The sequence below is a fragment of the Billgrantia kenyensis genome (assembly GCF_013697085.1).
GTDB lineage: Bacteria > Pseudomonadota > Gammaproteobacteria > Pseudomonadales > Halomonadaceae > Halomonas > Halomonas kenyensis.
Window position 1 is genome coordinate 283,230 of record NZ_JACEFT010000001.1, and the last position, 113,285, is coordinate 396,514.

At 64.9% G+C, this 113,285-nt stretch carries 102 protein-coding genes, 4 tRNA genes and 1 pseudogene (2 of these 107 cut by a window edge); 62 read left to right on the plus strand and 45 right to left on the minus strand.

Translation table 11 applies throughout. The features are described from left to right. The 7 genes from clpX to H1D44_RS01220 form a co-directional block, all read right to left on the minus strand. A protein-coding gene (gene clpX, locus H1D44_RS01190; protein WP_181513017.1) for an ATP-dependent Clp protease ATP-binding subunit ClpX crosses the window boundary here: on the minus strand, positions 1 to 440 show its start. 838 nt of this gene lie to the left of the window's left edge; 440 of the gene's 1,278 nt are visible here — the first part of the coding sequence; its start codon is at positions 438 to 440; its stop codon lies off the left edge, out of view. 77 nt (positions 441 to 517) lie between these two features. Continuing rightward, entirely contained in the window at positions 518 to 1,138 is a 621-nt protein-coding gene (gene clpP, locus H1D44_RS01195; RefSeq protein ID WP_181513018.1) for an ATP-dependent Clp endopeptidase proteolytic subunit ClpP, read from the minus strand. Between the two features lie 97 nt (positions 1,139 to 1,235). Beyond that, entirely contained in the window at positions 1,236 to 2,588 is a 1,353-nt protein-coding gene (tig, locus tag H1D44_RS01200; protein ID WP_181513019.1) for a trigger factor, read from the minus strand. 276 nt (positions 2,589 to 2,864) lie between these two features. Continuing rightward, a tRNA-His gene (locus H1D44_RS01205) sits at positions 2,865 to 2,939 on the minus strand. Between the two features lie 30 nt (positions 2,940 to 2,969). Beyond that, positions 2,970 to 3,044, minus strand: a tRNA-His gene (locus tag H1D44_RS01210). A gap of 46 nt (positions 3,045 to 3,090) precedes the next feature. After that, positions 3,091 to 3,167 (minus strand) — tRNA-Arg (locus tag H1D44_RS01215). A gap of 67 nt (positions 3,168 to 3,234) precedes the next feature. After that, positions 3,235 to 3,311: transfer RNA gene (locus H1D44_RS01220), tRNA-Pro, on the minus strand. Between the two features lie 211 nt (positions 3,312 to 3,522). Between H1D44_RS01220 and folD the strand changes: the two genes are divergently transcribed. After that, positions 3,523 to 4,401: a bifunctional methylenetetrahydrofolate dehydrogenase/methenyltetrahydrofolate cyclohydrolase FolD gene (folD, locus tag H1D44_RS01225; RefSeq protein WP_181513020.1), complete on the plus strand. Its 879-nt coding sequence runs from the start codon at positions 3,523 to 3,525 to the stop codon at positions 4,399 to 4,401. A 161-nt stretch (positions 4,402 to 4,562) separates the two neighbouring features. Continuing rightward, positions 4,563 to 5,303, plus strand: a complete 741-nt coding sequence (mtnN, locus tag H1D44_RS01230; RefSeq protein ID WP_181513021.1) for a 5'-methylthioadenosine/S-adenosylhomocysteine nucleosidase — start codon at positions 4,563 to 4,565, stop codon at positions 5,301 to 5,303. A gap of 72 nt (positions 5,304 to 5,375) precedes the next feature. On the opposite strand, the gene pyrC is transcribed toward mtnN, so the two are convergent. After that, positions 5,376 to 6,413, minus strand: coding sequence for a dihydroorotase (gene pyrC, locus H1D44_RS01235; protein WP_181513022.1), 1,038 nt, complete (start codon positions 6,411 to 6,413; stop codon positions 5,376 to 5,378). 174 nt (positions 6,414 to 6,587) lie between these two features. On the opposite strand from pyrC, the gene H1D44_RS01240 reads away from it, so the two are divergent. After that, positions 6,588 to 7,013: a hypothetical protein gene (locus tag H1D44_RS01240; RefSeq protein WP_181513023.1), complete on the plus strand. Its 426-nt coding sequence runs from the start codon at positions 6,588 to 6,590 to the stop codon at positions 7,011 to 7,013. A 26-nt stretch (positions 7,014 to 7,039) separates the two neighbouring features. Here the strand turns inward: H1D44_RS01240 and H1D44_RS01245 are convergent, their stop codons facing one another. The 5 genes from H1D44_RS01245 to H1D44_RS01265 form a co-directional block, all read right to left on the minus strand. After that, the gene (locus tag H1D44_RS01245; RefSeq protein WP_181513024.1) at positions 7,040 to 8,284 is read right to left on the minus strand and encodes an NAD(P)/FAD-dependent oxidoreductase; all 1,245 of its coding nucleotides are present in this window, start codon (positions 8,282 to 8,284) and stop codon (positions 7,040 to 7,042) included. 147 nt (positions 8,285 to 8,431) lie between these two features. Next, the gene (locus H1D44_RS01250) at positions 8,432 to 8,887 is read right to left on the minus strand and encodes a tellurite resistance TerB family protein (RefSeq protein ID WP_181513025.1); all 456 of its coding nucleotides are present in this window, start codon (positions 8,885 to 8,887) and stop codon (positions 8,432 to 8,434) included. Between the two features lie 77 nt (positions 8,888 to 8,964). Continuing rightward, the gene (locus tag H1D44_RS01255) at positions 8,965 to 10,260 is read right to left on the minus strand and encodes a TRAP transporter large permease (RefSeq protein WP_181513026.1); all 1,296 of its coding nucleotides are present in this window, start codon (positions 10,258 to 10,260) and stop codon (positions 8,965 to 8,967) included. Beyond that, on the minus strand, positions 10,260 to 10,802 hold the full coding sequence (locus H1D44_RS01260) for a TRAP transporter small permease (protein ID WP_181513027.1): 543 nt from the start codon (positions 10,800 to 10,802) through the stop codon (positions 10,260 to 10,262). Before H1D44_RS01260 ends, H1D44_RS01255 begins: the two co-directional genes overlap by 1 nt. Positions 10,803 to 10,892: 90 nt before the next feature. Beyond that, entirely contained in the window at positions 10,893 to 11,861 is a 969-nt protein-coding gene (locus H1D44_RS01265; protein WP_181513028.1) for a TRAP transporter substrate-binding protein, read from the minus strand. Between the two features lie 242 nt (positions 11,862 to 12,103). On the opposite strand from H1D44_RS01265, the gene H1D44_RS01270 reads away from it, so the two are divergent. Next, on the plus strand, positions 12,104 to 12,871 hold the full coding sequence (locus tag H1D44_RS01270) for an SDR family NAD(P)-dependent oxidoreductase (RefSeq protein WP_181513029.1): 768 nt from the start codon (positions 12,104 to 12,106) through the stop codon (positions 12,869 to 12,871). On the opposite strand, the gene H1D44_RS01275 is transcribed toward H1D44_RS01270, so the two are convergent. Further along, on the minus strand, positions 12,845 to 13,762 hold the full coding sequence (locus H1D44_RS01275; RefSeq protein ID WP_181513030.1) for a LysR family transcriptional regulator: 918 nt from the start codon (positions 13,760 to 13,762) through the stop codon (positions 12,845 to 12,847). The two genes, H1D44_RS01270 and H1D44_RS01275, sit on opposite strands and share 27 nt — an antisense overlap. A 146-nt stretch (positions 13,763 to 13,908) precedes the next feature. Here H1D44_RS01275 and H1D44_RS01280 point away from each other — a divergent pair, with 146 nt between their 5' ends. Continuing rightward, positions 13,909 to 15,114: a CaiB/BaiF CoA transferase family protein gene (locus H1D44_RS01280; RefSeq protein ID WP_181513031.1), complete on the plus strand. Its 1,206-nt coding sequence runs from the start codon at positions 13,909 to 13,911 to the stop codon at positions 15,112 to 15,114. 23 nt (positions 15,115 to 15,137) lie between these two features. Further along, positions 15,138 to 16,052: a hydroxymethylglutaryl-CoA lyase gene (locus H1D44_RS01285; RefSeq protein WP_181513032.1), complete on the plus strand. Its 915-nt coding sequence runs from the start codon at positions 15,138 to 15,140 to the stop codon at positions 16,050 to 16,052. 16 nt (positions 16,053 to 16,068) lie between these two features. On the opposite strand, the gene H1D44_RS01290 is transcribed toward H1D44_RS01285, so the two are convergent. Beyond that, the gene (locus H1D44_RS01290; protein WP_181513033.1) at positions 16,069 to 16,752 is read right to left on the minus strand and encodes a GntR family transcriptional regulator; all 684 of its coding nucleotides are present in this window, start codon (positions 16,750 to 16,752) and stop codon (positions 16,069 to 16,071) included. A 179-nt stretch (positions 16,753 to 16,931) separates the two neighbouring features. On the opposite strand from H1D44_RS01290, the gene H1D44_RS01295 reads away from it, so the two are divergent. The 7 genes from H1D44_RS01295 to H1D44_RS01325 all read left to right on the plus strand — a co-directional run bounded on the left by H1D44_RS01295 (position 16,932) and on the right by H1D44_RS01325 (position 25,632). Further along, entirely contained in the window at positions 16,932 to 18,488 is a 1,557-nt protein-coding gene (locus H1D44_RS01295; RefSeq protein WP_181513034.1) for an ABC transporter substrate-binding protein, read from the plus strand. 204 nt (positions 18,489 to 18,692) lie between these two features. After that, on the plus strand, positions 18,693 to 19,670 hold the full coding sequence (locus tag H1D44_RS01300) for an ABC transporter permease (RefSeq protein WP_181513035.1): 978 nt from the start codon (positions 18,693 to 18,695) through the stop codon (positions 19,668 to 19,670). Beyond that, positions 19,667 to 20,503, plus strand: a complete 837-nt coding sequence (locus H1D44_RS01305; protein WP_181513036.1) for an ABC transporter permease — start codon at positions 19,667 to 19,669, stop codon at positions 20,501 to 20,503. The genes H1D44_RS01300 and H1D44_RS01305 overlap by 4 nt, the downstream gene beginning before the upstream one ends. 10 nt (positions 20,504 to 20,513) lie before the next feature. Next, positions 20,514 to 22,136, plus strand: coding sequence for an ABC transporter ATP-binding protein (locus H1D44_RS01310; protein ID WP_181513037.1), 1,623 nt, complete (start codon positions 20,514 to 20,516; stop codon positions 22,134 to 22,136). A gap of 14 nt (positions 22,137 to 22,150) precedes the next feature. Continuing rightward, positions 22,151 to 23,542, plus strand: coding sequence for an FAD-binding oxidoreductase (locus tag H1D44_RS01315; RefSeq protein ID WP_181513038.1), 1,392 nt, complete (start codon positions 22,151 to 22,153; stop codon positions 23,540 to 23,542). A 7-nt stretch (positions 23,543 to 23,549) separates the two neighbouring features. Then, positions 23,550 to 24,482: a DMT family transporter gene (locus H1D44_RS01320; RefSeq protein WP_181513039.1), complete on the plus strand. Its 933-nt coding sequence runs from the start codon at positions 23,550 to 23,552 to the stop codon at positions 24,480 to 24,482. A 40-nt stretch (positions 24,483 to 24,522) separates the two neighbouring features. Next, positions 24,523 to 25,632, plus strand: coding sequence for a pyridoxal phosphate-dependent aminotransferase (locus H1D44_RS01325; RefSeq protein WP_181513040.1), 1,110 nt, complete (start codon positions 24,523 to 24,525; stop codon positions 25,630 to 25,632). A gap of 21 nt (positions 25,633 to 25,653) precedes the next feature. On the opposite strand, the gene H1D44_RS01330 is transcribed toward H1D44_RS01325, so the two are convergent. The 4 genes from H1D44_RS01330 to H1D44_RS01345 all read right to left on the minus strand — a co-directional run bounded on the left by H1D44_RS01330 (position 25,654) and on the right by H1D44_RS01345 (position 30,334). Continuing rightward, a complete protein-coding gene (locus tag H1D44_RS01330) occupies positions 25,654 to 26,136 on the minus strand; it encodes a tripartite tricarboxylate transporter TctB family protein (RefSeq protein WP_181513041.1) in 483 nt (160 codons plus the stop codon). Beyond that, positions 26,133 to 27,659 carry a tripartite tricarboxylate transporter permease gene (locus tag H1D44_RS01335; RefSeq protein ID WP_181513042.1) on the minus strand — a complete coding sequence of 509 codons (1,527 nt, stop codon included), beginning with the start codon at positions 27,657 to 27,659 and terminating at the stop codon, positions 26,133 to 26,135. The genes H1D44_RS01330 and H1D44_RS01335 overlap by 4 nt, the downstream gene beginning before the upstream one ends. Positions 27,660 to 27,732: 73 nt before the next feature. Further along, on the minus strand, positions 27,733 to 28,824 hold the full coding sequence (locus H1D44_RS01340; protein WP_181513043.1) for a Bug family tripartite tricarboxylate transporter substrate binding protein: 1,092 nt from the start codon (positions 28,822 to 28,824) through the stop codon (positions 27,733 to 27,735). A gap of 91 nt (positions 28,825 to 28,915) precedes the next feature. Then, a complete protein-coding gene (locus tag H1D44_RS01345) occupies positions 28,916 to 30,334 on the minus strand; it encodes a sigma-54 interaction domain-containing protein (RefSeq protein ID WP_181513044.1) in 1,419 nt (472 codons plus the stop codon). A 181-nt stretch (positions 30,335 to 30,515) separates the two neighbouring features. Between H1D44_RS01345 and speB the strand changes: the two genes are divergently transcribed. The 9 genes from speB to H1D44_RS01390 all read left to right on the plus strand — a co-directional run bounded on the left by speB (position 30,516) and on the right by H1D44_RS01390 (position 39,756). Beyond that, the gene (gene speB, locus H1D44_RS01350; RefSeq protein WP_181513045.1) at positions 30,516 to 31,466 is read left to right on the plus strand and encodes an agmatinase; all 951 of its coding nucleotides are present in this window, start codon (positions 30,516 to 30,518) and stop codon (positions 31,464 to 31,466) included. A 64-nt stretch (positions 31,467 to 31,530) separates the two neighbouring features. Beyond that, a complete protein-coding gene (locus H1D44_RS01355) occupies positions 31,531 to 32,913 on the plus strand; it encodes a YjiH family protein (protein ID WP_181513046.1) in 1,383 nt (460 codons plus the stop codon). Positions 32,914 to 32,938: 25 nt separating this feature from the next. Further along, on the plus strand, positions 32,939 to 34,552 hold the full coding sequence (locus H1D44_RS01360; protein WP_181513273.1) for a 5-guanidino-2-oxopentanoate decarboxylase: 1,614 nt from the start codon (positions 32,939 to 32,941) through the stop codon (positions 34,550 to 34,552). A 27-nt stretch (positions 34,553 to 34,579) separates the two neighbouring features. After that, positions 34,580 to 36,025 carry an aldehyde dehydrogenase family protein gene (locus H1D44_RS01365; RefSeq protein WP_181513047.1) on the plus strand — a complete coding sequence of 482 codons (1,446 nt, stop codon included), beginning with the start codon at positions 34,580 to 34,582 and terminating at the stop codon, positions 36,023 to 36,025. Positions 36,026 to 36,087: 62 nt separating this feature from the next. After that, a complete protein-coding gene (locus H1D44_RS01370; protein ID WP_181513048.1) occupies positions 36,088 to 36,576 on the plus strand; it encodes a GNAT family N-acetyltransferase in 489 nt (162 codons plus the stop codon). Between the two features lie 112 nt (positions 36,577 to 36,688). Beyond that, the gene (locus H1D44_RS01375; RefSeq protein ID WP_181513049.1) at positions 36,689 to 37,681 is read left to right on the plus strand and encodes a TRAP transporter substrate-binding protein; all 993 of its coding nucleotides are present in this window, start codon (positions 36,689 to 36,691) and stop codon (positions 37,679 to 37,681) included. Next, positions 37,682 to 38,224: a TRAP transporter small permease gene (locus H1D44_RS01380; RefSeq protein WP_238984345.1), complete on the plus strand. Its 543-nt coding sequence runs from the start codon at positions 37,682 to 37,684 to the stop codon at positions 38,222 to 38,224. Next, complete coding sequence (locus tag H1D44_RS01385; protein ID WP_181513050.1) at positions 38,221 to 39,480, plus strand: TRAP transporter large permease; 1,260 nt, start codon at positions 38,221 to 38,223, stop codon at positions 39,478 to 39,480. The genes H1D44_RS01380 and H1D44_RS01385 overlap by 4 nt, the downstream gene beginning before the upstream one ends. Positions 39,481 to 39,573: 93 nt before the next feature. Beyond that, entirely contained in the window at positions 39,574 to 39,756 is a 183-nt protein-coding gene (locus tag H1D44_RS01390) for a hypothetical protein (protein WP_181513275.1), read from the plus strand. Positions 39,757 to 39,762: 6 nt separating this feature from the next. On the opposite strand, the gene H1D44_RS01395 is transcribed toward H1D44_RS01390, so the two are convergent. Together H1D44_RS01395 and H1D44_RS01400 are read right to left on the minus strand one after the other, a co-directional pair. Then, a complete protein-coding gene (locus tag H1D44_RS01395; RefSeq protein WP_238984346.1) occupies positions 39,763 to 40,350 on the minus strand; it encodes a DUF938 domain-containing protein in 588 nt (195 codons plus the stop codon). 84 nt (positions 40,351 to 40,434) lie between these two features. After that, entirely contained in the window at positions 40,435 to 40,581 is a 147-nt protein-coding gene (locus H1D44_RS01400; protein ID WP_181513052.1) for a hypothetical protein, read from the minus strand. Between the two features lie 151 nt (positions 40,582 to 40,732). Between H1D44_RS01400 and H1D44_RS01405 the strand changes: the two genes are divergently transcribed. Continuing rightward, entirely contained in the window at positions 40,733 to 40,984 is a 252-nt protein-coding gene (locus tag H1D44_RS01405) for a hypothetical protein (RefSeq protein ID WP_181513053.1), read from the plus strand. Between the two features lie 4 nt (positions 40,985 to 40,988). On the opposite strand, the gene H1D44_RS21225 is transcribed toward H1D44_RS01405, so the two are convergent. The 4 genes from H1D44_RS21225 to H1D44_RS01425 all read right to left on the minus strand — a co-directional run bounded on the left by H1D44_RS21225 (position 40,989) and on the right by H1D44_RS01425 (position 43,870). Beyond that, positions 40,989 to 42,221: a DUF418 domain-containing protein gene (locus H1D44_RS21225; protein WP_181513054.1), complete on the minus strand. Its 1,233-nt coding sequence runs from the start codon at positions 42,219 to 42,221 to the stop codon at positions 40,989 to 40,991. 311 nt (positions 42,222 to 42,532) lie between these two features. Continuing rightward, the gene (locus H1D44_RS20910) at positions 42,533 to 42,955 is read right to left on the minus strand and encodes a glutathione S-transferase family protein (protein WP_238984347.1); all 423 of its coding nucleotides are present in this window, start codon (positions 42,953 to 42,955) and stop codon (positions 42,533 to 42,535) included. Next, positions 42,856 to 43,194, minus strand: a complete 339-nt coding sequence (locus H1D44_RS20915; protein WP_181513055.1) for a helix-turn-helix transcriptional regulator — start codon at positions 43,192 to 43,194, stop codon at positions 42,856 to 42,858. The genes H1D44_RS20910 and H1D44_RS20915 overlap by 100 nt, the downstream gene beginning before the upstream one ends. Before the next feature lie 22 nt (positions 43,195 to 43,216). After that, positions 43,217 to 43,870, minus strand: a complete 654-nt coding sequence (locus H1D44_RS01425) for a glutathione S-transferase family protein (RefSeq protein WP_181513056.1) — start codon at positions 43,868 to 43,870, stop codon at positions 43,217 to 43,219. A gap of 105 nt (positions 43,871 to 43,975) precedes the next feature. Here H1D44_RS01425 and hutC point away from each other — a divergent pair, with 105 nt between their 5' ends. Then, positions 43,976 to 44,692 (plus strand): histidine utilization repressor, encoded by a 717-nt coding sequence (gene hutC, locus H1D44_RS01430; RefSeq protein WP_181513057.1) that lies wholly within the window; start codon positions 43,976 to 43,978, stop codon positions 44,690 to 44,692. A gap of 88 nt (positions 44,693 to 44,780) precedes the next feature. Here hutC and H1D44_RS01435 read toward each other — a convergent pair whose 3' ends face one another. Further along, complete coding sequence (locus H1D44_RS01435; RefSeq protein ID WP_181513058.1) at positions 44,781 to 46,112, minus strand: YjiH family protein; 1,332 nt, start codon at positions 46,110 to 46,112, stop codon at positions 44,781 to 44,783. Between the two features lie 332 nt (positions 46,113 to 46,444). On the opposite strand from H1D44_RS01435, the gene hutI reads away from it, so the two are divergent. From hutI to hutU, 3 genes are all read left to right on the plus strand, one after another. Then, positions 46,445 to 47,677, plus strand: coding sequence for an imidazolonepropionase (hutI, locus tag H1D44_RS01440; RefSeq protein ID WP_181513059.1), 1,233 nt, complete (start codon positions 46,445 to 46,447; stop codon positions 47,675 to 47,677). Then, positions 47,658 to 48,647, plus strand: a complete 990-nt coding sequence (hutG, locus tag H1D44_RS01445; RefSeq protein WP_181513060.1) for a formimidoylglutamase — start codon at positions 47,658 to 47,660, stop codon at positions 48,645 to 48,647. Before hutI ends, hutG begins: the two co-directional genes overlap by 20 nt. A gap of 78 nt (positions 48,648 to 48,725) precedes the next feature. Continuing rightward, on the plus strand, positions 48,726 to 50,417 hold the full coding sequence (hutU, locus tag H1D44_RS01450) for a urocanate hydratase (RefSeq protein WP_181513061.1): 1,692 nt from the start codon (positions 48,726 to 48,728) through the stop codon (positions 50,415 to 50,417). 7 nt (positions 50,418 to 50,424) lie between these two features. Here the strand turns inward: hutU and H1D44_RS01455 are convergent, their stop codons facing one another. After that, a complete protein-coding gene (locus H1D44_RS01455) occupies positions 50,425 to 50,613 on the minus strand; it encodes a hypothetical protein (RefSeq protein WP_181513062.1) in 189 nt (62 codons plus the stop codon). A 75-nt stretch (positions 50,614 to 50,688) separates the two neighbouring features. Here H1D44_RS01455 and hutH point away from each other — a divergent pair, with 75 nt between their 5' ends. Together hutH and H1D44_RS01465 are read left to right on the plus strand one after the other, a co-directional pair. Beyond that, positions 50,689 to 52,236: a histidine ammonia-lyase gene (gene hutH / locus H1D44_RS01460; RefSeq protein ID WP_181513063.1), complete on the plus strand. Its 1,548-nt coding sequence runs from the start codon at positions 50,689 to 50,691 to the stop codon at positions 52,234 to 52,236. Between the two features lie 108 nt (positions 52,237 to 52,344). Beyond that, positions 52,345 to 53,691 carry a Na+/H+ antiporter family protein gene (locus H1D44_RS01465; RefSeq protein ID WP_181513064.1) on the plus strand — a complete coding sequence of 449 codons (1,347 nt, stop codon included), beginning with the start codon at positions 52,345 to 52,347 and terminating at the stop codon, positions 53,689 to 53,691. Between the two features lie 12 nt (positions 53,692 to 53,703). Here H1D44_RS01465 and H1D44_RS01470 read toward each other — a convergent pair whose 3' ends face one another. Next, positions 53,704 to 54,162, minus strand: a complete 459-nt coding sequence (locus tag H1D44_RS01470; protein ID WP_181513065.1) for a YchJ family protein — start codon at positions 54,160 to 54,162, stop codon at positions 53,704 to 53,706. A gap of 301 nt (positions 54,163 to 54,463) precedes the next feature. Between H1D44_RS01470 and H1D44_RS01475 the strand changes: the two genes are divergently transcribed. From H1D44_RS01475 to H1D44_RS01505, 7 genes are read left to right on the plus strand one after another with little or no spacing between them, the layout of a single operon-like run. After that, a complete protein-coding gene (locus tag H1D44_RS01475; RefSeq protein WP_181513066.1) occupies positions 54,464 to 57,241 on the plus strand; it encodes a cation-translocating P-type ATPase in 2,778 nt (925 codons plus the stop codon). Beyond that, positions 57,213 to 57,728: a Na+/H+ antiporter subunit E gene (locus H1D44_RS01480; RefSeq protein WP_181513067.1), complete on the plus strand. Its 516-nt coding sequence runs from the start codon at positions 57,213 to 57,215 to the stop codon at positions 57,726 to 57,728. Before H1D44_RS01475 ends, H1D44_RS01480 begins: the two co-directional genes overlap by 29 nt. Further along, positions 57,725 to 58,021 (plus strand): MrpF/PhaF family protein, encoded by a 297-nt coding sequence (locus H1D44_RS01485; RefSeq protein WP_181513068.1) that lies wholly within the window; start codon positions 57,725 to 57,727, stop codon positions 58,019 to 58,021. The genes H1D44_RS01480 and H1D44_RS01485 overlap by 4 nt, the downstream gene beginning before the upstream one ends. Further along, the gene (mnhG, locus tag H1D44_RS01490) at positions 58,014 to 58,361 is read left to right on the plus strand and encodes a monovalent cation/H(+) antiporter subunit G (protein WP_181513069.1); all 348 of its coding nucleotides are present in this window, start codon (positions 58,014 to 58,016) and stop codon (positions 58,359 to 58,361) included. The genes H1D44_RS01485 and mnhG overlap by 8 nt, the downstream gene beginning before the upstream one ends. Beyond that, a complete protein-coding gene (locus H1D44_RS01495) occupies positions 58,358 to 59,284 on the plus strand; it encodes a hydrogenase subunit MbhD domain-containing protein (RefSeq protein ID WP_220127917.1) in 927 nt (308 codons plus the stop codon). The genes mnhG and H1D44_RS01495 overlap by 4 nt, the downstream gene beginning before the upstream one ends. After that, a complete protein-coding gene (locus tag H1D44_RS01500) occupies positions 59,281 to 59,565 on the plus strand; it encodes an NADH-quinone oxidoreductase subunit K (RefSeq protein WP_181513070.1) in 285 nt (94 codons plus the stop codon). The genes H1D44_RS01495 and H1D44_RS01500 overlap by 4 nt, the downstream gene beginning before the upstream one ends. Then, on the plus strand, positions 59,562 to 62,459 hold the full coding sequence (locus tag H1D44_RS01505; protein ID WP_181513071.1) for a proton-conducting transporter transmembrane domain-containing protein: 2,898 nt from the start codon (positions 59,562 to 59,564) through the stop codon (positions 62,457 to 62,459). Before H1D44_RS01500 ends, H1D44_RS01505 begins: the two co-directional genes overlap by 4 nt. Before the next feature lie 17 nt (positions 62,460 to 62,476). Here H1D44_RS01505 and hrpB read toward each other — a convergent pair whose 3' ends face one another. Continuing rightward, positions 62,477 to 64,975, minus strand: a complete 2,499-nt coding sequence (hrpB, locus tag H1D44_RS01510) for an ATP-dependent helicase HrpB (RefSeq protein WP_181513072.1) — start codon at positions 64,973 to 64,975, stop codon at positions 62,477 to 62,479. Positions 64,976 to 65,068: 93 nt separating this feature from the next. On the opposite strand from hrpB, the gene H1D44_RS01515 reads away from it, so the two are divergent. Both H1D44_RS01515 and arsJ read left to right on the plus strand, forming a co-directional pair. Continuing rightward, positions 65,069 to 66,085, plus strand: coding sequence for an ArsJ-associated glyceraldehyde-3-phosphate dehydrogenase (locus H1D44_RS01515; protein WP_181513073.1), 1,017 nt, complete (start codon positions 65,069 to 65,071; stop codon positions 66,083 to 66,085). Then, positions 66,082 to 67,284, plus strand: a complete 1,203-nt coding sequence (gene arsJ, locus H1D44_RS01520) for an organoarsenical effux MFS transporter ArsJ (protein ID WP_181513074.1) — start codon at positions 66,082 to 66,084, stop codon at positions 67,282 to 67,284. The genes H1D44_RS01515 and arsJ overlap by 4 nt, the downstream gene beginning before the upstream one ends. A gap of 3 nt (positions 67,285 to 67,287) precedes the next feature. Here the strand turns inward: arsJ and H1D44_RS01525 are convergent. The 3 genes and pseudogenes from H1D44_RS01525 to H1D44_RS01535 all read right to left on the minus strand — a co-directional run. Further along, a pseudogene (locus H1D44_RS01525) lies at positions 67,288 to 67,566 on the minus strand (type II toxin-antitoxin system RelE/ParE family toxin); the annotation flags it as partial. 11 nt (positions 67,567 to 67,577) lie between these two features. Then, positions 67,578 to 67,766, minus strand: a complete 189-nt coding sequence (locus tag H1D44_RS01530; protein WP_181513075.1) for a hypothetical protein — start codon at positions 67,764 to 67,766, stop codon at positions 67,578 to 67,580. A gap of 36 nt (positions 67,767 to 67,802) precedes the next feature. After that, entirely contained in the window at positions 67,803 to 68,480 is a 678-nt protein-coding gene (locus H1D44_RS01535) for a TetR/AcrR family transcriptional regulator (protein ID WP_181513076.1), read from the minus strand. A 272-nt stretch (positions 68,481 to 68,752) separates the two neighbouring features. Here H1D44_RS01535 and xdhA point away from each other — a divergent pair, with 272 nt between their 5' ends. The 4 genes from xdhA (at position 68,753) to guaD (ending at position 75,035) form a co-directional block, all read left to right on the plus strand. Next, positions 68,753 to 70,210 carry a xanthine dehydrogenase small subunit gene (gene xdhA, locus H1D44_RS01540; RefSeq protein ID WP_181513277.1) on the plus strand — a complete coding sequence of 486 codons (1,458 nt, stop codon included), beginning with the start codon at positions 68,753 to 68,755 and terminating at the stop codon, positions 70,208 to 70,210. Next, complete coding sequence (gene xdhB / locus H1D44_RS01545; protein ID WP_181513077.1) at positions 70,194 to 72,683, plus strand: xanthine dehydrogenase molybdopterin binding subunit; 2,490 nt, start codon at positions 70,194 to 70,196, stop codon at positions 72,681 to 72,683. Before xdhA ends, xdhB begins: the two co-directional genes overlap by 17 nt. Continuing rightward, positions 72,683 to 73,534: a xanthine dehydrogenase accessory protein XdhC gene (xdhC, locus tag H1D44_RS01550; RefSeq protein ID WP_181513078.1), complete on the plus strand. Its 852-nt coding sequence runs from the start codon at positions 72,683 to 72,685 to the stop codon at positions 73,532 to 73,534. Before xdhB ends, xdhC begins: the two co-directional genes overlap by 1 nt. A 178-nt stretch (positions 73,535 to 73,712) precedes the next feature. After that, entirely contained in the window at positions 73,713 to 75,035 is a 1,323-nt protein-coding gene (gene guaD / locus H1D44_RS01555) for a guanine deaminase (RefSeq protein WP_181513079.1), read from the plus strand. A gap of 143 nt (positions 75,036 to 75,178) precedes the next feature. On the opposite strand, the gene H1D44_RS01560 is transcribed toward guaD, so the two are convergent. The 3 genes from H1D44_RS01560 to H1D44_RS01575 form a co-directional block, all read right to left on the minus strand. Further along, positions 75,179 to 75,661 (minus strand): AAC(3)-I family aminoglycoside N-acetyltransferase, encoded by a 483-nt coding sequence (locus H1D44_RS01560; RefSeq protein WP_181513080.1) that lies wholly within the window; start codon positions 75,659 to 75,661, stop codon positions 75,179 to 75,181. A gap of 95 nt (positions 75,662 to 75,756) precedes the next feature. Next, positions 75,757 to 76,650: an SRPBCC domain-containing protein gene (locus H1D44_RS20785; protein WP_220127918.1), complete on the minus strand. Its 894-nt coding sequence runs from the start codon at positions 76,648 to 76,650 to the stop codon at positions 75,757 to 75,759. A gap of 14 nt (positions 76,651 to 76,664) precedes the next feature. Then, entirely contained in the window at positions 76,665 to 77,132 is a 468-nt protein-coding gene (locus tag H1D44_RS01575; protein ID WP_181513081.1) for a GNAT family N-acetyltransferase, read from the minus strand. 667 nt (positions 77,133 to 77,799) lie between these two features. On the opposite strand from H1D44_RS01575, the gene H1D44_RS01580 reads away from it, so the two are divergent. From H1D44_RS01580 to H1D44_RS01590, 3 genes are all read left to right on the plus strand, one after another. Then, positions 77,800 to 78,456, plus strand: a complete 657-nt coding sequence (locus tag H1D44_RS01580; protein ID WP_181513082.1) for a histidine phosphatase family protein — start codon at positions 77,800 to 77,802, stop codon at positions 78,454 to 78,456. Positions 78,457 to 78,473: 17 nt separating this feature from the next. Next, positions 78,474 to 80,621: a putative bifunctional diguanylate cyclase/phosphodiesterase gene (locus H1D44_RS01585; RefSeq protein WP_181513083.1), complete on the plus strand. Its 2,148-nt coding sequence runs from the start codon at positions 78,474 to 78,476 to the stop codon at positions 80,619 to 80,621. Positions 80,622 to 80,880: 259 nt separating this feature from the next. Further along, a complete protein-coding gene (locus H1D44_RS01590) occupies positions 80,881 to 82,257 on the plus strand; it encodes an NCS2 family permease (RefSeq protein WP_181513084.1) in 1,377 nt (458 codons plus the stop codon). A 37-nt stretch (positions 82,258 to 82,294) separates the two neighbouring features. Here the strand turns inward: H1D44_RS01590 and H1D44_RS01595 are convergent, their stop codons facing one another. Both H1D44_RS01595 and msrP read right to left on the minus strand, forming a co-directional pair. Continuing rightward, positions 82,295 to 82,891, minus strand: a complete 597-nt coding sequence (locus tag H1D44_RS01595) for a ferric reductase-like transmembrane domain-containing protein (protein ID WP_181513085.1) — start codon at positions 82,889 to 82,891, stop codon at positions 82,295 to 82,297. A 30-nt stretch (positions 82,892 to 82,921) separates the two neighbouring features. Next, complete coding sequence (gene msrP, locus H1D44_RS01600) at positions 82,922 to 83,887, minus strand: protein-methionine-sulfoxide reductase catalytic subunit MsrP (RefSeq protein ID WP_181513086.1); 966 nt, start codon at positions 83,885 to 83,887, stop codon at positions 82,922 to 82,924. A 221-nt stretch (positions 83,888 to 84,108) separates the two neighbouring features. Between msrP and H1D44_RS01605 the strand changes: the two genes are divergently transcribed. Then, complete coding sequence (locus H1D44_RS01605; RefSeq protein WP_181513087.1) at positions 84,109 to 85,110, plus strand: cytochrome-c peroxidase; 1,002 nt, start codon at positions 84,109 to 84,111, stop codon at positions 85,108 to 85,110. Between the two features lie 78 nt (positions 85,111 to 85,188). Here the strand turns inward: H1D44_RS01605 and H1D44_RS01610 are convergent, their stop codons facing one another. The 6 genes from H1D44_RS01610 to H1D44_RS01635 form a co-directional block, all read right to left on the minus strand. Then, positions 85,189 to 86,184, minus strand: a complete 996-nt coding sequence (locus H1D44_RS01610; RefSeq protein ID WP_181513088.1) for an adenosine deaminase — start codon at positions 86,182 to 86,184, stop codon at positions 85,189 to 85,191. Positions 86,185 to 86,209: 25 nt separating this feature from the next. Then, complete coding sequence (gene cydC / locus H1D44_RS01615; RefSeq protein WP_181513089.1) at positions 86,210 to 87,943, minus strand: thiol reductant ABC exporter subunit CydC; 1,734 nt, start codon at positions 87,941 to 87,943, stop codon at positions 86,210 to 86,212. 2 nt (positions 87,944 to 87,945) lie between these two features. Further along, positions 87,946 to 89,625, minus strand: a complete 1,680-nt coding sequence (gene cydD, locus H1D44_RS01620; RefSeq protein ID WP_181513090.1) for a thiol reductant ABC exporter subunit CydD — start codon at positions 89,623 to 89,625, stop codon at positions 87,946 to 87,948. A gap of 4 nt (positions 89,626 to 89,629) precedes the next feature. After that, a complete protein-coding gene (cydB, locus tag H1D44_RS01625) occupies positions 89,630 to 90,640 on the minus strand; it encodes a cytochrome d ubiquinol oxidase subunit II (RefSeq protein WP_181513091.1) in 1,011 nt (336 codons plus the stop codon). 3 nt (positions 90,641 to 90,643) lie between these two features. Next, positions 90,644 to 92,056 (minus strand): cytochrome ubiquinol oxidase subunit I, encoded by a 1,413-nt coding sequence (locus H1D44_RS01630; protein WP_181513092.1) that lies wholly within the window; start codon positions 92,054 to 92,056, stop codon positions 90,644 to 90,646. Positions 92,057 to 92,403: 347 nt separating this feature from the next. Beyond that, the gene (locus H1D44_RS01635) at positions 92,404 to 93,387 is read right to left on the minus strand and encodes a calcium/sodium antiporter (RefSeq protein ID WP_181513093.1); all 984 of its coding nucleotides are present in this window, start codon (positions 93,385 to 93,387) and stop codon (positions 92,404 to 92,406) included. 144 nt (positions 93,388 to 93,531) lie between these two features. Between H1D44_RS01635 and H1D44_RS01640 the strand changes: the two genes are divergently transcribed. From H1D44_RS01640 to H1D44_RS01670, 7 genes are all read left to right on the plus strand, one after another. Beyond that, complete coding sequence (locus H1D44_RS01640) at positions 93,532 to 94,878, plus strand: PqiA/YebS family transporter subunit (RefSeq protein ID WP_181513094.1); 1,347 nt, start codon at positions 93,532 to 93,534, stop codon at positions 94,876 to 94,878. After that, positions 94,875 to 96,551 carry an intermembrane transport protein PqiB gene (gene pqiB, locus H1D44_RS01645; RefSeq protein WP_181513095.1) on the plus strand — a complete coding sequence of 559 codons (1,677 nt, stop codon included), beginning with the start codon at positions 94,875 to 94,877 and terminating at the stop codon, positions 96,549 to 96,551. Before H1D44_RS01640 ends, pqiB begins: the two co-directional genes overlap by 4 nt. A gap of 57 nt (positions 96,552 to 96,608) precedes the next feature. Beyond that, the gene (locus H1D44_RS01650) at positions 96,609 to 97,196 is read left to right on the plus strand and encodes a PqiC family protein (RefSeq protein WP_181513096.1); all 588 of its coding nucleotides are present in this window, start codon (positions 96,609 to 96,611) and stop codon (positions 97,194 to 97,196) included. A 79-nt stretch (positions 97,197 to 97,275) separates the two neighbouring features. Then, positions 97,276 to 97,800 carry a helix-hairpin-helix domain-containing protein gene (locus H1D44_RS01655; RefSeq protein ID WP_181513097.1) on the plus strand — a complete coding sequence of 175 codons (525 nt, stop codon included), beginning with the start codon at positions 97,276 to 97,278 and terminating at the stop codon, positions 97,798 to 97,800. Positions 97,801 to 97,957: 157 nt separating this feature from the next. Further along, complete coding sequence (locus H1D44_RS01660) at positions 97,958 to 99,277, plus strand: DEAD/DEAH box helicase (RefSeq protein ID WP_181513098.1); 1,320 nt, start codon at positions 97,958 to 97,960, stop codon at positions 99,275 to 99,277. Between the two features lie 138 nt (positions 99,278 to 99,415). After that, positions 99,416 to 99,964: a hypothetical protein gene (locus H1D44_RS01665; RefSeq protein WP_181513099.1), complete on the plus strand. Its 549-nt coding sequence runs from the start codon at positions 99,416 to 99,418 to the stop codon at positions 99,962 to 99,964. Continuing rightward, complete coding sequence (locus H1D44_RS01670; RefSeq protein ID WP_181513100.1) at positions 99,954 to 101,168, plus strand: MFS transporter; 1,215 nt, start codon at positions 99,954 to 99,956, stop codon at positions 101,166 to 101,168. Before H1D44_RS01665 ends, H1D44_RS01670 begins: the two co-directional genes overlap by 11 nt. 39 nt (positions 101,169 to 101,207) lie before the next feature. Here H1D44_RS01670 and H1D44_RS01675 read toward each other — a convergent pair whose 3' ends face one another. Continuing rightward, on the minus strand, positions 101,208 to 102,095 hold the full coding sequence (locus H1D44_RS01675; protein ID WP_181513101.1) for a DMT family transporter: 888 nt from the start codon (positions 102,093 to 102,095) through the stop codon (positions 101,208 to 101,210). A 102-nt stretch (positions 102,096 to 102,197) separates the two neighbouring features. Here H1D44_RS01675 and H1D44_RS01680 point away from each other — a divergent pair, with 102 nt between their 5' ends. The 6 genes from H1D44_RS01680 (at position 102,198) to H1D44_RS01705 (ending at position 109,683) form a co-directional block, all read left to right on the plus strand. Continuing rightward, positions 102,198 to 102,962: an ABC transporter ATP-binding protein gene (locus H1D44_RS01680; protein ID WP_181513102.1), complete on the plus strand. Its 765-nt coding sequence runs from the start codon at positions 102,198 to 102,200 to the stop codon at positions 102,960 to 102,962. An 18-nt stretch (positions 102,963 to 102,980) separates the two neighbouring features. Continuing rightward, a complete protein-coding gene (locus tag H1D44_RS01685) occupies positions 102,981 to 105,344 on the plus strand; it encodes an ABC transporter permease (RefSeq protein WP_181513103.1) in 2,364 nt (787 codons plus the stop codon). Between the two features lie 34 nt (positions 105,345 to 105,378). After that, entirely contained in the window at positions 105,379 to 106,581 is a 1,203-nt protein-coding gene (locus tag H1D44_RS01690; RefSeq protein WP_181513104.1) for an efflux RND transporter periplasmic adaptor subunit, read from the plus strand. An 80-nt stretch (positions 106,582 to 106,661) separates the two neighbouring features. After that, on the plus strand, positions 106,662 to 107,714 hold the full coding sequence (locus H1D44_RS01695; RefSeq protein ID WP_181513105.1) for an asparaginase: 1,053 nt from the start codon (positions 106,662 to 106,664) through the stop codon (positions 107,712 to 107,714). A gap of 89 nt (positions 107,715 to 107,803) precedes the next feature. Beyond that, positions 107,804 to 108,040 carry a DUF2789 domain-containing protein gene (locus H1D44_RS01700; protein ID WP_181513106.1) on the plus strand — a complete coding sequence of 79 codons (237 nt, stop codon included), beginning with the start codon at positions 107,804 to 107,806 and terminating at the stop codon, positions 108,038 to 108,040. Between the two features lie 80 nt (positions 108,041 to 108,120). After that, a complete protein-coding gene (locus H1D44_RS01705) occupies positions 108,121 to 109,683 on the plus strand; it encodes a sensor domain-containing diguanylate cyclase (RefSeq protein WP_181513107.1) in 1,563 nt (520 codons plus the stop codon). 95 nt (positions 109,684 to 109,778) lie between these two features. Here the strand turns inward: H1D44_RS01705 and trhP are convergent, their stop codons facing one another. Then, entirely contained in the window at positions 109,779 to 111,197 is a 1,419-nt protein-coding gene (gene trhP, locus H1D44_RS01710) for a prephenate-dependent tRNA uridine(34) hydroxylase TrhP (RefSeq protein WP_181513108.1), read from the minus strand. Positions 111,198 to 111,532: 335 nt separating this feature from the next. Between trhP and queC the strand changes: the two genes are divergently transcribed. The 3 genes in view from queC to H1D44_RS01725 are tightly spaced (each overlapping or abutting the next) and all read left to right on the plus strand, a layout consistent with a single transcriptional unit that may run on beyond the window. Further along, a complete protein-coding gene (queC, locus tag H1D44_RS01715) occupies positions 111,533 to 112,234 on the plus strand; it encodes a 7-cyano-7-deazaguanine synthase QueC (RefSeq protein WP_181513109.1) in 702 nt (233 codons plus the stop codon). Continuing rightward, the gene (gene queE / locus H1D44_RS01720) at positions 112,234 to 112,875 is read left to right on the plus strand and encodes a 7-carboxy-7-deazaguanine synthase (RefSeq protein WP_181513110.1); all 642 of its coding nucleotides are present in this window, start codon (positions 112,234 to 112,236) and stop codon (positions 112,873 to 112,875) included. Before queC ends, queE begins: the two co-directional genes overlap by 1 nt. Beyond that, a protein-coding gene (locus H1D44_RS01725; RefSeq protein WP_181513111.1) for a 6-carboxytetrahydropterin synthase crosses the window boundary here: on the plus strand, positions 112,875 to 113,285 show its beginning. 435 nt of this gene lie beyond the right edge of the window; the window shows 411 of its 846 coding nt (coding positions 1-411); its start codon is at positions 112,875 to 112,877; the stop codon falls past the right edge of the window. Before queE ends, H1D44_RS01725 begins: the two co-directional genes overlap by 1 nt.

Genomic DNA, 113,285 nt, shown 5'->3' on the forward strand with positions numbered 1-113,285 from the left:
GTGGCATCGGCAATGGTGAAGGGAACATTGAGCAGGCGTGCCATGGTCTCGGCCAGCAGCGTCTTGCCGCTGCCGGTCGGACCAATCAGCAGGATATTGGACTTGCCAAGCTCCACATCGTCGCCCTTGATACCGGCGCGCAGGCGCTTGTAATGGTTATACACGGCCACGGACAGCACCGTCTTGGCGCGGTCCTGTCCGATCACGTATTCATCCAGGGTGCGACGGATTTCGCGGGGAACGGGCAGGCGCTCCTCATCGCTCTCGGCATCGGCATCGAGAACTTCCTCGCGAATGATGTCGTTACACAAGTCGACACACTCGTCGCAGATATACACGGACGGGCCTGCAATCAGCTTGCGCACTTCGTTCTGGTTCTTGCCGCAGAACGAGCAGTACAGCAGCTTGCCGCCTTCGTCCTTGCCTTTGCCGTCGGCCATTCGCGTACCTCTGTCACTTCGGCGGCCAGGCCGGCCACCGCTTATCACGTATATGAAGCGTGCCTAATCTCACGCTATCAGGATGTCGGCCGCTTATCCAGTACGGCATCGATTAGACCGTACTCGACAGCCTGAGTGCCGCTCATGAAGTTATCGCGGTCCGTATCGCGGGCGATCGTCTCGATGTCCTGGCCTGTATGCTGAGCCAGAATACGGTTGAGCTTGTCGCGAATACCGAGAATTTCACGAGTATGGATCTCGATGTCGGACGCCTGCCCCTGATAGCCGCCAAGGGGCTGGTGGATCATCATCCGCGAGTGGGGCAGCGAATAACGCTTACCGGTAGCTCCGCCCGTCAGCAGCAAGGCCCCCATGCTGGCGGCCTGGCCGATACATACGGTCGAGACGTCCGGCTTGATGAACTGCATGGTATCGTAGATCGCCATGCCAGCCGTTACTGCCCCGCCAGGCGAGTTGATGTAGAGGTGGATGTCCTTGTCCGGGTTTTCGGATTCAAGGAAGAGCAGCTGCGCCACAATGAGGTTGGCCATATGGTCTTCCACCGGCCCGACCAAAAAGATCACACGCTCTTTCAGCAGCCTGGAATAAATATCGTAGGCCCGCTCGCCGCGTGCGCTCTGCTCAACCACCATCGGCACCAGGCCGCCGGCGTTTCGGGTCTCGAACTCGTTGCTCATCCTATGATGTCCTTGCATCCGATGAATGGAAGCGTCTTGCGCCCTGCCGGCTGCAAGCACGGCAGCCGACAGGGTTGCGAAGGCCTCGTAGCCCCAATCAGCTCTTGGCTTCTTCTTCGCCTTCCTCAGCCTCGTCGGCCTTTTCGCCCTGCTGTGCGGCGGCCAGCGCCTCCTGGTAGCTCATTTCCACGTCCTTGACGGTGGCTTGCTCCAGCAGCTTGTCCACGGCTTTCTCTTCGAGAATAGCCGACTTGACCTGGGTCTTGAGCTGGTCGTTACCCATATAGTAGTCAACGACCTGTTGCGGCTCTTGATACTGCTCGGCAAGCTCCTCGACCTTGGCACGGATCTCGTCGTCATCGGCGGCGAGCTCATTGGCCTTGATCACCTCGGCCAGCAGCAGGCCGACTTGTACACGGCCCTTGGCCTGCTCGGAGAACAGCTCGTTGGGCAGTTGCGAGACGTCGAAATCCTCGCCCAGGCCGAACTGCTGAGCGGCCTGGCGCTTGAGCGCATCGGTCTCCTGCTGCACCAGGGACTGGGGCACGGGAACGTCGTTCGCTTTTTTCAGCGCCTCGAGCACCTGCTGCTTGACGCGATTGTCGACCGCCTGCTTGGCTTCACGTGCCATGTTCTTCTTCACTTCGGCGCGGAACTTCTCGACGTCGCCGTCTTCGACGCCGAAGCGCTTGATGAATTCCTCGTCGACCTCAGGCAGGCTCTGACCTTTGACGGCATGCACCTTGACCTTGAAGGTGGCCTCCTGGCCGGCCAGATGCTCGGCCTGGTAGTCCTCGGGGAAGGTGACCTTGATCTCCTTCTCCTCGCCGGCCGTGGCGCCGACCAGTTGGTCTTCGAATCCGGGAATGAAGTTGCCGGAACCCAGCACGAGCTCATGGCCTTCGGCACTGCCGCCCTCGAACGGCTCATCTCCCAGGAAGCCCTGGAAGTCGATCTTGACCTGGTCGCCCTCTTCGGCGGCACGCTCGACCTCTTCCCAGGCGGCGTTCTGCTTGCGCAGCGTCTCGATCATTTCCTCGAGATCGGCATCGGTCACTTCGACCGCCGGGCGCTCGACCTCGGTGCCTTCGATCGGGGCAAGCTCGATTTCCGGATAGACTTCGAGGGAAGCGACGAACTCGAGGTCCTTGCCTGCCTCGTCGACCTTGGGCTCGATGCTCGGAAAGCCGGCCGGATTGAGGTTCTGCTCAGTGATCGCGCGCACGTAGCGCTCACGCATCAGCTCGCCCACGACCTCGTCGCGCACGCCGCGACCGTACCGCTGGCGCACCACGGACATGGGAACCCGACCCTTGCGGAAGCCGTTGAGGCGAATGTTCTTCGCCGTGTCCTTGAGGCGGGCCTCGACGGCCTCGTCGACCTCGGCGGCCGGCACCTGGAAAGTGACACGGCGCTCGATCTGGGAGGTCGTTTCGACGGAAACTTGCATGAATGGTCCTCTACCGACTGGGGCGTTCTTGGGAAGCATGGATGTAAAGGAGAGATTCTAAGAATCCCGCCCTACGCTGGCAAGCGTTACGCCCCTAGATGGAGGCGTACGGGCGCTTTTGCAAGGGCAATGGCCGATTTTGCGGCCGTTGCTCTGTCATCTGAGCAAAAGTAGCTGGCCAATAGGCGCACGTGCGCACGGCGCGCCGGAAACCGGCCTTGGCCGAACGGGAGCCTGACGAGTATCAGCGGAGAAAAACAGAAAGAGAGGGTGCAATGGGGTGGATGATGGGGATCGAACCCACGACCACCGGAGCCACAATCCGGGGCTCTACCACTGAGCTACATCCACCATTGCAAGCATGAACCGGAAAAAGTCGAATGGGGTGGATGATGGGGATCGAACCCACGACCACCGGAGCCACAATCCGGGGCTCTACCACTGAGCTACATCCACCATATCGACGTCAATCATACCGAAGGCCCTCAGCGTACCTTCGCAGTGGCACGCCCAGCAGGACTCGAACCTGCAACCTACGGCTTAGAAGGCCGTTGCTCTATCCGGTTGAGCTATGGGCGCATTCTACGTTCCATGACCTCAGACCGCAACCCTGTTTCGCTATTTCTTCAGCACAAACAAAAGGTTGTGGTCGGGGTGGAGGGATTCGAACCCCCGACATCCTGCTCCCAAAGCAGGCGCGCTACCAGACTGCGCTACACCCCGCCGGCCTTTGCACGGCCCTCGACACCCGGGCACCGGGCCTCGTCGAGCGCTGCGTATTCTACGCGAGAATCCTCCGCGGTCAATAGCTGCCTGACCCGACGGGCCTTTTGCGCTTTGCCTTGGCGGCCCGGCATGCGAAAATCGGCACCCTTTCCATACTGCGCAGCGGGCCGGCCAGTGCCGCTGACACATTCACCATAGGGGAGATACGATGAGCGCCCAACGCATCGACGGCAAGGCCATAGCCACCCAGGTTCGCGAACAAGTTGCACGCCAGGTCGAGATTCGGCGTGCCGAGGGCAAGCGCGTTCCGGGCCTCGCCGTGGTGCTGGTGGGCGAAGACCCTGCCTCCCATGTGTACGTCAGCAACAAGCATCGCGCCTGCGAGCAGGCCGGGATCCTCTCCTTTCAGCATCAACTGCCCAGCGACACCAGCCAGCAGGTGCTGGAGCAGTTGATCGACACGCTCAATGAAGACCCTCGTATCGATGGCATCCTGCTTCAGCTCCCCTTGCCGGCCCACCTCGACGCGCGCCCTATCCTCGAACGCATCCTGCCGCACAAGGACGTGGACGGATTTCATCCCTACAACCTCGGCCGGCTGGCTCAACGCCTCCCCGTGCTGCGTCCGTGCACGCCCAAGGGCATCATGACCCTCCTTCAGGCCAGCGGGCTCAAGGTGCGCGGCATGGATGCCACCGTGGTCGGCGCATCCAACATTGTCGGCCGGCCCATGGCGCTGGAGCTGATGCTGGCCGGCTGCACCACCACCGTATGCCACCGTTTCACACGCAACCTCGAAGAGCATGTTCGGCGCGCCGAGCTGCTCGTCGTGGCGGTCGGAAAACCGGGCCTGGTCAAGGGCGAGTGGGTGCGTGACGGCGCCATCGTCATCGATGTCGGGATCAACCGCGAGGAGGACGGCCGACTGGTCGGTGACGTGGAGTTCGGCCCAGCGGCTGAGCGTGCCGCCTGGATCACACCGGTCCCGGGGGGCGTGGGCCCGATGACCGTTGCCTCGCTGCTCGAAAACACCCTGTTCGCCGCCGAGCGGCACGATGCCATGGAGCGGGATGTCGTCCCGCTTTGAAACGCGGCCTGACATGAGCGTGCGGCTCCGCTAGAATGCGCGCTTTCGTTTCACCCCGTTACCGCCGTGCCGTACCGGAGAGTGGGCCTGGGTTTTCGCGCCAAGTCTGAATTGGGAGCTTTGGCGTTATTGCATCGTCTGATCGGAGTACGTAACTCAAGATGAAACGCATTGGCATCATCGGCGCCATGAGCCAGGAGGTCGAATATCTCGCCGACCAGCTAGAGGGACGGCGTACTCGCACCCACGTCGGCTACACCTTCCATCATGGCTCCCTGCGTGGTGTCGACGTGGTGATCCTGCAGTCGGGTATAGGCAAGGTGAATGCCGCCATCGGCACTACCCTGCTGCTTGACGTATTCAAGCCTGAGGCAATCATCAACACCGGCTCGGCCGGCGGCTTCGGCGAAGGCCTGGAGATCGGTGACGTGGTGGTGTCCAGTGAAGTTCGCCACCATGACGTTGACGCCGTGGTGTTCGGCTATGAGCACGGCCAGGTTCCGCAGATGCCCGCCGCCTACCTGCCCGATGAGCGCCTGGTCAGGCTCGCCAGCGAGTGTGTCGAGGAGCTGGGCGAAGTCAGGGTCGTGGAGGGGCTGATCGCCACCGGCGATGTGTTCATGGCCTGCCCCGACCTGGTGACCCTGACCCGGTCTCGCTTTCCCACCATGCTGGCAGCCGAAATGGAGGCTGCGGCCATCGCCCAGACCTGCCACCTCTACGGTTGCCCGTTCGTGGTTGTCCGCTCTCTGTCCGACATCGCCGGCGGCGGCGACAATCATCTCACCTTCGAACAGTTCCTGGAAAAGGCAGCCCTGCACTCGGCGCGCATGGTGGAGCGGATGGTGGAGCGCCTCGGTCAGGCCGAGCCACGCACCAGCGCAGAGCTGGAAGCCGGCTGAGGCCGCCAAGCCAATGCGACAGCGGCCGCCCCGGGGCGGCCGCTGTGCCTTGATCCAGAACCGGCCCGAACCTTAGTCGAGCATCCTCCAGGCCAGCGTTTCACCTGCCTTGAGCGGAACGATGCGCCGACCCTCGGCATAGGGAAGTGAGGGCGGCAGTGTCCACTCCTCTCGCACCAGCGTAATGGTGTCGGTATTGCGCGGCAGGCCATAGAAATCCGGCCCGTGATGACTGGCGAACCCCTCGAGGCGATCCAGTGCTCCTGCCTGTTCGAATGCCGTGGCGTAAAGCTCGATGGCCGCAGGCGCCGTATAGGCGCCGGCACAGCCACAGGCAGTTTCCTTGTCGCCCTGGGCATGGGGAGCGCTGTCGGTGCCCAGGAAGAACTTGCCGCTGCCGGACGTGGCAGCCGCCAGCAGCGCCTCGCGATGACGCTCCCGCTTGAGAATCGGCAGGCAGTAATAATGCGGCCGAATGCCCCCGACCAGCATATGGTTGCGGTTGAACAGCAGGTGGTGGGCGGTGATGGTTGCCGCTACGTTGCTCGGCGCCTGGGCCACGAACTCCGCGGCATCGGACGTGGTAATGTGCTCGAATACCACTTTCAGGTCGGGGTGCCGCTCGCGCAATGGCTTCATGACCCTTTCGATGAAGACCGACTCGCGATCGAAGATGTCGATATCGGCGTCGGTGACTTCGCCGTGTACCAATAGCGGCAGGCCCAGGCGTGCCATGGCGGCGATCGCCGCATCACAGTGGGCCAGGTCGGTGACGCCGGAATCGGAATTGGTCGTGGCTCCGGCAGGATAGAGCTTCACCGCCTGCACGATGCCACTCTCCACGGCGCGCTCGATCTCTTCAGCCGGTGTGTTGTCGGTGAGGTAGAGGGTCATGAGCGGCTCGAACGCAGAGCCTTGCGGCCGGGCTGCAAGAATTCGCTCACGATAGCCCCGAGCCTGCTCGGCAGTCGTGACCGGCGGCACCAGGTTGGGCATCACTATCGCCCGTCCCATCTGCCGTGCGCTGGCAGGCACCACGGCCGCCAGCGCCTCCCCGTCACGCAGGTGGAGGTGCCAGTCATCGGGTCGGGTCAGGGTGATTGTGGTCACGGCGTATCCTGTCGTTCAGCATGGTTTCGACGCCACAGTATACCGGAAGCCTGCCTCGAAACGAGCCTCGCCCCGCAGCCTGAACTACGCACGCCGAGAAAGTTGCCCCGGCGGCAGCAACGTGCGTCGAATTGCCGTATCATCTACGCCGATTTTGCCGTAAGAGAGGCGCCAATGCCCCGGGTTCGACACTACGCCGATATCGTCGCCATCCTGGCCGGCCTGATGTGGCTCGTCTTCTTCTGGTCGATCAGCATCTCGGCCAGAATCGATAGCATCGAGCCCACCCTCGCCGCCATGCTTGCACTGGGCACCATGATCCTGGTCAGCTTCATGCATCGCCCTTTCCGCGTCCACCTGAGCCGCTACCACGTTCGCAAGCGACGCACCGAGATGTGGATGCACATCCTGGCGCTGCCCATGGCTCTGGCCTTGGTGCTCGGAGTCATCATCGAGACCATGATCGCTCCCATGAGTGGCCAGCAGAAGATGCTGCTGTTCAACGTGCTTGCCACTGCCGGCTGGGTGGTCTACGTCATGACACTGGTGATCAAGTTCATCCACCACCTGTGGCGTCACCGGCGCAGCCGCGCCAGTTAAGCCAGGCGACGCCTGTCCTCGCTGCATCAGAAGCGATCAGCGCGAAACGGCGCCACATCGATAGCGGTGGGTTCACCTTCCATCATCTCGGCCACCAGTCGCCCCGTCACTGGCCCCATGGTAAAGCCCTGGTGCCCGTGGCCGAACGCCAGCCACAAGCCCTGATGCCGGGGTGCGGGGCCGATTACGGGCTTCATGTCGGAAAGGCAAGGACGCGCGCCCTTCCAGGGCTCTGCTTCCAGACGCTCGCCCAGGCCGGGAAAGAGCTCTCGTGCCTTGCGCTCGGCGGCTGCCAATTGGCCGTAGGCAGGAGGAGCATCGAGGCGCGCGAGTTCGGCGCCGGTCGTCAGGCGAATGCCGGCACGCATCGGAGCCAGGATATAGCCGACATCGGCATCGGCCAGCCAATGGTTGAGGCCCTGCCCTTCCGCTTTTCCATAGTGCATGTGGTAGCCGCGCTTGACGAAGGCAGGCAACCGGTAGCCCAGCTCGTCAAGCCAGTCTGCCGCCCATGGTCCCAGGGCCACGACCAGATTGCTGGCTTCGTGGCACCCCCGGTCGGTGACGATGCGCCAGCCGGCACCGCTCTGGCTCAGCTCCTGCACGCTGGCCTGAAGAAACTCCCCGCCCAGCTGCACGAAGCTGTCGGCATAGGCAGCGACCAGGGCTCCCGGATCGGCCACGCTCCAGGAGTTGGTCCAGTGGACGGCGCCGGCAAGGCCAGACTTCAGAGCCGGCTCCTTTCGGGCCAGCGCCGCGCCATCGAGCATCTCATGGGTCACACCGAAACGCCTGGCCGAGTCCTCGGCCTCGTGACGGCGAAGGTCGAGCTCGGCCTGGCTGCGGTGCACTTCCAGCCAGCCCTCCTTGCCGATCAGCTCGCCAGCACCTGCCGCCTCGATCATGGGGGCGTGCTCCTGGGTGGAAAGCTCGATCAGCGAAGCGTATTCGCGGATGATTCGCTCATATTGGCGCGGAGCCGAGCAGCGCCAATAGCCGAACAGGGGGGCGGCGAACTCGAACATGCCGCTCATCTGGTAGCGAATATCGACGCGCCGGTTGGGGATCGAACTCAGCAGCTTGCCCATCTGTCGTGGGAAGGTATAGGGCCGCACCGCCTCGCGCTGAATGAGTCCCCCGTTGCCGTAGGAGGTCTCCCGCCCAGGAGGACGGCGGTCAACCAGCAGCACCGAGTGGCCTCTACGGGCCAGGTGCCAGGCGATGGAAACGCCAACCATACCGGCACCCAGAACGACGGTATCACGAGACATGCCACTTCTCCCTAGCTGATCTCTCCAGCCCCCGGCCGGAACGAGCGCCTAGTCTAGCAGCGCGCCTGTGGCCATGCCGCCCTATCCCATCACTTGCCTGAGCCGAGTCAAGTCACGCAGAAAGTCACTGCCGTTCAGGTTGCGCTGTCACTCCGCCTTGCCCTGAACCTGAAGCTTGGTACGGATGAAGTCCGAGTGGCTGACATGCAGGAGTTCGGCGAGCCGACGAATGCGATGCTCCTCGAGGGCGTTGTGATTGGCATCGGCATTGGCCAGCGCCCACATCATGCGCACCAGTTCACGGCGCTGGTCATAGTCGTAATGCTGCTTGATCAAGCTCACGAACTGGTAGTGATCGACTGAGGTCTCGACCTCCTCCCGAGCGAGCTCCATCAGTTCCTCTACCGCCTCGCTGGAAAGCTTGAAATGCGTCATGAGCAGGTCACGCAGCGCTTCGATCTGGCTGTCATCGGTATGATAGTCGGCGCGCATCACCTCGCACAGCAGCGCTGCGGTGGCTCGCTCGAGCGTCGGGGCCGGATTCTCGGAGCGCTCCGGCTCGGCGAGGGCCTGCTGAAAAAAACGTTGGATGGTATCGAGCATCTTGGTTCCCCTGCGACGATATCGCTTGTGACCCGCGACAGCCCCGGGCGTTCCTTCCAGGGCCGTCGCCATGCTCCTCAGTAGCCCATGGTGCGTGGCAGCCAGGTAGTCAATGCCGGAGTGGCGATGAGGATCAGTATCGTCAGCAGGATCGGGATCAGGAACGGCAGGATGGAGATCACGATCTGCGAATAGCGTAGGCGCGTAATCCCTACCATCAGGAACAGCACGGTGCCGAACGGCGGCGTGATGACGCCCACCGACAGTGTGATTACCATCACGATGCCGAAATGGATCGGGTCGAGGCCGGCTGCCAGCGCAGCGGGTACCACGATAGGCGTGAAGATGAGAATGCTCTCGATCACCGACATGAAGCAGCCGATCAAGAGGAAGAACAGCGCGAAGGCGAGCAGCAGCAGGATCGTCGGCATGTCGATGGCTGCAACCTGACCGGCCAGCGCCTGCGGGATCCCGATCCGCACCAGGATCCAGCCATAGAAGCTCGACACGGCGATGATCAGCAGGATCGCTGCGCTGAACATCAGCGTCCGACGGAAAGCGCGGAACAGGTCGTGCCAGGACAGGTCTCTATAGACCAGGCCGCCAAGTATGACGGCGTATAGCGAAGCGATGGCCCCGGCCTCGGTCGGGGTGAACATCCCGCTCCAGATGCCGCCCACGATGATCGCCGGCATCATCAGCGGCAGAATGGCCCGCTTGCCGGTACGCAGCACTTCCTTGCCGTCGAACGGTGCCGGCGGCGGCATGGTCACACGCTTGCCGGCGCCCAGCACCACGGTCATGCCCATGAACAGGACCGCCATGAGAATGCCGGGCACGAGGCCTGCCATGAACAGCGCGCCGATACTGACGTTGGCCAGCCAGCCGTACACCACCAGCGCGATGCTGGGGGGCAGGATGGGGCCGATGACGCTGGAGGCGGCGGTGATCCCGGCCGAGTAGCCGAGGTCATAGCCACGCTCCTTCATCGCCTTGATCTCGATGCTGCCGAGGCCGGCGGCATCGGCCACGGCGGTGCCCGACATGGTGGCGAAGATCGAGCTCGCCACCACGTTGGCATGCCCGAGCCCGCCCTTGGTGAAGCCCACCAGGGCGGTGGCAAAATCGAAGATCCGTGTCGTCGTCGACCCGGTGTTCATGATGTTGGCCGCCAGGATGAACAGCGGAATGGCCAGCAGAGTGAAATTGTTGAGCGTCTGCACCATGCGCAGTGACATCAGCTCTACCGGCAGGCCGCCGGCGCCGGTCACCGCAAGTGCAATGAACGAAGTGATACCGATGGCTACCACCACCGGCAGCCCGATGGCCATCAACAGCAACAGGCCGCCGACGAAAACCATGAGTTCCTGCATCAGTTGGCCTCCTGCTCGGCGCGTAGGGAATCCTGCCACGCCACCGGTCCGCGCAGCGTCTGCCACAAGGCCAGCACAGCCATGCCGGCAAAGGCGATGAAGATGCCGTAATAGAGGTAGCTGAAGCTGATGCCCAGCGATACCGTGCGGTTGTTGGCGCTGGCCACCGACATGGTCATGGCGCCGTAAGCCGCCATGGCGAAGAAGCCGCTGGAGAGCAGCGCTACCAGGCGGTATTGAAGGCCACGCGCCAGGTTGCCCAGACGATGACTGAAGAGATCGACCACCAGGTGCTCGAACCGCACCCAGGCCGACAGCGAGCCGAAGGCCACGGCGTAGATGGCCAGGATGGAGGCCACCTCCTCGGTCCAGGGCATGCCCAGGCCGATGAAGTCACGTGCCACCACCGCCGAGACGATCAACAGCAGGATGCCGGCGAGCAGCAGCACCCCCACGATGTCGCACACCAGGGTGACGCCACGCAGCAGGGAGTAGGCAAACCTATCCAGACCACCCTGGGGTGGCGGTGAAGAAGAGATCAAGATGGCATTCCTCCGGACAGAAAACGTCAGCGGCGCCCCGGGGGCCGCCGCTGACACCTTGCATGGTCAACTGGACGATCAGTCGTCGGCTTACTCGCCCATGGCATCTTCCATCACGCCCTCGGCCATATCGGCCATGACGCGTTCGATGGCAGGCATGGCAGCGTCGCGGAAGGCATCGATATCCGGCTCGATGATGGTCATGCCCGCTTTTTCCAGCTCTTCGAGATAGTACTCGTCGAGTTCGCGCTCGACCTCGGTGCCGTGCTGGCGAGCCACGTCGATGGCGTCGGCGATCAGCGCCTGGTCCTCTTCATCGAGGCCGTTCCACCAGCGCGAGCTTGCCACCCAGTTCCAGGGGAACATCACATGGCTGGTCAGGATGATGTGGTCCTGGACCTCCCACAGGCGACGAGTGTAGGGGGACGAGAGCGAGTTCTCGTGGCCGTCGACCTGGCGGGTCTGCATGGCCAGGTAGATTTCCGGTGCCGGCACGTTGACCACCTGAGCGCCGATCCCCTCCCACACCTCGAGCCATACCGGCAGCGACGGCAGGCGCAGGCGGAAACCACGCAGGTCGTCAGGGGTATGGATCGCCTTGTTGGCAGTCATGTGCCGCGGGCCGCGATGCTGGGTGCCGAAGTACTTGATGCCGCCTTTCTCCTCGGCAATCTCGACCAGGCGCTGCCCGGAGGGGCTGTCCATGTAGGCGTCGACCTCTTCCCAGGTGGAAAAGAGGAACGGTACGGTGATGGCATCGTACTCGGGCGCATACTGCTGACGCCAGTTGCCGCCGGTAATGGAGATATGGGTCTGCCCCAGGTTCAGCAGCTCGAGCACCCCATCCTCGCTACCCAGCGACCCGGCAAGGAAGGGTCGCACGTTGAAGCGGCCGGGCGCCTGCTCTTCGAGGTATTCGGCAAAGCGTTCGACGGCCGCGCTTTCCGAGCCCCCCTCGCTCATGGTGTTGTTGACCTGAATTTCGATGGTACTGGCCAGCGCGAAGGGGGCGCTGAGCATACCGAGTGTGGCCAGCGTGGCAAGTAGTGACTTGCGCATGGTGCTCTCCTGATCGTTATCGTTATGTAACGCGATTTTTTTGATGGTTTTGTGATCTTGAAACATGGTTTTGCCACGCTCAAATCGGTTTTGATGAAGGCAGCCTTCGCCATTGACGATGGCTCTGCAGCCCCCTTGTCTCGGCGTTTCAGCGCCGACCGCCGCGCAGGCTGCGACTAATGGCTAATGTCATGACGCCGACAGCATGAGCTGAATGACGCAAGAGAAGAGGAGCATTCATCATGCACGAAACCACTCCCATCGCTTTCATCACTGGAGCCACCTCGGGCATCGGCCAGGCCTGCGCCGAGCGGTTTGCTTCCGCCGGCTGGGGCCTCATCCTCACCGGAAGGCGCCTGAAGCGCCTGGAAACGTTGAAACAGCATCTCGCTGAGTCGGTGCCTGTCCATGTGGCCGAAATGGACGTCACTGACCGCAGCAGCATCGAGCGGGTCGTCGAGTCACTGCCTGAGCCCTTCGGCAATATCCGCCTGCTGCTCAACAACGCCGGCGTGGCCCTGGGCAAGGGCCCCGCCCAGGAAGCCGAGCTCGACGATTGGCTGACCATGATCCAGACCAACATCAGCGGACTGGTGACGGTCACGCGGCTGTTGCTACCTCGTCTGGTAGCTCACGGCCCGGGAGCCACCATCATCAACATTGGCTCCATCGCCGGCCACACCCCCTACCCCGGCGGCCATGTCTACGGCGCATCGAAGGCCTTCGTCGAGCAGTTCAGCTACAACCTGCGCTGCGACCTGAGCGGTGTTGGCGTACGGGTTACCGACCTGGCGCCGGGCATGACCGAAAGCGAGTTCACCGAGGTGCGCATGAAGGGAGATCGCGAGGTAGCCAGGCGCTACTACGCAGGAACTCGACCGCTGCAGCCCGGCGACGTTGCCGCACAGGCGCTGCACATTGCCGAACTCCCGGAGCATGTCAATATCACGCGACTCGAGGTGGCGCCGTTGTGCCAGCAGTGGTCACCTTTCACCATCCTGCGCGAGTGAAGCGGCGCCGGGATTGAGATGATCGACCAGGTGTCGAGCGATGATCGGCAGCGCCTCGTAGTGGCGTATCCCGATGACCAGCTCACGCCTGGCCCATGGGTCGCTCAAGGGAATGCTGCTCAGCTTCAGATCACCCAGGTCACGATAGATCGTCCTCTCGGGTAGCACGCCCACCCCCATGCCGTGATGGATCATGCGGCAGATGGCGTCGAAACTGCGCACCTGGATACGCATGCGCAGATTCTTGCCTGCCCGGTTGGCCTGCTCATGCAGCAATGCCTGCAGCGAGGTGTCCTGTTGCAGGCCGATGAAATCGTACTGGGTGGCCTCGTGCAGCTGCAGTGATACACGCCCTGCCAAGGGATGATCGCGAGGCGTCATCAGCACCAGGCGGTCGCTGCGATAGGGCAGGATCTGCAGGCTATCGCAGGGGACGTGGCCGGCGAAGATGCCGATATCGGTCAGGCCGTCACGCACTGCCGCGATTACCTCAGAGCTGACGCGTTCCTGCAGGTCGATCTTGATCTCGGGGTATTGTCGAGAAAAGGTGCTGAGATCCTGAGGCAGGAAGGCAATGATCGCAGAGGTATTGGAGTGGATGCGTACGTGCCCCCTGACCCCCTCGCCGTATTCGCTCAGCTCGGCGGACAACCGCTCGATATTTTCCAGAATGCGTCGCGCATGGTGCAGGAAGGCGTGCCCCGCGGGGGTCAGTTCGACGCCCCGGGGTTTCCTGTAGAGCAAGGAAGTACCTACCAGTGATTCGAGATCGCTGATCCGCTTGCTGACCGCCGCCAGCGCCATGTGCTCGCGCTCGGCGGCGGCGGTCAGCCTGCCCTCATCGGCAATCGATACGAAGAGCTTGAGGGTGACGAAATCGAAACGGCGCATGGCAGACCCTTTGCACAGTGCATGATGATTCGAGTCATCTTACGCCAAGGGTTCGTGAGTGACGAAATCACACTTCCTCTTTTCTGAATTGTTGCGGCTCGGCTTCTCGCGCATCCTGAGCACACCTTGCACAAGGAGTGCCGAACATGACAAAAGCGGACGACCGGCGCCTGCCGCTGGATGGATTGAAGGTTCTCGAGCTCGGCCAATTGATTGCCGGCCCATTCGCCACCAAGCTTCTCGGTGAATTCGGTGCCGACGTGATCAAGGTGGAGCCTCCGCACTCAGGCGATCCACTTCGCCGCTGGCGAATGATCGAGGACGGCACCTCGCTCTGGTGGCACGTGCAGACCCGCAACAAGCGCTCGGTCTCGCTGGACCTGCGCAGCCACGAAGGGCAAGACCTGGTGCGCCAGCTGGTCGCCGAAGCAGACGTGCTGGTTGAGAACTTCCGTCCCGGCACGCTGGAGGGCTGGGGCCTGGGCTGGGAGGCACTTTCGGCCCTCAACCCCGGGCTGATCATGGTGCGTGTCTCGGGCTACGGCCAGACTGGCCCCTACCGCGACAAACCGGGATTCGGCGTCATCGGTGAGGCCATGGGCGGGCTGCGCTACCTGACAGGCCAACCCGGCGAGCCTTCCGTGAGGGTCGGCGTCAGCATCGGCGATTCGCTATCTGCGCTCTATGCCGTGATCGGCACCCTGCTGGCCCTGCAGGAGCGCGCCCGAAGCGGTCAGGGCCAGGTGGTGGATATCGCCCTCTATGAGTCGGTCTTCGCCATGATGGAGAGCTTGCTGCCCGAGTACGATGCCAGCGGCGAGATTCGCCAGCCCAGTGGCAGTGCACTGCCCGGCATCACCCCCTCCAATGCCTATCGTACCCGCAGCGGTGACTACGTGTTGATCGCCGGTAATGGCGACAGCATCTTCAAGCGCCTGATGCAGGTGATCGATCGCCAGGACCTGGCCAACGACCCCAAGCTTGCCCACAACGACGGCCGTGCCCGCGAGGCCAAGCGCATCGATGATGCCATCGAAGCCTGGACGCTGCAGCACGAGCGGGACGACATCCTGGCCCAGCTCGACAGTGTCCGGGTGCCGGCCGGCTATCCCTACACCGCCGCCGACATTGCTCGAGACCCCCACTACCTGGCGCGGGAGATGATCCAGAGCATCACCCGTCCCAACGGCAAACCACTCAAGGTGCCCGGGGTACTGCCCAAGCTCAGCGCCACGCCGGGCCGGCTCGGCGATGGCGGCCCGGCACTCGGCCAGCACACCGACGAAGTTCTCGACGAGCTGGGAATCGACGCTGAGACACGCGAGAAGCTGCGCCAGGCAGGCATCATCTGATCCGGTCATCTCAAGGAGCTTTCATGACACGCTTGCAGATCAACGAGGTGGCCCCCCGCGACGGCCTGCAGATCGAGGCCGATTTCGTGCCCACCGAGGCCAAGATAGCCTTCATCGATGCCCTCTCGGCCACCGGACTGGCACGCATCGAGGCGACCTCCTTCACCTCCCCCAAGGCCATCCCCAACCTGCGCGATGCCGAAGAGGTGGTACGTGGCATCCGGCGCCGGCCTGGCGTGGACATCACGGTGCTGGTGCCCAACCTGCGCGGCTGCGAGCGAGCGTTGGCCTGCGGCGTTGACGAGATCAACCTGGTGATGTCCGCCAGCGACTCCCACGGGCTCGCCAACCTGCGCATGACGCCCAAGCAGTCCCTCGAACGCTTTACCGAGATATTGGCCGCCACCCAGGATGACAGGGTCTTCGTCAATGCCTCGCTCTCCACCGCCTTTGGCTGTCCCTTCGAAGGCGAAGTGCCCGAGTCGCGGGTGATCGAACTGGTTGAGCGCCTGCTGGAGCGTGGGGTTCAGGGAGTCACCCTGTGTGATACCACCGGCATGGCCAACCCGGGCCAGGTTGCCAGACTGTGCGAGGCGGTGCAGGAACGCTGGCCTGCCACCCCCTTCACCCTGCACTTCCACAACACACGTGGGATGGGCCTGGCCAATGCGCTTGCCGCCTGGCAAACCGGTATCACGCGCTTCGACGCCTCCCTCGGCGGACTGGGGGGCTGCCCTTATGCCCCAGGGGCAACCGGCAATGTGTGCACCGAGGATCTGGTGCACATGTTCGAGCAGATGGGGGTAGAGACCGGCGTCGACCTGGATGCCCTGCTGGCAGTATCGGCCGGGCTACCGGAACTTGTGGGTCACGATACGCCGGGGCAGGTAGTCAAGGCGGGGAAGGCGGACCGGCGCTACCCCATGCCCAAGCGCTGATCTCGGCCCGGCCTCCTCAGAGCGCTTCGCCGATCCCCTTGACCACGTAGTGCTGCGCCACGCCGATGTGATAGTCGATCGCCTCGCGGCACTGATCGGGATCGCCGCTTGCCAGGGCATCGAGCAGCGGCCAGTGGGAGGTGGATATGGAGTCGGGGTCGGCGTGGGTCTTGCCGATAAGGGCAATGCACAGCCTCAGCTCGTGGGTAATGTCGTCATAGGCCTTGAGCAGGCGCTGGTTGCCAGAGAAGGAGATGACCATGCGATGGAAGACCAGGTCTTCCTCGATCTTGCGGCTGTCGTTGTCGTGGAGAGCGACTTCGCACATCAGTTCGACCTGGCTCCGCAGCGCCGCTTCCTTCTCTGCATCGTAGGTCTCGACCAGCCGCGCCAGGGCATGGCGCTCGAGACACAGGCGCAAGTCGAAGATGTCGTTGAGCTCGGCCGCGTCCAGGGCCCTGACAAAGAACCCCCGCCGCGGCTGTGACACCAGCAGACCGCGACTTTCGAGCAGGCGTGCCGCCTCACGGACCGGCGCTCGACTCACCCCCAGATCCCGGGCCAGTTGCACTTCAGACAGTCGCTCGCCGGGCGTGTAGTACTGGCTGATGATTGCCTGAGTCAGGTAGTCGGCAACCTGATCCACCAGGTTTCGCTGCTGGATGATGCCGCCCTTGTCGAACGCATTGGAAGCTGTCATGCACCGAGGCCTAGATTAGATTTGTTCTCACTACAGTATGACGTAAAGCCGAGGGATGTCGACCGTCGATTGGCGACTGTCGACAGTTTTCCGAAGCGCTGCTATGGTCAATAAGGCTATAGCGGCATTTATCCTGCAAACACATAACAATCGCAGAGACAACAAGAAGGAATCCGAGAATGAGAATGACGCCCTTGGCCGCGGCGGTCGCTGCTCTGGCCTTCACCTCCACCTTTGCCCTTGCCGACGAACCCAGGCATGGCGGCACCATCAACACCATCATCCAGCCCGAGCCACCCGGCCTCGTGCTCGGCATGATCCAGAACGACCCCACCCGCAAGGTCGCCGGCAACATCTACGAGGGGTTGCTGCGCTATACCACCGACCTGGAACCACAGCCGCAGCTGGCGGAGTCCTGGGAAGTGAGCGACGATGGCCTGGTCTACACCTTCCGTCTGCGCGAAGGCGTGCTGTGGCATGATGGCGAACCGTTCACCGCTGCCGACGTGGTCTTCTCGGCCGATGAGTTCCATCGCGAACTCAACCCCAGCGCGCGTGCGGTACTGCAACACGTGGAGAGCATCGAGGCCGAAGACGACTACACCGTGGTCTTCACCCTTTCCGAACCGTTCGGCCCCTTCATGCTCTCCTTCGAGGCCGGCACCTTCACCATGGTGCCCAAGCACCTCTATGAAGGCACCGACTTCCGCGACAACGAGCACAACAGTCACCCCATCGGCACCGGGCCGTTCAAGTTCAAGAACTGGGACCGTGGCACCGTCATCGAGCTGGTTCGCTTCGACGACTACTACGAGGAAGACCTGCCCTACCTCGACGGCATCAACTGGCACATCATCCCCGATGGTGCCTCCCGCGCGGTGGCTTATGAAAACGGCACCGTCGACGTGCTGCCCAACGGCACCGTGGAGAACTTCGATATCCCGCGCCTGACCGAGATGGACAACACCTGCGTCACGGAAGAGGGTCATGAATACTTCAGTCCCTTCGCCATGCTGTGGATGAACAATCGCGAAGGGCCTACCGCCGACAAGCGCTTCCGCCAGGCGGTGATGTACGCCATGGACCGCGAGTTCGCCCGCGACGTGCTGTGGAACGAGCTGGGTGAAGTGCCGCTCTCCTCCTTCGGCTCCAACGCGCGTTTCCGTCACGATGGCCTCGATCCCTACGACCACGACCCGGATCGCGCCCGCGAGCTGCTCGAGGAGATGGGCTACGACGACGAGGAGGTGCGCCTGCTGCCGCTGCCCTACGGCGAGACCTGGACCCGCTGGGCCGAAGCGGTACAGCAGAACCTGCGTGAAGTGGGCATCAACGTGCGTACCCAGTCCACCGATGTGGGCGGCTGGAACCAGCGCCTCTCGGAGTGGGACTACGACCTCGCCTTCACCTTCCTCTTCCAGTACGGCGATCCGGCCCTGGGCATCACTCGCTCCTACCTGTCGGACAACATCGAGCGTGGCTCACCGTGGAACAACGTCGGCGGCTACGAGAACGAGCGGGTCGATGAGCTGTTCAACGAGGCTGCCACGGCCTTCCCGGAAGAAGAGCGTGAAGCCCTATACCGTGAAGCCCAGGAGATCATCCACGAGGACGTGCCGGTAGGCTGGCTGCTGGAGCTCGGCTTCCCGACCATCTATCGCTGCGACGTCAAGGACCTGGTCACGTCCGGCGTGGGGGTCAATGACGGCTTCAGGGACGCCTGGCTCGACCGCTGAGCTCGCGTCAGCCCTGACGGGGGGCGGCGCCAGCCGCCGCCCCGTTTAAAGAGGAGCAAATTGCCGAGCGAGATGAAGCGCAAGGCGCACGGAGCGCAGGAACCGGAGCATATGGGGTATATGTGAGGATTCCGAGCACCGCGCAACGCAGCGATTCGCTCGCACAGGCATTTGCATACCTTCAAGCACCCAGAGGCTTGTTGCATGCTCTACGCCCGATTGATCGTGATGCGGCTGCTCAAGGCCGTCGTCGTGCTGTTTCTGATCGTCATCTTCAACTTCTTCCTGATCCAGATGGCGCCGGGCGACCCCGCCGCCATCCTTGCCGGTGAAGCCGGCGCCACCGACGAAGAGTTCCTGCGCCAGCTGCGCGAGCGCTTCGGTCTCGACCAGCCGATGTACGTGCAACTGTGGCGCTATGTCTCCGGCATTGCCATGCTCGACTTCGGCTGGTCCTATCGCCAGGGCATGCCGGTACTCGACCTGATCCTGGCACGACTGCCAGCCACCCTGCTGCTGACCGGCACCGCCTTCGTGCTGTCGCTGGCGCTGGGCATCCTGGCCGGCTCCATGGCTGCAGCTCGGGTCAAGAAGCCCTCCGGCTCCATCATCATGGCGCTGGCCCTGCTGTTCTACGCCACCCCGCTGTTCTGGGTAGCGCTGATGGCCGTGGTGCTGTTCTCGGTCTTCCTCGGCTGGCTGCCCGCCTACGGCATGTACACGGTGGGGGCCGGTCACACCGGTTTCGCCCTGGTGCTCGACGTGGGCAAGCACCTGATCCTGCCCGCCACCACCCTGGCGCTGTTCTTCATGGCGATCTACACCCGCATGACCCGCGCCTCGATGCTCGAAGCGAGCCAGCAGGACTACGTCAAGACCGCCCGCGCCAAGGGCCTCAGCCCGCGGGTGATCCAGCGCCGGCATATCCTGCGTAACGCCCTGCTTCCGATCATCACCCTGGCCGGCCTGCAGGCGGGCCAGATGGTGGGCGGTGCGATTCTCACCGAGACGGTGTTCGCCTGGCCCGGGATCGGGCGACTGATGTTCGAGGCGCTGCAGCAACGCGACTACAACCTGCTGCTGGGCATCTTCTTCTTTTCTGCCGCCCTGGTCATCGTCTTCAACATCATCACGGACCTCGTCTACCGCCTGGCAGACCCGCGTATCAAGGAGGGGTCATGAGCTTCTTTGCCCGTTTCGCCCAGAACCGGGGCGCCCTGGTCGGCCTGGTGATCCTGTTCGCGATTATCCTGATGGCCATCCTGGCGCCCTTCCTCTATCCCGATTCGCCCTGGCGCATGGTGCAGCGTCCCTTCCTCTCCCCCATGGAGGTGGACGGCTTCTGGCTGGGTACCGATACCATGGGCCGCGACGTGGCCGCGGGGCTGATGCACGGGGCCTGGGTCTCGCTGCTGATCGGCCTGGTATCGACCATGGTGGCCTTGCTCATCGGCGTGCCGCTGGGCGCCATCGCCGGCTACTATGGCGGGCTGATCGACGATGCGCTGATGCGCTTCACCGAGTTCTTTCAGACCATCCCCAACTTCGCCCTGGCCATCGTGCTGGTGGCGATCATGCAGCCCAGCGTGGTCTCCATCGTGTTGGCGATCGCCATCGTCAGCTGGCCGCCGGTGGCACGCCTGGTACGCGCGGAGTTCATGTCATTGCGCCATCGCGAGTACGTCGAGGCAGCACGCCTGGTCGGGCAGACCAACCGCACCATCATCCTGCGCCAGATCCTGCCCAATACCCTCTCGCCGATCATCGTGCTGGCCTCGCTGATGGTAGCCACGGCAATCCTGCTGGAGTCGGCGCTGTCGTTCCTGGGCCTCGGCGATCCCAACGTGATGTCCTGGGGTTACATGATCGGTGCTGCCCGCACGGTGATCCGTCAGGCCTGGTGGTTGAGCTTCTTCCCCGGCCTCGCCATCCTGCTCACGGTACTGGCCCTCAACCTGGTCGGCGAGGGTCTCGACGACGCCCTCAACCCCAAGCTTGCCCGCGAACGCTCCTAGGAGAGGGACCATGAACGATAATACTCCAGTACTGAGCATCCGCGGCCTGACCCTGGCCCTTCCCAAGGGGGCCGATCGCGAATTCGCCGTCGAGGACGTCAGCTACGACGTGGCAGCCGGTGAGATCATGTGCGTGGTGGGCGAGTCCGGCTCGGGCAAGTCGATGGCAGCCAATGCGGTGATGGGTCTGCTGCCCAAGGGCGTGCGACCCACCGCCGGCGAAGTGATTTTCGACGGTCAGGACCTGCTCAGCCTGAGTGAGAAGCAGCACCGCAAGCTGCGCGGCCTGCGCATCGGCATGATCTTCCAGGAGCCGATGACTGCACTGAACCCGCTGATGCGGGTGGGAGCCCAGATCGCCGAGGTCTTCGAGGCCCATGGCAAATTCAATGGTCGTGAACGCCAGGAGAAGGCGCTGGCGCTGCTGGAGGAGGTCGGCATCCCCGAGCCCGACAAGGCGATCCGTGCCTACCCCTTCCAGCTCTCCGGCGGCCAACGCCAGCGGGTGATGATTGCCATGGCACTGGCGCTGGAGCCGGAGCTGCTGATCGCCGACGAACCCACCACCGCACTCGACGTCACCACCCAGGCGCAGATCCTCGAACTGATCCGCGACCTGCAGAAGCGCCGCGGCATGGCGGTGATGTTCATCACCCACGACTTCGGCGTGGTGGCCGAAGTCGCAACCCGGGTCTGCGTGATGCGTTACGGCCAGGTGGTCGAACTGGGCAGTGCGGACGAGGTGTTGCATGACCCGCAGCATGAGTACACTCGCGCCCTGCTGGAGGCCATCCCGAGCAATGTCATTCCCGAATCCCGAGGCGCAGAGCGACCTGCCCCACTGCTGGAGGTGCGCAACCTGCACAAGGTATTTCGCTCCCGCGGCGGCTTGTTCAAGCCCGCCCGGGAGGTGCGCGCCCTGGACGACGTCTCCTTCACCCTGGCCCCTGGCGAGACAGTAGGCATCGTCGGCGAGTCAGGCTCGGGCAAGTCGACCCTGGGACGCTGTGTGGTTCGCCTGGAGCGGCCGGACAGCGGCACCCTGACCCTGGCCGGGACTGATTTTTCAGAGCTCAAGGGTGATGCCCTGCGTCGCGAGCGTCACCGGGTGCAGATGATCTTCCAGGACCCCTACGCCTCGCTCAATCCGCGTCACCGGGTCGGCTACGCCATAGCCCAGGGTCCCATGGCCAACGGCGTGCCGCGCAAGAAGGCAATGCAGCAGGCCGAGGAGCTGCTTGAAATGGTCGGCCTCGGCGCCGTGGCGGTGGACCGCTACCCGCACGAATTCTCCGGCGGCCAGCGTCAGCGTATCGGTATCGCCCGCGCGTTGGCGCTGAACCCAGAGCTGATCGTCGCCGACGAAGCGGTCTCGGCGCTCGACGTATCGATCCAGGCCCAGGTGCTGGAACTGCTGGAAGAACTCAAGCAGAAGCTGTCGCTGTCGCTGCTGTTCATCACCCATGACCTGCGGGTGGCCGCCCAGATCAGCGACTCGATCATCGTCATGCAGAACGGCCGCATCGTCGAGCAGGGCACCGCGCAGGAGGTGTTCCTCAAACCCAGGGAGGCCTATACCCGGCAGCTGCTGGATGCCATTCCCGGCCGTGAGCACGAAGCTGCTATGGCGTAAGACAAGGACCAAGAATGCACGCACTTCTCGAGCAGATTGCCAACATCGTCGGCGGCGGCAACGTGCTGACGGGCGACGACGTCGCCCAGCGCCGGGTCGACTGGATGACCAGCGCCAGCTGCCGTGCCGCCGCCATCGTCCGGCCGGCCACCACCGACGAACTGGCCCGGGTCATGCGCCTGTGCCATGCCGCCCGCCAGCCAGTGGTGACCCACGGCGGTCTGACCGGACTGGTGCACGGCGGCGAGGCCAGCCCGGAGGAGCTGGTCATTTCGCTGGAGCGCATGAACGTCATCGAAGCGGTCGACCCGGTGAGTGGCACCATGACCGTGCAGGCCGGTGCCCCGCTGCAGACGGTGCAGGAGGCCGCCGAAGCCCATGATCTGACCTTTCCGCTCGACCTCGGCGCGCGGGGCTCCTGCACCATCGGCGGCAACATCGCCACCAACGCCGGCGGCGTACGGGTGATCCGCTACGGCATGATGCGCCAGCAGGTGCTGGGGCTGGAAGCCGTCCTGGCCGACGGCACCGTGGTCAGCTCGATGAGCCGCATGCTCAAGAACAATGCCGGCTACGACCTCAAGCAGCTGTTCATCGGCAGCGAAGGAACGCTGGGTATCGTCACCCGAGCCGTGCTGCGGCTGCAGCCGCGAATGGCCAGCGAGCACACTGCCCTGGTGGCGTGCCCCGATTTCGCGGGTGTCACCGGCCTGCTAGCCCACATGGGACGCTCTCTGGGCGGCAGCCTCGCCACCTTCGAGGTGATGTGGCGCAACCACTATGCGCTGCTCACCGAGGAGAGCGGTCGCAATACGCCACCCCTGCCGGCACGCTGGCCCTTCTACGCCATCATCGAGTCGCTGGGTAACGACGATGCGCTGAACGCCACCCAGTTCAGTGCCGCCCTGGAGTCGGCCTTCGAGGCTGGGCTGATCGAAGATGCCGTACTGGCCCAGTCGGATACCCAGCGCCAGGGTATCTGGGCCATCCGCGAGGACATCGAGGGCCTGATCGACACGCTGGCGCCCCTGTTCACCTTCGACGTCAGCCTGCCGATTCCCGACATGCCCGGCTACGCCGACGAGCTGGAGCGGTCGATACGCCAGCGGTGGCCGGAAGGACGCCTGGTGGTCTTCGGCCACCTGGGGGACGGCAACCTGCATGTCTCGGTCAGCGTCGGCAGCACCGACCCCGAGACTCGAGCTGCCGTGGAGCAGCTGGTCTATGCCCCGCTGGCCGAACTGGGCGGCTCGGTATCCGCCGAACACGGTATTGGCCTGGAGAAGCGCGCCTACCTGCCGCTCTCCCGCACGCCGGAAGAGATCAGCCTGATGCGAACCCTCAAGCAGGCGCTCGATCCGCAGGGGCTGCTCAACCGGCACAAGATCCTGGCGCCCGAAGAGTGAACGCAGCATGCCCGAACTGGCCACCTCCCGCCCGGCGATGCTGACCCGCAGCGGCATCACGACACTGCTGCTGATACTCGCCATCGGCCTGTTCTGGGGCGGCAACTGGCCGGCGGTTCGCTTCAGCCTGATGCAGATACCGCCATTCAGCCTGCGCGCCATCGGCTTCACCGTCGGTGCCGTGGTGCTGCTGGGCTGGGCCTGGCTCAAGGGCTGGCCGCTGCGCATCGCTCCCGGTGAGCGCCTGTGGCTGAGCGTGACGGGCCTGTTCACCATTCTCGGCTTCAACCTGGGCACCGCCTTCGGCCAGCTGCACATGCCGACGTCCCAGGCGGCCATTGTAGCCTTCACCATGCCCTGCTGGGCGCTGCTGCTGGCCGTCGGCGTGCTGGGCGAGAGGGTCGCTGCACGCCAGTGGCTTGGCCTGGCACTGGGCCAGGGCGGGCTGCTGGTGCTGCTTGGCCCGGCCGCCTGGCAGGGCGGCTTCGAGGGGCTGACCGGCCCCTTGTTCGTCCTGGCAGCGGCGCTCTCCTGGGCGCTGGGCACCGTGCTGATCAAGCGCCGTGGCGGCTGGCAGGGGCACCCAGTGGTCATCACCGGCTGGCAATTTGCCTTGAGTGCCGTGCCCATGGTGGTGTTGGCCCTGTCCTTCGAGTCGACGCCATCCCCGGGGGCGTGGCAGGCCGCCACCTGGCTGGGCCTGGGCTATCACCTGATATTTGCCATCTGCCTGGCGCAGATGCTCTGGTTTCGCAACGTCAACCGCCTGTCCATCGGCCAGTCCACCATCAGCACGCTGCTGATACCGGTGGTCGGGGTTGCCAGTGCCTTGATCCTGCTGGGCGAACCGCTCACCGCGAACCTGCTGCTGGCCCTGGCCCTTATTCTTGCCTCCGTGGCCATCGTCCTGACTCGGCGCGAGCCGGCGTCCGCGGCATGATCCGCCACGCCAGACATTTAACCAGTGAATGGAGCTTCCCATGACGCGCTTCCCCGACCACCTGACCGGCTCCGGCCCCAGCAACCCGTTCCCCGGCATCAAGGTACTGGAGCGACGCATCGGCCGCGAGATTCCCCACCGCCTGGGTTCCAACGAGGGGCTCGACATGCCCCATCGTGCGCTGCGCCAGCGCTTCGGCGACGCCATGGTCGAGCATGTCTACTGCTACGGCGACTCGGAGGCGCTGGGGATACGCCAGCGGCTGGCCTCGCTATATGGCCTGCCGCTGGAAACCACCCTGGTGGATGCCGGCGCCGACAGCCTCATTGCCCTGGCGCTGCGCACGGTGGCGCCCTACGGTTCCACGGTGGTCAGCGCCAGCGGCACCTACCCCACCTTCGGCTATTTTGCCCAAGGTCAGGGTTGCCGCCTGGTCGAGCGCCCCTATCGCGAGGCGCCCGGCGTGCTGGCACCGGACCTCGAGGCCCTGCTGGCCAGTGCTCACGAGCACCGCGCCCGCCTGGTCTACGTGGCCAACCCGGACAACCCCAGCGGTCACCTTCACGCTGACGAGGAGATCCGCCAGCTGCGTGCCAGGCTGCCCGAGGATTGCTGGCTGCTACTCGACGAGGCCTACCACGACTTCCGCGACGACGCCGACTCGTCGTTCAGCCGCGAAGCGCTGCCCGGCGTGATTCGCCTGCGCACCCTGTCCAAGGCTCATGGCCTCGCCGGGCTGCGCGTCGGCTACGCCATCGCCGAGCCCGAGACGCTGGCCATGATGATGAAGGTGCGCATCCATTATGCAGTCTCCACGCTGACCCAGGCGGCGGCGGAGACGGTGCTCGATCATCATGAAGAGGTGGAAGCACACATCGCTGCGGTGAAACTCCGCCGTCAGCGCCTGGCCTCGCATTTTCACGAACTCGGCGCCGAGGTGCTGCCCAGCGCCACCAACTTCATCGCCCTGCGTCTGGCGAGCGCCGAGCTGGCGGGGCGATTGAACCAGGAACTGCTCGAGGCCGGACGCCTGATCGCCCGCCCGGCCCATCCGGACCTGGGCCACGTGCTGCGCATCACCGCGGTGGAGGACGCACTGGTGCCGGGTCGCTTCGACATTCTAGAGCGGGCGCTGGCGTCGGGTGCATGACGCAGGCCCGTTCAGCGACGCTCAGAAACCCAACCATGGCGCCGGCCAGCGCAGCTGCAGCACCTTTCCCAGGCCCCACAGCAGGATGACGATACCGGCGGCAAGCCCCAGGCTCGGCAGCCAGGGGCTGCGAAACTGAAGCTTGAGAAAGGCCAGCACGAACAGCCCGGCTGCCGGCAAAGCGCCGATGCCAAGAAACAGCGCCACGAAGCCGAGCATCCAGGTGAAGAACAGCAGCCCCTTGGCGAAAAACAGCGGGCTGTCGTCCTCGTCACCCAGGTCGGTGTAATCGCTGGCCTCCCGCGCCCCCCGCCGCAGCCACTGCCGCCCCAGCTCCAGCAGAGCCAGCAGGATGCCCAGCAAGGCCACCACGGTGGGAAACAGCCTCGCCCCCAACGAGAACGACTGACTGATCGTCAGCACGGCCACCAGCCCCGCCAGCACGAGAAGCGCGAATGGCGTCTGCATATGGCGGGTGAAGATGCCGATCAAGCGTGCTCTCATGGGCGGCTCTCCTTGTCGGTCTCGGGCGTCTCGGCCGCTTGTATCGCTTCGGCCCGCTGGCTGGTGTTGCGCTTGAGCCTGACGCTGGCCACTATCAGCGCCACCGCCAGCGCGCCGATCGTCAGCACGCCGGGACGCGTCAGCCATTCCCAGTCGTAGAGGTTGTAGGACATCCAAAGATAGCGCTCGGCCAGGCCGCTGAGAATGAAGCCGATCAGCAGCGGCGGACGCGGCATGCCGCTACGCTTCATCAACCAGCCCAGCAGCCCGAAGCCGAGCAGGAAAGCCAGATCGGCCCAGTGCCGGGTCTCCTGCCAGGCGCCGACGATCACGATGACGATGATGACCGGGGCGATGTAATGGAACGGCACGAAGGTCAGCCGTGCGATGGGCCGTGACAGCAACAGGCAGATGAAGGTACCGAAGACGTTGGCCAGCGCCAGCGACCAGATAATCACAAATACCAGGTCGAGATCGCGAGTCAGCATCTGCGGGCCGGGCTGAACGCCGAAGATCATCAGCGCCCCCAGCAGCATCGCCATGGCCGAGGAGCCCGGTACGCCGAACAGCAGGGTCGGCATCAGCACGCCGCCCTCCTTGGCGTTGTTGGCGCTCTCGGGGGCGATCACGCCCCGGACGTCGCCCTTGCCGAAACGACTGCGATCCTTGCTGGTCTGGGCCACGATACCGTAGTTGACCCAGTCGATGATCGATGAGCCCATGCCGGGAATGGCGCCGATCACCACGCCAATCACGCTGTGGCGAATCACCAGCCACTTGTGCCTGAGCGTATCGCGCACCCCGTGTATCCAGCCGTGGCCGAGGCCGCGAGCCCGCTCGGCGATGGCACCGCCACGCGCCAGCAGGTCGACGATCTCAGGCAGCGCAAAGAGCCCCAGCGCCACGATGACCAGCGACAGCCCGTCGTAGAGGTAGAGAAAGTCCCCCGCGAAGCGATATTCCGCCGCCACCGGTGCGCCGCCGATGGTGCCGATGGCCAGGCCCGCGACTGCCGCCAGCATGCCCTTGAGCGGGCGATTACCCGACAGTACCCCGATGATGGACAGCCCCAGCAGGGTCAGCATGAACAGCTCGGGAGAACCGAAGGCGAGAATCAGCGGGCGCGCGAAGGGCACCACGGCGGAAAGCGCCAGTGCTCCGATCAGGCCACCGATCAGCGACGCCGTGAAGGCCGCTCCCAGCGCCCTGGCGGCCTCGCCTCGGCGGGCCATCGGATAGCCATCCATGATGGTGGCCTGAGAGCCGGAAGAGCCGGGAATGCCCATCAGTACCGAGGGAAAGGTGTCGGCGCTGGGCACCGCTGCCGCAATACCGATCAGCAGGGCCACCCCGGCGTAGGCATCCATGCCGAACAGGAACGGCAGTACCAGCGCCATTCCCATCAGCCCACCCAACCCCGGCAGAATTCCCACCGCAATACCGATCGCCACCCCGGAAAAGAGCATCAACAGACGAAAGGGGTCTAGCAGTATCCAGAACGCATCGACGAACGCATCCAGCATGAGCACCTCATGTCAAAGCCCGTGCACGTGACGAGCCACCCGAAGCACCGGGGGCTCGTCACGTGTCGGCATCTCAGTCGAACTCGGTGCCGAAGCGCTCGTTCAGCATATCGCGCAGGTAGTCGAGAACCTCCGGTGAAGCAGCGTCCATCGAAGCCTTGATCTGTCCCAGGTCGTCACCCCACATGATCTCGTAGCCCTCGAGGATGTTGGCGCTGGCTTCCTGGAACTCCGGGTCGTTGATCATGGCCTCGACCCCCTCCTGCAGGGCCGCCATCGCCTCGTCGGGGATATCGCCATGCACCCAGACGGTACCGCGGGTGTTCTGAACCAGCGGCACGGTGACCTTGAAGGCCTCCCAGATGGTGCCGGAAGGCATCTCGCCGTGGATCTGCTCGTAGAGCTCTGGGGCGGTGATCATGTCCGGTACGGCAGGGTCGCGCTGCGGATTGCCCTCGCCATCGATGAAGCCGATGGCATAGAGCGGCATGGCCACCCCCTCGTCCACCAGCGGCTGTACACTGTTGAGATAAGCCGGCGTGCTCTGTGTGTTGATCATCAATTCGCCACGCTCGAAGGCGATACGCGTATCGCCGCGGCCGCTGTAGCCGGGTACCGCGCGGTAATTCAGCTCGAACATCTCCAGCGCCACCAGCGATTCGAGCAGGCCCACGGGATCGGTGATGCCCTTGGTCAACCGACCTTGCGCTTCGAGCAGGTCGGCGGGGTCGTCGATGCCCGCCTGGGTGGAGATGGCCGTCACGTGCCCCATGGGCGCAGCCACCACCGGCTCCAGCTCGTCGAGATCTAGCCTTAGTCCCTGCAGGCCGAGGAAGGCACGCAGGTTAAGGTGGCCCGAGGCGGTCATCAGCGTGAGGCCGTCATGGTCGACCCGCTCGGCGAATTCGTTGCTGCCCAACAGGCCGCCGGCACCGGTGACGTTCTCGGAAACGATGGTGGGGCTGCCAGGGATGTGGCGACCCAGATGCTGGCTGATCAGCCGGCCGAAGGTATCCGTCCCGCCACCCGGCGAGAAGGGGATGATCATGCGGATGGTTTGACCAGCGTAGTAGTCGTCGGCGTGGGCGGCAGGAAGCATGACGCTGGCGCCAAGGACCAGGCCAGTCGCGATGGCGGCAATCTTGTTATAAGTTGTGCGGGGCATGGGTAGCTCCAAGGTCGAAACGGAACGGAGGGTGTTGCTCACCCAAACCACTATAGTCAGTGTTCCTGCTGACGACCTCGTGACATCGGGCTCAATCGGCCCGGCGCTCGATCCTGAGCCCGTGCCGCTTGAGCTTGCGCACCACGCTGGGCTGGCTGATCCACAGCCGCTCGGCGATGGCGTAGGTACTTGGCAGCTCCTGGCACAGCGCCGCGAGCACCTCGCATTCGACCCGCGCCAGGTAGGCGGCCAACCCCTCCTCGGCGACCATGGATGGCGGAATGGCAGGCGTAACGGCGGACGTCATCGCCGGCGGCGCGCCATCCCCCCGAGTCGGTGACTGGATCAGCTCGTCCGGACTCGACAGCCAGGCGCGCTCCAGCCAGTTCTCCAGTTCGCGCACATTGCCCGGCCAGTCGCTCCCCATCAGCTCGGACCAAACGCTGCCGTGCAGCAGCTTGTGCTGCCCGTAGCGCTGATTGAGTCGCTCGAGACACGCCTCGGCCAGCGCAGGTATATCCTCGCGGCGCTCACGCAGCGGCGGGATGGTGGCCGGAATGACGTTGAGCCGATAGTAGAGGTCGAGGCGGAAGCCTCCGCTCTCCACGCGCCTTGCCAGGTCCTGGTTGGTCGCCACCACCAGGCGGAAGTCGACCCGCCGGGGGCGGGTATCGCCCAGGCGCAACACGCTGCCATCCTGGATCACCTTGAGCAGCTTGGTCTGCATCGGCAGCGGCAGCTCACCGATCTCGTCGAGGAACAGGGTGCCACCCTCGGCCTGCTCCAGCAGCCCTGCCTTGCCCTGACGTGCTGCGCCGCTGAAGGCACCCGGCTGATAGCCGAACATCTCCGACTCGAACAGGTTTTCGGGGATCGCCGCACAGTTGACCTCGATGAACGGCCCCTGCCGCCGCCGGCTCCAGCGATGCAGCTGTTTGGCGAAGGCGCTCTTGCCGACTCCCGATTCGCCGAGCAGCAGTACCGTGGCGTCGGAGGGCGCCACCCGCTTGAGCAGCAGGGCCAGCTCCCGCATCAGGTCGCTGCGGATTTCGAGGCTGCCCATCGCCTCGTCCAGTTGGCCATCCTCGTGGCCAGCTCCGGCCCCGCTGCGCTTGAGGTGTTCGCTGAAGCGCTTCTGCAGCAGCGCATACTCGTCCTGCAGCAGCTGCAGATCGGTCAGGTCCCGGGAGCGGCTGACGATGCGCTCGAGCCTGCCGTCGACATGCACCGGGTGCGCCTCGGCGATCACTCGCCGGCCGGTTCCCGTCACCTGCATCAGTTGCACCGGCCTGCCGGTGCGGATCACCTCCAGGCTGATGGAGGGCCTGAGCACGCCCTGCGCCTCCAGCTCCTGCACCGTGCTGCCGACCAGCTGCTCCCGCGGCAGGCCGTAGACCGCCGCCGCCCCCGGACTGACGTCGAGCACCCGGCCGTCACCGTCGACGATGAAGAAGTGGTCGCTGGCCGTCTCGACGATGGTGCTCACCACCGCGCGGTCGATGTCGCTCATCAGGTACCCAGCCGATGCATGAATGAATCAAGATGCATTATTGCATCACTGATGCCCCACTGACGATTCGAATTTGCATCACATGCCCTGACAAGCCCCGTGACGCCGCGGTCTTCGGCTGGCACGAAACCTGCTAGACCTGAGTACTGAGAGAACAACCCCTGCAGACCAGGAGCCCAGCATGGCCGACTTCAACCAGCCGCTAGGCGGCAACGAGATGCCCCGCTTCGGCGGCCCCGCCACCATGATGCGCCTGCCCACCCAGCCGACCGCCGCGGAGCTGGACGTGGCCTTCATCGGCGTACCGCTGGACATCGCCACGTCGAATCGCCCCGGTACACGCCTGGGGCCGCGCCAGATCCGCGACGAGTCGCGCATGCTGCGCCCCTACAACATGGCCACCCGTGCCGCGCCCTTCGACAGCCTGCAGGTGGCCGACATCGGCGACGTGCCGATCAACACCTTTCACCTGCCCAAGACCGTGGACATCATCAGCGCCTTCTATGACGAGGTGCTCTCACACGGCTGCATTCCGCTGACCCTGGGCGGAGATCATCTCATCACCCTGCCGATCCTGCGCACCATCGCCAAGAAGCACGGCCCGGTGGGGCTGATCCACATCGATGCCCATGCCGACGTCAACGAGCACATGTTCGGCGAGCCCATCGCTCACGGCACGCCGTTTCGTCGCGCCCAGGAAGAGGGCCTTCTGGCCCAGGGCAAGGTGGTCCAGATCGGTCTGCGCGGGACCGGCTACGCCGCCGAGGACTTCGACTGGTGTCGCCAGCAGGGCTTCCGCGTGGTCACCGCCGAGGAGTGCTGGTATCGCTCGCTGGCCCCGCTGATGGCCGAGGTACGCAGCCAGATGGGCGATACCCCCGTTTACATCAGCTTCGACATCGACGGCCTCGACCCCTCCGTCGCTCCCGGTACCGGCACCGTGGAGATGGGCGGCCTGACCTCGGCCCAGGGCCTCGAGATCGTGCGCGGTGCCGCCGGCCTCAATATCGTCGGTGGCGACCTGGTCGAGGTCTCGCCGCCCTACGACCCCAGCGGCAACACGGCGCTGATGGGTGCCACCCTGCTCTACGAAATGCTGTGCGCCCTGCCTGGCGTGATGCGCCGCGACTGACACGAACGCACTGCGACTGCAGACCCACTTCCTGACCTACAATGACAAGCCAAGGAATACGCGTATGACCTCCACCGACACAACTCACCGAACCCGCGACGGAGAAGCCCCCTTCGAGCGTGGCAACCTGCTCAAGTTCCTGATCCCCTCTGCCATCGGGGTCGGGCTGTTCCTGGTCCCCTTCCAGATCGGCGACACCATCAACATCGGCATGGGCTTCATGGCCGATGGTCTCAAGGCGCTGCTCGACGGCGCCCTGCCGGCCATTGCCGTCATCGTGCTGGTGCTCTCGGTGGTGGCGACGAGCTGGATCAAGCTCACCCATCCTCGCTGGGCCGAGCAGGGCGTGCTGCGCGACATGTTCCACGTCGGTCCGGTGTGGTTCGGCATGCGCCTCCTGGGGGCGGCCTTCGCTCTGATGACCTTCTTCCAGTTCGGGCCGGAATTCGTCACCGCCTCCTTCACCGGCGGCGTGATGCTCAACGACCTGGCGCCGGTACTGCTGACCTTTTTCTTCTTCGCCGCCCTGCTGCTGCCGTTCCTGGTCGAGTTCGGCTTCATGGAATTCATCGGCAGCCTGGTGCGCAAGCCGTTCCGGGTGATCTTCAACCTGCCCGGCCGCAGCGCCATCGATGCCACCGCCTCGTGGATGGGCTCCGGCACCGTGGGCGTGCTGATCACCACCCAGCAGTACGAGAAGGGCTTCTACAATCGCCGCGAGGCCTCGGTGATCGCGACCAACTTCTCCATCGTCTCGATCGCCTTCAGCCTGCTGATCACCAGCTTCGTCGATCTCAACCACATGTTCATCCAGTTCTACTTCACGGTGGTGGTGGCCGGCCTGATCGCGGCGGTGATCGTGCCGCGCCTGCCGCCGCTGTCACGCAAGCCCGATACCTACTACGAGCCGGTAGGTTGCCAGCTGGCCGAAAAGCGCACCGAGCAGATGGGCCTGCTGCGCTACAGCCTGACCCAGGCGGTGCGCCGCGCAGAGCACGCCCCCGGCCCCCGGGAACTGGCCCGTAACGCGCTATTCAACGTTGCCGACATTTTCCTCGCGCTGCTGCCGCTGGTATTCGCCATTGGCACCGTGGCGCTGATACTGGCCGAGTTCACCCCGCTGTTCACCTGGCTCTCCTATCCCATGGTGCCGCTGCTCGAGCTGCTGAGGATTCCCGAGGCCGAAGCGGCCGCCCCGGCCACCCTGGTGGGCTTCGCGGACATGTTCCTGCCGGCGGTACTGGCCACCAACATCGAGAGCGAGCTGACCCGCTTCGTGATTGCCTGCCTGTCCCTGACCCAGCTGATCTACATGTCCGAGATCGGTGCGCTGATCCTCAAGTCGAAGATTCCGCTCAAGCTGTGGGAGCTGATCGCGATCTTCCTGCTGCGTACCGCCGTGACGCTGCCGATCATCGCCTTCATGGCCCACACCTTCTTCTTCTGAGGAGACGCTCATGGCCACTCCCCCGATGACCTGCGCCCGGCTGCTGCTGGCGCTGCTGCAAGAGCGCTACGCCGTCGACACCGTGTTCGGCATCCCTGGCGTGCACACCGTGGCGCTCTACCGCGGCCTCGAGGGCAGCGATATCCGCCATGTCACCCCGCGCCACGAGCAGGGTGCCGGCTTCATGGCCGATGGCTACGCCCGGGCCACCGGCAGGCCCGGCGTGTGCCTGATCATCACCGGCCCCGGCATGACCAACATTGCCACCGCCATGGGCCAGGCCCTGGCCGACTCCATCCCCATGCTGGTGATATCCAGCGTCAACCGCCGCGACACCCTGGGCCGCGGCCAGGGCAGGCTGCACGAGCTGCCCAGCCAACAGCAGCTGCTGGTCGGCGTGTCACGCTTCAGCCATACCCTGCTCGATCCGGCCGCACTTCCCGAGGTGCTGGCCCGAGCCTTCGCCGTGTTCGACGGCGAGCGTCCCGGCCCGGTGCACATCGAGATACCCATCGACCTGTTCGATGCCCCATTGGCGATGGTCGAGCTGCCGCCGCCGGCACGCCTGTTCCGCCCGGCGCCGGACCCCGAGGGGCTGGCGCTGGCCGCCGAGTGGCTGCGTGAAGCAAAGCGCCCGCTGGTGCTGCTGGGTGGCGGCTGTGCCGATGCCCCGGCTGCCGCCAGGACCCTTGTGGAACGCCTCGATGCCCCCACGGTAACGACCATCAACGCCAAGGGCGTGCTGGGTCGCGCTCACCCGCTCGACCTGGGCGCCAATGCGGCGCTGCCCGCCGTGCGCGAGCTGGCCCGGGAGGCTGACGTCATCCTCGCCGTGGGCACCGAACTCGGCGAGACCGACTACGACGTGGTCTTCGACGACGGCTTCACACTGGGCGGCAAGTTGATCCGCATCGACCTGGACGCCCAGCAGCTGGTGCGCAACCAGCAGGTATCGCTGGGCCTGGTGGCCGATGCCGGTCGCACGCTGGCGCTGCTGGCGGAGCACTTCCCCGAGCCGCTGTCGCGCGACGGCGCCGGGCGCACCGCGGATACCCTGGTCGCGCTCGATCTGCAGCGCGCCCCCGACTTCGCTCCCTTCGTCCCCTTCTATGCCACCCTTCAGGAAACGCTGCCCGAGGCGATCCTGGTCGGCGACTCCACCGCCCCGGTCTATGCCGGCAACCACCTGGTGTCGCAGCCCGAACCGCGGCGCTACTTCAACGCCTCCACCGGCTACGGCACCCTGGGCTACGGGCTTCCCGCTGCGCTGGGGGCCCAGTTGGGTCAGTCGTCGCTTCCCGTGGTGGCACTGGTGGGCGACGGCGGCGTGATGTTTACCCTCAGCGAGCTTGCCACCGCGGTGGAAGAGTGCCTGCCGGTGGTGATCGTGGTGTGGCATAACCAGGGCTATGAGGAGATCCGTCGCTTCATGGATGCCCATGGCGTCGAGCGCCGCGGCGTCGACATACAGGCACCCGACTTCCAGGTGGTTGCCGCCGGTTTCGGCTGCCAGGCCGTGCGGGTGAGCGATCCGGCCGGCCTGGCCCAGGCACTCGCCTCGCGACCGCTCAACGCGCCCTTGCTGGTCGAAGTGAATGCCGAAGCCTGGCAGCAAGCCATCACCTGCGACCTCGACTGACGATCATCACTGACAGAGAGAAGCGCCATGCAACAGCTGGATCAGCAGTTCATCGACAACCGCTGGACGCCCTCCCGAGGCGAGCGCTGCCTGCCGGTGATGAATCCCTACCGGGAGGAGACCATCGCCGAGGTCAGCACCGGCCACCCCGCCGACGTGGACGCTGCCGTGGCCGCGGCCCGGCGCGCCCTGCCGGGCTGGCGTGCCACGCGCGGCAGCGAACGCGCCCGCTACCTCGAGCGATTCGCCGACGGCCTGGTACGGCGCCGGGAGGAGCTGATCCGGCTCTCCTCGACCAACAATGGCAAGGTGCTGGCCGAGGCCGCCATCGACATCGACGACGCCATCGCCTGCTACCGCTATTACGCCGGGCAGGCACGCGAGCTTGAACAGCGCCAGGGCCGGCTCGTCGAGGTCGAGATGGCCGGCGTCGAGGCGCGCTGCTACCACGACCCGGTCGGCGTGGTGGGGCTTATCACACCGTGGAACTTCCCCCTGGTAACCAGCGCCTGGAAGCTGGCCCCTGCCCTGGCCGCCGGCTGCTCCGTGGTGCTCAAGCCCTCCGAGGTGACACCGCTACCCGAGCGGGCACTGGCGGAAATCGCCCTGGAGATCGGGCTGCCGCCCGGCGTACTCAACCTGCTCTTCGGCGATGGCGAGGGTATCGGCGCCCCGCTGGCCGCTCATCCCGGCATCGACAAGGTCTCCTTCACCGGCAGCAACCGGATCGGCGAAGCGGTGATGCGCGCCGCCGCCGAGCGTTCCGCCGACGTCTCCCTCGAGCTTGGCGGCAAGTCGCCGATCCTGGTGATGGAGGACGCCGACCCCGGCCAGGCCGCCGACTGGATCATGGCCGGCATCTACTTCAATGCGGGGCAGATCTGCTCGGCCACGTCGCGCCTGATCGTCCATGAGGCCATCGCCGAGGCGGTCTATGCCGCGCTTGCCGCACGTATCGACGCGCTGACATTGGGTGATCCCTTGGCCGAGGAAAGCGACATGGGCCCGCTGGCCAGCGCCCGGCAGCGTGACAACGTGCAGGCCTATCTCGCCATCGCCAGGCAGGAGGGCCTGCGGGCGATACGCGACGCCAGCCACCGGCAGCTACCAGAGCAGGGCTACTTCGTCGCGCCGACACTGTTTCGTGACGTACCGACGACAAGTCGGCTATGGCGCGAGGAAATCTTCGGCCCGGTGCTCTGCGCCCGTAGCGTGTCGAGTGAAGCGGAGGCCATCGAGCTCGCCAACGACAGCGACTTCGGCCTGGCGGCGACCGTGGTGAGCGCTGACCGCAAACGTGCCGTGCGCATCGGCAGACAGCTTCAGGCAGGCAGCGTATGGCTCAACGGCGAGCAGCTGGTACTGCCCGAGACCGGATGGGGCGGATTCAAGCGCAGCGGCATCGGCCGCGAGCTTGGCCCTTGGGGTCTCTCCGCCTACCTGGCGGTCAAGCATCTCGTTGGTCCGGCATGAGGCGCTTTTCACGCTGAACTGTCATAGAATCGGCCCGATGCCTGGTATCAAGGAGGAAACCGATGATCCGCATTCGCCCCTATCAGTCAGGGGACTGGCCCGCCATGTGGGACTTCATGGCGCCGGTACTGCATGCCGGCGATACCTACGCCGTGCCCCGCGACATCGGCGAGTCCGATGCCTACCGCATGTGGGTCGAACTGCCGCGTGCCGTGCGCGTCGCGGAAGACGCTCGCGGTCGCGTGCTCGGCACCTACTACCTCAAGCCCAACCAGCCGGGCCCCGGTGATCATGTCTGCAACTGCGGCTACCTGGTGGCCGAAAGCGCCCGGGGCCAAGGCATCGCCAATCAGCTGTGCCAGGACTCCCTGCGAGTCGCGCGTGAACTCGGGTTCACGGCCATGCAGTTCAACATGGTCGTCTCAACCAACGAGGTGGCGATACGCCAGTGGCAGAAGCATGGCTTCGAGATCGTCGGCACCCTGCCCTGCGCATTCCGGCACCCGACCCAGGGGCTGGTCGACGGCCATGTCATGTATCGCCTGCTGTGACTCAACAGTATTGCCGCGGTGCTGTCATCCAACGTCAGCGTGACGATTGACCCTGTCGGGCCCGCTGGGGCATCCTCCTCAACGGGTTGACCTGACAAAGGAAAAACTAAAAATGAAAATGTTTGCACGCAGCACGCTGGCACTCGGCCTCTCCCTCGCCCTGGCTTCCACTGCCCAGGCCGACTTCGCCGACATGGACCCCGTCACCCTGCGCCTGGCCCACGTGGTCAACGAGCAGGATGGCTTTCACATTGCCGCGACCAAGTTCCAGGAGCTGGTCGCCGAGCGCACCGAAGGCGCGATTTCCGTCGACATCTACCCCAACGCCTCGCTCGGCGATGAGCGCACCCTGCTGGAAGGCATGCAGATCGGCACCGTCGACATGGGCGTGATCACCAACGGTCCGGTGGCCAACTTCGTCGAGGAGATGGCGGTGTTCGAGCTGCCGTTCCTGTTCCCCACACCGGAGGCCGCCTACGAGGTGCTCGACGGCGAGATCGGCCAGGAGCTGCTCGACAAACTCGCTGAAGTCAATCTCAAGGGCCTGGCCTACGCCGAGCGCGGTTTCCGCAACCTGACCAACAGCGAACGCGCGGTACGCAGCCCCGAGGATATCGACGGCCTGCGCATCCGCGTGATGGAAAACCCGGTCTACACCGATACTTTCCGTGAGCTGGGTGCCAACGCCATTCCCATGGCCTGGACCGAGGCCCTGACGGCCATGCAGCAGGGCACCATCGATGGCCAGGAGAACCCGGTCAACGTCATCCACTCGTTCAAGCTGCATGAGACTCAGGACCACATGACGCTCTCGCGCCACACCTACGCCCCGGCTATCTTCGTCATGGGCATGCCGGCCTGGAATCAGCTGCCGGAAGCCGCTCATGAGGTGCTCCGCGAGGCCGCCCAGGAGGCTGCCGAGTATGGACGCCGCATGAACGCCGAGATGGAGGCCGACCAGCTGGAAGAGCTGCAGGCCGCCGGCATGCAGATCATCGACGACGCCGACCTCGAGGCGTTCCAAGCCGCGGTCGCCCCGGTGTACGAGAAGTACGGCGAACAGTTTGGCGACTACCTGACGCGCATTCAGGAGGCGCTGCAGTAAGTGAGCTCTCCGCTGCATGCCCTCACGGGCCTGCTGCAGCGTAGTGAACGCATCCTCGACGCCGTCATCCAGCCCATCGTGTTCCTGGGCATGGCGGCGTTGATTGGCGTGATCACGCTGCAGATCGTCTCACGCACACTCTTCACCGCCGTGGGCTGGACCGAGGAGGTCGCCCGCTTCCTGCTGGTGTGGATCACCTTTCTCGGCGCCACCCTGGCCTTTCAGCGCGGGCGACACATCGCCGTAACCTTCGTCGTCGACGCCCTGCCCGCCCGCCTCGCCCAGCTGGCACGTATCGCCGCGGTGCTGGTGGCACTGGGCTTCTTTGTCACGCTGGTCGTGATCGGCTATCGCTACATGCAGGCGCAAAGCTTCCAGCGCTCCGCCTCGCTGCGGCTATCCATGACCTATGTGTATGCCGTGATCCCCCTCTCTGCGGCGATCATGGCGTGGTACGCCATGATCGATGCCATCGAACTCGCGATCAAGGGGCCGCAGGCGGCCGATACCGGTAGCAGCACCGCCGAGGAGCCACCGCCATGACCGGCCTGCTGTTCCTGCTGTTCTTCGCCTTCATGCTGCTGGGTGTGCCGATCGCGCTTGCCATCGGGGCCAGTACGCTGCTCGCCCTCAACGCCCAGGGCGTGCCGCTGATGGTGGTCACCCAGCAGATGTTCCAGGGCATCAACTCCTTCGCCCTGGTGGCGGTGCCCATGTTCATCCTGGCCGGGGATCTCATGGCCCAGGGCAAGGTGAGCGAGAAGCTGGTGGACTTTGCCGATTCGCTGTTCGGCTTCCTCAAGGGCGGGCTCTCCATCGTCTCGGTCGGGGCCGGCATGTTCTTTGCCGCCATTTCAGGCTCGGGTGCCGCCACCACCGCAGCCGTGGGCTCAAGCCTGGTTCCGGAGCTCAAGCGCAAGGGCTACGACCCCGCCTCGGCGGCCAGCCTGATCGCCGCCAGCGGCACCATCGGCGTGGTGATCCCGCCTTCGGTGCCGATGATCATCTATGCCGTCATCGCTCAGCAGTCGGTGTCGAGGCTGTTTCTCAACGGCATCATCCCGGGCGTGCTGATGGGCATCGGGCTGGCGGCCATCGCCATCACCCAGGCCTACCGGCGCAACTACCCGCGGGGCACCGAGCTTTCACCGGCAACGATATGGCGAACCTTCAAGAGTGCCAGTTGGGGGCTGATGACCCCGGTGATCATTCTGGGCGGCATCTTCTCCGGCATCTTCACCCCCAGTGAGGCCGCCGTGGTGGCAGTCAACTATGCCCTGCTGGTGTCGCTGTTCGTCTATCGTGACCTCACGCTGCCCGATATCTATCGCATACTGATTCGCTCGGCGATGACCACCTCGGTGATCATGCTGGTGATAGCGACATCGGCGGTACTCAGTTGGACGCTGTCCAGTTGGCAGGTGCCAGGCGCCATTGCCCACTCGGTGCTGTCGCTCTCCACCAATCCCTACGTGATCATGCTGCTCATCGTCGGAGTAATCCTGCTTACCGGGGTCTTCATCGAGACCGCCAGCGCGCTGATCATCCTGACCCCGGTGCTGCTGCCGCTGGTGCTGCAGCTGGGTATCGATCCGATCCATTTCGGTATCATCATCGTGATGGGGCTGGCCATTGGCATGATCACCCCGCCGGTGGCTATCAACCTCTATGTGGCTTCTTCCGTCACCCAACTACCCCTGGAACGCATCACCCGCGCCATTATCCCCTACCTGTTGGGCCTGATCGCGGTTCTGCTGCTGGTGGTCTATGTGCCGATCCTGCTGGGGCTATCTGGCTAGGGCGCGCCGGCACGATGCGCTTGACGACAACGCGGCCTGGCCTCACCCTGGCCGCTTGACTACTTCCTACCGAAGGGAATTCACGTGACACCGATGCTTCGTATCGCCGCCCTCTCATGTTTCATCCTTCTCGCAGGCTGTACCACCTATACCTACGACGACGGCAGTCGTGAGACGCTATGGGGCATTCCCGCCGAGGAGGAGACGCGGCGCTACGAAGATGACCGCCAGGCAGAGGGCGTTCGCTATCGCGAGCCCGGCCGGGTCGATGAATAAGCCCGCCTAGGCATGGAGGCGTAGCACCACGCTCAAGTTGTTGGCCGGCATCTCGACGATTCGCTCGAGCAAGAATCCGTGTGGCTGTGCCTCAGCAACAACTCGCTCGAGGTCGCGCACCCCCCAGCGTGAATCCCTGGCCCTTAGATCGGTATCGAAAGCGGCATTGCTCTCGGCCGTGTGGCGTCCATCACGACGGTAGGGGCCATAGAGGTAGAGCACCCCACCTGCGTTGAGATGAGCAGCCGATTGCGCCAACAGGGCCAAGGTCACTTCCCAAGGGGAGATGTGCACGAGATTGATCGCCACTACGGCATCGAAGCGCCCGGATGGCCAGATTCCGACCACATCCAGCGGTAGCGGCTCGCGCAGATTGTCTAGCCCAGCATGGGCACACCAGGCAGAGATGGAGGCGCGGGCCGCGGCGTTGGGGTCGCTCGGCTGCCATTCCCATCCCGGCATTGCGCTTGCACAATGAACGCCATGCTCGCCGCTGCCGCTGGCAACCTCCAGAATCGAAGCCCGTTCCGGAAGTACCGCCTGGAGCACTTCAAGAATGGGTTGGCGGTTACGAGCCGCAGCCGGGCTCTTCATGCGGCGATTCATGCTATCAACGAACCTCGTGTGCTGTGATGTCTCACGTTACGTTTAGCGCACGCCGCGGAAGCCTGGCCGGGATCATGGCCGGCGGCGCTGCTGTTCGGACGAGCGCGATTGCCGGCCGCGAAAGCCACTGAGCATCTGCTTGCCCTTGCGCTTGAGCCTCGCGCGATTTTCCGGCTTGCGCAACCACCAGGCGGCGGCCATGCCTAACAGTTTCCTCATCCTGACCTCCTGCTGTCGGTGATACACCTCCTGTATGGACGGTGCCAAGGTGCCGGTCAAGCATAAGCGGTTGCTTACGGCGCCCGTTAGCCAATCGCCGTTTCCTCTGCCATGGTGGGTAGTGAATGGACTCACCAGCATGGAGGACGCCATGACGCGTACCGCAAAAGTCGAGCCGATACAGCGCGAGACCCAGGAGGCGATCCTGGTCAGCGGCTGGCGGGTGGTCGACGTGAGCGACCCCGATCAGCCGCAGGAGATATCACGTCACGACAGCGAGCCCGAAGCCATCCGTGCCGCCCGCGACTACGAGCACCAGACCTCGCTCGAGCCCGGCTCGCCGCCCGACGACACACAGGACTACGACGCTTCAGACCCCCAGGGAGGCAAGGAGCTGCCCTGATCGCTCAGTGCCGCCAGGGTTGCCGCTGGCCGCGAGTCAGTGAGCGCCACAGCCACTCGAGCGGCCCATGACGAAAATGGCGCAGCCACAGTGGCGCCAGCCATAGCTGTAGCAGCCAGATGCCCAGCACCACCAGCATCTGGCCGCTGCGCTCGATGTGGCCGAACATGCCCAGACCGTGGCCGTAGAAGATCAGGCTCATGAGCACGCTCTGCAGGATGTACAGGCTGAACGCCATCCGGCCCACGGCGGCGAGACGTCTCCGCAAGCCGAGCCACGCCTGGGTGCGCAGTACCAGCATGACGCCGCCGACCCAGCCAAGGGCGACAAGCACACTGCCCCAGTAGTTGAACTGGAAGCCGTAGAACATCGACAGTGGCCCCCAATCGTTGGCAAAGTTCCAAGCCACGCCATAGGCCACCAGTGGCAGGCCGAGAACGAGGCCCATGCCCACCAGGGTGAGATAGACACGTGGCCGTGCCAGCCCGGTCAGCACGCCGAGGCGATAGAGCCCCATGCCGATCAGCATCATCCCGGCCGCTCGCCACAGCCCCCATACCAGCAGGGTGAAGGTCTGGGCCTCGAAGGCCAGCTCTGCACGGTGGGGCATCTGCTGCCACCAGCCGCTGCGATAACGCTCGATCTCGCTCTGAAGCTGCTCGACGGGAGGCTGCCATTCAGCCTGGAAGGCGAGCAAATCGGCCTCTGACCAGAAAGACATCGACCAGCCGAAAAAAAGAAATAACGCTGAGGTAACCGCCAGCATTGCTACCCCGGAGGTCAACAGGCTCCAGGGAGACATTTTTCGGCAGGGATAGAGCAGCATGCCACAGACGGCATAGGTGAAGAGAATGTCGCCATACCAGACGAGGTAGGCGTGGGCAGCACCGAAAAACAGCAGCCATGCATTGCGCCGGTAGTGCAGCATCGCTGTCGGTCGTCCAGCAGCCTCGGCTCGCTCGGCGAACAAGACGATACCGGCACCGAACAGCATGGAAAAAATCGCCATCATCTTCTGGTCGGCCAGCAAATGCGAGATGAGCCAGGCCGCCAGGTCGATGCCTTCGAGGCGTCCCCAGGCCGAGGGGTTGAGGTAAGCCGCATATGGCATGGCGAACGCCTGAACGTTCATCACCAGAATGCCGAGCAGTGCCACGCCGCGCAGCACGTCGAGTGCCTCGATGCGTGCCGTCGTACCCTGGTCGACGCGACGGCACGCTTGCTGGGTCCGGTTCACTCGCCTACCCCCCAGCTCAACAGGGCGGGGAAATCAGCGTAATGCATGAGTAAGCCTGGCAAACTCAACTTCGCTCCTGTATTGCCGAGACATGAATGCCGGCTAGCCGCTCGGAGTCGCGTCGGCAGGCATTGCCTTGGCAATGGCCTCCTCCGTGCGTCGATGGGCAGGACGATCCTTGAGGCCATTCCAATAGGCTTCGAACTCCGGGCGCCTGTCCAGTGTGCCGAACTGCATGCCCCAACCGATGTGGGAGCCGACATAGATGTCGGCGGCGGTGAAGCTGTCGCCGGCAATGTATCGCCGCCCCGCTACCGCCTTGGCCAGGTGTCGACCGCCGTTTCGTAGCTGCCGCAGCCGAACTGCATCTGCTGTTCGGAGCTCAGCGTGACATTGGCGGACTTCAGGGATATCGCCATCTCCAGCGGCCCGGCCGTGAAAAACAGCCAGCGGTAGTAGTCACCGCGCCCCACGGGCGTCGGCAGAAGGCCGGCCTCGGGGAATGCCTCGGCCAGATAGGCGCAAATGGCGGCCGCCTCCGTGACGACAGTATTGCCATGGCGTATGGCCGGCACCTTGCCCATGGGATTGATGGCGAGATACTCGGACGACTTCATCGGCGGGCCGTACTCGATCACCTCCATGCGGTAGGGTTGCCCCAACTCCTCCAGCATCCAGTGCACGATGCCGCCCCGGGACCAGGGGTTGGTATAAAAGACGATCTCTTCCTGCATGATCCGCTCCCTCTCGTGGTGTGTGTCATCAGCGGCGGGAGCATCAACCCCGGCTCGAGTCGATAGCCCATACCCGGCTCGCCTTCGATCTCGGCACCTATGGCACGCAGCGAAGCGATGTCGCGGTACAGGGTGCGCAGCGAGACACCCAGTTCCTGCGCCAGCGCGGTACCGCTCACCGGGCAGCGGTGACGCCGCAGGATCTGCAGCAGATCGAGAAGGCGCGTCGTGCGCGACATGAAGAACTTTCCTCGTCTTCGCTCAGTTGATCCCTACCTCGGCGCTTTCGATCACTTCGGGCTCCGCCCTGGCCTGCTCGACCCACTCCTGCATCGGCGCCGAGCGCAGCAGCGTCTGGCGGTAGGCTTCGGCAGGCGGCGAGAGCTTCACGCCGTAAGTGGCGAAGCGAAACGCCACCGGTGCGAACATGCAGTCGGCGATGGAGAACTCACCGAAGAGCCAGGGCCCGCGGTGCTGGTAGCGTTCGCGGCTCAGCGTCCAGATCCGTTCGAGCCGCATGATCTCAGCCTCGAGGGTGTCGGAGATGGCCACGCTTCTCCCGCTGGCCCGGCAGTTCATCGGCATGCACGTCCTCAGCTCGACGAAGCCGGCATGCATCTCGGCACTCACCGAGCGCGCTTCGGCTCGCTCGTGGCACGACGCCGGCCAACCGGCCCCCGACAGGTAATGCTCGGAGAGGTATTCACAGATCGCCAGCGAATCCCAAACGGTCAGCTCATCGTCGTGCAATACCGGTACCTTGCCCGCCTCGGTGTGAGCGGCCAGCGCCTCCCGGGTCGTGCCCTGCGCCAAGGGGATACGAATCTCCTCGAATGGCAGGCCATGCATTCTCAGCAGCAACCAGGGCCTGAGCGACCATGATGAGTAGTTCTTGTTGCCGATGACGAGCTTCATGCGACCTCCCGTTGCATCATGTCATGCCTCTACTGTGCAATGGCTGCCGCATGACGTCCAGCCAGGTAGAATATGTATAGACATGACGGCACAGGAACCTAACCCATGGGCAGCTCTCCCCCGCTCTACCTGCAGATTCAGCAACACTTGCTGGAAATGATACGCAGTGGTACCTGGCCGGCACATCATCAGATTCCTCCCGAAGAGCAACTAGCCCGTGACTTCGGTGTCAGCCGTATGACCGCCAACAAGGCGATTCGCGATCTCGTGCAGCAGGGCTACCTGACTCGCCAACCCGGGCTCGGCACCTTCGTCACCGACCGCAAGGCGGAGTCGTCACTGGTCGACGTGCACAACATCGCCGAGGAGGTTCGCGGCCGTGGTCATGGTTACGAGTGCGACGTGCTGCTGGCCGAGGCCATCGCCGCCGACGACGAAGTGGCGCTGCGTCTGGGCGTGCGGCTGGGCACGCGGGTGTTCCACACGCGTATCGTTCACCGCGAGAACGGAGTGCCCATCCAGCTCGAGGATCGCTTCGTCAATCCGCGCTGGGTACCGGACTACCTGGAAACCGACTTCCACCGCCATACCCCCAACGAAGTGCTGGTGGCAGCTTGCCCGATCACCGACGTGGAGCATGTGGTCGAGGCGGTACGGGTCGATGCCGCGACCGCCGAGCGGCTCGAAATGGATGCCACGCAGCCCTGCTTGAGCATGATACGCCGCACCTGGTCGGGCGAGCATCTGATCAGCTACGCCCGGCTGATCCATCCCGGCGACCGCTACAAGCTGCGCTCGGCGCTCTCTCGCAGCGCCAGCTGAGCCGGTATCGTGACACCTCGATAACGCTGAGCGAGGCCGGTGCAGCCGGCCTCGCTCAGTAGTGGCGGACGTTCGATGGAGTGAAGCCTCAGGCCCCGCTCAGCGCCTGGGCCAGGAAGCCGGCCGGCACGGCCAGCATCAGGCTGAGCGCCACGCGGATGAACCACACCACGACGATGCGTCCAACCGAAAGCGGAATGCTGGTGGCCAGGATGCAGGGAATGGAGGCGGAGAAGAACAGCACCGCGGAAACCGATACTACCCCAGCCGCAAAGCGGGCAACGAACTCGGCCTCGGCCATCAACAGCGCCGGCAGGAACATCTCGGCCAGCCCGGCAGCGGAAGCCTGAGCCAGCGCCATGCCATCCTCCAGCCCCCAGATCGCCACGAAGGGATAGAACAGAAGGCCCAGCCACTCGAACAGCGGCGTGTACTTGGCGGCCAGCAGGCCGAGCAACCCCACCGACATGATCGACGGCAGGATGCTGATCGCCATCAGCAGCCCTTCGCGTACGTTGAGCGCCACGCTGCGATGCAGCCCCGGCGCCTGAGCCGCCACCGCAAGACCGGCCTTCCATGCCGTGTTCAGCCGCTTGCCGGGCATCGCCTCGGGTTCGCCATCGCTGCGCTCATTGTTCATCTGCGACAGCGGCGGCAGGCGAACGGTAACGGCAGTGACGGCAAAGGTGATCGCCAGCGTCAGCCAGAAATAGAGGTTCCACACGCTCATCAGATCCAGCGTGCGTGCCACGATGATCATGAAGGTGGCCGACACCGTGGAGAAACCGGTGGCGATGATCGCCGCCTCCCGCGCCGAATACTGCCCCGCCTGATAGACCCGGTTGGTGATCAGCAGGCCGATGGAGTAGCTGCCCACGAACGAGGCCACGGCATCGATGGCACTGCGCCCCGGCGTGCGCCAGATGGGCCGCATGACCGGCTGCAGCAGCACGCCGATCAGCTCCAGCAGGCCGTAGCTGATCAGCAGGGCCAGGAACACCGCACCGATGGGCACGATCAGCCCTACCGGTATCACCAGCCGGTTGAACAGGAACGGCAGCATGTCCGGCTCGTGCAGCAGCCCAGGCCCCCAGCCGGTCATCGCCATGATGGCCACGGCGACGCCGGCCAGCTTCAGCACGGTGAAGATGCGGTCGGTGAGACTGCGCCGCCAGGTGCCCTTCCATAGCGGGTAAGCCGCGCCCGCCACGATCAGCGTCAGCGCATAGAGACCTGCGGCACCGCCCAGGAGCTCCCTGGCCCCGGTCACCATGTGGTCCAGCAGGATGGTGTTCCTGCCACCCAGGGTGACGGGAATGAAGAAGATCAGAATCCCCAGCGCGCTGGGAACGAACAGCTTGGCCACGGTGAGCCAATTGAAACCGCTTGCGCCCCGGGTGACCGGGTCCGGAATCGCCATGGGTATCGTCCTCGTCTTGAGTTTGTGGCTGTCGATTCACCGCGCCTTGTCTCGCAACGGATGCGGCATCATTATTGTATATACAATACGCTCCTCACAGGTGCCATGCCGAAGCGTCGCATACGCCTACATCTTTAGTCTAACTCACTGTATGACCGACACCGTAACTCGCTTCCATCAGGAAGATAATCCAGTGTACTAACAGCAGCTTGAATGGAAGAATTAGTGCATGGAACAGAAATCAAGACAAACTCTTCGCAACCCGGCCTTGACCTTCGAGCCATGACGATTTAAATGTATATACATTGAATCGATGAACATCAGGAGTCCCCATGCCTGCCAACTCCAAACAGCGCCTCGTCTGGCATGACGTCACGCTATTCGACGGTCACGACACTCTGCCCGAGCCGATGGCAGTGATCGTGGCGGGTGACACCATCGAACGCGTCGTGCCCATGCATGAGCTCGACCCGAACGAGAGCGCCGGCTGCCGGATCCTCGGCCAGGGTGGCGTGATGACGCCGGGGCTGGTCGACTGCCATACCCACCTGGTATTCGGCGGCTCCCGGGCCGACGAGTTCGAACGCCGTCTCGAGGGCGCCAGCTACGAGGAGATCGCCCGCCGCGGCGGCGGCATCCTCAGTACCGTGCGTGCCACCCGGGAAGCCAGCGAAGAGCAGCTGTTCAGCCTGGCCAGGCCGCGGCTGGAAGCGCTGTTGCGGGATGGCGTGACCACGGTGGAGATCAAGTCCGGCTATGGCCTGAGCGTGGCCGATGAGCTGAAAATGCTGCGCGTGGCGCGTCGCCTCGGCGAGGAACTACCGGTGCGGGTAGTGACCACCCTGCTGGGCGCCCATGCCCTGCCCCCGGAGTACCAGGACGACAGCGACGGCTACATCGACCTGGTGTGCCGCGAGATGATCCCCGCCGCGGCCGCCGAAGGGCTGGCCGATGCAGTGGACGTATTCTGCGAGAAGATCGCCTTCTCGGTGGCTCAGTGCGAGCGCGTCTTCGAGGCTGCCGAAGCCCACGGCCTGCCGATCAAGGCCCATGCCGAGCAGCTCTCGAACCTGGGCGGCAGTGCCATGGCGGCCCGGCATGGCGCGCTCTCCGCCGACCATATCGAATATCTCGACGAGGCGGGCGTCAACGCGCTGCGCGAGGCTGGCAGCGTCGCGGTGCTGCTGCCCGGCGCCTTTCATACCCTGCGTGAGACGCAGCTGCCACCCATCGCTGCGCTGCGCGAAGCTGGCGTGCCCATGGCCATCGCCACCGACGCCAACCCCGGCAGCTCGCCGCTGTTCATGCCCACGCTGATGCTGAACTTCGCCTGCACCCTGTTCCGCCTGACGCCACGCGAGGCCCTGGCCGGCATGACCGCCCACGGCGCCCAGGCGCTGGGCCTGCACAACCGGCAACTGGGGCGCATCGTCCCGGGCGCGCCGGCAGACCTGTGCCTGTGGGACATCGGCTCACCCGCCGAGCTGGCCTACGCCGTGCAGCCCGGTCGCTTGCGCCAGCGCATTTATGGAGGGGAACCGACCCATGTCCAAGAACAGCACTGATCTACACCTGGCCGATCCGTCCATCGACATGTCCGTATGGGCCGGGCGCGAAGACCCGGAGCACGACAGCCTGCGCTGGCATCAGGTCATCACCCCAGTTAAATCGGACAGCGCTCCCGGCGCCGCCCTGCTCGGCTTCGCCTCCGATGCCGGCGTGGCGCGCAACCAGGGCCGCGTGGGCGCCGCCGAAGGCCCGCGGGCACTGCGCAAGGCCCTGGCACCGCTGGCCTGGCATCGCAGCGCACCGGTATTCGATGCCGGCGACGTCAGCTGCCACGGCAACGACGACCTGGAAGCCGCCCAGCAGCGTCTGGCCGAACGGGTCGCCGCCCTGTTGGCCCACGGCCACCTGCCGCTGGTGCTGGGCGGCGGCCACGAGGTGGCCTTCGGCAGCTGGTCTGGCCTGGCACGCCACTTCGAGGCCCAGGGAGGGGCACAGGGCGAGGCCCGCCCGCGGGTCGGCATCGTCAACCTCGATGCCCACTTCGATCTGCGTGATCCGAGCCACGTGCGCTCCTCCGGCACGCCCTTCGCCCAGATCGCCGCCGAATGCCACGCCCGCGCCTGGCCGTTCCGCTACGCCTGCCTGGGCGTGAGCCGTGCCAGCAACACCCGCGCCCTGTTCACCCGGGCCAGGGAGTTGAACGTGCTGGTACGTGAGGATCACGAGATCGATACCCTGCGCCTCGACGCCATCATGCGCGACCTGCAGCAGTTCATGGCGCGCTGCGACCACCTCTATCTCAGCATCGATTTGGACGTGCTGCCGGCCGCCGAGGCGCCGGGAGTGAGCGCTCCCGCCGCCTACGGCGTGCCCCTGGCGCTGATCGAACCGCTGATCGAGGCCGTACGCGACAGCGGCAAGCTGCGTCTGATCGACATCGCCGAGCTCAACCCGAGCTTCGATATCGACGGCCGTACCGCCAAGGCCGCGGCACGCCTGATCCACCGGCTGACGCTGGATAGCTGAACCCAACGCCCTTCAGAGCCCTGGACAAGACGACTTACGACAACATCCAGTCCGACCTATACAAAGAGAGACACGACGATGAACCGCCATACCACGCCTGCCGATGCCCGCCACGACGCCAGCCGCCGTATCGCCGCACCCACCGGCTCCGAACTCAGCTGCAAGAGCTGGCTCACCGAAGCCCCGCTGCGCATGCTGATGAACAACCTCCACCCCGACGTGGCCGAGCGCCCCGAAGACCTGGTGGTCTACGGCGGCATCGGTCGCGCCGCCCGCGACTGGCAGTGCTATGACGCCATCGTCGCCACCCTCAAGCGCCTGGAAGACAACCAGACCCTGCTGATCCAGTCGGGCAAACCGGTGGGTGTGTTCGAGACCCACAAGGACGCCCCGCGTGTGCTGCTGGCCAACTCCAATCTGGTGCCGGCCTGGGCCAACTGGGAGCACTTCAACGAGCTGGATCGCAAGGGCCTGATGATGTACGGCCAGATGACCGCCGGCTCGTGGATCTACATCGGCTCCCAGGGCATCGTCCAGGGCACCTATGAAACCTTCGTCGAGGCCGGTCGCCAGCACTACGACGGCGACCTTACCGGCCGCTGGATCCTCACCGCCGGGCTCGGCGGCATGGGCGGCGCCCAGCCGCTGGCGGCGAGCCTGGCCGGCGCCAGCTCGCTCAACATCGAGTGCCAGCAGTCGCGCATAGACTTCCGTCTGCGCACCCGCTATCTGGACGAGCAGGCCGACGACCTCGATGACGCACTCAAACGCCTCGAGCGCTACACCGCCGAGGGCAAGGCGGTCTCCATCGGCCTGTGCGCCAACGCCGCCGACGTGCTGCCGGAACTGGTCAAGCGCGGCGTACGGCCGGACATGGTCACCGACCAGACCAGCGCCCACGACCCGCTGCACGGCTACCTGCCTTCCGGCTGGAGCTGGGACGAATACGTGGCCCGCGGCAAGAGCGAAGCCGAAGCGGTGGTCAAGGCCGCCAAACAGTCCATGGCGGTGCACGTGCAGGCCATGCTCGACTTCCAGAAGATGGGCGTGCCCACCTTCGACTACGGCAACAACATCCGCCAGATGGCCAAGGAAGAGGGTGTCGCCAACGCCTTCGACTTCCCCGGCTTCGTACCGGCCTACATTCGTCCGCTGTTCTGCCAGGGCATCGGCCCGTTCCGCTGGGCCGCGCTCTCCGGCGATCCGGAAGACATCTACAAGACCGATCAGAAGGTCAAGGAGCTGATCCCCGACGATCCGCACCTGCACCGCTGGCTCGACATGGCCCGCGAGCGCATCAGCTTCCAGGGTCTGCCGGCGCGCATCTGCTGGGTTGGCCTCAAGGACCGCGCCCGCCTCGGCCAGGCCTTCAACGAGATGGTCGCCAACGGCGAGCTCAAGGCCCCCGTGGTCATCGGTCGCGATCACCTCGACTCCGGCTCGGTGGCCAGCCCCAACCGCGAGACCGAAGCCATGATGGACGGCTCCGACGCCGTTTCTGACTGGCCGCTACTCAACGCCCTGCTCAACACCGCCGGCGGCGCCACCTGGGTCTCGCTCCACCATGGCGGGGGCGTGGGCATGGGCTTCTCCCAGCACGCCGGGGTGGTGATCGTCGCCGACGGCACGGATGACGCCCACGCTCGCCTCGGCCGGGTGCTGCGCAACGACCCGGGCACCGGGGTGATGCGTCACGCCGACGCCGGGTACGATATCGCCAAGCAGTGCGCCCAGGAAAATGGGTTGGATCTGCCGATGCTCGATAAATAAGAGCGCCTCAACGTTCGGCGCGATGAGCGCCGGGAACAAGGCGAAGCGAGGGTTTTTTGCCAGGGGTGAGGCGGAAATAGAAGAACATGTTCTTCCCGCCGAACGGGTTGGCCATGGATGGCCAACCCAGGCCCTGCAAGCGGTGCAGGATGCAAGAGCGCCGCAGGGCAAAAATAGCGCCCAGGGATGGGTTCACAGCGCCCTCGCGCAGGCTTGTTGCCGGCACAGCTCATCGCTTCAGCTGCCAACGCCTTTTCTGGAGAGAGATTCCATGTCCCAGCTCGACATTCAACCCGGCAAGATGACCCTGGCCCAGGCACGCCAGGTCTTCGAGGCGCCGCTGCACGTAACGCTACCCGCAAGCGCCGATGCCGCCATTCAACGCAGCGTCGACTGCGTTAACCGCGTAGTGGCGGAGAACCGCACCGTTTACGGCATCAACACCGGCTTCGGCCTGCTGGCCCAGACCCGCATCGCCAACGACGAGCTGGAGGACCTGCAGCGTTCGCTGGTGCTGTCGCACTCGACCGGGGTCGGTGAGCCCATGGGCGACGCACTGGTGCGCCTGATCATGGTGCTCAAGGTCAACAGCCTGGCCCGCGGCTTTTCCGGTATCCGCCGCGAGGTGCTGGATGCCCTGATCGCCATGATCAACGCTGAGGTCTACCCGCACATTCCCCTCAAGGGCTCGGTGGGCGCTTCCGGCGATCTGGCGCCGCTCGCTCACATGAGCGTGGTCCTGCTCGGTGAAGGCAAGGCCCGCCACAAGGGGGAATGGCTGCCCGCCCGGGAGGCCCTGAAAGTGGCCGGCCTGGAGCCCCTGAACCTCGCCCCCAAGGAGGGTCTGGCGCTGCTCAACGGTACCCAGGTATCGACCGCCTACGCCCTGAAAGGGCTGTTCGAGGCCGAGGACCTGTTCGCCGCCGCCACCGTCTGCGGCGCCCTGACCGTGGAGGCCACCCTGGGTTCACGCTCGCCGTTCGATGCGCGTATCCATGAAGTGCGTGGCCAGCGCGGCCAGATCGATGCCGCCGCTGCCTATCGCCATCTGCTCGGTGAGCGCAGCGCCATCGGCGACTCCCACGCCCAGTGCGATCGGGTTCAGGATCCCTACTCGCTGCGCTGTCAGCCCCAGGTAATGGGTGCCGTTCTGACCCAGCTGCGTCAGGCCGCCGAGGTGCTGGCCATCGAGGTCAATGCGGTATCCGACAACCCCCTGGTGTTCGCCGAGCAGGACGAGATCATCTCCGGCGGCAACTTCCACGCCGAGCCGGTGGCCATGGCGGCAGACAATATTGCACTGGCCATCGCCGAGATCGGCTCGCTCACTGAACGGCGCGTCTCGTTGATGATGGACAAGCACATGTCCCAGCTGCCGCCTTTCCTGGTCGAAAAAGGCGGAGTCAACTCCGGCTTCATGATCGCCCAGGTCACGGCCGCCGCTCTCGCCAGCGAGAACAAGGCCCTGGCACACCCGCACAGCGTCGATAGCCTGCCCACCTCGGCCAACCAGGAGGATCACGTCTCCATGGCCCCGGCAGCCGGCAAGCGGCTGTGGGAGATGGCCGCCAACGTGCGCGGCATCGTCGCCATCGAGTGGCTGGCCGCCAGCCAGGGGCTGGACCTGCGCACCGGCAGCGACGGCCAGCGCCTCGGCACCTCCGAGCGACTGGAAGGCGCGCGCGCCACCCTGCGCGAGCGGGTCAGCCATTACGATCAGGACCGCTTCTTCGCCCCGGACATCGAGGCCGCCACTGCGCTGCTCGAAGCCCGCGCCCTCAGTGGGTTGATCCCCGCCGGCCTGCTGCCGAGCCACTGAGTGCCGGCCTGACCTGCACAATGCCGTGTCGGGGAGTCCCCTTGCCCCCGACACGACAGCGGAGCTCGCCTGTCTCCGCCACACCCAACGACAAGAGTGGATCGCGACATGAATGCCATCGTTCTGGCCATCCTGGTGATGGTCGGCCTGAGTCTTGCCCGGGTTTCCGTGGTCTTCGCCCTGATTGCCGCCAGCCTGGTCGGCGGCCTCTATGCCGGAATGCCGATCGGGGAGATTCTCGATGCCTTCAATGATGGGCTGGGCAATGGTGCAACCATTGCCCTCTCCTACGCCGTACTGGGCGCCTTCGCCGTGGCCCTCTCACGTTCGGGCATCACCGAGCTGATGGCCAATCGCGCGATTCGCCGCTTTCACCTGGACGAGTCGGGCGGCAGCCGTCGTATGGTGACCTATACCCTGTTGGCCGCCCTGCTGGCCGCAGCGGTAAGCTCCCAGAACCTGATACCGGTCCACATCGCCTTCATCCCGGTGCTGGTGCCGCCGCTGCTCAAGCTGATGAACCACCTGCGCCTGGATCGGCGCCTGGCCGCCTGTGTGATCACCTTCGGCATCACAGCACCCTATATGCTGCTGCCGGTGGGCTTCGGCGCGATCTTCCTCAACGATATCCTGCTGGCCAGCCTCAACGAGAGCGGCGCTGAACTCGGCCTGGAAGTGACACGCGGCATGGTGCCGGTGGCCATGCTGATCCCCATCGGCGGCATGGCGCTGGGCCTCGCCTTCGCCGTGCTGATCAGCTACCACGGCCCGCGCCATTACGTGGATCGCGACCTGGCCCACGGTGACGAGACCCCAGCCCAAGCAGCCACGCACCTGGCGCCCTGGCAGATCGCGGTGCTGGGCGCCTCGCTGGTGGGCACCGTGACGATTCAGCTGCTCTCGGGTTCGATGGTGCTGGGTGGAATGTTCGGCTTCGCCCTGCTCTCGGTCAGTGGTGTATTCCGCTGGCACGAACAGGACGGCATCTTCACCGAAGGCATGCGCATGATGGCGCTGGTTGGCTTCATCATGATCTCGGCAGCGGGCTTTGCCAGCGTGATGCAGGCCAGCGGCGAGGTCGAAGGGCTGGTGGCGGGTTCTGCCGGGCTGATCGGTGACAACAAGGGGCTGGCAGCGCTGCTGATGCTGCTGGTGGGCCTGTTCATCACCATGGGGATCGGTTCGTCATTCTCCACCATCCCGATCATCGCCTCGCTCTACGTCCCGCTGGCTCTCGGCTTCGGTTTTTCTCCTCTGGCCACGGTTGCCCTAGTGGGCACCGCCGCGGCGCTGGGCGATGCCGGCTCGCCGGCCTCGGACTCGACCCTGGGACCCACCGCTGGGCTAAATGCCGACGGCCAGCACGACCATATCTGGGACAGCGTGGTGCCCACCTTCCTGCACTACAATATCCCGCTGATCGCCTTCGGCTGGGCAGCCGCCATGCTGCTGTAGCCGACGATAGCCTCAACCCGGGCCGCAGCAGCTCTTGAACTTGCGCCCGCTGCCGCAGGGGCAAGGGTCGTTGCGGCCCGGCTTGAGGCGCTCCATGGTGGGCTCGCCGTCGACATAGAACCAGCGGCCCGCCTCGTACACGAAGCGCGAGTTCTCCGCCAGCACGCCCCAACGCCTGCCTTCGCGAAAGGTGGCGCGAAAATGCACGTGCCCGTGCTCACCCGCCGAGCCTTGGTCGAGCACCTCGAGACGCAGCCATCGCGTTTCATCGACCAGGCCGAGCGTTGCAGGACGCGTACTCGGGTGCCAGGTATCGCGCAGATAATCGTCGAGCCCCAGGGCAAAGGCACTGAAGCGGGAGCGCATCAACGCTTCCGGGCTCGGCGCCGGCTCGCCCCCATGAAAGCGGCCGCAGCAGGCAGCATAGGGGCGCCCAGGGTTACAGGGACAATGATGTCGCGGCTGGCTCATGCTCATGTCTCTTCCAGTTCGGGTCTACGGACATGATACAAGACCACAGCCTGGCGCCCATTCTCGATACAGTCCGTCACTTTCACTCCTGATGAGGCGCCTCCTACACTGCATGCAGTGTCTCGTGTCGCCCGAGTGGCCAGAGACGATACTTAATTGCTGCACGTGTACCGGAGCCGACGGCCAATTGTCCTGCATGAGTACGGAATTAGTAGGACGAATTTGTCTCACGTCACTGCAGCGCAACATGGATGTGTGTTACAAATTGACCCTACCGACTTCCGCTTTCGGAGATATGGAAATGCCCGAACGCCAACCTGATGACAACCGTATTGCCTGGCATGCACTGTCCAGCGACGAGGCGTTGGAGAAGCTCGAGAGCAGCCAGGACGGCCTGAGTGAGGAAGAGGCCAAGTCACGCTTCGATCAGTATGGCCCCAACCGGCTCAAGCAGGAGGCAGGCCGCCCCTGGTGGAGACGCTTGCTCGAGCAGTTCAACAACATCCTGATGATCATCCTGCTGGTGGCAGCGGTAGCCAGCCTGGGACTGGGACATACGCTGGATGCCTTGGCCATCGTCGGTGTGGTCATCATCATCGCCTTGATCGGCTTCATCCAGGAAGGCAAGGCCGAGCAGGCACTGGATAGCATACGCAACATGCTTTCCCCTCAGGCCGCCGTGCTGCGCGGCGGCCGGCGCCAGACCATCGACGCCGAAGAATTGGTTCCGGGTGACGTCGTCATGCTGGAGAGCGGGGACCGCGTGCCTGCAGACGTTCGCCTGCTCGAGGCCAAGCGCCTGCGCACCGAGGAAGCGACGCTGACCGGGGAGTCCACCCCGGTGGACAAGCAGATCGACGCCGTCGAGGAGGACGCGGACCTCGGTGATCGCAGTGCCATGGCATACGCCAGCACCATCGTCGTGCAGGGCACAGCCCAGGGCCTGGTGGTGGAAACCGGCACTTCCACCGAGATTGGGCGGATCTCCGAGATGCTGCGCGGCGTCGAACAGCTGAAGACGCCGTTGCTGCAACAGCTCGACCGGGCCGGACGCGTGCTGGCGATCTTCATCCTCGGTGCAGCCGCCCTGACCGCGGCCATCGGCGTGGTGCTGCACGACGAGCCTATCTCTGCCATGTTCATGGCCGCGGTGGGCCTCGCCGTGGCCGCCATCCCGGAGGGCCTGCCGGCCATCGTCACCATCACCCTGGCCTTGGGCGTGCAGGTGATGGCCAGACGTAACGCCATCATTCGCCGGCTGCCGGCGGTAGAGACGCTGGGCTCAATCTCGACGATCTTTTCCGACAAGACCGGCACCCTGACCCGCAACGAAATGACCGCCCAGGCGATCTGGCTGCCCGAGGGCGAGTTCCGCCTCTCCGGCATCGGCTTCAGCCCCGAGGGCAAGCTGCATGTCGCTCCTGAAGACAAGGAGAGCGACGAGCACGGCGAGGAGATCTCGCTGGACGACTACCCGGCGCTGGCGCACTTCCTCAAGGTCGGCACCCTGTGCAACGACGCCGAGCTGGCCGAGGAGGACAAGCGCTGGACCATCCATGGCGACCCGACGGAGGGCGCCCTGGTAGTGGCCGCGGCCAAGGGCGGTATCGAAACCGCCGAGTTGCGTAAGGAGCACGAGCGCCAGGATTCCATTCCCTTCGAGTCCGAGCGCAAGTACATGGCGACGCTCAACGACCTGGACGGCAAGCGACTGCTGGTCAAGGGGGCACCCGATCGGCTGCTGGAGATGTGCCACAAGGTCCGTGGCAGCGATGGCGACAGCGAGCTGGATCAGGAGGAGTGGGAAGAGCGCATTCACGACCTCTCGTCCCGGGGGCTGCGCGTACTGGCGCTGGCCGAAAAGGAGGCCGACGACATCTCCGGCGAACTTCAGGACGACGACGCCGAGGAGGGGCTGGTGCTGCTGGGCCTGGTGGGCCTGCTCGACCCGCCTCGGGAGGCCGCCATCGAAGCCGTCAAGCAGTGCCTCGAGGCGGGCATTCGCCCGGTGATGGTCACCGGCGACCACGGCGTGACCGCCAAGGCCATCGCCGAGCAGCTCGGCTTTGCCCAAACCGACCGCGCCCTGACCGGCCGCGAAATCGAGAACATGTCCGACGAGGAGCTCGAGGAGTGCATTCTCGAGATCGACGTCTTTGCCCGCGCCGCTCCCGAGCACAAGCTGCGCCTGGTCAAGGCGATGCAGGCCAAGGGCGGCATCTGCGCCATGACCGGCGATGGGGTGAACGACGGGCCGGCCCTCAAGCGTGCCGACGTCGGCGTAGCCATGGGCATTCAGGGTACCGAGGCGGCCAAGGAGGCTGCAGAGATGGTGTTGGCCGACGACAACTTCGCCACCATCGTCGGCGCTATCGAAGAGGGTCGCAAGGTCTACGACAACATCCGCAAGACGGTCACTTTCATTCTGCCCACCAACGGTGGACAAGGGTTGGCCATCATGCTGGCCGTGCTGGCGGGAACACTGTTGCCGGTCACGCCGCTGCAGGCGCTTTGGGTCAACATGGTGGTGGCGGTTACCTTGGGCCTGGCACTGGCCTTCGAGAAGGCAGAGGAGGACATCATGCAGCGCCAGCCGCGTGACCCCTCCGCCGCCCTGCTCGACCTGTTCCTGCTGTGGCGCGTGGTGTTCGTCTCGGTGTTGCTGCTCATCGGTGTATTCGGCATGTTCACCTGGATCCTGCTGGTGCAGGGCGGCAGCGAGGAGCTGGCTCGCTCGGGGGCAGTCAACATGCTGGTCATCGGCAGCGCCGCTTACCTGATCAACAGCCGCTTCCTGGTCAACAGCACCCTGTCACTGCATGGCATCTTCGGCAGCCGCCCGGTGTGGATTGCCATCGGCCTGGTGGTGCTGCTTCAACTGGGCTGGACCTACATACCCTTCATGCAGACGGTATTCGGCAGCGCGGCGCTCTCCCCCCTGCACTGGCTGGTCATTCTCGCCGGCAGCATCGCTCTCTACCTGATCGTCGAAGTGGAGAAAATGATCCTGCGCAAGCGGGAAACGTCGAACCCAGGCCAGTCGGACCGCCATGACGAGGCTACCACGACCACTCAGTAGGCCCGGCAGCGCCAAGAACTGGGCCTGGCGCTTCGCCCTGCTCGCCATCCTCTGGTGGATGATCAGCGGCGGCGAGTGGGCGAGCTGGCGCTGGGGACTCCCGGCCATCGTCATCGCGTCGCTGGTGATGCCGGCCCCCACCCTGCCACTGCGTCCGCTGGCATGGCTGCGCTTCGTGCCAGTGGCCCTGTGGCTCGGCCTGCGTGGCGGGATCGAGGTCACCCTGCTGGCATGTCGTCCGCAACTCGTGCTCGACACCCGCCTGGTCGAGTATCGCTGGCAGCGCCTAGTCGACGGGCCCGGACGCCTGTTTCTTGCCACCCTGATCAATCTGATTCCCGGCACCCTGACCGTACGCATCCAGCCACACGGCCTGCTGGTCCACGTGCTGCATTACCGCGATGACACCCACACCATGCTGAGCCGGCTGGAGTGTCACGTAGCCCGGCTCTTCCCGGGGACAGTCACAGCCGAGGAGACGCCATGACGACACTCTACCTGGTGGCGGCCGCCCTGCTGCTGGTCAATGCCAGCGTCGGGGCCTGGCGCATCCGGCAAGGCCCGACCAGCGCCGATCGCATGCTGGCGGCGGAGCTGATCTCGACTTCGACGATTGCCGTGCTGCTGCTGCTCAGCGCGCTGGCAGACAACCCGGCGCTGGTCGATGTCGCGCTACTCTTCGCCATGCTGGCCGCCATCGCCACGGCCAACTTCGTCACCCGCACCTGGACGCTGCTGCGCCAGGACCATCACTCGCGGGAGGAAGCCGGCCATGACTGAAACGCTGCTCAACGCTGCCGGTCATGGGCTGGTCTTGGTGGGCCTGCTGTTCTTCCTTGCCGGCAGCCTGGGGCTGCTGCGATTTCCCGATATCTATGCCCGTCTGCACGCGCTGACCAAGGCGCACAACCTGGGACTGGGCCTGCTCTGCTCGGGGCTGGCGCTGCAGGCCAGCGCCTTGTCGGAAGCGGCCAAGATGATGCTGGTCTGGCTGCTGGTGCTGATCGCCTCGGGCATTGGCGCCACCCTGGTGGCCTCGACGGCCAACACTTGCGGCATCGTTCCGCGACAGGTGTCTCGCCGAATCAGGCACAAGAGGCCAAGGGAGCCGAAGGAGTGACCCTGGCGCAGTGGAGCTTCGACCTGCTGCTGGCCGGGGGCTTGCTGTGGCTCGGCTGGCAGGCCCTGTTCGAGAAGCGCCGCTTCAGTGCGGTAGTGCACTTCATGGCCTTCAACCTGCTCATGGCACTGGTCTGGGTGCGCCTCTCGGCGCCCGACATTGCCCTGGCGGAAGCCGCTATCGGCGCCGGCGTCACCGGCGCCCTGCTGCTGACCGCCCTGGGCCGGCTGCCCAGCGGCACCAGCAGCGGGGCCCATCCTCACCGTTGGCACCCCCACTGGCGCTATCTCGCTGTCATCAGCGCCTGCATCAGCACGGCCTGGCTGATCGCCGTTGTCCCGCAGCTGCCCTCACCGGGTCTTGCCGGCGAAATAGAGGCGGTCATGCCCGCCACCGGAGTCGACCATGCGGTCACGGCCGTACTGCTCAATATCCGCGCTCTCGACACCCTGCTCGAGGTGGCGGTCATGCTCGCTGCCGTGGTACTGGTGTGGTCATTGGGACCCACGCTGCGCCCCTTGCCCCCGGCTACCATACTGCCGGGGCTACCTGCGCTGTCGCGATTGCTGCATCCGCTGTTCCTGCTCGTGCCCACCTACCTGCTGTGGCGCGGCACCCACGCCCCCGGGGGTGCCTTCCCGGCCGGCGCCGTGCTCGGTGCCGGCGGTGTGCTGATGCTGCTGGCCGACGAGGTAGGCTGGATGCAGCGGCAGCACTGGCAGCGGCTGCTGCGTCTGCTGCTGGTCTCGGGCCTGGCACTGTTCGTGCTCGTCGGCCTGGGCGGCCTGCTGATGACGGGCACCTTCCTGTCCATCCCGCTCGGCGTGGCCAGGCTCTTGATCATGGCGGTGGAAATCGCCATGGCCCTCTCCATCGCCCTGATGCTGATGGCACTCTACCTCTACGGAGAACCGGGGCAATGAGCGACTACTATGCCACCGTGGCCGCCCTGCTCTGCGGCATGGCCGTCATCGGCCTGTTCCGAGCCCATGACCTGCTGCACCGCATACTCGCGCTCAACGTACTGGCCAGCGCGGTGTTCCTGCTGCTGGTGACCCTGGCGCGAACCGAATCGGGCACCGATCCGGTGCCCCATGTGATGGTGCTGACCGGCATCGTGGTGGCAGTCAGCACTACCGCCGCCGCCCTTGCACTGACGATACGCGCCTACGAACGACGCCGGCAGCGAGAGGATGAGCGATGACGGCAGCGCTGACGCCTTGGTCGCTGCCGCTGCTGGTAGCCATGCCCCTGGGCCTGGCCATGCTCGCCCTGCTGAACCTGCTGGCTCCCAGACGCCAGGTGGGCCTGGGACTGGTGACGATCCTGGCCTGCCTGGCCCTGTCGGCGCCGGCTATCCTGGAAGGCGAGATCGTCGTCATCGCCCTGGGGGAGTGGCCGCCGCCGCTGGGCATCGCCTGGCGACTCGACCTGCCCGCCATGCTGATGCTGACCATGACCGCGACCGTGGCAAGCTTTGCCAGCCTGGCGCTGCTGGCCGACCGGGAGACAGCCGAGGACAACTACCTGTGGCCGCTATGGTGGCTGATGTGGGCCGGGCTCAACGCCCTGCTGCTGTCCCAGGATCTATTCAACCTGTATGTGACCCTGGAGCTGGTGACCCTGGCCGGGGTCGGCCTGGTGGCACGCTCTCCCCAGGACCCCTGCGGCGCCGCTGCCCTGCGCTACCTGATGGCCTCCCTGCTGGCCTCGCTGCTCTACCTGCTGGGCATCGCGCTGCTCTACGGCGAGACCGGACGGCTCGACATCGACCTAGTCGATGACCTGATGCAGGACGGCGCCAACGGCCGGCTGGCAGCCGCCTTGCTTACCCTGGGACTGTTGATCAAGTCAGCCATGGTGCCCCTGCACACCTGGCTGCCCTCCGCCCATGCCCGTGCCCAGGCGCCGGTCAGCGCCATGCTCTCGGCGGTGCTCGTCGCCGTCACTCTCTTCGTGCTGTGGCGGCTATGGCTGGCCCCCCTTGCCCAGTTGCAGACGGCACAGCACCAGTGGCTGGCATTGACCGGCGTCGTGGCCCTGGTTTGGGGCGGCATTCAGGCAGCGCTGCAAGCGCGTTTCAAGCTGCTGATCGCCTGGTCGACCCTCTGCCAGAGCGGCTACGCCATGCTCTTGCTGGGCCTCAATGCCACCACCTCCTGGCCCCAGCGAATCGGTGACGAGAGCCCAGCCTTCCAGGGCGCCATGCAGATCCTGCTGGCCCACGGTCTGGCCAAGGCCTCACTGTTCATCGCCGCCGGTGCGATCATGGCCGCCCATGACCATGACCGGCTCAGCCGCTTGGTCGGTGACGCGGAGCGCCTGCCCCTGGCCTGGCTGGCCATCGCGCTGGCCAGTATCAGCCTGTTGGGCATTCCCCCCACGGGAGGCTTCGTCGGCAAGTGGTGGCTGCTGCAGGGGGCTGCGCCCCATCAGCCCCTCATCGCCGCTGCCGTGCTAGCGGGCACCTTCTTCAGCGCGGTTTGCCTATGGCGGCTGTTCGACCTGGCCCTGCGTCCGGCCGAGCGCCAGGCGACAAACAGAATTTCACGCATGACCCGGGTATCCCGCAGCGCGCCCTACCCCCATCTTGCCTGGCTGGCGCTGGGCCTGGCCCTGCTGGCCTGGGGGCAAGGCCCCCTGGCCGGCCTGGTATCGCCTCGCATCGTCAGCCCGAGCCTGGCGCTGGACACCACGGGCCTGGCCTTCCTGCTGCCTGCCTTGGCGATCTGGCCGGTCGTGCTGCTGGCCACCTACACATGGCGTCACACCTTTCCCGCCGCGCTGCGACTGCTGGCACTGATGCTGGCCGCCGCCCTGCTGCATGTCATGACGCTGCTGGCCGCCGACCTGCTGACGTTCTATACCGGTGCCGCCCTGCTCAGCCTGCTGGGCTGGGCCATGGTGCAGCATGACGGGCACGACGCGGCGCGGCTGGCCGGCGTGGGCTACCTGCTCATGCTGCTACTCGCCGAGGTGGCCATGCTGGCCGGCCTGGCCCTGATCGCCACGCAGACATCCGACCTGCGCTTCGCCAGCCTCACCAGCGCGGAGCTTCCCCCGCTGGCACTGGGCTGCATGGCGCTGGGGCTGGCGATCAAGGCCGGGGTGCTCGGCGTGCACGCCTGGCTGCCGGTGGCGCATCCGGTGGCGCCCCCCATGGCCAGCGCCCTGCTGTCGGGCCTGATGATCAAGCTGGGCCTGCTCGGGGCGCTGCGCCTGCTGCCGCTGAGCGATGCCACCGCTGACTTCGGTCCGCTGCTTGTCGTGCTGGGACTGTGTGCCGCTCTCTATGGCGCCCTGCGCGGCGTGATGGAAAGCGACCCCAAGCGGGTACTTGCCTGGTCCAGCGTGAGCCAGATGGGCCTGCTCACCGTGCTGCTGGGCCTGGTGCTGGCGGACCGGGCCACGCCTGTCGCGCTCACCGCCCTGCTGCTTCTGGCGGCAACTCATGCCATGGCCAAGGCCACGCTGTTCCTGGGCGCCGGCATGGTCAATCGGCTGCACGGCAGGTCACGCACGCTGGCCATGCTGGGGATGCTGCCGCCTGCCATGGCCCTGGCGGGCGTTCCCCCGACAGGCGGCGTACTGGTCAAGTCGATCATGGAGCAGGCGATGCAGGACGCCGCCTGGCCGACCTGGCCGCTGACGCTGGCCGGCATCGCCACGGCTCTGCTGATGCTGCGCCTGTTCTGGCTGCTGCACCGAGCGCAGTCGGCGCAGCAGACCCTGCAGGTTCCCGCCTGGCTATGGCTCGCCTGGGCCACGCTGGGGGCGCTGCCCGCCCTGCTGGCCTGGGGCTGGCCTGGGCAGGCGGCGCTGGCGGAAGACCTGGGTGCTGCGCTGGGTGCCGCCCTGGTGGCCCTCCTGTTCGCGCTGGCGCTGGCGGCCATGGCGCTGCTGGCCGGCCGGCATCTGCCCCGGATTACCGCAGAGGCCTTGCGGCTCAGCGCGCTGGGGCTGGCTCGCCGGCTCCTGCGGCGCGGGATCTGGCGCTTCAAGCGTGGCGAGGCCTGGCTGATGCCCTGGCCAGCCTTCGGTATTGCGCTCGGCGTCATGGCGCTGGGCATGGCGGCCAGCGCGCTGCTGCCGGGCTGAGTCTCGCCCCACGGCGATCAGCGGCGGCGCTTGGTGCGGGCGGTTGCCTCGGCGGTGGTGGGGTCCTCGGGCCAGGGGTGCTTGGGATAGCGCCCGCGCATCTCTCGGCGCACCTCGGGGTAGCCCTTGGCCCAGAAGCTGGCGAGATCCGCGGTGACCTGCAGCGGGCGCCGCGCCGGCGAGAGCAGGTGCAACAGCACCGCCACCCGCCCCTCGGCGACTCGCGGCGACGCCTGCCAGCCGAAGGTTTCCTGCAGCTTCACCGCCAGCACCGGCGCCCGGCCCTCCAGGCACGGCGTATAGTCGAGGCGTATCTGCGAGCCGCTGGGCACTTCGAGACGCTCCGGCGCCAGCGCATCGAGCCGGCTGCGCAGCGACCAGTCGAGGCTATCGAGCAGAAAGCGGCCCAGCGGCAGCCGCGCCACCGCGTCGAGGCTTCTGACCCCGTCGAGGTGCGGCCCCAGCCAGGCTTCGAGTTCATCGAGCAGCGCCGGCAGCGACCAGTCGGGCCAATCCTGCTCATCATCACAGTCTTGATCCCCCCGAGAGCCCAACGCCTGGCGCAGCAGCGCCACCCTGCCGCGCAGCTGCTCGGCGCTGTCGTCGAAGGGCAACTCGCCGCGCCGACGCAGGGCATCGAGCAGCGCCTGGCGCACCGCCTCCGGCGGCAGCGACGCAAGCGGCTTGCGCTCGAGCACTACCGCCCCCAGGCCGCGCACCTGCTCGCCGATGAGGCGCCCCTGTTCCTCCGACCACTCCAAGCTCGCCCGCCACTCTCGCGTTTCGGCAAACAGCGCCTCGAGCCGCGCCCGCTCGATGGCCACGCCGCGGAAGATTCGCGCGCCGCTGGCCTGGCCGTCGAGATCGGCGGCCACCAGCAGCTCGGCATGGGCCAATGGATGGCGCTCGGGCAGAGTCGCCAGCCCGCCGGATGCCAGGCGGAAGCGCCCCGGCCCGGCGTCCTGCTGGAGTCTCTGCGCCACCCGGTCCGGATAGGCCAGCGCCAGCAGCTCCCCCAGCGGGGCCAAATTCGAGACCTCAAGGCCCACGCCGCCAATCCGGGCCAGGCGCTGGGCCTCGCGCTGCCATTGACGATGAGCGGCGGGCTGCGCCAGACGGGCCTGAAGCGTGCGCTCCAGGTCCTGCTCACCGTTGAGATCGCGTCCCTCCAGCGCCGCTACCAGCGCACAGGCCAGCGGCACGGCGTCGAATTCTCCGGCACGCGCCAGCATCGCCGCCAGGCGCGGATGGGTGGGCCAGCGCACGCAGGCGCGTCCCAGCTCGGTGAGCAGGAAGCCTTCGTCCATCAGACCCAGCCGCTGCAGCAGGCGCCGCCCCGCAGCCAGTGCCCCGGCGGGCGGCTGTGTGATCCAGGCCAGCCCGGCCGGGTCGACGATGCCCCAGCGGGCCAGCTCGAAGGCCAGCGGAGCGAGATCGGCCTGCAGCATTTCGGGCTCGCCGTGAGCCGGCAGCGGCTGCTCCTCGGCCCACAGCCGCAGGCAAAGCCCCGGCCCTTGGCGCCCGGCCCGACCGCGACGCTGATCGGCGCTGGCGCGATTGACGCGGCGAGTCTCCAGCCGACTGAGCCCGCTGCGCGGCTGGAATACCGGCACCCGCTCCTGGCCGGCATCGACGACGATGCGCACGCCATCGACGGTAACGCTGGATTCGGCAATGGCGGTGGAGAGCACCACGCGACGCCGGCCATCGGGTTCGGGCTTCAAGGCGCGGCGCTGCTCTTCCAGGGGCAGCCGCCCGTGCAGCTCGCGCACCGCCAGTTCGGGCTGTCGGCTCGAAAGCTCCCGCGCCAGGCGGCGGATCTCGGCCACCCCGGGCAGGAACACCAGGGCGTCGCCCTCGCTCAGGGCCAAGGCTTCCCCTACCGCCTTGGCCTGCTGGCTCGCGGAGTCATCTCTCGCACTATGTGGAAGATAGCGGGTCTCCACCGGGAAGCTCCGCCCCTGACTCTCGAGCAGCGGCGTGGCTACGCCGAGCACAGCGAGCAGCGCCTCGACGTCGAGGGTGGCCGACATCACCAGCAGGCGCAGGTCGTCACGCACCGACTGGGCATCCAGCGTCAGGGCCAGCCCCAGGTCGACCTCCAGGCTACGCTCGTGGAACTCGTCGAAGACGATGCCGGTCACCCCTTCGAGCAGCGGGTCGTCCTGCAGCATGCGCGTCAGCACCCCCTGGGTGACCACCTCGAGCCGCGTGTTGGGCCCTACCCGGCTCTCGCCGCGCATGCGGTATCCCACGGTCTGCCCCACCGGCTCGCCCAGGCTTTCCGCCATGAAGCCGGCAGCCAGGCGAGCGGCCACCCGCCGCGGCTCCAGCAGCAGCAAGCGGCCTTCACCGCGCTCGCCCTGGCACCACTCCTCGTCGAGCAGCGCCAGCGGCACCCGGGTGGTCTTGCCCGCCCCGGGTTCGGCGACGAGCAGCACGCGGGAATGGACGGCCAGCGCCTGGTGAATCGCCGGCAGTTGAGCATCGATGGGCAGTTCACCGCCTGATGTCATCGAATTGTCATCTCGCTTCATATACGATTTGCCATATATTTCACCACACGACGTTCACACACCCGACTCGCTCTCAAGACATGGAGCCCCGACATGACCCTCCGTATCGGCATCAACGGTTTCGGACGTATCGGCCGCCTGGCGCTGCGCGCCGGCTGGACCAACCCGGACCTCGAATTCGTGCGCATCAACGACCCGGGCGGCGATGCCGCCACCTTCGCCCACCTGCTGCAGTTCGACTCGGTGCACGGCCAGTGGAGCGGCGGCGGCGATGATATCACGTCGACCGAGGGCGCCATCGTGGTGGCCGGCAAGCGTATCGCCTTCAGCGCCAATCGCGAGATCGCCGATACCGACTGGTCCGACTGCGACGTGGTGATCGAGTGCTCGGGCAAGATCAAGACCAGCGCCAAGCTCCAAGGCTACCTGGACCAGGGCGTGAAGCGTGTGGTGGTCAGCGCGCCGGTGAAGGAAGAAGGCGTACTCAACGTGGTGATGGGGGTCAACGACCACCTCTTCGACCCGGACAGCCATCGTATCGTCACCGCAGCAAGCTGCACCACCAACTGCCTGGCGCCGGTGGTCAAGGTGATCCACGAGCGGCTCGGTATCCGCCACGGCTCGATGACCACCATTCACGACATCACCAACACCCAGGTGATCCTCGACGCTCCTCACAAGGATCTGCGCCGGGCGCGGGCTTGCGGCATGAGCCTGATTCCGACAACCACCGGCTCGGCCAAGGCGATCACCGCGATCTTCCCGGAGCTCACCGGCAAGCTCAACGGCCACGCCGTGCGCGTGCCGCTGGCCAACGCCTCGCTCACCGACATGGTGTTCGAGGTGGAGCGCGAAACCACGGTCGAGGAGGTCAACGCGCTGCTCAAGCAGGCCGCTGAAGGCGAACTGGCCGGCATCCTGGGCTATGAAGAGCGTCCGCTGGTCTCCATCGACTATCGCTCCGACCCGCGCAGCTCCATCGTCGATGCCCTCTCCACCATGGTGGTGGCCGGCACCCAGGTGAAGCTCTACGCCTGGTACGACAACGAATACGGCTACGCCTGCCGCACCGCGGAGCTGGCCGCCAAGGTGGGGAACGCCGACGTATGATCGCGCGCGTCGCCGCCCTGCCCCGTGAGGTGCGCCAGTATCTGCTGGTGACCGGCAACTACTGGGGCTTCACGCTGACCGACGGCGCCCTGCGCATGCTGGTGGTGCTCTACTTCCACCAGCTCGGCTATTCGGCGCTGGAAGTCGCACTGCTGTTCCTGTTCTACGAGTTCTTCGGCGTGGTGACTAACCTGGTGGGCGGCTGGCTGGGCGCGCGGCTGGGGCTCAACCGCACCATGAACCTGGGGCTGGGCTTGCAGATCGTCGCCCTGGCCATGCTGCTGGTGCCCACGGCCTGGCTCGCGGTGCCATGGGTGATGGCGGCCCAGGCGCTCTCGGGCATCGCCAAGGACCTCAACAAGATGAGCGCCAAGAGCGCGATCAAGGGCCTGGTACCGGCGGGCGACGAGGGACACACCTCGCTCTACCGCTGGGTGGCGCTGCTCACCGGCTCGAAGAACGCACTCAAGGGGGTGGGCTTCTTTCTCGGCGGGCTGCTGCTCACGCTGATCGGCTTCCAGGGCGCGATCCTGGCCATGGCGCTGATGCTCGTCGGCGTGCTCGGCCTCTCGCTCGCCCGCCTGGACGCCGATCTGGGCCGCGCCAAGGCCAAGCCCAAATTCCGCGAGATTCTCTCCAAGAGCCGGGCGATCAACATTCTCTCGGCGGCGCGCATGTTCCTGTTCGGCGCCCGTGACGTGTGGTTCGTGGTGGCGCTGCCGGTGTTCCTCGCCACCCAGTTCGGCTGGGACCATTGGCGGGTGGGTGGCTTTCTGGCGCTGTGGGTGATCGGCTACGGGGCGGTGCAGGCGGTGGCGCCACGCATCACCGGGCGCACGGCGGGGCGCAGGGCCGCCATCGCCTGGGCCGCGGCGCTGGGGGCCCTGCCGGCATTGATCGCGCTAGGCCTGGAGTGGCAACCGCATGGGGTACTGCTGGGCGGGCTGTTGCTGTTCGGCGCGGTGTTCGCGGTGAACTCCAGCCTGCACAGCTTTCTGATCGTGCGCATGGCGCGCTCGGACGGGGTCTCGCTGGACGTGGGCTTCTACTACATGGCCAACGCCATGGGCCGGTTGATCGGCACCCTGCTCTCCGGCTGGCTCTACATGACCGGCGGCCTCAGCGCCACGCTGTGGGTGTCGAGCGCCATGCTCATCGCGACGGTGGCAATCAGCCTGGCGTTGCCGAGGGAGGCTTGACGCCTATTGAGGGAAGCGCTCTGTATTTTCCAACAGACGACGCCCATGAATGACAGCCAGAATCAGAATTCGCTCAGCCTCCACGCGATAAATCAGGCGGTAGCTATAGACAAAGCGCTCACGAATATTCGCCTCACCAAGCTCGGGCACGACTCTGCCTAGCTCAGGAAACTCCCCTAGCGCCCGAGCCGCATCCACCAACTTGGTCACCACAGCTCGTGCATAGAAGGCCGAATCTCGCTCGATGTATTCGGCGATGAGCTCCAGATCCTCAAGCGCTTCTGGAGACCAGGCTAGCGCTCAAGCCACTTTGCCAGCTTCCTCTCGACCTGTTGTTGGCTCAGAGCCCCCTCGGCCTCAGCACGCTGACTGCCTCGCTGTACCTTTTCCACGACGTAGAGATGGTACTGAATATCTTCCATCGTACAGTCTTCAGGGAGGGACTCGAGCAGTTGCCGCACATCATCCTTTGCCGTATTCATGGCTTCACCTTTTCACATGCGCCTGACAACACTCTATCATGCCCCGCTTCCAGGCGGTCGTACCCCGCACCCCTTGAGGATTACCTGGGTCAGGAAGCGGGTGATCCGCTCCACGTCGGCATCCGTGATCTCGTCCCTGCCGGTAATACCCAGCACCTGGGCTTCGAAGTCGGCGTAGTGCTGGGTGGCCGACCAGATCAGGAAGATCAGCCATACCGGGTCGACCGGGTCCATCAGGCCGCGCTCTGCCCACTGCTCGAAGATCCTTGCCCGCGTGCGCACCCACTCTCGCAGTTCGCCTCGCAGGTAATCCTGCAGGAAGGGCGCGCCACCGAGGATCTCCGCGGCAAACAGCCGTGAGCCTTCCGGATGACGTCGAGAAAGCTGCATCTTGCTGCGGATGAACGCCTCGAGCACCTCAGCCGGGTCATCATCCACGCTGATATCGTCGAGCAGCGCGTTCCAGCGTGCCATCATGCGCTCAAGCAGGCGCACATACAGCCCGCGCTTGTTGCCCATGTAATAGAGCACGTTGGACTTGGGCAGCCCTGCCTCCTCGGCGATGGCCTGGACGCTGGCCCCGCGGTAGCCGTACTGGGCGAAGATCCGCTCGGCGGCTTCGAGGATCTCGCGCTCGTTGCGTTCACGGGTCGCCCCGTTGCTTTCACCGGCTTGCCGTGGCCGCTGCAGCTCGGATTCGGTCACGTCGTTCATCGACTGGCCCCTGCCCTGTCATCATCGAGAGAATCCAAGAGATTGCCCCACTGCGGCACTGGCTGCAAATGAGACCATCGGCACCAATACCTGCATGCAGCCCCCATACCGGGCTTGTGCACGGAGATTAGCCTCTTTCACCCTTGCAAAGTGCGACATTCTGGCCCATGCTGAATTCAACCTGACCGATTGGTCAACTTGCGACGCGAGTCAAGCAACGACAGGCCACGATCACAAGGCCAGGTATCACAATGTCAACAAGAGACAAGGCGATGATCGACTTCATGCTCAACGGGCAACCCTGCCGGAGCGATGCTGTTCCGGAAACCAGCGTGCTCGAGCTGCTGCGCGAAACGCTCGGCGCTACCGGTACCAAGGAGGGCTGCGCCTCTGGCGACTGCGGCGCCTGCACGGTGGCCATCGGCGAACCCGGCCCCAATGGCGAGCTGCGCTATCACAGTGCCAACGCCTGCATCACGCCCGCGCATCAGCTCAACGACCGTCATCTGGTCACCGTCGAGGGCCTCGCCCAGGGCGAGCAGCTGCATCCCGCCCAGGCCGCTATGGTCGCCTGCCACGGCAGCCAGTGCGGCTTCTGCACGCCGGGCATCGTGATGTCGCTGTTTACCCTGCACGAGCAGCAGCGCCATGCCCCCGCTCCCCTCACGCCGCAGCGCCTGGAAGCCGCGCTGGGCGGCAACCTGTGCCGCTGCACTGGCTACCGCCCGATCCGCGATGCCGCCCTGAGCATGGATCAGCACCCCGAGAATCGTCCGCTGTGGCTCGACGCCGCCGCAGAGACCAAAACCGAAGCGCATGCCCCCAGTGCCGATGCTGCCTTCCTGCAACCCACCACGCTTGCGGCACTCAGCGACTGCCTGAAACGGCACCCCAAGGCGCGGCTCGTTGCCGGCGCCACCGACCTTTGGCTCGAATCGACCCAGCGCCTGGCGCGCTTCGAGCACGTCATAGACGTGACCCGGGTCACCGAGCTCAACGAAATCGACGAGGTCGCGCTTGAAGACGGCCGCAGCGGCTGGTGGATCGGCGCTGCCGTCACCTACTCGCGCCTCGAGCCGCTGCTGGATGAGCACTACGACGCCTTCGCCCATCTGCTGCACCGCCTCGGCTCCCAGCAGGTGCGCAACCGCGGCACCCTGGGCGGGAACGTCGCCAACGCCTCGCCCATCGGCGACACCCCGCCGGTGCTGCTGGCGCTGGGCTCGCGTCTGCGCCTGGTCAGCCCCGAAGGCGAGCGTGAACTGCCACTGGACGACTTTTTCCTCGACTACAAGCGCACCGCGCTGCGCGAGGGCGAGGCCATTCGTGCGATCTTCCTGCCGCGCCCCGAGGCGGGCCAAACTCTCAAGGTGTGGAAGCTGTCCAAGCGTCGTGAGGATGATATTTCGGCGGTGCTGGGCGCCTTTGCCTACCGCCTGGAGAACGGCGTGATGCGCGACGTACGGCTGGCCTTCGGCGGCATGGCGGCCATCCCCAAGCGTGCCACCAATGCGGAAGTGGCCCTGGAAGGCAAGGCGCCGGACCTGGCTGCCTTCCATGCGGCCCGCGAGGCCCTGTCGAACGATTTCCAGCCCATGAGCGACGTGCGTGGCAGCGCTCACTACCGTCGGCTCTCCGCCGCCAACCTGCTCGAGCGCCTGCGTCTTTCGATCGCCCAGGCCGAGACCGACAGCTCCCGGGAGGTGATGCTCCATGCGTACGCTCACTAATCTGAATAAGTCGACAGAGATAGCCGACGACATGAGCGCGGACTCCGCCGTGGCGCGCGAGGAGCTCAAGGGCGAGATTAAGGGCGCCAGCCCGCTGGCGCGGGATACCGTTACGCCGGGCACGCACCCCAACTCGCGCTTCCATGAGAGCGCGATCAAGCACGTTACCGGCCGCGCCTCCTACATCGACGACCTCAAGGCCCCCGCCGATGCGCTGCACGTGGCGCTGGCGCTTTCACCCGTCGCCCATGGCCGCCTGACCCGGCTCGACCTGGACAAGGTGCGCACCATGCCCGGCGTGGTCGACGTGGTCGGCTTCCACGACGTGCCGGGACACACCGATATCGGCCCCGTATTCCCGGGCGACCCCATCTTCGTCGAGGATGAGATCAGCTACGTCGGCCAGGTGCTGTTCGCCGTGGCCGCCGAGAGCCATCGCGCCGCTCGCGAAGCAGTGAACACCGCCCTGGCCCAGGGTATCGCCGAAATCGACGAGCAGCCGGCCTGTCTCGACCCGGTGGCTGCCGCCGAGCGAGGAGAGTTCGTGCGCCCCACCCACGTGCAGCAGAGCGGCGACTGGGAGCAGGCCCTGGCCAGCGCCGCCCTCGTGGTCGAGGCGGAGCAGTTCGTCGGCGGTCAGGAGCACTTCTATCTGGAAGGTCAGGCCTGCCTGGTGCAACCCACCGAAGACGAAGGTGTGATCGTTCACACCTCCAACCAGCACCCCAGCGAGACCCAGAAGCTGGTGGCCGAGGTACTCGGCATTCCATTCCACGCCGTGACCGTGGAAGTGCGCCGCATGGGCGGCGGCTTCGGCGGCAAGGAGACCCAGGCATCCCCCTGGGCCTGCATCGCCGCATTGATCGCCCGGCGCACCGGCCGTACCACCCGCGTGCGCCTGCCCCGCGCCGACGACATGCGCGTTACCGGCAAGCGCCACCCGTTCCACAACCGCTACCGCCTCGGCGTGGATGAACAGGGCGTGATCCAGGGCGGCGAGATCACCGTGATCGGCGACTGCGGCTACTCCCCCGACCTCTCGGACGCCATCGTCGACCGCGCCATGTTCCACAGCGACAACGCCTACTCCCTGGGCGAGGCTCGCGTAACCGGCCACCGCGCCCGCACCCACACCGCCTCCAACACCGCCTTCCGCGGCTTCGGTGGCCCCCAGGGCATGATGGTGATCGAGGCGGCGATGGACGACATCGCCCGGCGCATCGGCGAAGACCCGCTCACGGTACGCAAGCGCAACTTCTACCGCCCCGGCCGGCAGACCACCCACTACGGCCAGCAGGTGGATCAGATCAAGCTGCTGCGCGAGCTGGTCGAGCAGCTGGAAACCAGCAGCGAGTACTGGGCGCGGCGCCGAGCCATCACCGAGTTCAACGCCGAGAGCCCGATCATCAAGCGCGGCCTGGCACTGACCCCGGTGAAGTTCGGCATCTCCTTCACCGCCAAGCACCTCAACCAGGCCGGCGCCCTGCTGCACGTCTACACTGACGGCAGCGTGATGATCAATCACGGCGGCACCGAGATGGGCCAGGGTCTGCACACCAAGATCTGCCAGGTGGTGGCCCGCGAGCTGGGCCTCGACACCGACGAGGTGCGCATCACAGCCACCCGTACCGACAAGGTGCCCAACACCTCGCCCACCGCGGCCTCCAGCGGCGCTGACTTGAACGGCCAGGCTGCCCGTGACGCCTGCGTGAAGCTCAAGCAGCGCCTGTTCGACTTCGCCCACGAGCACCTCTACCAGGATCAGGGCCTCGACCGCGAGGACATGCGCCTGGAAGCCGGCCACCTGGTGGCGGGCCACGGCGAGAGCGAGCAGCGCATTCCCTGGGGCGAGCTGGTGCAGGCCGCCTACATCAACCGCATCTCGCTCTCCGAGAAGGGTTTCTACGCCACGCCGCTGATCCACTACGACCGCAACGTCGGCCAGGGCCGCCCCTTCTACTACTATGCCTTCGGTGCCGCCGTGGCCGAGGTCAGCGTCGACACCCTGACCGGCGAGTACCAGGTCGAGCGGGTCGACATCCTGCACGACGTGGGCGACTCGCTGAACCCGGCCATCGACATCGGCCAGGTGGAGGGCGGCTTCATTCAGGGCATGGGCTGGCTGACAAGCGAAGAGCTGAAGTGGAACGAGGCCGGCCGGCTGATCTCCGACGGCCCCGCCACCTACAAGATCCCGACCTACGGCGACCTGCCGCCGGCGTTCAACGTCAAGCTGATGGAGGGCCACCCCAACTCCATGGCCAGCATCTACCGCTCCAAGGCGGTGGGCGAGCCGCCCTTCATGCTCGGCATGGCGGTGTGGTCGGCGCTGCGCGACGCCCTGGCCAGCCTGGCCGACTACGCCGAAGCGCCGCGGCTCGACACTCCGGCCACGCCGGAGCGGGTGCTGCTGGCCGCCGAGGAGCTGCGCAGCCGCTACGACAGCGCGCAGCTGGAACGAGGCGCGCCGTAATGCACGCGCCTCGGCCCACTCCCTGGCACGAAGCGCTGCACCAGCTGCAGCGCGAGGGGCTGCCCCACGCGCTGGCCACGGTGGTGACCAGCACCGGCTCCACGCCCCGCGAGCCCGGTGCGCGCATGGTGATCAGCGAGAGCGAGGTGTTCGACACCCTGGGTGGCGGCACCTTCGAGTTTCAGGTGATCGACGCCGCCCGCGAGAAACTGGCTCAGGGCGAAGCCGGCATGAGCCTCGAGGCCTTCGCCCTGGGCGGACGCAGCGGCCAGTGCTGCGGCGGCTTCGTCAACGTGCTGCTGGAGGTATTCCCCGGCAGTGCGGCTACGCTTGCCATCTTCGGCGCCGGCCACGTCGGCAACGAGCTGGTGCGCCTGACCGCCCCGCTGCCCTGGCGTGTGCTGTGGCACGACAGCCGCGCAGACGTCTTTCCCGCCTGGACCAAGGAACAACCGCGCCTGGCCTGCCGCCACGCCCCAGATCCGCAGGCCGCCGTGGCGGCACTGCCGGCGGGCAGCCACGCGCTGGTGCTGACTCACGATCACGCCGAGGATCGCGCCCTGGTCGACGCCCTGCTCCAGCGGGATGACATCGCCTCCATCGGCCTGATCGGCTCCAAGAGCAAGTGGGCCAGCTTCCGTTCGCGGCTCAGCGATGCCGGCCACGACGACGCGGCCCTGGCCCGGGTGCGCTGCCCCATCGGCATGGCGAAGGGCGGCACCGGAGGCGACAAGACGCCCTACGCCATCGCCATCGCCGCTCTGGCCGAGCTGCTGCCGTTGATGGGCAATGCCGAACGCGCCGATCAACGCGGCCTGGCGCCGGCCGAGCTACGTGCTCTTTTTACCTGACAAAAGCCAAGGCGATTCCACCCGGACTCACTTGAGGAGCGCCGGGGGCAGGCCGAAGAGGAGGTCATTTGCCATGGATGGCAAATGTAGCGTCCAGGGAAGGATTCACAGCGCCTCCTCGCAGGCCTGCACCCGGATCAGCTCCGACTACCGCAGACACGGATGAGCTCCTGACATCATGACGAACAACGATTCCCGCGTGATACGTGCCGAACTGCTGAGCTTCGATGCCGATCCCGGCGAAGGCGACAGCCCCGCCGAAGGTAGCGTACGTCACTACACCGACGGCGCAATGTGGCTGGAGAAAGGCCGAATCAAGGCCATCGGCGACTACGCCACGCTGGCGCCACGCCTGCCCGATGGCATCGAGACGGTGGATCACCGCGGCAAGCTGGTGATGCCCGGCTTCATCGACAGCCACGTGCACTACGTGCAGCTGGAGATCATGGCCTCCTACGGGCGTCAGCTGCTGGACTGGCTGAACGAATACACCTTCCCCGAAGAGTGCGGCTTCGCCCAGCGCGAGCGGGCCGAGGTGATCTCCAATGCCTTCCTCGACGAGATGCTGCGGGTCGGCACCACCACCGCCCAGGTGTTCTGCTCCAGCCACCCCACCTCGGTGGAAGCCTTCTTCTCGGCCTGCCGCGAGCGTGACCTGCGCATGCTGGCCGGCAAGGTGCTGATGGATCGCAACGCCCCCGAGGCGCTGTGCGACGACACCTACGGCGGTATCCGCGACACCGAACGGCTGATCGGCGAGTGGCACGGCAGAGGGCGCCTGGGCTACAGCCTGACCCCGCGTTTCGCACCGACCTCCACCCGCCAGCAGCTCGATGCCACCGGTGGCCTGCTGCGCAACGACCCGAGCCTATGGCTGCAGACCCACCTCTCCGAGAACCCCGGCGAGCTCGACTGGGTGGCCGAACTGTTCCCCGAGAGCCGCGACTATCTCGAAGTCTACGAACAGTCCGGGCTGGTCGGCCCGCGCAGCACCTTCGCCCACGGCATCCACCTCGACCAGGAGATGCGTTGCAGGCTGGCCGAGCGCGGCGCCAACATCGCCTTCTGCCCCAGCTCCAACATGTTCCTCGGCAGCGGCCTGTTCGACCGCCTGGCGGCACGCGAAGTCGGCCTCAACATCACCTACGCCAGTGACATCGGCGGCGGTACCGACCTCTCCGGCCTCGCCACGCTCAAGGCCGGCTACCAGGTAGGCCAACTGCGCGGCCAGCCGCTCACCGCCTGGCAGGGCCTCTACGGCCTCACCTTGGGCAACGCCAAGGCGCTCTCGCTGGACGACAAGATCGGCCGCCTCGCCCCCGGCATGGAAGCCGACTTCGTGGTGATCGACCCCGACGGCTCACCGCTGCTTGGGCGTCGTCACGCCCGCTGCAAGACCCTCGGCGAGCGGCTGTTCTCCCTGATGATGCTGGGCGACGACCGCAGCATTCTGGAAACCTGGGCCAGCGGACGCTGCCAGCATCGTCGCGGCCAAGCCTGAAACGAAAATGGCGAGTGGCTCTCATGACTCCCCCGTTCCAAGAACAGGATTCATGAGGACCACTCGCCATGGATAAAACGCCCATTTATCTGGGCCCCTTCCGTAAAACGCACCCCGTGTCTACCTGAACAGCCTGCTATCCGTCATCCGCCTTGACCTTCGACCGGGATGTCAAAATGCAAAACATGTTCACGTCTGCCCAGCCTTGTGTACAAGGCAATCGCGGGTTCATCTTCAATGCCGGTATCGGCTTGAACGAATATCACGTAGGCGCCTCGCTTAGCAGCTATCTCCTTTAGCTTCTCAATCAACATTGTCGCGGTCCCTTCTCGCCGATGCCCGCTGGCCACTGCAAGGTCGTAGATGTAGATCTCGCTACGCTCCTGCTCGAACTTCTTCAGTTCGTACGCAGCGATGCCACCGATGACAACGCGATTCTTCAAGGCGGCCAGCGCAATGAAGGTATCACTGTCGAGCAGTTGTTCCAGATAATCCGCACTCGGGGGATTCACCGTGTAGGTGGCCGGTTCATTGAACGCGTCACCAAAGGTCGTCAACAACGCTTTCATCAGCGGCACATCATTCGGGGTGAGATGGTGAATGTCTACCAACTGGTCTTCCTCCATGCTGCATAACGCTGAAGCAGTGCGGAGAAAACAAGCGCAGTGTAGTTTGCGTCCGAACGAGCGCCTTGCTAGCCCATTCGCCTGATGGGATTACACTAAACGGCTTGCAGATTTTCAAGCGGCACCCAGCCGGTCTCTTTGCTACTCAGCTTTTCGCACCATATCCAACCGTTCAGAACTCTTCCGCCAAACAAACGACCCCCTTCTCGCACATTGAGTTCTCTTGCCGTGTAGTCTTCGCGAGCACGGGCAACACTGCCTGTCACGCTCTCGATAATTTGCTCTGGAACCCAGCCACCTTTTTGACCGGGTGATTCACAAAAAACCCAGTTCTCCCAGCCCTCTGGGCCTTCATATTCCTCTCCTACAGTCAACCGGGCCCCTTTCACGAAAGTTATAGGCTCAGGAAACTCACTCGTGTGGTCTTGAATGACAAGGTACTGCTTGGTTTCCATGTTCGCTTCCTTCAGGCTAATGTTTAAGCTCAGGCGCGCGAGCAACGAGCGTCGGCTGCATTGGCCTTGCTCGTCTTTATTCTGCCCGGTGACATACTGCCTCCACGCGATTGCCTTCGGGGTCCAGCAGAAACGCGCCGAAGTAGTGCTCGTGGTAATGCGGACGAAGGCCCGGGGCGCCATCATCCTTTCTGCCGCTTCCACGAATCCCGCGAGCTTCTTCAAAGATGAGTTCAAACCTGCATCGTGGTCTTCCGGCCGGATCCCTTCCGGTACGTTCTCGGTTCGGATCGTCACGAGCGTCCCTTCGTCCTGAGGCTGAAAGGTCCAGATCATGCGCATGACGCCGGAGAACGAACGGTCCTCGCTATCGAAGGTGACTTCTTGCTCGATCCTTCGTTCGTGCTCGAGTTTCGTCAGTCGCACTGCGACCTCATCGGCGCCCTCTGAAGTCTTGCCTCGTCCCTGCTCCGGTTGCGCGTAGGTAAGTCGCATGCGGTACGAGCCGCCTTCGCGGAAGTCGAAATGCAGCATCTTGGCTGGCTTTGTTAGGCAATCGCCTTTGACATGATCCGTGATTGTGCTTCATACCCGCCATTCGCGTAAAATGCTACCGCTCGTTGGTTGAACTCCATTACCTCCAGTCGGATTTCCTTGGCACCCATCGTTGCAGCCCAACTCTCGGCTTCTGCCATCAAGAGTTGTCCAATCCCGGCGCGCCGTTGTCGTAGATCCACGACGATTGTGCCGATACGACAGACCTTGTGGTGCGATAGGAAGGGTATGCCCGAATTGGTCGTAATGGTGGCCGTGATCAAACCCATGATGCTTGCAGCCGATTCGGCGACAAGAAACAGCTGGCCGGAATCAAGTATCTGCTTAAGCCAGTGACCTGGTTCATCTTGATCCGGACTCGCGAAAACGGCTGGCGCACGGTCGTGATGCTCGCTATTGATCTGATGAAGTAGACGCATGACCTCTGGCAGGTCGGCTTCCCTTGCAGTTCGAATATTCATCTTAACTTCCATTAGCCTAACCGTTCAGCACTTGTTCACCATGCGGAACATGGCGAACAAGTGCCTGTTGGACTACACGCCCTGATATTCAATGAACATACTGCGCGTTCAACAATATTATCTGATGCGCTTCATTTCTTCCAATTCGTTGATTTTTAAAGAACCCAAGTATAATTCGACCACTTATGCGGAATTCGTGTAATGCACTCAAGCCCCTGAACCGAGAAGAACTGCGATGTAACGCATGTGATGAGCAGAGGCTTTGCCGGGATACGTAGTCCGATGAGTAGTTGCGAAAATTTAGGGACGCTACCGCCCTGCTGGCAGAATGGATGACGTATCCCATCATCCCTAATGCGGCATCCTTGTGTACGTCTTGGTGACGTCGGCCGTCTTCTGCGGCTTTTTACCCAACGTAGCCAAGGCGACCGCCGAGGACAATGCCGAAGCAAGCGATCGGCCTATTGTCCCTTGGCGACCACCGTCACAGGTAGCAACCTTTACCCGCGGACACTGGCAGCACAGGCGTGACGCAGTTGGATAACCGATCCAGGCTTGACCAAAATCAAGAGCGGGCACAATAGACCAAGGACGGCTGGCAGCTTTGTGTGCCGTTATGGCATATTTCGCCCAAAGCGAATATAGAAGCTGCCAGGAGCCAGTCCCAGTGCTGCTAAACAAGCTGAAACGTCGCCTACTGGCCAGCCTGCTGCCCGGTTCAGCCCTGCTCGTCCTTGTCTGCCTGCCTGCAACGGCCGAAGAGCACTTATCCGTGGAGCCCAGCCCGGGGCTACTATCGGCGTTGCAGCAGGGCGGCTTCGTGCTCTATCTGCGCCACGCTCCTACGGACACCAGCATTCCGGATCAGGTACCGGTTGACTTCGACGACTGCACCACCCAGCGGCCCCTGAGCGGGGAAGGCCGCCAGGTCGTTAAGGATGTTGCCGAGCATATGGCGCGCCACGCCTGGCCGATCGAGGATCCCATTATCGTCAGCCCCTTCTGCCGAACGCAGGAAACCGCTCGGATCCTGTTTCCGGACAAGCCTCAGCAGATCGACACGATGCTGCGCTATACCGCCGCGATGACGGATGACGAAAAGCGGCCCGTTATCGATCATACCGGCAAGATGCTCTCGCTACCGGTCGAGGGCAACGCCAATCGCATGATCGTTGCCCACGGCCCCAACCTGGCCGACCTGATGGACTACTTCCCCCCTGAGGGGACGCTGGTGATTTTCTCCCCGCTCGACGAGGAGGGTTACCTCTATCACGCAAGCATTCCACCCGACCTTTGGGCTTCGCTGGCTTTCGAAGCCCCGTAGAACAATAAGGGTATGACATGAAGCCTAGCCGGCCTTTGCTCTGGGTCTTTCTCCTGCCCACCTTGGTCGTGCTGATACCGGCCCTGGTGTTCGGCTTCAGTGCTGTCCAGATACTCAAGGAGCGGGTAAGTCACAACCATACCCGCCAATTGGAAGATCTCTCCGCCTTGCACCAGGCCGCCGACTACGAGCAGAGCCTGGGCGAGCTCCACCAGAGCGTGATCGACATGCTGCAACAGGCCGACCTCGGCGAGCTCTCTTCGCTCGCCAGCTATCGGCTGCATTCGGCTTTCGTCAACGAGCTCGCAGCACTCGGCAGACAGGTGCAGGAGCTGACCGAAACACAGCTCATGGTCGATCTCAACCATGGCAGCGCCCAGCGTTTGCTGGAGGCGTTCGAAGCCTACCGGCGCTTCATCGTCATGGCCAGTGACATCGCCACGGTCGATCCCACCCAGGCCCAGCACTACCTGGACGAGGCCCAGCATGAGTTCCTGCGCTTTACCATGCTCACGGGGCACTTGAGCGCAAGGCTCTCCGAACGCGCCCAGGTGCGCACCGAAGACTCCTACCGGACCATCCACGACCACTTGAACACGGTGACGCTACTCGGTGTCTTCACCCTGTTGCTGATGCTGCTGGCGGCCTTCTACTCTGCCCGGGTGCTGAATCGTCACCTGCTGACCATCGGCGATGCGCTGCTCAGCCTCTCCCGTCTTCGCCGTGAGGCCCCGGAGCTACCGCGCATCCAGCGCCTGGCCGAGCAAGGACGCGGCCAGCTGCGTCAGATTGCGCGGGCGGTGCTGCGCCTGCGCGAGAGCGAGGCACGGCGACTTGCCGCGGAGCGCAAGGCACATCAGCTGACCCACTATGATGGCCTCACGGAGCTGCCCAACTGGCGCATGATGAGCGAGCATCTCGAGCATTCGCTGCAGCTGTGTCAGCGTACGGGACAGTACGGCGCGCTGATCTATCTCGACCTCGACCTGTTCCAGCAGATCAACGACAGCTATGGCCACCGTACCGGCGACCGGCTGCTGCGTGAGGTCGCCGACCGGCTGCGCGGCTTTCAGAAGGAGCGCTGTATCCCGGGCCGGCCGGGCGGTGACGAGTTCCTGCTGGTCATCGACTCGCTGCCGGCACAGGCTGACAGCGCGGCCACACGAGTCGAAGAGCTGGCCGATCGCATTCGCCTCGCCATTGCCGAGCCCTTTACCATCGACGGTATCCAGCACTTCCTGTCAGCCAGTCAGGGCGTGGCCATGTTTCATGGTAGCGACGACATCGAGACCCTGTTCAAGCTGGCGGACGCCGCCTGCCACCAGGCCAAGCTGGCCGGGCGAGACACCATCCGTTTTCATGACGATGCGATCCAGTCGGTCATGGAGGCGCGCAACGAGACCAAGCGCGACCTGCGCTTGGCGCTGCAGCGTGGCGAGTTTCGCCTCGTCTATCAACTCCAGTACGACGCCGGCCGCCGGCCCCTGGGAGCGGAGGCGCTGGTGCGCTGGCAGCACCCCTCGCGGGGCCTGGTTTCTCCGGCCGAGTTCATACCGCTGGCCGAGGAGAGCGGGCTGATCGTGCCTCTCGGCGATTGGGTGCTGGAGCAGGCGTGTCGCCAACTGGTGGCCTGGAAGCAACAGCCTGCCTCGCCGCCGCTGGCGCTGGCCGTTAATGTCAGCGCCCGGCAGTTCAAGGAACCGGACTTCGTCGAGCGCATCGAACGGGTTCTCGACGCCACCGGCGCCGATCCACACCGCCTGAAGCTGGAGCTGACCGAGAGCAGCCTGATCGACGACTTCGAGGCCGGCATCGACAAAATGCAGCGCCTCAAGGCCCTGGGCATCAGCTTCGCCATGGACGACTTCGGTACCGGCTACTCCTCGCTGCAGTACCTCAGGCGGTTGCCGCTGGACCAGATCAAGATCGACCAGAGCTTCGTCAACGACATGCTGGCGAGTAGCGACGGTCTGGTCATCGTGCGCACCATCATCGCCATGGGCCTGGCCCTGCAGCTCGAGGTGGTGGCCGAAGGCGTAGAGACCGAAGCGCAGCTCAAGAGCCTGATCGCCGAGGGCTGCCACGCCTTCCAGGGCTACTACTTCTGCCGGCCCATGCCTGTCGATCAGCTGCAAGCCCTACTCGCTCCGGCGGCGGTGAATTGAGCCCGCCTTCCCCGGCCTGACGCCTACGTCGCACCGCTTCCCACTCCTTTGCTGACCTCTCCCCCGGCGGCAGCCGGGTCGAGCCAATGTCGGGCTGACTGCCTCTTGACCCGCGAGCCTCTTCTACGACCTTGGTCGCAACCCACCTGTCCAATCGGTCAATTATCTTCTAGGCTGTAGCCGGACACAGCTGACCAAACGGTCAGATACGATCTTCCGCTTCCCAGCGGGCTAATCCAACAACAAATGGACACAAGCAATGGAACCGAGCTCCTCCCTGACTGACAAGGCAGATGGACACTCCCCCGCGCAGGCAGCGGGACAAGGCAGCTGGCTTGACAGCTATTTCGGTGCGAGTCGACGCGGCTCGAGCGTGCGCACCGAGATCCTGGCCGGCATCGCCACCTTCCTGGCCTCGATGTATATCATCGTGGTCAACCCGGCGATTCTCTCCGACGCAGGTATCCCCTTCTCGGCAGCGCTCTCCGCCACCGTGCTGATCAGTTTCATGAGCAGCCTGGCCATGGGGCTGTATGCCCGCAACCCGATCCTGGTGGCGCCGGGCATGGGCATGAACGCACTGTTCACCTACACCCTGGTGCAGGGTGCCGGGCTTTCCTGGGAGGTAGCGCTGGGTTGCGTGTTCTGGTCGGGGGTGATGTTCGCCACCCTGGCGATGTTCAACGTGCGCGAGGCGATCATCAACGCCATTCCGCCTTCTCTGCGCTACGCCATCACCTGCGGCATCGGCCTTTTCATTACCTTCATCGGTTTCAAGAACGCCGGTTTCATCGTCGGCAGCGATGCGACCCTGGTGACCCTGGGCAGCATGGACGCCTCGCTGATCACCTTCTTCATCGGCATGATGGCCACCGCCATCCTGGTGATCATGCGCTTCAACGGCGCGCTGATCCTTGGCATCGCCCTGACGACGCTGCTGGCGACCCCGATGGGCCGGATGTGGGGCGGTGACGTGGTGGTGGAGTGGAGCGGCATTGCCGCCTGGCCCGACTTCAGTGCGGTGATGCAGGTGGATATCTGGGGCGCACTAAAGGTCGCCTACCTGCCGTTCATCTTCGTCATGCTGTTCACCAACTTCTTCGATGCGCTGTCGTGCTTCATGGCGCTCTCGGAGTCTGCCGACCTGAAGGACAAGGACGGCAACCCGCGCAACCTCAAGCGCTCGATGACCGTGGACGCCTTCGCTTCAATGATCGCCGCACCGCTGGGTACCAGTGCCGCCCAGACGTTCATCGAGTCCGGCGCCGGCGTCGCCCAAGGCGGTCGCACCGGGCTGGTAGCGGTGACCATTGCCTTCCTGTTCCTGCCCTTCCTGTTTCTCTCACCGCTGCTATCGCTGGTACCCGGCATCGCCACGGCACCGGCGCTGGTGCTGGTAGGGCTGTTCATGCTGGCACCGGTGAGCAAGATCGACTGGTCGCAGTTCGAACAGGCCTTCCCGGCCTTCCTGGCCATTATCCTGATGCCGCTGACCTACTCGATCACCCTGGGCATCGCCTTCGGCTTCCTCAGCTTCGTGCTGATCAAGCTGGCCACCGGCAAGATCCACGACATCAAGCCTGCCATGTGGGTCTCCGCCGCTCTCAGCGTGCTGATGCTGGTCACCACTCATTGAGAATGATAGGGCCGGCTTGTGCCGGCCCCATTGGGTGCTACTGACGGTGGATCGCTGCATCGATGAGACGAAACACCACCAGCGCGAACAGCACGGCCGCAAACACACTGGGCAAAAGATAATCCGCGCGGGTCAGGATCCAGAGGTGCACCACACCCAGTAGCGCGGATACATAGACCAGGCGATGCAACCAATGCCACGCCGTCCGCCCCATGCCCTGCTGAGCACGGCGAAACGAGGTCAGGGCCAGCGGCACCAGCAGCAGCAGCGCGGCGGCGCCGTAGCGAATATAGGGCAATTCGACCATCTCGCGGCGAATCCAGGGCCAATCCCAGTACTGATCCAGCCCCATCCACGCCAGCATGTGGGCCACCAGCCAGAAGAACGCCCACAGGCCAATCTGGCGCCGAGCCGCCATGAAGCCGACCCAGCCGGTGAAGCGAAAGGCGGGGCTGAAGGCGATGGTGATCAATAGCAGGCTCAAGCCCGTGGTGCCGGTGAAGTGCACCACCGCCTCGCCAGGCACCACCCCCAGGTCGCCGTAGAACCACTGCCAGGCAAGCCACAGTGCCGGCGCGCTGCAGCCCATCAGCACCAGCAGGCGAAAGGCATGGATCGCTGTGCGTTGAGTCACCCTGATCTCCTTTGCTTCCCTGCGCCTCACTCAGTAATGGCGCTGCAGGTCCATGCCGGAATAGAGGTTGGCGACCTCCTCGGCATAGCCGTTGAACATCAACGTCTCGCGGCGCCCGCTCTCACCGAGCCGCCGCTCCCGCGCCTGGGACCAGCGTGGATGATCCACCTCCGGATTGACGTTGGCATAGAAGCCGTACTCTTCCGGGTTACGCTCCTCCCAGGAAGTCAGCGGCCGCTCCTCCACCAGCGCGATGCGTACGACCGACTTGATGCTCTTGAAGCCATACTTCCAGGGAACGACCAGGCGGATCGGTGCACCACTCTGGTTTGGCAGCACCTCGCCGTAGAGGCCCACCGCCATCAGCGTCAACGGGTGCATTGCCTCATCGATGCGCAGCACCTCGCGATAGGGCCAGTCGAGTACGCCTCGCCGCTGCCCGCGCAGGTTGTCGGGATCATGAATGGTTTCGAACACCACATAGCGCGCCCGGGACGTGGGCTCATGGCGCTTGAGCAGGTCGGCCAGCGGAAAACCGACCCAGGGAATTACCTTCGACCAGGCTTCGACACAGCGCAGCCGGTAGATGCGCTCTTCCAGGTCCTGATGCTTGAGAACGTCCTCGAGGGCAAAGGTACCCGCCTTGTCGACCTCTCCTTCGATGGCCAACGACCAGGGATCGGTGACCAGCTGATGGCCATATATCTCGGGATCCCGCTTACCGGTACCGAGTTCGTAGAAGTTGTTGTAGGTAGTAATGTCGCGCAACGAGGTGGGCGATTCTCCGCCGGCCAGCTCCTGGCTCGGCAGGCCTGTGGCCAGGCGTTGCTCCAGCAAGCCTTGCCAGGCCTGCCCCTCACGCGGCCATAATAAGCCCGGCGCAACCGCGGCAGCGCCCAGCGCCAGGCCGCCCTTCAGCACCCGACGGCGTGTGTGCAGCAGCTCGCGCGGCGTGACTTCCGATTCCGGTATGGCGGGATAGCGATAGCGATTCATGACGCGTCCTCATCCAGGAAGTGCCGAAGGAAACATAGCTGCGGCACTTGTACAAGGCCTGTCTCTCGAGAATGAGCGAAGTCGGAAGAAAACTTGACCTATCTCAACCAGGCCTCCATTCCGACTATTTTACTCAGTTGATATAGCTCAATTGAAAGGCCTAAGCTCAAGAAGCATTAAAGGCTAACATCGTCTCTAGCATGCAATACAAGGGGAACATCATGACTCGTCACGCTCTTGTCCGGCCGCTTGCCATCGCCGCAGCAGTGTCGTTGAGCGCTACACTGGCGGCAACCACCGTCATTGCCGATGACGGCCTGGGCGACTATCGCGACCGCTTCGAGCCGCTGCCGCACCTGCCGCCGATTCCGGCGCACAACTCACTCACCGATGAGAAGGTGGAACTCGGCAACATGCTGTTTTTCGAGCCGCGGATTTCTGCCAGCGGCGTGATCAGCTGCGCCACTTGCCACAACCCGGCTCTGGGCTGGAGTGACCGTATTCCCCGCGCTGTCGGTCACGACGGGCAGGTTGGCGAACGCAATACGCCGACGGTGCTCAACTCCGGCTTCCTGGAAGCTCAGTTCTGGGACGGCCGCGAGCCCGACCTGGAAGGTCAAGCGCTTGGTCCCATCGAAGCTGACATCGAGATGGCCATGGACCTCGACATGGCGCTCGAGCGTCTCATGGAGTTCGAGATCTACCAGGAGAAGTTCGCCGAGGCCTATCCGGAAGACGACAACCCGATCAACAAGGACAACCTGGCCAAGGCACTGGCGAGCTTCCAGCGCACGCTGAATACGCCTAACTCTCCGTTCGACCGCTATCTGCGCGGCGACATGGAAGCGCTGAACGAGCAGGAGAAGCGCGGCATGCAGGCCTTCGTCGATACTGGCTGTATCGCCTGCCACAGCGGCCCGGCGCTCACCGACAGCAACTTCTGGGCCATTCAGGTGCCTGGTTCCACTGACGTGGGCCGCTACGAGGTAACCGGCGACGAGGCTGACATGTACAAGTTCCGCACGCCCACGCTGCGCAACGTCGGCGTCACCTATCCGTACATGAACAACGGTGCCACCGAGACCCTCGAGGAAGCCGTGGCGATCATGGGACAGGAGATGCTGAATCGCGAGTTCGAGGATGAGACCATCGCCGACATCACTGCCTTCCTGCACACGCTGACTGGCAAGATGCCCGACTTCGAAGTGCCTGCGCTCCCGTAAGCTGGCCCAGTCGCAGGGATCATCTGAAGGGAACGATAATAACGACACGCCCCCGGCACTCGCCGGGGGTTTTTGCTTCTAGGCGCTTGCCGCCAGCTGGCGATGCAGCTCGAGGCGACGCCTGTCACTCATGAACGCCGCTTCGATGGCGGTGCCTGCCAGCTGGATGAAGGTCTCCCGGGACCAGCCGAAGGCCTCGTGGCAAGCGAGGAAATTATCCAGCATGCCACCGCCAAAATAGGCCGGGTCGTCGGAGTTGAGCGTGAGGCGCAAGCCAGCATCAAGCAGCTGGGGCAGAGGGTGATCCTGGATACGCTCCACCACCTTGAGGCGAACGTTCGAGAGCGGGCAGACGGTGAGGACCATCCCCTCGTCACGCAGCCGCTCGACCAGCTGAGGATCCTCGAGACAGCGCACGCCATGGTCGATGCGGCAGACATCGAGCAGATCGAGCGCTTCGCGGATGTATTCGGGCGGGCCCTCCTCCCCGGCATGCGCCACCCGGGGAATGCCCAGCATTCTGGCGCGCTGGAAAACCTCGGTGAATTTGGATGGCGGATGGCCACGCTCGGCGCTGTCCAGCCCCACCGCATCGAGCATCTCCCAGTAGGGTGCCGCGCTCTCCAGCACGCGCATCGCTTCGTCGGCGGGCCGGTCGCGCAGGAAGGCCATTATCAGCGCCGTCGACATGCCCAGTTCTCGTTCAGCCTCACGCTGAGCCAGGCTCAGTCCCTCCATGACGACATCGAGCTCGACCCCACGCGCCAGATGGGCCTGCGGGTCGAAGTGCATCTCTACATGGACGACGCCTTCGGCATGGGCGCGGCGGAAGTAGTCCATGGCCAGGTCGTGGAAGTCCTCGGCACGCTTGAGTACGCTCATGCCCTGATAATAGAGCTCGAGGAAGGAGGCGAGATCCTGGAAGTCGTAGGCGGCACGCACCTCCTCCACCGAGCCATAGGGCAACTCGACCCCGTTGCGTCGTGCCAGAGCAAACATCAGCTCCGGCTCAAGGGAGCCTTCGATGTGAAGATGGAGTTCGGCCTTGGGCAGCCGCTTGAGGAAGTCGCGCATGATGCACCTCGTTGCCTTTATCTTCTTATCCTGATGGATACCCGGAATTTGCGCAAACGGTCAAGCTGCCTTGTGCAAGACGCACGAGCCGGGTGACACCGGGAGGGTCGAATACGCTGCCGTCCAACTGATGTACAAGGTAGAGCACGCTGCGACCTTCCAGCCACTCATCCAGCCGCGGCGCTAGCCGACCCACGGTGTCGGCATCGAGGCCGGCGAAGGGTTCGTCGAGTATCACCAGCCCGGGGTCGCGCAGCCACAGCCGTGCCAGGGCCAGGCGCCTTGCCTGACCGCCGGAGAGCGCCCGCCCGCCTTCTCCCACCGGCGTGGCCAGGCCCTGCGGCAGCGCTGCGGCCCAGTCTGCCAGGTCGACCCACTCCAGTGCCTGCCACAGCTGCGCGTCGTCGGCTTCCGGTGCCGCCAGTCGCAGGTTGCTCGCCAGGCTGTCCTGGAACAGATCGATGCGCTGACCGAGGATGGCGACGCGCTCGCGTAGCGACGTTTCGTTGATCTCGCCAATGGGTATATCGCCCAGCAGGATTTCCCCCTGGCTGGGCGGCAACCGCCGTGTCAGCAACGCCGCCACGCTGCTCTTGCCCGCTCCCGAGGCACCGGTCAGGGCCAGACGCTCCCCGGGAGCCAGCACAAGATCGAGATCCTCCAGCGCCGGAGCGAGAGCGCCCGGATAGTGCAGGCCCACCCCACTCAGCCGTACGCTCAAGGCCCCGGTGGGGAGCTGAGCATGGCCAGCGCTGACCTTGGCCTGCCCCTCCTCTTCCACCTCGTTGAGACGCTCGGCCGCGCCCCGGCTCGCCCCCAACTGAGTGAAGGCGTTCGGCAGCAGCGCCAGCACCTCACCGAGGGCCAGCACGGCGATCGGCATCATCACCATCACGGCGCCTGAAATCATGCCCTGCTGCCAGGCCGCCGCCGCCAACCATAGGGCCGCCACCATGCCCAGCCCAACCATCAGGTTGACCAGGGCGACACCGAATCCCGCCACGCCGGCCGTACGCTGCTGATCCCGGGACAGCTTCTCCTCACGCTGGAAAAAACTCTGTCGATGCCAGTCACGGCTGCGGTAGGCCTCGAGCTCCGCCAGGCCGGTGAGATGCTCGATGGCCTGGCTGCGCAGACGCTGAAGATGCGCCACCTGACGCCGGCTCGACGCCATGCCCAGCCAGGCCTGCCCGGCCGTCAGCCATGCCCAGGTGGACACCAGCAGCGCCGCCACGGCCAGCCCGACCATGGGCACCCACAGCGCCAGGAACGCAGCCAGCAGCACGATGGCGGCCAGTGCCACCGCCGGGGGCGCCAGCAGCCGCAGGTAAAGGCCGTCCAGGGTATCGATGTCGGCGGTCAGGCGGTTGAGCCAGTCGCTGGCGCGTTGACGCGCCAGGCTGCGGTCGTCGAGCCGGGCCATGGCTGAAAAAAGGCGGCTGCGCAGATCGGCGAGCAGACGCAGCACGGTGTCGTGGTTGTAGAGCCGCTCGGCATAGCGAGCCACGGTGCGGCTCACGGCGAAGAAACGTATGCCGCCGCCCGGCACGTAGACGTCGAACGCCACGGCCATGCCCAGGGCCAGCGCCATGCCGGCCAGCGCGCTGGCGGCGATAAACCAGCCCGAGAGGGTCAGCAGCCCCACCGCCGAGAACACCGTGACGATCAGCAGCAGCACGCCGATGGCGAGCCGCCCACGTCGCTGGGCCAGCAAACGCAGCCAAGGGGCGAAGGTAGTACGCAATGAGCGTTTCGACATGCTCAACCTCCCGCCGCCACGACGGCCTGCTTCCGCCCATCATGCAGGGCCAGGCGGCGACTGGACATGGCCATCAGTGCGGGGTGGTGAGTGGCGATGACCAGCGTCCTGCCTTCGTCGCCAAGGCGGCGCAGCGATTCGATGACGCACGCTTCGGTCACCTCATCCAGGCTGGCGGTGGGCTCGTCGAGCAGCACCAGCTCGGCATCGGAGAGGAACACCCGCGCCAGCGCCAGGCGCTGCGCCTGCCCCCCGGAAAGCCCCGAGCCCCGCTCTCCCAGCGGCGTATGGATGCCCTGTGGCAACGCCGCCACCAGCTCGGCTAGCCCTGCGTGCTCAAGGGCGCGCTCTAGCTCGGCGTCGCTGGCTTCCGGGGCCGCCAGGCGCAGGTTCTCGGCCAGGCTGCCGTGAATCAGCAGCGGGCGCTGGTCCATCCAGGCGATTCTCAAGTCGGCCGCAGCGTGGCGCTGCCCCGAGGCCGGCGCCACGAATCCCGCCAGCAATTGCAGCAGCGCCGACTTGCCGGCCCCCGACGGCCCGGTGACGACCAGAATGTCGCCCTTCTCGACAACCACATCCAGCGGACCCAGTACTTGCCCCCGCCCAGGATGACTCAGGGTTACCGCCTCCAGCGCCACGCAGCGCTCCAGCGCTGGCGGCGGTGAAGCCGTTGCATGCGCGGGCCGTACCGGCTCGCTCAGCAGGGCCAGCATGCCATCGGCGGCGCCCAGAGCCGCGGCCCGGTCGTGATAGTGCTGGGCCAGGGTGCGCAGCGGCTGGAAGAACTCCGGCGCCAACAGCAGTACCAGCAGCCCGCTGAACAGGGTCAGCTCCTCGGCCGGGCCGAACTCGATGTAGCCCAGCAGGCCGAAGCCCACGTAGATGGCCACCACGGCGATGGCCACCGAAGCGAAGAACTCGAGCACCGCCGAGGAGAGAAAGGCCACCCGCAGGGTGCGCATGCTCAGGCGGCGATAGTTGTCCGCCGCCGCGTGCACCTCCGTGGCCGCCTCACGGGTGCGGCCGAAGAGCTGCAGCGTGGAGATGCCCCGCACGCGGTCGAGAAAGTGTCCCGAGAGGCGACTCACGGCAACGAACTGATCGCGATTGAGTCGCTCCGCCCCCATCCCCACCAGGGCCATGAACAGCGGGATCAGCGGTGCGGCAAGCAGCAGGAACAGTGCCGCCAGCCAGTCGAGCCACAGCACGACGAGCAGAATCAGCAGCGGAATGGCCACGCACAATCGCAGCTGGGGCAGAAAGCGTGCGAAGTAGCCGTCCAGCGCCTCGACCTGCTCGACCAACTGGTTGGCCAGCCCCGCGGAATGACGGGCGCCGGCGCGAACCGGCCCCATCGCGGCAAGATGGTCGAGCAGCTCGGCGCGCACCGCGTGGCGAATGCGCAGGCTGGCCAGCTGACCGCTCAGCTCCTGCCCCCACTGGCACAGGGCTCGGGTCGCCAGCACCGCCACCAGCATTAGGAACGCTGAGGTGAGCGATGCCAGCGGCGCGCCATCCACCAGCAGGCGACTGACGATCCACGCCAGCAAGGCCATCTGGGCGACGGTCAGCGCACCGGCAGCGATACCCGTCAGGGCGGCCAACCCCAGCCAGCCACGCTGGCTGGCGGCATGTGCCGCCAGCCAGCGGCGCGCCGCTGCAGGCGTACGTGAGAGCGTCATGGATTCAGTGGTAGCCCTCGCCGGCACGCACCTTGCCGCGAAAGACCCAGTAGGACCAGAAGGTATAGCCCAGCACGAAAGGCAGCACGAACAGCACGCCGAGCAGCAGGAAGAGCTGCGACTCCGGTGCTGAGGCGGCGTCCCAGATGGTGTAGTTGGGCGGCACCAGCCAGGGCCACTTGCTCACCACCAGCCCAAGGTAGGTGAAGAAGAACATACCCAGCGTGGCCATGAACGGCAGCAGTTCGCGCTGGCGCCGCACCGCCCAGTACACCCCATACATGCACAGCAGCGTCAGCGCCGGCAGGATCCAGATCACCTGCAGGTGGCCGAACCAGCGGTCCCACACCACCTCGTTGACCAGCGGGGTCCAGATGCTGATGATGCCGAAGATCACCAGCACCGCCGCCAGCAGCGGCGGCGTGAGCTTGTAGGCCCAGGCCTGGATATAGCCTTCCGACTTGAGAATCAGCCAGGTGGTGCCCAGCAGGGCGTAGCCGATCATGATGCCGATGCCGGTGAGCACCGTGAACGGCGTCAGCCAGTCGAAGGCGCCGCCGACGAAGACCCCGTTCTGGGTCTCGAAGCCCTGGATATAGGTTCCTACCACGGCGCCCTGCGCAAAGGCGGCCACCGCCGAGCCGCCGCTGAAGGCCAGGTTCCACAGCCGCCGCCCGCGTCGTTCGCGGCGCGACTTGAAGCGCAGCTCGAAGGCCACCCCGCGGAATACCAGCCCGGCCACCATCAGGAACACGCCGATGTAGAGCGCCGGCAGGAACACCGTATAGACCAGCGGGAAGGCGGCCAAAAATCCCGCCCCGCCCAGCACCAGCCAGGTCTCGTTGCCGTCCCACACCGGGGCTACCGTGTTCATCATCACATCGCGTGCATCCTCGTCCGGAGCGAACGGAAACAGAATGCCGAGCCCCAGGTCGAAGCCATCCATCAGCACGTACATCATGATGCCGAAGCCGATGATGAGCGCCCAGATCAAAGACAGATCGAACATTTCCATGGCTCAGTTCTCCCCCTTGGCGGGATTGTCGTCGAAGGGCGTGTGGGTGGCCGACCAGGGCCGCTTGGGCGTCTCGAAGTCGTCGACCATCTTCTCCTCTTCCTTCGGCTGCATGCCGTAGCGGATCACTCGCGTCAGGTAGTAGGTACCGGCATAGAAGATGATGCCGTAGACGGTGACGTAGCCGATCAGGGTGAACAGCGCCATGCCGCCTGTCAGCGACGGCGTAACGCCTTCGGCGTGGGTCATGATGCCGTAGACCAGCCAGGGCGCTCGACCGGACTCGGTGACGATCCAGCCTGCCAGCACGGCAATGAACGGTGTCACCGACATCAGCCGCAGCATCTGCAGGTAGCGCCTCGAGTGGTAGAGCCGGCCGCCGCGCCTTAGATAGAGTCCGACCAGTGAAACGCCAATCATCAGGAAGCCGATACCGAGCATCACGCGGAAGGCCCAGAACACCAGCGCCACCGGTGGCTGCTCCTCGGGAGGCGACTCGAGGATACCCGGCACTTCACCGTGCAACTCATGGGTGAGAATCAGGCTCGCGGCGTAAGGAATACCGATCTCGAAGCGGTTCTGCTGCGCTTCCTGATCCGGCCAGGCGAGGACCAGGAACGGAGCGCCCTCCTTGGTTTCCCAGTTGCCCTCCATGGCCGCCAGCTTGGTCGGCTGGTACTCCAGCGTGTTGAGACCATGCAGGTCGCCGACGAAGGCCTGGGTCGGCGTCAGCACCAGCAGCAGCCACATGCACATCGATAACGCCTTGCGGTTGGCCTCCACGTCGCGCCCGATCAGCAGGTACCAGGCGCTGACCCCGGCGACGACGAAACCGCCGGTGATGAACGACGCCATGGCCATGTGGGCAAAGCGATACGGGAACGACGGGTTGAAGATCGCCTCCATCCAGGAGGTGACCCGGAAGACGCCCTCGTTGAAATCGACCCCTGCCGGCGTATGCATCCAGCTGTTCGCTGCCAGGATCCAGAAGGTCGATATGAAGGTGCCGAGCGCCACCATGGCAGCGGCGAACAGGTGCACCCCCGGCGACACCCTTCCACGCCCGAACAGCAGCACACCGAGGAAGGCTGCCTCGAGGAAAAAGGCGGTGACCACTTCATAGCTCAGCAGCGGGCCGATGAAGTTGGCGCTGGCCTGGGAGAAGTTGCTCCAGTTGGTGCCGAACTGGAATGACATGACGATGCCCGACACCACCCCCATGCCGAAGGCCACGGCAAATACCTTCGTCCACAGATACGCCAGGCGATCCCAGGCCGGATTGCGCGTCTTGTAGAACAGCGCGTGCAACAAGGTGATATAGGACGCCAGGCCGATGGTAAAGACCGGAAAGATGGCGTGAAAGGAAACCACGAAGGCGAATTGGATTCGTGACAGCAGTACGGGATCAAGCTCCATGACGTACCTCTTGGCTGCTGAAGAGTTAACGTCTCAAGGGATGCGCGAGCACACGGGTGTGCGGTTATTGTGCTTCCGGTCACGTCCCTCCTGGACATGCCGTGACGCATTCCACCTCGACACTTGTGACAGCGTAGCAGGATGATCCGGATAGGCCCTTGGGGCGTTACTTGCCACGTCTCGAGATCTTGCATCCTTTATCTCGAGCCAGGCTGGTTCGCGGTTCCGGGCTTATCGGATTATGCCTATAAAACATAAGCTTAGTCCTAGCCGACCCGTGCATCTTACCCTTCAGAATGCAAAAAATGGCATTTTGTTGCGCCAAATCAGTGTGTCGAGATGTCGCATCAGGCGCCGGTGGCCTGCACCACCAGCCGCACCATGTACAGCGTATAGCCGAGGAAGAGCGCCAGCAGCACGGCTCCCTCGACGCGGTTGATGCGCCCCGGACGGCCACGCCAGCCGATGGCAAATACCGTCATCAGCAGCGTCATCAGCGCCATCAGACTCCAATCGCGCAGCAGCACCTCGCCGCCCACCGCGATGGGGTGGATCACCGCGGCCAGCCCCACCACACCCAGGGTGTTGAATAGGTTGGAGCCGACGACGTTACCCACCACCAGATCGTGCTCATTCTTGCGCAGTGCACTGATGGAGGAGGCCAGCTCCGGCAGCGAGGTACCAATCGCCACGATGGTCAGGCCGATGATCAGGTCGCTGACGCCAAAGCCCAACGCGATTTCCACCGCCCCCCATACCAGCACCCGCGAGCTCAGCACCAGCAGCAGCAGCCCGGTGAAGGTCCATGCCAGGCCGGCGCGCAGCGACATGGGCCGAGCCGCCAGGCTATCCTCGGTGTCGCTTGCCAGCGCATCGGCCGGGCCGCGGCGGGCCTGCCAGATACTGAAGCCGATCATGGCCGCCAGCATCAGCAGCAGCACGGCACCCTCGAAGCGACCGATCACGCCGCCCCACATCAGCAGCGCCGAGAGCAGCGTGACGCCAGCCAGCAGCGGCAGCTCGCGGCGAATCACGCTGGAATGCACCGCCAGCGGCGAGATCAACGCCATCAGGCCCAGGATCATGCCGATGTTGGCGATGTTGGAGCCATAGCCGTTGCCCAGGGCGAGCCCCGGGTTGCCCTGCCCTGCGGCCAGCGACGACACCATCAGCTCAGGCGCCGAGGTCCCGAAGCCGATGACCAGCATGCCGATCAGCAAAGGCGAAACACCTAGCCTGCGTGACGTTGCTGCTGCCCCGTCGACGAAGCGCTCGGCACTCCATACCAGCAGCACCAGGCCGGCTGCGATGGCAATCAGGGGAAGCAACATTTTTCAATCCTTGGGGAACATTCAGTGGCGCATGTTTGTATATGGTAGGCGTCCCGTCAACGTGTCACACTTCACTTTGGCCAGAGGGCAATACGCCCACCCCGGCTTGCCTCGCCATACTACTTTCTCCGGATCGTTCCACACGTGCTCAATCGCTCTACTCGTTTCCTGCCCGCCCCGGGCGAGCCCCGCGTCGACCGGACCCCACCCGAGGCCCGCACTTCGCGGCGGCGGCTGCGCGCGTGTCACGAGTGTGACTGGCTATCGGCCCTTCCTCCCTTGCGCCCGGGACAGAAAGCGGACTGCCCGCGCTGTGGCCATACCCTGGTTACACGACACTACCGCCCTGCCCAGCGCAGCATGGCACTGGCCATGGCCGCCATGGTCGCACTGCTGCTGGCCATCTCGTTTCCCTTCGTCAGCTTCTCCGTAGGCGGGTTCGGCAACCGTATTGAACTGAGCCAGACGGCCACGACGCTGATCGGATTCCACCAGCCGCTGGTCGCCATCGCCGTGATTCTGACCATCGCCGTACTGCCGGGGGTCTACCTGCTGGGGGTGATATGGCTGCAACTGGGACTGCTGCAGGGGCGCCCGCTTCCCGCCAGCCGCTCTATCGCCCGCTCCCTGGCCCACCTCAATCCCTGGATGATGGCCGACGTCTTCATCATTGGCGCCCTGGTCAGCCTGATCAAGGTGGCCGGGCTGGCCCAGATCGAGCTGGGGATCTCCTTCTGGGCGTTCTGCGCCTTTGCCCTGCTGCTGCTGTTCACTACCCAATCGATCGACTCGGACTGGATGTGGTTCTCGCTCGCTGGCGAGCCCCAGGCGCCAGAGGGCGCCCGCACCGGAACCACTGCTGCGTCGCAGGGTCTGACGGGTTGCTCCACCTGCGGGCTGGTCAATCGTTTCGATGCCGCCGGCCACAGTCACTGCCGGCGCTGTGGCGAGCGCCTGCATGTGCGCCTGCCTCACAGCCTGCAGCGTACCTGGGCGCTGCTGGCCGCGGCCACGGTCATGTACATACCGGCCAATGTCTATCCCATCATGACCACCACCACCCTGGGCCACAGCAGCCCGTCGACCATCATCGGCGGCGTCGTCGAACTGCTGCAGATGGGCTCTTGGCCGGTGGCCGCGGTGATCTTCGTGGCCAGCGTCGTGGTGCCCGTGGGCAAACTGGTAGCGCTTGCCTGGCTCTGCCTTGTCGTGGCCCGCAGCAGTGAGCTCAACGCCAACAGCCGCACACGGCTCTACCGGATCACGGAATTCATCGGTCGCTGGTCGATGGTCGACGTCTTCGTGGTGGCGATCCTGGTGGCGCTGATTCGTGCCGGCTCGCTGATGTCGGTCACCCCAGGGCCTGCCGCGCTGGCCTTCGGCGCCGTGGTGGTCCTGACCATGCTGGCAGCGATGACCTTCGACCCGAGAATGATCTGGGACACGCCCCTGCCGCGTGACAACCGGAAGACCCAAGGAATCCCTGGATGAGCGATACCCCTCGCGACGTCGAGACACCGCGTGACATGCATCGTGCCCGCGCGACCCCACAACGGCGACTTTCGCCGATCTGGATCGTGCCCATCGTGGCGATCCTGATCGGCCTGTGGCTGGTCTATGACAACTACCGCAGCCGCGGTCCCTTGATCACCCTGACGATGAGCAATGCCGAGGGTATCGAGGCCGGCAGTACGCTGATCAAGACCCGCAACGTCGAGGTGGGCCGCGTCGAACGCGTGCAGCTCTCGGAAGACCTGTCGCATACGGTAATCACGGCGCGCATGGCGCCCAATACCGAAGCCATGCTTACCGAAGGCAGCCGTTTCTGGGTGGTCAAGCCGCGCATCGGTCGTGAAGGCATCAGCGGTCTTGGCACCGTGCTTTCCGGGGCTTTCATTCAGCTACAGCCTGGCAGCGGCGAGTCGGGCATTCGCGAGTTCCAGGTCAGCGACCTGCCACCGGTGGCCCCCGCCGATGCCGCCGGGCTGCGCATCAATCTGATCAGTCAGCTCGGCAATTCGCTGCGTGCGGGCGATCCCGTGACTTACCAGGGCTATACCGTGGGGCGGGTCGAGGAAGCGCATTTCGATGCGGATACGCGTCGCATGACCCAGCGGATCTTCATCGAGAGCCCGTATGATCGGCTGGTCACCGACAGCACCCGCTTCTGGTCCGCCAGTGGCATCGACCTGCGGCTGGATGCCGACGGAATCCGCATCAACGTGGAGTCCCTCGAGGCGCTGCTGGGTGGCGGGGTAACCTTCGGCGTACCTGAGGATCTCCCCCGCGGGCGTGCGGTGGAGAACGACGCCACCTTCAGCCTTTACCCCGACGAGGAGAGTGCACGCCAGGGCACCTTCAACCGCTATCTCGAGTACGTACTGCTGGTGGAGGACAGCGTGCGAGGGCTCTCCCGCGGCGCGCCGGTCGAGTTTCGTGGTGTGCGTATCGGCACCGTGGCTGCCGTTCCCTGGCAGTTCACCGCCAACCAGCCCGATACCCGCGGCGGCTTTGCCATTCCAGTACTGGTCCGCATCGAGCCACAGCGCCTGGGCATCGAGAACCAGCAGGTCGACCTGGAGGAGTGGGACGCTCGCTTCCAACGCCTGTTCGACGCCGGCCTGCGCGCTTCACTCAAGTCGGGCAACCTGCTTACCGGGGCGCTGTTCGTCGATATCAACTTCCATCGCGATGAAGCGGGCACCTATGTGGCGGAGACCTTCAGCGACCGCACCGTCTTTCCCACCATCTCAGCCGGCTTCGCCCAGATCGAGGCTCAGGTCACCGCCCTGCTGGAGAAACTCAACGCGCTCGAGATCGAACCGCTGCTGGCCGGGCTGGACCGTAATCTGGCCGCTTCCGAGGCCATGCTCGGGGAAGTCCGCCAACTCAGCGGCTCCCTGCAGGAGGTGCTCGACGATCCGGGGACACGCAATCTGCCGGCCAACCTCAACGCGTCGCTCGAGGCACTGCGCGAGACGCTGGAAGGCTTGTCGCCCGACTCCAGCGCCTACCGCGAACTGACCGGTGCTGCCGAGCGACTGGAGCGCACGCTGCGCGACCTCGAGCCGGTGACGCGAACTCTGAACGAAAATCCCAGGGCTCTGCTGTTCGATAGCCTCGACACCACAGACCCGGTCCCTCGCGCCCCAAGGCGTAACTGATATGGACGTGAAAATGTGGCGCTATGATGATCACATCTTGTGGAAAGGGAGTGCGGCATGAGGTCGATGTTCTGGCTTGTCCTGCTGACAGGCATGCTGCTGCTGGCGGGCTGTGCTTCGCCCACCGCGCCGGCCAATCGCTACATGCTGCCGGAGAGTGCCTCGGCGCCCCCCGGGGCCAGCCCGTCCGCCGGGCACCTGCTGCTCGTGCAGTCGCCGCGCCTGGCCCACTACCTGGACAGCGACGGCATCGTCATGCAGCTCGATGACATCAGTCTCAATGCGGCTCGTCAGCACCTCTGGGCCGAGCCGCTGGGACGCCAGCTGGAACGTGGATTGCGATCCCGCCTGGCCGAGCGTCTACCCGACACCCGTGTCATGCGGGAGGAGGCCAGTCTCGGTCGGAGCGAGGCCCTGCGGCTGCGTGTCGAGGTGGACCGCTTCCAGGGCCGGCATGACGGCCTGGCCATCGCCGGTGGCCAGTGGCAGCTACTGACAGCGGATGGTGGTCTGCTGGCCATGGAGAGTTTCCTTGCCGAAACCGAACTGGAGGATGACGGCTACCCCGCTCTGGTGCGCGCGCTGGGCACCAGCTGGGACCAGGTCGCGGCCGACATCGCCACCGCGGTCAGGCGGGTACGCTGAGCAGGCCGGCCCTGTCGACATCGACTATGCTGATCAAGCCGGCACCCGCTTTGACATTGCCACCCTTGTAGGGAGAGACATGTCGACTGCTTCCGTTGCGACAGCCCCCCAGAAACCCCCTCTCGACCACGACACCGCCGCGGCGCTGCGTGCGCACACCCGCGACCTGGAGCACGACCTGCTCGCCGCCTTGGAGGCGCAGGCACCACGGCTCGCCACCGACCGCCTGGAGGCGGTCAGCGAACACCTCGATGCACTCGAGACCGCGCTGGCTGGGATCGCATCCGACGCAGCCGGCCCGCTCCTCGAGCGGCTGCGCGTGGGGCTCGACCGGCTGGCCTGCGACCTTTATCAGCGCGACGGCTGGGCCCACCTGGACGAGGCCGCGTTTCGCCGACTGCTCGCGCGCCATAGTGCCGGCCTCACCCGGGTCGACGGCATCGGCCCGGCCAGCGCCGAGGTGCTCTTCCAGCACGGCATCAGCGACCCCGAGCGCCTCCTGCAGCTGCAAGCCGCCGAGCTCGACGAGATACGGGGCCTCAACGCTGCCGTGCTCGCCCGGCTCAAGCACAAGTGCGAGGCAGCAGGGGAAAACCGGGCATAAAGGCTGCAGTGCGCCGCCTTTGCTGGCATAATGCTCACACGCGGCGATCCGTGGTCCCTCCTGCCGCGCCCCTGAACCGAATTGCTCACCTCTTGGCCCGGGACTGGTCATGTGCAAGCCGCACATGGCGCGGCCAGGATGTATCTGCGGAGACCGCATGACCCTTTTTTCCGAACTCGGCCTGCGCGCCGAACTGCTGCGTGCCGTCGAGGCCCAGGGCTACACCAACCCGACGCCGATTCAGCGCCAGGCCATTCCCACCGTACTCAAGGGTGGTGACCTGCTGGCCAGTGCGCAGACCGGTACCGGCAAGACGGCCGGCTTCACCCTGCCGATGCTGCAGCGCCTCGCCGACGGCGCGCGCCCCGGCAAGCGCCAGGTACGCGCGCTGGTGCTGGCACCGACCCGTGAACTGGCCGCCCAGGTGGGCGAGAGCGTTGCCGACTATGGACGCCACCTGACCCTGAAAAGCCACGTGATCTTCGGCGGTGTCGGCCAGCAGCCCCAGGTGGATGCCATTCGCCCCGGCCTGGATGTGCTGGTGGCTACCCCAGGCCGGCTGCTCGACCTGCAGCAGCAGAAACACGTCGATCTCTCGCGGGTGGAGATCCTGGTGCTGGACGAAGCCGACCGCATGCTCGACATGGGTTTCATCCACGACATCAAGAAAGTGCTGCGCCTGCTCCCTGAGAAGCGTCAGAACCTGCTGTTCTCGGCCACCTTCTCCGACGAGATCCAGGCACTCGCCGGTAAGCTGCTCGACAACCCCGAGAAGATCGAAGTCGCCCGCCGCAATACCACGGCGGAAACCGTCGACCAGGCCATCTACCGCGTCGACCGCGAGAAGAAGCGCGAGCTTCTCGCCCACCTGATCCAGCAGCACGGCTGGCACCAGGTGCTGGTCTTCACTCGCACCAAGCACGGCGCCAACCGTCTGGCCGAACAGCTCTCCAAGCAGGAAATTCCGGCCATGGCCATCCATGGCAACAAAAGCCAGTCGGCCCGTACCCGGGCGCTTGCCGCCTTCAAGGGCGGGGACCTTCAGGTCCTGGTAGCCACCGATATCGCCGCCCGCGGCCTGGATATCAGCGAGCTGCCTCATGTGGTCAATTTCGAGCTGCCCAACGTCGCCGAGGACTACGTGCACCGGATTGGCCGCACCGGCCGTGCCGGCAGCGAGGGCCAGGCCGTCTCGCTGGTCTGCGTCGACGAGCATGGACTGCTCAAGGGCATCGAGCGCTTGATCAAGCGAGACCTCGAGAAGCGCATCGAACCCGGCTTCGAGCCCGATCCCAATGCCAAGCCGGAGCCGATAGAGAACGGACGCAACCGCCGTGGCGGCCGCACCGGACAGGCCCGCCAGGGTGGCCAGCGCGGCCAGTCAGGCCAGCGCAGCAACAGCGGAAATTCCGCCAACGGCGATGCCCAGGCTCCACGCAGGCAGCGCAGTCGCGGCCAGCGTGCACGCCAAGCCTGAATTGCCTGAGCCAGGCACTTGGTGTTCTCCGGGAAATGTGGGATGGTACACGGCTTGTCATATCGACTAACGTATTGAGTATTCGGGCGTATCCGCGAGGGAAGGGATTTCGCGCTGTGGCTGGGAGGAGATTCGTTCATGCTCAAATGGCTGACCGGAAGACAGCCAATTCCGGTTTGGGTCATCAAGCAGATCGATGACAGCCTGCTTCATCTCTGTGGGCAGGGTGTCATCGAGCCGAACGTCAAAAGCAGCGCGGTGATCGAGCAGCTGCGTTCCGGCCGCTACGAAGGCGCCGTGACCATGGCTGGCGGTGGGCTCGTGCTCAATGCCCGGCTGTTCGCGGCACTGGTTCCCCTCGATGCCCTTCAGCTGGATGAGCAGGGCCACGCCCACTGGAACGGTCGCAGCTGGTACGTCGCACAAGTGCCGCAGCGCTGCTGGACCTATGAGGAACGTCTGGTCCCCCAGCGACAGGTATTCAACGGTCAGGAACTGCTGGTCAGCGTCGAGGATGTCTCCACCATCCGCCGCCAACTGGAGGAGTCGTCCGGGCCCGGCCAGGCCAGCTTCGAAGCCGCAGGCGACAAGGAACACCCCTTGATTGCACCGCGTGGCGAGGATCTTTCCCCCAGCGATAGCCGTCGCGACAATCGCACCGACATATGGCGGGGGCATGACGACTGACGCCAGCCCCAACCCGCGCCGCATCGCCCTTTTCCTGCTGCTGATGGTACTGGTCGGCCTCAACCTGAGGCCGGCACTCTCCTCGCTCGCCCCCCTGTTGCTGCGGATCAAGGCCGACACCGGCCTCACTCCCCTGGCCATCGGTGCCCTTACTACCCTGCCGGTGCTCTGCCTGGGCATCTTTGCCCCCCTGGCGCCCTGGCTGGCCAAGCGAACCGGACCGGAAAACGCCCTGGCCCTGGCACTCGGTGGACTCATACTCGGGCTGTTCCTGCGTGGAATGCCGGCGGTGGCACTGCTGTTTGTCGGCACCCTGCTGGTGGGCGCGGCGATAGGCATCGCCGGCACCCTGCTACCGGCACTGGTAAAACGCGAACTACCCGGCGGGGCCGATCTCATGACTGGCGTATACACCATGGCCCTGTGCCTCGGTGGCGCCCTCGGCGCCGGGCTGAGCATTCCCCTGGCCAACCTGCTGGGCGGATGGCGTTTCAGCCTGGTGAGCTGGGGGCTGCTCGCTGGCATCGCGTTGCTGGCCTGGATCACGCTGATGCCCAGGTCGCCTCGCCAAGCGACGGCAACGCCTACCGGCGGCAGCATGCGTCAGCTGCTGGGTCAGCCGTTGGCCTGGCAGGTGATGCTGTTGATGGGCACTCAGTCTTCGCTGGCCTATATCGTCTTCGGCTGGTTGCCGACACTGCTCCAGGCCCGCGGCTACAGCGAATCCGAAGCCGGCTGGCTGATGGGCGCCTCGGTGATGGTCCAGCTGATTTCCGCCCTCGGCGCGCCGTGGTTGGCACGCTTCAGCCGCGACCAGCGCCCCGCCCTGCTGCTGGTGCTGGGCTGTGTGGGTGCGGGGCTGTGGCTGCTGCTCCAGGCCGGTGAGGCTTGGCGTTGGCCGGGCGTCGTGCTGCTGGGGCTGGGCCAGGGGGGGAGTTTCAGTCTCGCCCTGACCCTCATCGTGCTGCGAACCGCCAACTCTCGCCTTGCCGGCAAGCTCTCGGGGCTGGCACAAGGCGGCGGGTATACGCTCGCGGCGATGGGGCCGCTGGGCGTGGGCGTCCTCCTGCAACTGGAGGTGAGCATGACCACCATGACCAGCGTACTGCTGCTGATCGTTGCAGTAGCTGCCGGCTTCGCCCTGCTGGCCGGCCGCAACCTGCGACTGGATGTCGATGCCTCCGGCCGCCTGACCACGCGTTGATCCGCCGCGGTTGGTGTATGAGAAACTCTCGAGCAGCGACTAGCGACGCTGCGACCATCCCACTCCCGCCAGTATCAACCCCATGGCCAGCAAGTGGTGCAGCTCAGGCCTTTCCCCCAGAAAAAGCGCGCCGATCAATACGGCCCAAACCGGAATCAGGTAGTTGATCAACGAAAGGAAGGTCGGCCCTGCAGCCGCCACCAGGGTGAAATAGACCACGCTGCCCAAGGCGGTACAGACCAGACCCAGAACGACCACCGCCCACAGCGCCCCTGCAGAGAGTACGGGCACTATCGGCATGTCGACTGGCCAGGTGGCGGCCGCCAGGGGCATGGTCAGCAGCCAGGCCATGCCCAGCACCAGTGCCGACGTGGACCAGGCATCGCTGGATGGCTTATGCCGTGAAATGATGGCATTCACGGCATAGCAGGCCGCACCCGCAAGCACTGCCAGCTGGGCCAGCAGTGTCTCCCCCTGCCCACCCATCTCGAGCAGTGCGGTCGGCCCGACCAGCGTCAGGATGCCGAGAAATCCGACCACAAAGCCAGCCAGGCGATGGGGAACCATGCGTTCGCCCGGCACCAGGAAGTGGGCCAGCACCAGGGTCAAAAGCGGCATGACGGCCATCAGAATCCCAGCCAGGCCACTGTCTATGCGCTGCTGGCCCCAACTGATGAGCAGGAACGGCATCATGTTGCCGACAATCGCTATCGCCAACATGAAGCTCCAGACCCGCCGGCCGCGGGGAAAGGCCCGGCGCAGCAGCAGGACCAGCAACATCAGCCCACAGGCGGCAATCACGTTGCGCCCCGCCACCAGCATGGCAGGCGTCATCTCGGCCACCGCAATTCGCGTCAGCGCAAACGAGCTGCCCCACATGACCGCCAGTGCTACGAGCAAGAGCCAGTGCGATACAGGCCGCGACATGATTGATTCTCCCACTCATTGTTTGACTTCCATCAAGCCCATCCCCACGGCCAGCCGTGATAGCCTGTCGTAAACCAGAGACTTCTCGTACGCAGGCAAACGATGCACGATACAGGCGCAGTGGTGTTCCAGGCCAGCGGTCTGAAGCGCTTCTACCAGATGGGCGAGGTCACCATCCAAGCCTTGCGCGGTGTCGATCTCGAGCTGCATGCGGGTGAGCTGGTGGTGATGCTGGGTGCCTCGGGGTCTGGCAAGTCCACGCTGCTCAATATACTCGGCGGACTCGATAGCCCGAGTGAAGGTACGCTGGTCTACTCTCCTGCCGCTTCACGACATGCCAGGACATCGGCTCCTTCAGGGGAGGCGGGCCTCGACCTGGCGCGGGCGAACCAGCGCGATCTGACTCGGTTTCGCCGTCACCACGTGGGTTTCGTATTTCAGTTCTATAACCTGATCTCGAGCCTGACCGCACGTGAGAACGTTGCCGTCGTGACCGATATCTGCCATGACCCCATGCCCCCTGAGGAGGCCCTGGCCCTGGTGGGGCTCGAGCACCGCCTCGACCACTTCCCCTCCCAGCTTTCCGGCGGAGAGCAGCAGCGAGTCGCCATCGCCCGCGCAGTGGCAAAACAGCCCGACGTGCTGCTATGCGACGAGCCGACCGGTGCGTTGGATTTTCGCACCGGCATCCGCGTGCTCGAGGTGCTCGAGCAGGTCAATCGTGACACCCGCACCACGGTGGCGATCATTACCCATAACGAGGTTATCGGCGAGATGGCCGACCGCATCATTCGCCTGCGTGACGGCAGGGTCGACCAGCTGCAAGTCAATGAGCGGCGCCGCAAGCCGCAAGAGCTGCGCTGGTAGCGCGAGGCCAAAGCGAGCATGCAGACACTCGACCGCAAACTCTATCGGGACCTGTGGCGACTCAAAGGACAAGCTCTGGCCATCGCCATGGTCATTGCCAGCGGAGTGATGACCCTGGTCATGGCCATCACCATGCTGGATTCACTCACCTCGGCTCGCGACCGCTTCTATGCCAGCCATCACTTCGCCGATATCTTCGTCCAGGTCAAGCGCGCCCCTCTTGGCCTGCTGGAGTCGTTGCAGCGTATAGAAGGCGTCAACCTGATCGAACCACGCGTGCTCGCCTCGGTACGCCTGTCCGTACCCGGCTTTGGCGACCCCGTGCGCGGCAAGCTGGTTTCGCTGCCTGATGGCCGCCAGCCACTCCTCAATCAGTTGCACCTGATCGAGGGTTCGCTACCCGAGCCTGGGCGCGATGATCAGGTCGTGGTCTCGGATGCCTTCGCCGAGGCGCACGACCTGACGGTGGGTGACTCGCTGGAGGCAATCATCAACGGCCGGCACACCAGGCTGACGCTGTCCGGCATCGGCTTGAGCCCGGAATTTCTCTACCAGGTCGCCCCGACCGACCTGATGCCGGATTACCAACGCTATGCCGTGCTGTGGATGAACCACCGTGCGCTCTCCCAGGCGTATGCCATGGAAGGCGCATTCAACAGCCTGACCCTGACACTGCAGGCCGGGGCCCGCGAGGATGATGTCATCGACGCCCTCGACCAGGCCTTGGAGCGTTACGGTGCGATTGGCGCCCGCACGCGCCACGACCAGCAGTCGCACCGCTTCATCGAGGAGGAATTGAATCAGCAGCGCATCACCGCCACCGTGCTGCCGACCATCTTCCTCGCGGTGTCCGCCTTTCTGCTCAACGTCGTGATGGGACGCATCGTCCAGACTCAGCGCGAGCAGCTCGCGGTACTCAAGGCATTCGGTTATCGCGACATGGAGCTTGCCAGGCACTACGGGCTGCTGGCGGCGGCAATCGTGTTGCTTGGCTGGGCAATCGGGGTGCTTCTCGGCACTTGGGCCGCCAGCGGGCTGGCGGGGATTTATCTCGAGTACTTCCGCTTCCCCGAAATGCGCTCAACCCTACCGGCCTGGGCCTTGGCCCTGTCACTGCTGGTCTCCCTTCTGGCCGCGCTGGGAGGCACCTGGCACGCGGTATGGCGAGCCGTCAGTCGCCCCCCCGCCGAAGCCATGCGGCCACCTGCACCGCACCGATTCCGGCGCAGTTGGCTGGAACGACTGTTGCCGGCCCCCCTTCTCGGCAGCGAGGGGCGCATCGTGCTGCGCAACCTGGCCCGACACCCGGCCAAGGCCGGCTTTTCCGTACTGGGCATCGCCCTCTCGGCAGGCCTGCTGATGATCGGTGCCTACCAGCTCGCCGCGGTCGACAGGATGATCGATCAGCAGTACCGCCAAGTGCTGCAGATGGACATCGAACTGATCTTCAACGAGTCGACGCCGGCACGCGCCGCTGGTGAACTGCGCCACCTTCCAGGCGTACTTGCCGTGGAGACCTGGCGACAGGTGCCCGTGACGCTTGTCCATGAGCATCGACAGTACCGCACCAGCCTGCTGGGCATGGCCCAAGAGCCGGGGCTCCGCCAGGTGCTGGACGAGCAAAGCCAGCCCCAGCGGCTGCCTGAGGCCGGCGTCATGCTGACGCGATACCTGGCCGAGGTGCTCGACGCCCGAGTGGGGGACGAACTGGAGGTCGAGATCATGGAGGGGCGCCGCCAGCGCGTCAGCCTGCCGCTGACGGCGCTGGTCGACGAGCCGCTGGGCATGGGGGCCTACTTGCGTCGCGACACGCTCAATGCGCTGCTCCAGGAAGGCCCGGCCATCAGCGGCGCCTGGCTGTTGGTGGATGCCGCACGTACGACCGAGCTGCATGCCGCCCTGTGGGAGCTTCCCGGGGTGGCATCTATCGGCATGCTTACCGAGGCCGAGCAAGGGATTCGCGACTACCTCGACGAAACCATACTCATGGTGGCGATCATTTTCATCGCCATCGCCTCTTCCATCGCCTTCGGGGTGGTCTACAACAACGCCAGAATCGCCTTTGCCGAACGCGCCAGGGAGTTGGCAACGCTGCAGGTGCTCGGCTACACGCGAGCGGAAGTGTCGAGAATTCTGCTGGGTGAGATCGCCCTGTTGACGCTGGTGGCCATTCCGCCGGGATGGATTATCGGCGTCTTCTTCAGCCACCTGCTGCACCAGGCCTTCAGCCATGACCTGTTTCGCATTCCGTTGGTATTCACACCGCAGGCATTCGGCTTTGCGGCATTGGGCGTGCTGGCCGCTTCGCTGGTGGTCGGCATGCTTGTCTATCGACGCCTCGGCCGCCTCGACAAGATTCGCGTCCTCAAGGCCGTTGAGTAATGATGGGAAACAATATAACTAAGGGGGGGATTGAATGAGCCAGCGCCGCAAATGGGTTCGCCATATGACCTGGGGCCTGCTTGGTGTCGCCCTGCTGGCCCTGCTGGCCTGGGCCTTGCGCCCTACCCCCTTGCCGGTGAATGTGGCAACGGTCACGATAGGCCCGTTCACTGACTCCGTCACGGAAGAAGGCCGAACTCGATTACGCGATACCTGGAATGTCTCGGCTCCCATTGCCGGCTTCCTCCAGCGCGTCACCCTCGAGGAGGGAGATAGAGTCGAAGAGGGAGAGGTCCTCTTCCAACTCGAGCCGAGCCCGGCGCCTGCGCTTGACGTACGTACCAGACAACAGGCCGAAGAGAACCTGCAGGCCGCCCAGGCTCGACTGCGGGCCGCCCAGGCCAACCTGGAAACGGCACGAGCCGACCTCCGTTTCGCCGAATCCGAATACCAGCGCTACCGCCAGCTCCACCAGCGCAACCTGGTCTCTACCGCCGACCTGGAGCAGCGCCAGAATCAGCGAGATCGCCTGCGGGCGCTGGAACACTCCGCAGCATCAGGGGTCGAGGTGGCCCGCTTCGAGGTGGAAAGCGCCCGGGCCCTGCTGGCGGTAGCCAGCGGTCAGCGCAGCGAGGCAGACCAGCCCACGCTGCAGGTCCGAGCCCCGCTTTCCGGCCTCGTCATATCGCGCTACCGCTGCTGTGAAGGCAGCATTGCCGCGGGCGAGCCGATCCTCGAACTTGGCAGGCTCGATGACCTGGAAATCCAGGTGGACCTGCTTTCCATGGACGCCGTGCGGCTGCGCCCGGGAATGGATGTTCTGATTTCCGGCTGGGGGGGAGAACCGCTCAGAGGCAGCGTAAGACGCATCGCACCGGCGGGATTCACTCGCACCTCGGCGCTGGGGGTGGACGAGCAGCGCGTGCCGGTCATCGTCGATTTCGACCCTGAGCTCGATCGCGGCGCACTGGGCAGCGGGTTTCGGGTCGATGCCGAGTTCCTCATCTGGCAGGGTGAAGAGGTCATGCAGATTCCTACCAGCGCGCTGTTTCGTCACCAGGGCGAGTGGGCGGTATTCGTGATCGATGAGGGCCGAGCGACACGACGTATCGTCGAGCTGGGCCGTCGACACGGGCTGCGCTCCCAGGTGCTAGCGGGTCTCGAGCCGGGGGAAACCTTGATTACCCATCCCGGGAGCCAGGTGGACGAGGGCATCAGAGTCAGGGCCGACGAGTGAGTTCGCTCTCCACAATCGGTATTATCTTCGCTTGAGCGCCGCGCTGCGCCCCGACAAGAATACCGAGACCAGGAGCTGCCATGATCGCGCCACCTTTTGCCAACCGCCCCGTGCTGGTGCTCTATACCGGCGGCACCCTGGGCATGATTCCCAGCGCCCTGGGCCTGGCGCCGGCAGGCGATATCGAGGCGCGCATCAGACGCAAGCTCGACGGCCTGCCACCCAGCCGTCGCAACCGCTTGCCCGAGTTCGTGGTCGAGACGGTGTCCGAACCCATCGACTCCAGTGCCGTCACCCCTCACGACTGGCAAAGATTGGCGGCGATCATTGCCGACAAGATTGCCAGCCATGCCGCTATCGTCGTGCTGCATGGCACCGATACTCTCGCCTGGAGTGCCTCTAGCCTGGCCTATCAGCTCCAGGGTCTGGACCGCCCGGTGGTGATCACGGGCGCCATGTATCCCCTGGAAGCCGAAGGCAGCGATGCGCTGGACAACATCGAACTGGCCCTTCGCTTTGCCGCCCGTGAGGAACTTCAGGAAGTCGCCCTGGCCTTCTCCGGACGACTGCTGCGCGGCGTGCGTTCACGCAAGATCCACACCGAGGCCCACGACGCTTTTGCCAGCCCCAATTACCCGATTCTGGGTGAGCGGGTTGGCGAGGATTTCGTGATCTATCCTGGTCGCTGCCTGGAAACCCAGCAGCGCGGTGCCCCACGATTCGAATCGCCAGACTATTCCCCTCTTGCCCGTGGAGGCGTCGCCCGCATCGCACTGTGGCCGGGCCTCCAAGCCTGGCAGCTCGAGGCCTGGCTGGGCGATGCCAGGGTGCGCGGTGCCCTGCTCGAAGTCTGGGGAGGTGGCAATATCCCCCCGGATCCGCAGCTCATCGAAGTGCTGGCCATGGCCAGTGGCGAAGGCAAGCTGATCGCCGCGATCAGCCAGTGCCCCTTTGGTGGAATCGCCCCCGGCCAGTACGCTGCCGGCCAGGGCCTGCTTCAGGCCGGCGTGCTGGTCGGGGATGCCATGACACCCGAAGCCGCTATGACCAAGCTGGTCCACCTGCTGGCGCAGCCGCTGGAAGAGCAGGAGCGTCGTCGGCGCTTCCTCACGCCACTGGTAGGCGAGCGCTGAACGCAGCGGCCACATGCTGGCGTTCGGCAGACACCCAGCTAAGTTGAAGGTAACGGTCCTGACCAGTCACCCTACGAGGAGAGAGGCCAATGGAACATCCCGTACACCCCTTCCACGAACTGTTTCAGCAGTTGGGGCTGCCCGCCGATGACGCTTCGATCCAGGCATTCATTGAACGCCATGCACCGCTGCCCGCCACCATGGCGCTCTACCAGGCTCCTTTCTGGAGCCCAGCCCAGGCCGAGTTCCTCGAGGCAGCACTGGAGGAGGATGCCGACTGGGCCGAAGTCGTCGATCACCTCGACGCATCGTTGAGAAAGAGTTAGCGTCTCCAACGGTTGTCATACGGCCGTTTTGCTAATGTGGATGAAAAAATCAAACAAATTTTACTTAGGCGGGAAAGCATATGTCGATCGAAAGGATATCGACCGAAGGTCTCTCTGGCATGAGAGAGCTCGCCGAAGCCGGCCTGCCTCCCCTACCCGAAGCCCTGCGCTCCCGTCTGGCCGAATGCCGTACCCTGCCCAGCCTTCCGGCTTCCGCAGCGCGGATCATAGCCATCGCTCGCTCGAGCGACCCCCGCCTGGCCGACTACGCACGTACCATTGAACAGGATCCGGCCCTGACCATGCGCCTGCTGGGCATGGCCAACAGTACCTTCTATTCTAGAGGCGGCAATCCGGTCACCACGAGCCTGGATGCGCTCTCACGCATCGGCCTGGATGCCACGCTGGCGGTAGTGCTGAGCTTCGGCCTGCCCCGCGCGTCCAGTGACCAGAGCCTGGACCACGAGTACCTCTGCCAACGCGCCATCCTTGCTGCCTCAGCCGTACAGGAGCTGGCTCAACATCTCTGTCCCCACGATGCCCCACAGCTGTTCACATCGGCCCTGCTCCAGGATATCGGCATCCTCGCTTTCGAGGCCCTGGATGGCGAAGCCTACACCAGCGCCATACCCGATCTGCGCCAGCATCAGAAGCTCAGCGAGGTCGAACAGGCCCGCTATGGCTGCGACCACGCCCTGGTCGGGGCCTGGCTCGCTGCCAGTTGGGGGGTTCCCACGACCATTGCCTCGGGCATCATAGACAGCCATGGTGCGCTGGAGGATGGCGATGCCCGCAAACTCTGCTTGAGGCTCTCCTGTCGTATCGCCGAATGCTGGCTGGCAACCGATTCCGCGTCTGCCTTCAGTTCACTGCTGCGCCAGCTTACCTCAGTCGCGTCACTCGACATCGTCATGCTGATGAACGTCATGCAGGAGCTCCAGCACCGCCTACCCTCCTTGTCACGGCTTTTCGAGATCACCTGTCCACCAGCCGTCGACAGCACGCACCTCCTGGCAGAAGCCAAAGAGCTGCTGTTCGAGCAGAACTTGCGCATGACGATCCGGCTGGCCGAGCAGCAGCGAGAGCTGGAGGCGCTGCACGCGAGCCACGTGGTACTCGATGAGCAGCACCGCACCGACCACCTGACCCAGTTGGTCAATCGCCCCTGGCTCGAAAAACGGCTCGCTCAGTACTTCGATTGCGCCAAAGTGGCTCAACAACCACTTTCGGTGATGTTCATCGATCTCGACCATTTCAAGCGTATCAATGACCGCTTTGGGCACCGTTTCGGCGACGAAGTGCTGATTCACTTTGCTGCTGCGCTCAACAACATGGTCCGCGAAAGCGATATCGCCGGCCGTTATGGCGGCGAGGAGTTCCTCGTGATCATGCCCAATACCGACCGACGACAGGCCAGCATCCTGGCCGACCGTATCCGCGAATATCTCGCCAAGCAGCCCCTCGCCCAGGCCGATGGCAAACCGCTTCACGTGACCGCCTCGATCGGCATTGCCGACCTCGAGGACGGGGAGTTCGAAAATGCCGCCGCCCTGGTCGATGCTGCCGACCATGCCATGTATGGCATCAAGCACGGCGGTCGTGATGGCGTGGGTCACTATGAGGAGCCCGGCCCCGGCGAATGACCCCCGCCGCGAGAACGCTTGCGTTATACGGAGAGGGCGGCCGACTGGCCGCCCTCTCGGGTTCTGACATGATGCGCTGAAGGCGCCAGCGTGGCTTAACCCTGGAGGTCACGCATCAGCAGCGCAAATTCGATCCGGTCCGGCGCGATGGCTTCACCGGGTACCGGAATGCGCACTACGTGGCCCGAACCCGGGGCCGCCTGCACCGATTCACCGCGCTTGTTCTCGATATGCTCGAGCGTGAAACGGCGGTTGCCGCCGGGTAGCAGCAGTTCCATACCGTCACCCACTTCGAAACGATTCTTGACCTCCACTTCCAGCACGCCGCGATCCGGGTCGTAGCCGATGATCTCGCCGACGAACTGCTGGTGGACGCCCACCGAGTTGCCGCGTTCGTAGTTCTGATACTCGTCGTGCACATGGCGCCGGTAGAAGCCTTCGGTGTAGCCACGGTTGGCGAGGTTGTCGAGTTCGTCCATCAGGCGCATGTCGAAGGGACGTCCGGCCACGGCGTCGTCGATGGCACGACGATAGACCTGAGCCGTGCGCGCCACGTAGTAGTGTGACTTGGTGCGCCCCTCGATCTTCAGCGAGGTGACGCCCATCTGGGCAAGCCTCGGTACGTGCTGCACGGCACGCAGATCCTTCGAGTTCATGATGTAGGTGCCATGCTCGTCCTCGAAGATCGGCATCAGCTCACCCGGCCGGGTGGCATCCTCGATCAGCGCCGAGAGTTCGTCCTGGCCCTCGATGCCCCCTGCCGTCGCCGTACTGTGAGTGGTACTGCCGCCGCCGGAAGCGATCAGCCCGGCGCCCTGCTCCGGACTCCAGATGCCGCTGCCCGCGTGGGCCGCAGCGGAGTTGGCTGGTACCAGGTCACCGGTCTCGTCGTGGGCCGCGGCCACGGTGTTGTACTGCCAGCGGCAGGCGTTGGTGCAGGTGCCCTGGTTGGGATCGCGGTGGTTGAAATAACCGGACAGCAGGCAACGTCCCGAATAGGCAATGCACAGCGCGCCATGGACGAAAGTCTCGATCTCGAGGTCGGGGCATTCGGCACGGATCTCGGCGATCTCCTCGAGGGAAAGCTCACGCGACAGGATAATGCGGCTGATACCCTGCTTCTGCCAGAACTTCGCTGCCGCCCAGTTGACCACGTTGGACTGGACCGAGAGATGGATCACCTGCTCCGGCCAGCGCTCACGGATCATCATGATCAGCCCGGGGTCCGACATGATCAGCGCATCCGGTCCGGCCTCGATCACCGGCTCCATATCGCGCAGGTAGGTCTTGAGCTTGCTGTTGTGTGGCGCGATGTTGGAAGCCACGTAGAACTGCTTGCCCCGCTCGTGGGCATAGGCAATGCCTCGATGCAGGTTGTCGATCTTGAAGTCGTTGTTGCGCACGCGCAGCGAGTAGCGCGGCTGGCCGGCATAGACGGCATCGGCGCCATAGGCGAACGCGTAGCGCATGTTCTTGAACGTCCCCGCCGGGGAGAGCAGTTCGGGAGCTTTCATTGGAGTCACCGTTTTCAGGACGATGGCGAGTCACTGCCTGAAAACTGGCTGCGCTCGGCCATACGGCGTTAAAAATCGACTCAAGGTACTCATTTACGTTCCGTAAACTCCGTCCTTTCGTCGATGTTTGCCTTGTCTGACCTTCGCTCGCCGACTTTTCAGACAGCGCCTGGGCGCTGATATGGGGCCGCATTATAACAGCCGGGCACCACGCCAGCACCACCAAGCCACGTGCACTTGTTTTTCCGGTCAAGTAGAATAACGCGCGCCGGACCGGATCCCGGCGCCTCGTCGACAGGCGAGGAGCGATAAATTCTCCGACAACGAGCCACACCATGACCCAAGCCAATTCCCGAGCCACCGTCGTGATCTATTCCGGCGGCATGGACTCCTTCACCGTGCTCCACCGTGCCCTGCGTGAGGAGCTCGAGGTTACCGCCCTCTCCTTCGACTACGGCCAGCGCCACTCCCGTGAACTGGATGTCGCCGCCAGGGTCTGCCGCGAACTCGGCGTACCGCATCAAGTGGTCGATATTCGTGCCATCCATGGCCTGATCGACAACTCGGCGCTGACCGACGCCAGCCGCGAGATGCCCGAGGGCGACTACGGCGAGGAAAACCTGACCGCCACGGTGGTACCCAATCGCAACATGATCCTGCTCTCCCTGGCCATCGCCAAGGCGGTCAATATCGGTGCCACACGCGTCGACTACGGCGCCCACGGCGGCGACCATGTACTCTACCCCGACTGTCGCCCCGAGTTCGTCGAGGCGATGAACGGCGTGGCCGGCATCGCCAACTTCGCGCCCATCGAGGTCCATGCCCCCTACCTTCGCGCCAGCAAGACGGAGATCCTTGCCGACGGCCTGGCCATGGGACTCGACTATCGCGACACCTGGACCTGCTACCGGGGCGAAGCGCTTGCCTGCGGAAGCTGCGGCAGCTGCCGCGAGCGCCTCGCCGCCTTTGCGGCAAACGGCATCGTCGACCCCCTCGAGTATGTTCAGCGCCCTGAGCCAAGCCACGGGGGCGGGTGATGTATCAGGTCAAGGAGGCTTTCTATACGCTACAGGGTGAAGGCGCGCAAACCGGCCGCGCCAGCGTCTTCTGCCGTTTCGCCGGCTGCAACCTCTGGTCCGGCCGTGAGCAGGACCGCGCAAGTGCCGCCTGCACTTTCTGCGATACCGACTTCGTCGGCACCCAAGGCCAGAACGGCGGCCGTTTCACCACCGCCGCGGCCCTGGCCAAGCACCTCGCGGCGCAGTGGCCCGAGGCCTCGGGGGGCACTCCCTATGTGGTATTCACCGGCGGCGAGCCACTGCTGCAGCTCGACGAGGCGCTGATCGAGGCCATGCACGAGCGCGGCTTCGAGGTCGCAGTGGAAACCAACGGCACCCTGCCCGCCCCGGAGGGCATCGACTGGCTCTGCGTCAGCCCCAAGGGCGCCAGCGCTCTGGCGCTGACCGCAGGTGACGAGCTGAAGCTGGTCTACCCCCAGCCCGAAGCGCCGCCGGAACGCTTCACCCAGCTTGCCTTCAGACATTTCTTCCTGCAGCCGATGGGCACCGAGGCGCTGGGAAGCGGCAGCGATCACCTGGGAGCAACCCTGGATTACTGCCTGACCCATCCCCGCTGGCGGCTATCGCTACAGACACACAAGATTACGGGAATCGACTGATGACACTCTTTGTCAATCGGCTGACTCAGCTCGATGTTTCCTTATGGTGCCCGCGACGGGGCCTGATTGGCGCAAGCTGGTTCGTCGATAGCGAACTCGATGGCGAGCTTGGCGAAGACGGCATGCTGTTCGACTTCGGCGAGGTCAAGCCGTGGATCAAGTCGCGCCTCGATGCTGGCGCCGACCACACCCTGCTGGTGCCGACCCGGGCTCCGGGAATCACCACCGCCGAGTGCAGCGAGGGGCTCTGCGTGCGTACCACGATGCCCTACAGCATGGAGATACGCGCGCCGCGCCAGGCCTTCACCCTGTTCCCCTGGGCCGAGGTCAGCAGCGAGCGACTCGCCCTGCACCTGTCCCGGGAGCTGATGAAGCGCCCCCCACCCCGGGTCAGTGACATTCGCCTGCGC

Excerpts from the sequence above, each read along its gene's own strand:
- H1D44_RS01305 (WP_181513036.1), top strand. The coding sequence starts at position 19,667 with ATGAGCTTCTTTGCCCGTTTCGCCCAGAACCGGGGCGCCCTGGTCGGC.
- guaD (WP_181513079.1), top strand. The coding sequence starts at position 73,713 with ATGACGAACAACGATTCCCGCGTGATACGTGCCGAACTGCTGAGCTTC.
- cydC (WP_181513089.1), bottom strand. The coding sequence starts at position 87,943 with ATGTCGAAACGCTCATTGCGTACTACCTTCGCCCCTTGGCTGCGTTTG.
- H1D44_RS01395 (WP_238984346.1), bottom strand. The coding sequence starts at position 40,350 with ATGAAGAGCCCGGCTGCGGCTCGTAACCGCCAACCCATTCTTGAAGTG.
- xdhA (WP_181513277.1), top strand. The coding sequence starts at position 68,753 with ATGATCGACTTCATGCTCAACGGGCAACCCTGCCGGAGCGATGCTGTT.
- H1D44_RS01585 (WP_181513083.1), top strand. The coding sequence starts at position 78,474 with ATGAAGCCTAGCCGGCCTTTGCTCTGGGTCTTTCTCCTGCCCACCTTG.
- cydB (WP_181513091.1), bottom strand. The coding sequence starts at position 90,640 with ATGGAAATGTTCGATCTGTCTTTGATCTGGGCGCTCATCATCGGCTTC.
- pqiB (WP_181513095.1), top strand. The coding sequence starts at position 94,875 with ATGAGCGATACCCCTCGCGACGTCGAGACACCGCGTGACATGCATCGT.
- hutG (WP_181513060.1), top strand. The coding sequence starts at position 47,658 with ATGTCCAAGAACAGCACTGATCTACACCTGGCCGATCCGTCCATCGAC.
- H1D44_RS01365 (WP_181513047.1), top strand. The coding sequence starts at position 34,580 with ATGCAACAGCTGGATCAGCAGTTCATCGACAACCGCTGGACGCCCTCC.
- H1D44_RS01300 (WP_181513035.1), top strand. The coding sequence starts at position 18,693 with ATGCTCTACGCCCGATTGATCGTGATGCGGCTGCTCAAGGCCGTCGTC.
- H1D44_RS01285 (WP_181513032.1), top strand. The coding sequence starts at position 15,138 with ATGACACGCTTGCAGATCAACGAGGTGGCCCCCCGCGACGGCCTGCAG.
- H1D44_RS01360 (WP_181513273.1), top strand. The coding sequence starts at position 32,939 with ATGACCTGCGCCCGGCTGCTGCTGGCGCTGCTGCAAGAGCGCTACGCC.
- H1D44_RS01670 (WP_181513100.1), top strand. The coding sequence starts at position 99,954 with ATGACGACTGACGCCAGCCCCAACCCGCGCCGCATCGCCCTTTTCCTG.
- H1D44_RS01335 (WP_181513042.1), bottom strand. The coding sequence starts at position 27,659 with ATGCTGGATGCGTTCGTCGATGCGTTCTGGATACTGCTAGACCCCTTT.
- H1D44_RS01705 (WP_181513107.1), top strand. The coding sequence starts at position 108,121 with ATGTCGATCGAAAGGATATCGACCGAAGGTCTCTCTGGCATGAGAGAG.
- hutC (WP_181513057.1), top strand. The coding sequence starts at position 43,976 with ATGGGCAGCTCTCCCCCGCTCTACCTGCAGATTCAGCAACACTTGCTG.
- H1D44_RS01675 (WP_181513101.1), bottom strand. The coding sequence starts at position 102,095 with ATGTCGCGGCCTGTATCGCACTGGCTCTTGCTCGTAGCACTGGCGGTC.
- H1D44_RS01405 (WP_181513053.1), top strand. The coding sequence starts at position 40,733 with ATGACGCGTACCGCAAAAGTCGAGCCGATACAGCGCGAGACCCAGGAG.
- H1D44_RS01270 (WP_181513029.1), top strand. The coding sequence starts at position 12,104 with ATGCACGAAACCACTCCCATCGCTTTCATCACTGGAGCCACCTCGGGC.
- H1D44_RS20785 (WP_220127918.1), bottom strand. The coding sequence starts at position 76,650 with ATGCTGCATTTCGACTTCCGCGAAGGCGGCTCGTACCGCATGCGACTT.
- H1D44_RS01700 (WP_181513106.1), top strand. The coding sequence starts at position 107,804 with ATGGAACATCCCGTACACCCCTTCCACGAACTGTTTCAGCAGTTGGGG.
- H1D44_RS01240 (WP_181513023.1), top strand. The coding sequence starts at position 6,588 with ATGCCCCGGGTTCGACACTACGCCGATATCGTCGCCATCCTGGCCGGC.
- H1D44_RS01575 (WP_181513081.1), bottom strand. The coding sequence starts at position 77,132 with ATGAATATTCGAACTGCAAGGGAAGCCGACCTGCCAGAGGTCATGCGT.
- H1D44_RS01475 (WP_181513066.1), top strand. The coding sequence starts at position 54,464 with ATGCCCGAACGCCAACCTGATGACAACCGTATTGCCTGGCATGCACTG.
- H1D44_RS01655 (WP_181513097.1), top strand. The coding sequence starts at position 97,276 with ATGTCGACTGCTTCCGTTGCGACAGCCCCCCAGAAACCCCCTCTCGAC.
- H1D44_RS01310 (WP_181513037.1), top strand. The coding sequence starts at position 20,514 with ATGAACGATAATACTCCAGTACTGAGCATCCGCGGCCTGACCCTGGCC.
- clpP (WP_181513018.1), bottom strand. The coding sequence starts at position 1,138 with ATGAGCAACGAGTTCGAGACCCGAAACGCCGGCGGCCTGGTGCCGATG.
- speB (WP_181513045.1), top strand. The coding sequence starts at position 30,516 with ATGGCCGACTTCAACCAGCCGCTAGGCGGCAACGAGATGCCCCGCTTC.
- hrpB (WP_181513072.1), bottom strand. The coding sequence starts at position 64,975 with ATGACATCAGGCGGTGAACTGCCCATCGATGCTCAACTGCCGGCGATT.
- hutU (WP_181513061.1), top strand. The coding sequence starts at position 48,726 with ATGAACCGCCATACCACGCCTGCCGATGCCCGCCACGACGCCAGCCGC.
- H1D44_RS01355 (WP_181513046.1), top strand. The coding sequence starts at position 31,531 with ATGACCTCCACCGACACAACTCACCGAACCCGCGACGGAGAAGCCCCC.
- H1D44_RS01500 (WP_181513070.1), top strand. The coding sequence starts at position 59,281 with ATGAGCGACTACTATGCCACCGTGGCCGCCCTGCTCTGCGGCATGGCC.
- H1D44_RS01375 (WP_181513049.1), top strand. The coding sequence starts at position 36,689 with ATGAAAATGTTTGCACGCAGCACGCTGGCACTCGGCCTCTCCCTCGCC.
- H1D44_RS01250 (WP_181513025.1), bottom strand. The coding sequence starts at position 8,887 with ATGCTCGATACCATCCAACGTTTTTTTCAGCAGGCCCTCGCCGAGCCG.
- H1D44_RS01370 (WP_181513048.1), top strand. The coding sequence starts at position 36,088 with ATGATCCGCATTCGCCCCTATCAGTCAGGGGACTGGCCCGCCATGTGG.
- H1D44_RS01690 (WP_181513104.1), top strand. The coding sequence starts at position 105,379 with ATGAGCCAGCGCCGCAAATGGGTTCGCCATATGACCTGGGGCCTGCTT.
- H1D44_RS01480 (WP_181513067.1), top strand. The coding sequence starts at position 57,213 with ATGACGAGGCTACCACGACCACTCAGTAGGCCCGGCAGCGCCAAGAAC.
- xdhB (WP_181513077.1), top strand. The coding sequence starts at position 70,194 with ATGCGTACGCTCACTAATCTGAATAAGTCGACAGAGATAGCCGACGAC.
- H1D44_RS01255 (WP_181513026.1), bottom strand. The coding sequence starts at position 10,260 with ATGCAGGAACTCATGGTTTTCGTCGGCGGCCTGTTGCTGTTGATGGCC.
- H1D44_RS01635 (WP_181513093.1), bottom strand. The coding sequence starts at position 93,387 with ATGTTGCTTCCCCTGATTGCCATCGCAGCCGGCCTGGTGCTGCTGGTA.
- H1D44_RS01435 (WP_181513058.1), bottom strand. The coding sequence starts at position 46,112 with ATGGCGATTCCGGACCCGGTCACCCGGGGCGCAAGCGGTTTCAATTGG.
- H1D44_RS01470 (WP_181513065.1), bottom strand. The coding sequence starts at position 54,162 with ATGAGCCAGCCGCGACATCATTGTCCCTGTAACCCTGGGCGCCCCTAT.
- hutH (WP_181513063.1), top strand. The coding sequence starts at position 50,689 with ATGTCCCAGCTCGACATTCAACCCGGCAAGATGACCCTGGCCCAGGCA.
- arsJ (WP_181513074.1), top strand. The coding sequence starts at position 66,082 with ATGATCGCGCGCGTCGCCGCCCTGCCCCGTGAGGTGCGCCAGTATCTG.
- H1D44_RS01400 (WP_181513052.1), bottom strand. The coding sequence starts at position 40,581 with ATGAGGAAACTGTTAGGCATGGCCGCCGCCTGGTGGTTGCGCAAGCCG.
- H1D44_RS01325 (WP_181513040.1), top strand. The coding sequence starts at position 24,523 with ATGACGCGCTTCCCCGACCACCTGACCGGCTCCGGCCCCAGCAACCCG.
- H1D44_RS01650 (WP_181513096.1), top strand. The coding sequence starts at position 96,609 with ATGAGGTCGATGTTCTGGCTTGTCCTGCTGACAGGCATGCTGCTGCTG.
- H1D44_RS01680 (WP_181513102.1), top strand. The coding sequence starts at position 102,198 with ATGCACGATACAGGCGCAGTGGTGTTCCAGGCCAGCGGTCTGAAGCGC.
- H1D44_RS01695 (WP_181513105.1), top strand. The coding sequence starts at position 106,662 with ATGATCGCGCCACCTTTTGCCAACCGCCCCGTGCTGGTGCTCTATACC.
- trhP (WP_181513108.1), bottom strand. The coding sequence starts at position 111,197 with ATGAAAGCTCCCGAACTGCTCTCCCCGGCGGGGACGTTCAAGAACATG.
- folD (WP_181513020.1), top strand. The coding sequence starts at position 3,523 with ATGAGCGCCCAACGCATCGACGGCAAGGCCATAGCCACCCAGGTTCGC.
- H1D44_RS01345 (WP_181513044.1), bottom strand. The coding sequence starts at position 30,334 with ATGAGCGACATCGACCGCGCGGTGGTGAGCACCATCGTCGAGACGGCC.
- H1D44_RS01265 (WP_181513028.1), bottom strand. The coding sequence starts at position 11,861 with ATGCGCAAGTCACTACTTGCCACGCTGGCCACACTCGGTATGCTCAGC.
- H1D44_RS01560 (WP_181513080.1), bottom strand. The coding sequence starts at position 75,661 with ATGGAGGAAGACCAGTTGGTAGACATTCACCATCTCACCCCGAATGAT.
- tig (WP_181513019.1), bottom strand. The coding sequence starts at position 2,588 with ATGCAAGTTTCCGTCGAAACGACCTCCCAGATCGAGCGCCGTGTCACT.
- H1D44_RS01665 (WP_181513099.1), top strand. The coding sequence starts at position 99,416 with ATGCTCAAATGGCTGACCGGAAGACAGCCAATTCCGGTTTGGGTCATC.
- H1D44_RS20915 (WP_181513055.1), bottom strand. The coding sequence starts at position 43,194 with ATGTCGCGCACGACGCGCCTTCTCGATCTGCTGCAGATCCTGCGGCGT.
- H1D44_RS01465 (WP_181513064.1), top strand. The coding sequence starts at position 52,345 with ATGAATGCCATCGTTCTGGCCATCCTGGTGATGGTCGGCCTGAGTCTT.
- H1D44_RS01295 (WP_181513034.1), top strand. The coding sequence starts at position 16,932 with ATGAGAATGACGCCCTTGGCCGCGGCGGTCGCTGCTCTGGCCTTCACC.
- H1D44_RS01320 (WP_181513039.1), top strand. The coding sequence starts at position 23,550 with ATGCCCGAACTGGCCACCTCCCGCCCGGCGATGCTGACCCGCAGCGGC.
- hutI (WP_181513059.1), top strand. The coding sequence starts at position 46,445 with ATGCCTGCCAACTCCAAACAGCGCCTCGTCTGGCATGACGTCACGCTA.
- H1D44_RS01505 (WP_181513071.1), top strand. The coding sequence starts at position 59,562 with ATGACGGCAGCGCTGACGCCTTGGTCGCTGCCGCTGCTGGTAGCCATG.
- H1D44_RS01530 (WP_181513075.1), bottom strand. The coding sequence starts at position 67,766 with ATGAATACGGCAAAGGATGATGTGCGGCAACTGCTCGAGTCCCTCCCT.
- H1D44_RS01590 (WP_181513084.1), top strand. The coding sequence starts at position 80,881 with ATGGAACCGAGCTCCTCCCTGACTGACAAGGCAGATGGACACTCCCCC.
- H1D44_RS01425 (WP_181513056.1), bottom strand. The coding sequence starts at position 43,870 with ATGAAGCTCGTCATCGGCAACAAGAACTACTCATCATGGTCGCTCAGG.
- H1D44_RS01280 (WP_181513031.1), top strand. The coding sequence starts at position 13,909 with ATGACAAAAGCGGACGACCGGCGCCTGCCGCTGGATGGATTGAAGGTT.
- H1D44_RS01340 (WP_181513043.1), bottom strand. The coding sequence starts at position 28,824 with ATGCCCCGCACAACTTATAACAAGATTGCCGCCATCGCGACTGGCCTG.
- xdhC (WP_181513078.1), top strand. The coding sequence starts at position 72,683 with ATGCACGCGCCTCGGCCCACTCCCTGGCACGAAGCGCTGCACCAGCTG.
- mtnN (WP_181513021.1), top strand. The coding sequence starts at position 4,563 with ATGAAACGCATTGGCATCATCGGCGCCATGAGCCAGGAGGTCGAATAT.
- H1D44_RS01385 (WP_181513050.1), top strand. The coding sequence starts at position 38,221 with ATGACCGGCCTGCTGTTCCTGCTGTTCTTCGCCTTCATGCTGCTGGGT.
- H1D44_RS01330 (WP_181513041.1), bottom strand. The coding sequence starts at position 26,136 with ATGAGAGCACGCTTGATCGGCATCTTCACCCGCCATATGCAGACGCCA.
- H1D44_RS01275 (WP_181513030.1), bottom strand. The coding sequence starts at position 13,762 with ATGCGCCGTTTCGATTTCGTCACCCTCAAGCTCTTCGTATCGATTGCC.
- H1D44_RS01630 (WP_181513092.1), bottom strand. The coding sequence starts at position 92,056 with ATGGAGCTTGATCCCGTACTGCTGTCACGAATCCAATTCGCCTTCGTG.
- H1D44_RS01485 (WP_181513068.1), top strand. The coding sequence starts at position 57,725 with ATGACGACACTCTACCTGGTGGCGGCCGCCCTGCTGCTGGTCAATGCC.
- H1D44_RS01605 (WP_181513087.1), top strand. The coding sequence starts at position 84,109 with ATGACTCGTCACGCTCTTGTCCGGCCGCTTGCCATCGCCGCAGCAGTG.
- H1D44_RS01515 (WP_181513073.1), top strand. The coding sequence starts at position 65,069 with ATGACCCTCCGTATCGGCATCAACGGTTTCGGACGTATCGGCCGCCTG.
- H1D44_RS20910 (WP_238984347.1), bottom strand. The coding sequence starts at position 42,955 with ATGCAGGAAGAGATCGTCTTTTATACCAACCCCTGGTCCCGGGGCGGC.
- H1D44_RS01535 (WP_181513076.1), bottom strand. The coding sequence starts at position 68,480 with ATGAACGACGTGACCGAATCCGAGCTGCAGCGGCCACGGCAAGCCGGT.
- H1D44_RS01315 (WP_181513038.1), top strand. The coding sequence starts at position 22,151 with ATGCACGCACTTCTCGAGCAGATTGCCAACATCGTCGGCGGCGGCAAC.
- H1D44_RS01290 (WP_181513033.1), bottom strand. The coding sequence starts at position 16,752 with ATGACAGCTTCCAATGCGTTCGACAAGGGCGGCATCATCCAGCAGCGA.
- mnhG (WP_181513069.1), top strand. The coding sequence starts at position 58,014 with ATGACTGAAACGCTGCTCAACGCTGCCGGTCATGGGCTGGTCTTGGTG.
- H1D44_RS01390 (WP_181513275.1), top strand. The coding sequence starts at position 39,574 with ATGCTTCGTATCGCCGCCCTCTCATGTTTCATCCTTCTCGCAGGCTGT.
- H1D44_RS01660 (WP_181513098.1), top strand. The coding sequence starts at position 97,958 with ATGACCCTTTTTTCCGAACTCGGCCTGCGCGCCGAACTGCTGCGTGCC.
- cydD (WP_181513090.1), bottom strand. The coding sequence starts at position 89,625 with ATGACGCTCTCACGTACGCCTGCAGCGGCGCGCCGCTGGCTGGCGGCA.
- msrP (WP_181513086.1), bottom strand. The coding sequence starts at position 83,887 with ATGAATCGCTATCGCTATCCCGCCATACCGGAATCGGAAGTCACGCCG.
- H1D44_RS01685 (WP_181513103.1), top strand. The coding sequence starts at position 102,981 with ATGCAGACACTCGACCGCAAACTCTATCGGGACCTGTGGCGACTCAAA.
- H1D44_RS01610 (WP_181513088.1), bottom strand. The coding sequence starts at position 86,184 with ATGCGCGACTTCCTCAAGCGGCTGCCCAAGGCCGAACTCCATCTTCAC.
- H1D44_RS01245 (WP_181513024.1), bottom strand. The coding sequence starts at position 8,284 with ATGTCTCGTGATACCGTCGTTCTGGGTGCCGGTATGGTTGGCGTTTCC.
- queC (WP_181513109.1), top strand. The coding sequence starts at position 111,533 with ATGACCCAAGCCAATTCCCGAGCCACCGTCGTGATCTATTCCGGCGGC.
- queE (WP_181513110.1), top strand. The coding sequence starts at position 112,234 with ATGTATCAGGTCAAGGAGGCTTTCTATACGCTACAGGGTGAAGGCGCG.